Annotated in this window: 105 protein-coding genes and 1 pseudogene (2 of these 106 running past the window's edge); 53 read left to right on the plus strand and 53 right to left on the minus strand. The window is 62.8% G+C overall.

From position 1 onward, the window contains the following. A protein-coding gene (locus HY30_RS00825; RefSeq protein WP_034735954.1) for a TetR/AcrR family transcriptional regulator crosses the window boundary here: on the plus strand, positions 1 to 257 show its final stretch. It extends 358 nt beyond the left edge of the window; the window shows 257 of its 615 coding nt (coding positions 359-615); its start codon lies beyond the left edge, outside the window; the stop codon is at positions 255 to 257. Between the two features lie 3 nt (positions 258 to 260). On the opposite strand, the gene uvrC is transcribed toward HY30_RS00825, so the two are convergent. Together uvrC and HY30_RS00835 are read right to left on the minus strand one after the other, a co-directional pair. Then, positions 261 to 2,135 (minus strand): excinuclease ABC subunit UvrC, encoded by a 1,875-nt coding sequence (gene uvrC, locus HY30_RS00830; RefSeq protein ID WP_034735957.1) that lies wholly within the window; start codon positions 2,133 to 2,135, stop codon positions 261 to 263. A gap of 39 nt (positions 2,136 to 2,174) precedes the next feature. Then, on the minus strand, positions 2,175 to 2,501 hold the full coding sequence (locus HY30_RS00835) for a hypothetical protein (RefSeq protein ID WP_034735959.1): 327 nt from the start codon (positions 2,499 to 2,501) through the stop codon (positions 2,175 to 2,177). A 265-nt stretch (positions 2,502 to 2,766) separates the two neighbouring features. Between HY30_RS00835 and HY30_RS00840 the strand changes: the two genes are divergently transcribed. From HY30_RS00840 to HY30_RS00850, 3 genes are all read left to right on the plus strand, one after another. Then, positions 2,767 to 3,978, plus strand: coding sequence for a pyridoxal phosphate-dependent aminotransferase (locus HY30_RS00840; protein WP_034735961.1), 1,212 nt, complete (start codon positions 2,767 to 2,769; stop codon positions 3,976 to 3,978). Positions 3,979 to 4,076: 98 nt separating this feature from the next. Continuing rightward, positions 4,077 to 4,541 (plus strand): Dps family protein, encoded by a 465-nt coding sequence (locus tag HY30_RS00845; RefSeq protein ID WP_034735964.1) that lies wholly within the window; start codon positions 4,077 to 4,079, stop codon positions 4,539 to 4,541. A gap of 132 nt (positions 4,542 to 4,673) precedes the next feature. Then, entirely contained in the window at positions 4,674 to 5,366 is a 693-nt protein-coding gene (locus tag HY30_RS00850) for a hypothetical protein (RefSeq protein ID WP_034735967.1), read from the plus strand. Between the two features lie 317 nt (positions 5,367 to 5,683). Here HY30_RS00850 and HY30_RS00855 read toward each other — a convergent pair whose 3' ends face one another. Continuing rightward, complete coding sequence (locus HY30_RS00855; RefSeq protein WP_034735969.1) at positions 5,684 to 6,589, minus strand: LysR family transcriptional regulator; 906 nt, start codon at positions 6,587 to 6,589, stop codon at positions 5,684 to 5,686. A 117-nt stretch (positions 6,590 to 6,706) separates the two neighbouring features. Between HY30_RS00855 and HY30_RS00860 the strand changes: the two genes are divergently transcribed. Further along, complete coding sequence (locus tag HY30_RS00860; protein WP_034735971.1) at positions 6,707 to 7,174, plus strand: SAM-dependent methyltransferase; 468 nt, start codon at positions 6,707 to 6,709, stop codon at positions 7,172 to 7,174. A gap of 113 nt (positions 7,175 to 7,287) precedes the next feature. Here HY30_RS00860 and HY30_RS00865 read toward each other — a convergent pair whose 3' ends face one another. Both HY30_RS00865 and HY30_RS00870 read right to left on the minus strand, forming a co-directional pair. Continuing rightward, a complete protein-coding gene (locus HY30_RS00865) occupies positions 7,288 to 7,959 on the minus strand; it encodes a phytanoyl-CoA dioxygenase family protein (protein WP_034735974.1) in 672 nt (223 codons plus the stop codon). A gap of 6 nt (positions 7,960 to 7,965) precedes the next feature. Then, positions 7,966 to 8,583: a S24 family peptidase gene (locus tag HY30_RS00870; protein ID WP_034735976.1), complete on the minus strand. Its 618-nt coding sequence runs from the start codon at positions 8,581 to 8,583 to the stop codon at positions 7,966 to 7,968. A gap of 109 nt (positions 8,584 to 8,692) precedes the next feature. On the opposite strand from HY30_RS00870, the gene HY30_RS00875 reads away from it, so the two are divergent. Next, the gene (locus tag HY30_RS00875; RefSeq protein WP_034735978.1) at positions 8,693 to 10,492 is read left to right on the plus strand and encodes an AsmA family protein; all 1,800 of its coding nucleotides are present in this window, start codon (positions 8,693 to 8,695) and stop codon (positions 10,490 to 10,492) included. On the opposite strand, the gene HY30_RS00880 is transcribed toward HY30_RS00875, so the two are convergent. After that, a complete protein-coding gene (locus HY30_RS00880) occupies positions 10,493 to 11,194 on the minus strand; it encodes an RDD family protein (RefSeq protein ID WP_034735981.1) in 702 nt (233 codons plus the stop codon). 4 nt (positions 11,195 to 11,198) lie between these two features. Next, positions 11,199 to 11,918, minus strand: coding sequence for a ligase-associated DNA damage response endonuclease PdeM (gene pdeM / locus HY30_RS00885; RefSeq protein WP_155839202.1), 720 nt, complete (start codon positions 11,916 to 11,918; stop codon positions 11,199 to 11,201). A gap of 157 nt (positions 11,919 to 12,075) precedes the next feature. On the opposite strand from pdeM, the gene HY30_RS18925 reads away from it, so the two are divergent. Further along, complete coding sequence (locus HY30_RS18925; RefSeq protein WP_051614579.1) at positions 12,076 to 13,104, plus strand: sterol desaturase family protein; 1,029 nt, start codon at positions 12,076 to 12,078, stop codon at positions 13,102 to 13,104. Continuing rightward, on the plus strand, positions 13,101 to 14,261 hold the full coding sequence (locus tag HY30_RS00895) for an acyltransferase family protein (protein WP_034735985.1): 1,161 nt from the start codon (positions 13,101 to 13,103) through the stop codon (positions 14,259 to 14,261). The genes HY30_RS18925 and HY30_RS00895 overlap by 4 nt, the downstream gene beginning before the upstream one ends. Positions 14,262 to 14,356: 95 nt before the next feature. Here the strand turns inward: HY30_RS00895 and HY30_RS00900 are convergent, their stop codons facing one another. Beyond that, positions 14,357 to 17,002 carry a ligase-associated DNA damage response DEXH box helicase gene (locus HY30_RS00900; RefSeq protein WP_034735987.1) on the minus strand — a complete coding sequence of 882 codons (2,646 nt, stop codon included), beginning with the start codon at positions 17,000 to 17,002 and terminating at the stop codon, positions 14,357 to 14,359. Between the two features lie 107 nt (positions 17,003 to 17,109). On the opposite strand from HY30_RS00900, the gene HY30_RS00905 reads away from it, so the two are divergent. Then, positions 17,110 to 17,793: a hypothetical protein gene (locus tag HY30_RS00905; protein ID WP_034735990.1), complete on the plus strand. Its 684-nt coding sequence runs from the start codon at positions 17,110 to 17,112 to the stop codon at positions 17,791 to 17,793. A gap of 12 nt (positions 17,794 to 17,805) precedes the next feature. On the opposite strand, the gene HY30_RS00910 is transcribed toward HY30_RS00905, so the two are convergent. Beyond that, positions 17,806 to 19,335, minus strand: coding sequence for a serine hydrolase domain-containing protein (locus HY30_RS00910; protein ID WP_081811989.1), 1,530 nt, complete (start codon positions 19,333 to 19,335; stop codon positions 17,806 to 17,808). Positions 19,336 to 19,518: 183 nt separating this feature from the next. Here HY30_RS00910 and HY30_RS00915 point away from each other — a divergent pair, with 183 nt between their 5' ends. Beyond that, positions 19,519 to 20,325, plus strand: a complete 807-nt coding sequence (locus tag HY30_RS00915; RefSeq protein ID WP_051614581.1) for a hypothetical protein — start codon at positions 19,519 to 19,521, stop codon at positions 20,323 to 20,325. 9 nt (positions 20,326 to 20,334) lie between these two features. Here HY30_RS00915 and HY30_RS00920 read toward each other — a convergent pair whose 3' ends face one another. Next, a complete protein-coding gene (locus HY30_RS00920; protein WP_051614583.1) occupies positions 20,335 to 21,570 on the minus strand; it encodes an Hsp70 family protein in 1,236 nt (411 codons plus the stop codon). Between the two features lie 116 nt (positions 21,571 to 21,686). Between HY30_RS00920 and HY30_RS00925 the strand changes: the two genes are divergently transcribed. Both HY30_RS00925 and HY30_RS00930 read left to right on the plus strand, forming a co-directional pair. Beyond that, on the plus strand, positions 21,687 to 22,715 hold the full coding sequence (locus tag HY30_RS00925; RefSeq protein ID WP_034735994.1) for a ligase-associated DNA damage response exonuclease: 1,029 nt from the start codon (positions 21,687 to 21,689) through the stop codon (positions 22,713 to 22,715). A gap of 57 nt (positions 22,716 to 22,772) precedes the next feature. Then, positions 22,773 to 23,981: a S1 family peptidase gene (locus HY30_RS00930; protein WP_051614585.1), complete on the plus strand. Its 1,209-nt coding sequence runs from the start codon at positions 22,773 to 22,775 to the stop codon at positions 23,979 to 23,981. Positions 23,982 to 24,111: 130 nt separating this feature from the next. Here the strand turns inward: HY30_RS00930 and HY30_RS00935 are convergent, their stop codons facing one another. Then, complete coding sequence (locus tag HY30_RS00935; protein ID WP_034735997.1) at positions 24,112 to 24,726, minus strand: glutathione S-transferase family protein; 615 nt, start codon at positions 24,724 to 24,726, stop codon at positions 24,112 to 24,114. Positions 24,727 to 24,820: 94 nt separating this feature from the next. Between HY30_RS00935 and HY30_RS00940 the strand changes: the two genes are divergently transcribed. Next, entirely contained in the window at positions 24,821 to 26,452 is a 1,632-nt protein-coding gene (locus tag HY30_RS00940; RefSeq protein WP_034735999.1) for a cisplatin damage response ATP-dependent DNA ligase, read from the plus strand. A 124-nt stretch (positions 26,453 to 26,576) separates the two neighbouring features. Here HY30_RS00940 and HY30_RS20635 read toward each other — a convergent pair. Continuing rightward, positions 26,577 to 26,885: pseudogene (locus tag HY30_RS20635) on the minus strand (HU family DNA-binding protein); the annotation flags it as partial. A gap of 290 nt (positions 26,886 to 27,175) precedes the next feature. On the opposite strand from HY30_RS20635, the gene HY30_RS00950 reads away from it, so the two are divergent. Both HY30_RS00950 and HY30_RS00955 read left to right on the plus strand, forming a co-directional pair. Continuing rightward, complete coding sequence (locus tag HY30_RS00950; RefSeq protein ID WP_034736001.1) at positions 27,176 to 27,934, plus strand: hypothetical protein; 759 nt, start codon at positions 27,176 to 27,178, stop codon at positions 27,932 to 27,934. A gap of 15 nt (positions 27,935 to 27,949) precedes the next feature. After that, entirely contained in the window at positions 27,950 to 28,780 is an 831-nt protein-coding gene (locus HY30_RS00955) for a mechanosensitive ion channel family protein (protein ID WP_081811991.1), read from the plus strand. A 3-nt stretch (positions 28,781 to 28,783) separates the two neighbouring features. Here HY30_RS00955 and HY30_RS00960 read toward each other — a convergent pair whose 3' ends face one another. Further along, a complete protein-coding gene (locus HY30_RS00960) occupies positions 28,784 to 29,845 on the minus strand; it encodes a methyltransferase domain-containing protein (RefSeq protein WP_034736003.1) in 1,062 nt (353 codons plus the stop codon). A 104-nt stretch (positions 29,846 to 29,949) separates the two neighbouring features. Between HY30_RS00960 and HY30_RS00965 the strand changes: the two genes are divergently transcribed. Beyond that, positions 29,950 to 31,059 (plus strand): mechanosensitive ion channel family protein, encoded by a 1,110-nt coding sequence (locus HY30_RS00965; protein WP_162176874.1) that lies wholly within the window; start codon positions 29,950 to 29,952, stop codon positions 31,057 to 31,059. Continuing rightward, the gene (locus HY30_RS00970) at positions 31,052 to 31,417 is read left to right on the plus strand and encodes a hypothetical protein (protein ID WP_051614588.1); all 366 of its coding nucleotides are present in this window, start codon (positions 31,052 to 31,054) and stop codon (positions 31,415 to 31,417) included. The genes HY30_RS00965 and HY30_RS00970 overlap by 8 nt, the downstream gene beginning before the upstream one ends. Positions 31,418 to 31,421: 4 nt before the next feature. Here HY30_RS00970 and HY30_RS00975 read toward each other — a convergent pair whose 3' ends face one another. Beyond that, positions 31,422 to 31,838, minus strand: coding sequence for a DUF2147 domain-containing protein (locus tag HY30_RS00975; protein WP_034736006.1), 417 nt, complete (start codon positions 31,836 to 31,838; stop codon positions 31,422 to 31,424). A gap of 62 nt (positions 31,839 to 31,900) precedes the next feature. Between HY30_RS00975 and HY30_RS00980 the strand changes: the two genes are divergently transcribed. From HY30_RS00980 to HY30_RS00990, 3 genes are all read left to right on the plus strand, one after another. Further along, on the plus strand, positions 31,901 to 32,803 hold the full coding sequence (locus tag HY30_RS00980) for an SDR family oxidoreductase (protein ID WP_034736008.1): 903 nt from the start codon (positions 31,901 to 31,903) through the stop codon (positions 32,801 to 32,803). Between the two features lie 108 nt (positions 32,804 to 32,911). Next, complete coding sequence (locus HY30_RS00985) at positions 32,912 to 33,739, plus strand: YbaY family lipoprotein (RefSeq protein ID WP_034736010.1); 828 nt, start codon at positions 32,912 to 32,914, stop codon at positions 33,737 to 33,739. 79 nt (positions 33,740 to 33,818) lie between these two features. Continuing rightward, a complete protein-coding gene (locus tag HY30_RS00990; protein ID WP_034736013.1) occupies positions 33,819 to 34,196 on the plus strand; it encodes an MliC family protein in 378 nt (125 codons plus the stop codon). Between the two features lie 12 nt (positions 34,197 to 34,208). On the opposite strand, the gene HY30_RS00995 is transcribed toward HY30_RS00990, so the two are convergent. Then, positions 34,209 to 34,988, minus strand: coding sequence for a TlpA disulfide reductase family protein (locus HY30_RS00995; RefSeq protein ID WP_034736014.1), 780 nt, complete (start codon positions 34,986 to 34,988; stop codon positions 34,209 to 34,211). A gap of 110 nt (positions 34,989 to 35,098) precedes the next feature. Between HY30_RS00995 and HY30_RS01000 the strand changes: the two genes are divergently transcribed. Next, complete coding sequence (locus HY30_RS01000; RefSeq protein WP_034736743.1) at positions 35,099 to 35,995, plus strand: DMT family transporter; 897 nt, start codon at positions 35,099 to 35,101, stop codon at positions 35,993 to 35,995. Here HY30_RS01000 and HY30_RS01005 read toward each other — a convergent pair. From HY30_RS01005 to HY30_RS01030, 6 genes are all read right to left on the minus strand, one after another. Beyond that, entirely contained in the window at positions 35,992 to 36,969 is a 978-nt protein-coding gene (locus tag HY30_RS01005) for an NADPH:quinone oxidoreductase family protein (protein WP_034736016.1), read from the minus strand. The two genes, HY30_RS01000 and HY30_RS01005, sit on opposite strands and share 4 nt — an antisense overlap. Further along, positions 36,966 to 38,000, minus strand: coding sequence for an alpha/beta hydrolase (locus HY30_RS01010; protein WP_034736018.1), 1,035 nt, complete (start codon positions 37,998 to 38,000; stop codon positions 36,966 to 36,968). The genes HY30_RS01005 and HY30_RS01010 overlap by 4 nt, the downstream gene beginning before the upstream one ends. Before the next feature lie 69 nt (positions 38,001 to 38,069). Beyond that, positions 38,070 to 38,699, minus strand: a complete 630-nt coding sequence (locus HY30_RS01015; protein ID WP_034736020.1) for a TetR/AcrR family transcriptional regulator — start codon at positions 38,697 to 38,699, stop codon at positions 38,070 to 38,072. 75 nt (positions 38,700 to 38,774) lie between these two features. Beyond that, positions 38,775 to 39,491 (minus strand): DUF6498-containing protein, encoded by a 717-nt coding sequence (locus HY30_RS01020; RefSeq protein WP_034736023.1) that lies wholly within the window; start codon positions 39,489 to 39,491, stop codon positions 38,775 to 38,777. A 19-nt stretch (positions 39,492 to 39,510) separates the two neighbouring features. After that, a complete protein-coding gene (locus tag HY30_RS01025) occupies positions 39,511 to 40,197 on the minus strand; it encodes a M23 family metallopeptidase (RefSeq protein WP_051614590.1) in 687 nt (228 codons plus the stop codon). Positions 40,198 to 40,228: 31 nt separating this feature from the next. Beyond that, positions 40,229 to 41,560 (minus strand): flavin-containing monooxygenase, encoded by a 1,332-nt coding sequence (locus HY30_RS01030; protein ID WP_034736025.1) that lies wholly within the window; start codon positions 41,558 to 41,560, stop codon positions 40,229 to 40,231. A gap of 274 nt (positions 41,561 to 41,834) precedes the next feature. Between HY30_RS01030 and HY30_RS01035 the strand changes: the two genes are divergently transcribed. Genes HY30_RS01035 through HY30_RS19900 form a run of 3 tightly spaced genes read left to right on the plus strand, consistent with a single transcriptional unit; the run spans position 41,835 to position 42,925 of the window. Beyond that, a complete protein-coding gene (locus HY30_RS01035; RefSeq protein ID WP_206741389.1) occupies positions 41,835 to 42,317 on the plus strand; it encodes a PaaI family thioesterase in 483 nt (160 codons plus the stop codon). After that, positions 42,314 to 42,742, plus strand: coding sequence for a PaaI family thioesterase (locus tag HY30_RS01040; RefSeq protein WP_034736027.1), 429 nt, complete (start codon positions 42,314 to 42,316; stop codon positions 42,740 to 42,742). Before HY30_RS01035 ends, HY30_RS01040 begins: the two co-directional genes overlap by 4 nt. 42 nt (positions 42,743 to 42,784) lie before the next feature. Then, the gene (locus HY30_RS19900; protein ID WP_155839204.1) at positions 42,785 to 42,925 is read left to right on the plus strand and encodes a hypothetical protein; all 141 of its coding nucleotides are present in this window, start codon (positions 42,785 to 42,787) and stop codon (positions 42,923 to 42,925) included. A gap of 311 nt (positions 42,926 to 43,236) precedes the next feature. Here HY30_RS19900 and HY30_RS01045 read toward each other — a convergent pair whose 3' ends face one another. Further along, a complete protein-coding gene (locus HY30_RS01045; RefSeq protein WP_034736029.1) occupies positions 43,237 to 44,556 on the minus strand; it encodes a serine hydrolase domain-containing protein in 1,320 nt (439 codons plus the stop codon). A 45-nt stretch (positions 44,557 to 44,601) separates the two neighbouring features. On the opposite strand from HY30_RS01045, the gene HY30_RS01050 reads away from it, so the two are divergent. Next, the gene (locus tag HY30_RS01050) at positions 44,602 to 44,916 is read left to right on the plus strand and encodes a hypothetical protein (RefSeq protein ID WP_051614592.1); all 315 of its coding nucleotides are present in this window, start codon (positions 44,602 to 44,604) and stop codon (positions 44,914 to 44,916) included. Continuing rightward, positions 44,913 to 45,356 carry a DUF6265 family protein gene (locus tag HY30_RS18930; RefSeq protein ID WP_051614593.1) on the plus strand — a complete coding sequence of 148 codons (444 nt, stop codon included), beginning with the start codon at positions 44,913 to 44,915 and terminating at the stop codon, positions 45,354 to 45,356. The genes HY30_RS01050 and HY30_RS18930 overlap by 4 nt, the downstream gene beginning before the upstream one ends. Here HY30_RS18930 and HY30_RS01060 read toward each other — a convergent pair. Next, positions 45,343 to 46,194 (minus strand): DUF3298 and DUF4163 domain-containing protein, encoded by an 852-nt coding sequence (locus HY30_RS01060; RefSeq protein WP_034736031.1) that lies wholly within the window; start codon positions 46,192 to 46,194, stop codon positions 45,343 to 45,345. The genes HY30_RS18930 and HY30_RS01060 overlap by 14 nt on opposite strands. 15 nt (positions 46,195 to 46,209) lie before the next feature. After that, entirely contained in the window at positions 46,210 to 49,344 is a 3,135-nt protein-coding gene (gene putA, locus HY30_RS01065) for a bifunctional proline dehydrogenase/L-glutamate gamma-semialdehyde dehydrogenase PutA (protein ID WP_034736034.1), read from the minus strand. Between the two features lie 199 nt (positions 49,345 to 49,543). Here putA and HY30_RS01070 point away from each other — a divergent pair, with 199 nt between their 5' ends. Beyond that, positions 49,544 to 50,650: a glycosyltransferase family 4 protein gene (locus tag HY30_RS01070; protein ID WP_034736037.1), complete on the plus strand. Its 1,107-nt coding sequence runs from the start codon at positions 49,544 to 49,546 to the stop codon at positions 50,648 to 50,650. 64 nt (positions 50,651 to 50,714) lie between these two features. Continuing rightward, positions 50,715 to 50,903 carry a DUF3008 family protein gene (locus HY30_RS01075; protein ID WP_034736040.1) on the plus strand — a complete coding sequence of 63 codons (189 nt, stop codon included), beginning with the start codon at positions 50,715 to 50,717 and terminating at the stop codon, positions 50,901 to 50,903. Here the strand turns inward: HY30_RS01075 and HY30_RS01080 are convergent. Continuing rightward, positions 50,900 to 51,994 carry a substrate-binding domain-containing protein gene (locus HY30_RS01080; RefSeq protein WP_241765606.1) on the minus strand — a complete coding sequence of 365 codons (1,095 nt, stop codon included), beginning with the start codon at positions 51,992 to 51,994 and terminating at the stop codon, positions 50,900 to 50,902. The genes HY30_RS01075 and HY30_RS01080 overlap by 4 nt on opposite strands. 263 nt (positions 51,995 to 52,257) lie before the next feature. Between HY30_RS01080 and HY30_RS01085 the strand changes: the two genes are divergently transcribed. Then, positions 52,258 to 53,451: a type III PLP-dependent enzyme gene (locus HY30_RS01085; protein ID WP_034736043.1), complete on the plus strand. Its 1,194-nt coding sequence runs from the start codon at positions 52,258 to 52,260 to the stop codon at positions 53,449 to 53,451. Here HY30_RS01085 and murI read toward each other — a convergent pair. After that, entirely contained in the window at positions 53,397 to 54,266 is an 870-nt protein-coding gene (gene murI / locus HY30_RS01090) for a glutamate racemase (protein WP_034736045.1), read from the minus strand. The two genes, HY30_RS01085 and murI, sit on opposite strands and share 55 nt — an antisense overlap. Positions 54,267 to 54,391: 125 nt before the next feature. On the opposite strand from murI, the gene HY30_RS01095 reads away from it, so the two are divergent. Then, entirely contained in the window at positions 54,392 to 54,694 is a 303-nt protein-coding gene (locus tag HY30_RS01095; protein WP_034736047.1) for a hypothetical protein, read from the plus strand. Here HY30_RS01095 and aguB read toward each other — a convergent pair. The 3 genes from aguB to HY30_RS01110 form a co-directional block, all read right to left on the minus strand. Beyond that, a complete protein-coding gene (gene aguB / locus HY30_RS01100) occupies positions 54,691 to 55,533 on the minus strand; it encodes an N-carbamoylputrescine amidase (protein ID WP_034736049.1) in 843 nt (280 codons plus the stop codon). The two genes, HY30_RS01095 and aguB, sit on opposite strands and share 4 nt — an antisense overlap. 62 nt (positions 55,534 to 55,595) lie before the next feature. Then, positions 55,596 to 56,579: an agmatine deiminase family protein gene (locus tag HY30_RS01105; protein ID WP_034736051.1), complete on the minus strand. Its 984-nt coding sequence runs from the start codon at positions 56,577 to 56,579 to the stop codon at positions 55,596 to 55,598. 94 nt (positions 56,580 to 56,673) lie between these two features. Further along, complete coding sequence (locus HY30_RS01110) at positions 56,674 to 59,871, minus strand: TonB-dependent receptor (protein WP_155839205.1); 3,198 nt, start codon at positions 59,869 to 59,871, stop codon at positions 56,674 to 56,676. 264 nt (positions 59,872 to 60,135) lie between these two features. Between HY30_RS01110 and HY30_RS01115 the strand changes: the two genes are divergently transcribed. Continuing rightward, the gene (locus HY30_RS01115; RefSeq protein ID WP_034736055.1) at positions 60,136 to 61,716 is read left to right on the plus strand and encodes an ArnT family glycosyltransferase; all 1,581 of its coding nucleotides are present in this window, start codon (positions 60,136 to 60,138) and stop codon (positions 61,714 to 61,716) included. Here HY30_RS01115 and msrA read toward each other — a convergent pair. The 3 genes from msrA to HY30_RS01130 form a co-directional block, all read right to left on the minus strand. Continuing rightward, complete coding sequence (gene msrA / locus HY30_RS01120) at positions 61,710 to 62,354, minus strand: peptide-methionine (S)-S-oxide reductase MsrA (RefSeq protein ID WP_081811994.1); 645 nt, start codon at positions 62,352 to 62,354, stop codon at positions 61,710 to 61,712. The genes HY30_RS01115 and msrA overlap by 7 nt on opposite strands. A 159-nt stretch (positions 62,355 to 62,513) precedes the next feature. Further along, positions 62,514 to 64,571, minus strand: coding sequence for a penicillin-binding protein 1C (gene pbpC, locus HY30_RS01125; RefSeq protein WP_034736057.1), 2,058 nt, complete (start codon positions 64,569 to 64,571; stop codon positions 62,514 to 62,516). A gap of 4 nt (positions 64,572 to 64,575) precedes the next feature. Next, on the minus strand, positions 64,576 to 69,549 hold the full coding sequence (locus tag HY30_RS01130; RefSeq protein ID WP_034736059.1) for an alpha-2-macroglobulin family protein: 4,974 nt from the start codon (positions 69,547 to 69,549) through the stop codon (positions 64,576 to 64,578). 170 nt (positions 69,550 to 69,719) lie between these two features. Here HY30_RS01130 and HY30_RS01135 point away from each other — a divergent pair, with 170 nt between their 5' ends. From HY30_RS01135 to HY30_RS18935, 9 genes are all read left to right on the plus strand, one after another. After that, a complete protein-coding gene (locus HY30_RS01135; RefSeq protein ID WP_162176875.1) occupies positions 69,720 to 70,127 on the plus strand; it encodes a YbaN family protein in 408 nt (135 codons plus the stop codon). 3 nt (positions 70,128 to 70,130) lie between these two features. Further along, complete coding sequence (locus tag HY30_RS01140) at positions 70,131 to 70,904, plus strand: SDR family NAD(P)-dependent oxidoreductase (protein ID WP_034736061.1); 774 nt, start codon at positions 70,131 to 70,133, stop codon at positions 70,902 to 70,904. Positions 70,905 to 71,068: 164 nt separating this feature from the next. Further along, on the plus strand, positions 71,069 to 71,644 hold the full coding sequence (locus tag HY30_RS01145) for a type 1 glutamine amidotransferase domain-containing protein (protein ID WP_034736064.1): 576 nt from the start codon (positions 71,069 to 71,071) through the stop codon (positions 71,642 to 71,644). Between the two features lie 104 nt (positions 71,645 to 71,748). Continuing rightward, positions 71,749 to 72,957 (plus strand): BaiN/RdsA family NAD(P)/FAD-dependent oxidoreductase, encoded by a 1,209-nt coding sequence (locus tag HY30_RS01150; protein ID WP_034736066.1) that lies wholly within the window; start codon positions 71,749 to 71,751, stop codon positions 72,955 to 72,957. Positions 72,958 to 73,013: 56 nt separating this feature from the next. Beyond that, positions 73,014 to 73,757: a TVP38/TMEM64 family protein gene (locus HY30_RS01155; RefSeq protein ID WP_081811995.1), complete on the plus strand. Its 744-nt coding sequence runs from the start codon at positions 73,014 to 73,016 to the stop codon at positions 73,755 to 73,757. 143 nt (positions 73,758 to 73,900) lie between these two features. Next, the gene (locus HY30_RS01160; protein ID WP_034736068.1) at positions 73,901 to 75,433 is read left to right on the plus strand and encodes a 2-isopropylmalate synthase; all 1,533 of its coding nucleotides are present in this window, start codon (positions 73,901 to 73,903) and stop codon (positions 75,431 to 75,433) included. 65 nt (positions 75,434 to 75,498) lie between these two features. Beyond that, the gene (locus tag HY30_RS01165) at positions 75,499 to 76,092 is read left to right on the plus strand and encodes an exopolysaccharide biosynthesis protein (RefSeq protein WP_034736070.1); all 594 of its coding nucleotides are present in this window, start codon (positions 75,499 to 75,501) and stop codon (positions 76,090 to 76,092) included. Positions 76,093 to 76,185: 93 nt separating this feature from the next. Further along, positions 76,186 to 77,325, plus strand: coding sequence for an OmpA family protein (locus HY30_RS01170; protein WP_034736073.1), 1,140 nt, complete (start codon positions 76,186 to 76,188; stop codon positions 77,323 to 77,325). Positions 77,326 to 77,370: 45 nt separating this feature from the next. After that, positions 77,371 to 78,993 carry a hypothetical protein gene (locus tag HY30_RS18935; RefSeq protein WP_051614600.1) on the plus strand — a complete coding sequence of 541 codons (1,623 nt, stop codon included), beginning with the start codon at positions 77,371 to 77,373 and terminating at the stop codon, positions 78,991 to 78,993. Here HY30_RS18935 and HY30_RS01180 read toward each other — a convergent pair. Beyond that, entirely contained in the window at positions 78,988 to 79,908 is a 921-nt protein-coding gene (locus HY30_RS01180) for a mechanosensitive ion channel family protein (RefSeq protein WP_241765607.1), read from the minus strand. The two genes, HY30_RS18935 and HY30_RS01180, sit on opposite strands and share 6 nt — an antisense overlap. A 256-nt stretch (positions 79,909 to 80,164) precedes the next feature. On the opposite strand from HY30_RS01180, the gene murB reads away from it, so the two are divergent. Beyond that, positions 80,165 to 81,109 carry a UDP-N-acetylmuramate dehydrogenase gene (gene murB, locus HY30_RS01185; RefSeq protein ID WP_034736075.1) on the plus strand — a complete coding sequence of 315 codons (945 nt, stop codon included), beginning with the start codon at positions 80,165 to 80,167 and terminating at the stop codon, positions 81,107 to 81,109. Here the strand turns inward: murB and HY30_RS01190 are convergent. Then, entirely contained in the window at positions 81,106 to 83,163 is a 2,058-nt protein-coding gene (locus HY30_RS01190) for a TonB-dependent receptor plug domain-containing protein (RefSeq protein ID WP_081811997.1), read from the minus strand. The two genes, murB and HY30_RS01190, sit on opposite strands and share 4 nt — an antisense overlap. Before the next feature lie 242 nt (positions 83,164 to 83,405). Between HY30_RS01190 and HY30_RS01195 the strand changes: the two genes are divergently transcribed. From HY30_RS01195 to HY30_RS01220, 6 genes are all read left to right on the plus strand, one after another. After that, positions 83,406 to 84,314: a D-alanine--D-alanine ligase gene (locus HY30_RS01195; RefSeq protein WP_034736080.1), complete on the plus strand. Its 909-nt coding sequence runs from the start codon at positions 83,406 to 83,408 to the stop codon at positions 84,312 to 84,314. Beyond that, a complete protein-coding gene (locus HY30_RS18940) occupies positions 84,302 to 85,171 on the plus strand; it encodes a cell division protein FtsQ/DivIB (RefSeq protein WP_051614604.1) in 870 nt (289 codons plus the stop codon). The genes HY30_RS01195 and HY30_RS18940 overlap by 13 nt, the downstream gene beginning before the upstream one ends. After that, the gene (gene ftsA / locus HY30_RS01205) at positions 85,171 to 86,463 is read left to right on the plus strand and encodes a cell division protein FtsA (RefSeq protein ID WP_034736082.1); all 1,293 of its coding nucleotides are present in this window, start codon (positions 85,171 to 85,173) and stop codon (positions 86,461 to 86,463) included. The genes HY30_RS18940 and ftsA overlap by 1 nt, the downstream gene beginning before the upstream one ends. Positions 86,464 to 86,551: 88 nt before the next feature. Continuing rightward, positions 86,552 to 87,982: a cell division protein FtsZ gene (ftsZ, locus tag HY30_RS01210; protein WP_034736084.1), complete on the plus strand. Its 1,431-nt coding sequence runs from the start codon at positions 86,552 to 86,554 to the stop codon at positions 87,980 to 87,982. Positions 87,983 to 88,168: 186 nt separating this feature from the next. Continuing rightward, entirely contained in the window at positions 88,169 to 89,074 is a 906-nt protein-coding gene (lpxC, locus tag HY30_RS01215) for a UDP-3-O-acyl-N-acetylglucosamine deacetylase (protein WP_034736768.1), read from the plus strand. Positions 89,075 to 89,213: 139 nt separating this feature from the next. Further along, complete coding sequence (locus HY30_RS01220) at positions 89,214 to 90,047, plus strand: outer membrane protein assembly factor BamD (RefSeq protein WP_034736087.1); 834 nt, start codon at positions 89,214 to 89,216, stop codon at positions 90,045 to 90,047. Positions 90,048 to 90,050: 3 nt separating this feature from the next. On the opposite strand, the gene ligA is transcribed toward HY30_RS01220, so the two are convergent. The 4 genes from ligA to HY30_RS01240 all read right to left on the minus strand — a co-directional run bounded on the left by ligA (position 90,051) and on the right by HY30_RS01240 (position 96,642). Beyond that, positions 90,051 to 92,156 (minus strand): NAD-dependent DNA ligase LigA, encoded by a 2,106-nt coding sequence (gene ligA / locus HY30_RS01225; RefSeq protein WP_034736090.1) that lies wholly within the window; start codon positions 92,154 to 92,156, stop codon positions 90,051 to 90,053. Then, positions 92,153 to 93,853, minus strand: a complete 1,701-nt coding sequence (recN, locus tag HY30_RS01230; RefSeq protein WP_034736092.1) for a DNA repair protein RecN — start codon at positions 93,851 to 93,853, stop codon at positions 92,153 to 92,155. The genes ligA and recN overlap by 4 nt, the downstream gene beginning before the upstream one ends. A gap of 57 nt (positions 93,854 to 93,910) precedes the next feature. Continuing rightward, the gene (locus HY30_RS01235) at positions 93,911 to 95,722 is read right to left on the minus strand and encodes an aminopeptidase P family protein (RefSeq protein ID WP_034736096.1); all 1,812 of its coding nucleotides are present in this window, start codon (positions 95,720 to 95,722) and stop codon (positions 93,911 to 93,913) included. 62 nt (positions 95,723 to 95,784) lie between these two features. Continuing rightward, positions 95,785 to 96,642, minus strand: a complete 858-nt coding sequence (locus HY30_RS01240; RefSeq protein WP_034736099.1) for a 50S ribosomal protein L11 methyltransferase — start codon at positions 96,640 to 96,642, stop codon at positions 95,785 to 95,787. 65 nt (positions 96,643 to 96,707) lie between these two features. On the opposite strand from HY30_RS01240, the gene HY30_RS01245 reads away from it, so the two are divergent. The 3 genes from HY30_RS01245 (at position 96,708) to HY30_RS01255 (ending at position 99,473) form a co-directional block, all read left to right on the plus strand. Then, complete coding sequence (locus tag HY30_RS01245; protein ID WP_162176876.1) at positions 96,708 to 97,628, plus strand: peptidylprolyl isomerase; 921 nt, start codon at positions 96,708 to 96,710, stop codon at positions 97,626 to 97,628. Next, on the plus strand, positions 97,625 to 98,395 hold the full coding sequence (pgeF, locus tag HY30_RS01250) for a peptidoglycan editing factor PgeF (protein ID WP_034736102.1): 771 nt from the start codon (positions 97,625 to 97,627) through the stop codon (positions 98,393 to 98,395). The genes HY30_RS01245 and pgeF overlap by 4 nt, the downstream gene beginning before the upstream one ends. 142 nt (positions 98,396 to 98,537) lie before the next feature. Next, positions 98,538 to 99,473, plus strand: a complete 936-nt coding sequence (locus HY30_RS01255) for a ribose-phosphate pyrophosphokinase (RefSeq protein WP_034736104.1) — start codon at positions 98,538 to 98,540, stop codon at positions 99,471 to 99,473. 131 nt (positions 99,474 to 99,604) lie between these two features. On the opposite strand, the gene HY30_RS01260 is transcribed toward HY30_RS01255, so the two are convergent. From HY30_RS01260 to petA, 11 genes are all read right to left on the minus strand, one after another. Next, the gene (locus tag HY30_RS01260; RefSeq protein ID WP_034736107.1) at positions 99,605 to 99,883 is read right to left on the minus strand and encodes a hypothetical protein; all 279 of its coding nucleotides are present in this window, start codon (positions 99,881 to 99,883) and stop codon (positions 99,605 to 99,607) included. A 93-nt stretch (positions 99,884 to 99,976) separates the two neighbouring features. Beyond that, on the minus strand, positions 99,977 to 100,678 hold the full coding sequence (locus tag HY30_RS01265; RefSeq protein WP_034736109.1) for a molecular chaperone DjiA: 702 nt from the start codon (positions 100,676 to 100,678) through the stop codon (positions 99,977 to 99,979). An 88-nt stretch (positions 100,679 to 100,766) separates the two neighbouring features. Continuing rightward, entirely contained in the window at positions 100,767 to 101,648 is an 882-nt protein-coding gene (locus HY30_RS01270; RefSeq protein ID WP_034736112.1) for an ion transporter, read from the minus strand. Between the two features lie 68 nt (positions 101,649 to 101,716). Continuing rightward, a complete protein-coding gene (locus tag HY30_RS01275) occupies positions 101,717 to 102,190 on the minus strand; it encodes a YybH family protein (protein WP_034736114.1) in 474 nt (157 codons plus the stop codon). Positions 102,191 to 102,342: 152 nt separating this feature from the next. Further along, complete coding sequence (locus HY30_RS01280) at positions 102,343 to 102,744, minus strand: hypothetical protein (RefSeq protein ID WP_034736116.1); 402 nt, start codon at positions 102,742 to 102,744, stop codon at positions 102,343 to 102,345. Positions 102,745 to 102,851: 107 nt separating this feature from the next. Further along, a complete protein-coding gene (locus tag HY30_RS01285) occupies positions 102,852 to 103,643 on the minus strand; it encodes a hypothetical protein (RefSeq protein ID WP_034736118.1) in 792 nt (263 codons plus the stop codon). Positions 103,644 to 103,709: 66 nt separating this feature from the next. Continuing rightward, positions 103,710 to 104,588, minus strand: a complete 879-nt coding sequence (locus tag HY30_RS01290; RefSeq protein WP_034736120.1) for an S-methyl-5'-thioadenosine phosphorylase — start codon at positions 104,586 to 104,588, stop codon at positions 103,710 to 103,712. Further along, positions 104,585 to 105,034 (minus strand): GNAT family N-acetyltransferase, encoded by a 450-nt coding sequence (locus tag HY30_RS01295; protein ID WP_051614610.1) that lies wholly within the window; start codon positions 105,032 to 105,034, stop codon positions 104,585 to 104,587. Before HY30_RS01295 ends, HY30_RS01290 begins: the two co-directional genes overlap by 4 nt. A 65-nt stretch (positions 105,035 to 105,099) precedes the next feature. After that, the gene (locus HY30_RS01300; RefSeq protein WP_034736127.1) at positions 105,100 to 106,143 is read right to left on the minus strand and encodes a cytochrome c1; all 1,044 of its coding nucleotides are present in this window, start codon (positions 106,141 to 106,143) and stop codon (positions 105,100 to 105,102) included. A gap of 19 nt (positions 106,144 to 106,162) precedes the next feature. Beyond that, a complete protein-coding gene (locus HY30_RS01305) occupies positions 106,163 to 107,623 on the minus strand; it encodes a cytochrome b (RefSeq protein ID WP_034736129.1) in 1,461 nt (486 codons plus the stop codon). A gap of 15 nt (positions 107,624 to 107,638) precedes the next feature. Next, the gene (petA, locus tag HY30_RS01310; RefSeq protein ID WP_034736772.1) at positions 107,639 to 108,211 is read right to left on the minus strand and encodes a ubiquinol-cytochrome c reductase iron-sulfur subunit; all 573 of its coding nucleotides are present in this window, start codon (positions 108,209 to 108,211) and stop codon (positions 107,639 to 107,641) included. Positions 108,212 to 108,395: 184 nt separating this feature from the next. On the opposite strand from petA, the gene hemF reads away from it, so the two are divergent. Further along, positions 108,396 to 109,280, plus strand: a complete 885-nt coding sequence (hemF, locus tag HY30_RS01315; protein WP_034736773.1) for an oxygen-dependent coproporphyrinogen oxidase — start codon at positions 108,396 to 108,398, stop codon at positions 109,278 to 109,280. A gap of 146 nt (positions 109,281 to 109,426) precedes the next feature. Continuing rightward, entirely contained in the window at positions 109,427 to 109,876 is a 450-nt protein-coding gene (locus tag HY30_RS18945; protein WP_162176877.1) for a TspO/MBR family protein, read from the plus strand. Here the strand turns inward: HY30_RS18945 and HY30_RS01325 are convergent. The 4 genes from HY30_RS01325 to HY30_RS01340 are packed head-to-tail and all read right to left on the minus strand — an operon-like array spanning position 109,860 to position 112,765. Then, positions 109,860 to 111,083 carry a CCA tRNA nucleotidyltransferase gene (locus HY30_RS01325; RefSeq protein ID WP_034736131.1) on the minus strand — a complete coding sequence of 408 codons (1,224 nt, stop codon included), beginning with the start codon at positions 111,081 to 111,083 and terminating at the stop codon, positions 109,860 to 109,862. The genes HY30_RS18945 and HY30_RS01325 overlap by 17 nt on opposite strands. Next, positions 111,070 to 111,486 (minus strand): DUF6111 family protein, encoded by a 417-nt coding sequence (locus HY30_RS01330; protein WP_034736133.1) that lies wholly within the window; start codon positions 111,484 to 111,486, stop codon positions 111,070 to 111,072. The genes HY30_RS01325 and HY30_RS01330 overlap by 14 nt, the downstream gene beginning before the upstream one ends. A 59-nt stretch (positions 111,487 to 111,545) precedes the next feature. Next, entirely contained in the window at positions 111,546 to 112,172 is a 627-nt protein-coding gene (locus HY30_RS01335; protein WP_034736135.1) for a CoA pyrophosphatase, read from the minus strand. Positions 112,173 to 112,177: 5 nt separating this feature from the next. Then, a complete protein-coding gene (locus HY30_RS01340; RefSeq protein ID WP_034736137.1) occupies positions 112,178 to 112,765 on the minus strand; it encodes a DUF1285 domain-containing protein in 588 nt (195 codons plus the stop codon). Positions 112,766 to 112,839: 74 nt separating this feature from the next. On the opposite strand from HY30_RS01340, the gene HY30_RS01345 reads away from it, so the two are divergent. Continuing rightward, positions 112,840 to 113,369, plus strand: the 5' portion of a protein-coding gene (locus HY30_RS01345; RefSeq protein ID WP_034736139.1) for an AAA family ATPase. It continues 469 nt past the right edge of the window; the window shows 530 of its 999 coding nt (coding positions 1-530); it begins with the start codon at positions 112,840 to 112,842; its stop codon lies beyond the right edge, outside the window.

Genomic DNA, 113,369 nt, shown 5'->3' on the forward strand with positions numbered 1-113,369 from the left:
TCCACGGCGAAGGGGCCATCATCAATCATAGCAAGGCGTTCAGCGATATCCTGCAGACGCACCCCGAACTGAGCTTTATCAACCGCCCCGAGTCAGCCTTCATCCTCACACATGCCGTGATCTGCCTGCTGCGCGCGGCGATTGCCGAGTCCAGCCTCGGTCTCCAGTCAGACGCCCTGGAAGACGAGCTCGTGCTGTTGATGGAAAGCTACGTCATAGCGCTTGCAACCCGCGCGCAAGTTCAGCTGACCAACTAGGCCTCAGCCGCTGTGGAAGTGTCCGTAGATCCGCTCGGCCAGCGCCTCGTTGACGCCCTCGACCGCCATCAGGTCAGCCACTTTCGCCCGTGACACGCCGCGCGCCGAGCCGAAATACTGCAGCAATGCCTTCTTGCGCGCCGGGCCGATCCCCTCGATCTCGTCGAGCGGCGAACGCGCAATATCGGCCGAGCGCTTCGCCCGGTGCGCGCCGATCGCCCAGCGGTGCGCCTCGTCACGCAGCCGCTGCAGGTAATAGAGCACCGGCGCCGTCTCCGGCAGCTTGAACGGCGCCCGGCCCGGCCGGAAGAACTGCTCACGCCCGGCATTGCGGTCAACGCCCTTGGCAATCGAGACGAGGTTCACGTCGTCCGGCCCGAGCCCCAGCCCGGCCAGCGCTTCCAGCACGGCGTTCAGCTGCCCCAGCCCGCCATCGATCAGCACGAGGTCCGGCCAGTTGCGGTCATTGCCCACCGCCTTCTCCTTCAGGCCGCGCGCAAAGCGCCGCCGCATGACTTCGCGCATCATGCCATAGTCGTCGCCCGGCTCGATCTCGGTGTCCTTGATATTGAACTTGCGATAGGCGGTCTTCATGAACCCGTCCGGCCCGGCCACAACCATGCCACCCACGGCATTCGTGCCCTGGATGTGCGAGTTGTCATAAATCTCGATCCGCTGCGGCACCGTCTGCAGCTCGAACAGTTTCTGCACCTCGTCCAGCAGCCGCGCCTGGCTCGCCGTCTCGGCCAGCTTGCGCGTCACCGCCTCCGTCGCATTGCGCTCGGCCTGCGCCACGAGGTCCCGCTTCGAACCGCGCTCCGGCCGGCGGATCTCGATTTTCCGGTCGACCTTCAGTTCCAGCGCCTCGCCGATCAGGCTCGCCTGTTCCGGCATCTCGTTGACCAGGATCAGCTTCGGCGGCGGGCGCTTGTCATAGAATTGCACCAGGAAGGCGGCCAGCACTTCCTCCACGCTCTCGCCGCCATCATGGCGCGGATAGTGTGCCGTCGCGCCCCAGTTCTGCCCGGCCCGGATGAAGAAGACCTGCACGCACGAGACGCCGCCCTCCATCGCGATGGCAAAGATGTCGGCCTCTTCCAGCCCGTCCGGGTTCACGTCCTGCGTCGCGCGCACATGCGCCAGCGCCCGGATGCGGTCACGCAACCGCGCCGCCGTCTCGAACTCCATCGCCTCGGCGGCCGCGTCCATCTCTCCGGCCAGCCGCTTCTGCAGGTCGGCCCCCTTCCCCCTCAGGAAGTCTGCCGCCTCGTCGGCCAGCTCGGTATAGTCCTCTTTCGAGATCAGCCCCACGCAGGGCGCCGAACAGCGCTTGATCTGGTGCAGCATGCAGGGCCGCGTGCGCGCATTGAACACGCTGTCCTCGCAGGTGCGCAGCAGGAAGGCCTTCTGCAGCGTGTCCAGCGTCTGCATCACCGCCCCGGCGCTCGCGAAGGGCCCGAAATAGTCGCCCTCATTATGCTTGGTGCCGCGATACTTCTTGATCTGCGGCGCCTCATGGTTCCGCCGGATCAGGATATAGGGAAACGACTTGTCGTCGCGCAGCAGCACGTTGAAGCGCGGCTTCAGGCTCTTGATCAGGCTCGCTTCCAGCAGCAGCGCCTCGGTCTCGCTCTCGGTGACGACGAATTCCATCCGCCGCGTCAGCAGGATCATCCGCGCGATCCGCTGCGTATGCCCGCCGAGGCGCGCATAGTTCGACACGCGCGCCTTCAGGTCGCGCGCCTTGCCCACATACAGGACCTCACCGCCATCGCCGAACATGCGATAGACACCGGGCCTCCCGGGCAGCCGTTTCAGATTGTCCTTGATGACGTCGACGCCGCGAAGCGTGGTTGCGTCATTCTCCTGCGATTCCATGGCTCCCTAGATAGCGCCTGCAGGCGCCGCTTGCGAGGCCTAGAACAGCCTGTCGATCAGTTGGCCGAAATCCACGCCGCCATCAAAGCCCCAGCCAATGCCGAAAGCGAAGATCATCACGATCACGAGGGCAAAGAAAAACTCGCTGCCCTGCTTCGTCTCCCTCTTTTTCTTGCGCTTGGCCAATTGCTGCGGGCGGAAGGCCAGGATCAGCAGGATCAGCGCGAACACGCAGAGGCCGATCACGCGCTGCGTATCGCTCAGACGCTCCAGCCAGATGCCAAGATCATTCGCTGCGTGCCGCGCCTCGTGCACGATCAGGTCCCATATCTCGCCGATGGGAATGATATTGTTCGATGAGACCATGGTCTCGATAGTCCTCTGCCGGTCCGGCAAATTCACCGGATTCTGATTGGGCATCATCGCAGGCTTGGTTGAAAAACCGATAAAGAAATACGATAAAATTCAGCCAATTGGCATAATCAGGCCTTAGAATAGCCTGTTGCGGCACAGGCCTGCGTCCCGCAGCCGCATGGCCGCAGATTCGGGAAAAGCTTGCCGCAATCGCCCATGCGTCCTAAGGCACAGGCCATTCGCCCAGCCTCCAATCCGCACCTCGGGATCTCATATAATGTCCGCTGACATCCGCCTCGCCGACGCCCTCGAACGCGTCAAGCCGTCCGCCACGATCGCCGTCACCACCAAGGCCGCCGAACTGAAAAGCGCCGGCCATGACGTCATTGGCCTCGGCGCAGGCGAGCCCGATTTCGACACGCCGGACAATATCAAGGAAGCCGCCATCAAGGCGATCCGCGAGGGCAAGACCAAGTACACGCCTGCCGACGGCCTGCCCGAGCTGAAACAGGCCATCTGCGGCAAGTTCCTCCGCGAGAACGGCCTCACCTACAAGCCCTCGCAGGTGCATGTCGCGCCGGGCGGCAAGCCGGTCATCTACAACGCCCTCGTTGCCACGCTGAACCCCGGCGACGAAGTCATCGTGCCCGCGCCCTACTGGGTCTCCTATCCCGAAATGGTGCTCATGGCCGGCGGCGAGCCCGTCATCGCCCCCTGCGGCCCGAACACCCAGTACAAGCTGACGCCGGATGCGCTCGAAGCCGCGATCACGCCGCGCACGCGCTGGATCATCCTGAACTCCCCGTCCAACCCCACCGGCGCCGCCTATACCAAGGCCGAGCTGCGCGGCCTCGCCGACGTGCTCCTGCGCCACCCGCAGGTCTGGGTCCTCACCGACGACATGTACGAGCACCTCGTCTATGACGGCTTCGAATACTGGACCATCGCCCAGGTCGAGCCCACCCTTTACGATCGCACGCTGACCATGAACGGCGTCTCCAAGGCCTATGCCATGACCGGCTGGCGCATCGGCTATGCCGCAGGCCCTGAAAAACTGATCAAGGCCATGGGCAAGGTCATCAGCCAGACCACGTCCAACCCGTCCTCGATCAGCCAGTATGCCGCCATCGAAGCCCTCAACGGCCCGCAGGATTTCCTCGAACCGCGCCGCAAGGTCTATCAGCAACGCCGCGACATGGTCGTTGCGGGCCTCAACAAATGCGCCGGCCTGCACTGCCCGACGCCTGAAGGCGCCTTCTATGTCTATCCGTCCTGCGCGGGCGTCATCGGCAAGACGGCCCCGTCCGGCAAGGTCATCGAGACGGACGAGGATTTCGCCACCGAGCTTCTGGAAACCGAAAAGGTCGCTGTCGTCTTCGGCGCAGCCTTTGGCATGTCCCCGGCCTTCCGGGTCTCCTACGCCACGTCGACCGAAGCCCTGACCGAAGCCCTCATCCGCATCGAACGCTTCTGCGCCGCCCTGAAATAGATTGCGTCTATAGGTCGGCCAGCTGCTATTGATTGGTAATGTGGGTAACGAATGCCCATCTCATCTGTATAATCTTCAATAGATACAGGAGTCACACCATGCCCATCGATATCGGAATGAACGACAAGGCCCGTCAGTCTTCCGCGCAGGCGCTCCGGGTCCTGCTCGGCGAGACCTATGCGCTGTATGTGAAGACACACGGCTACCACTGGAATGTCACCGGTCCGCGCTTCAACTCGCTGCACACCATGTTCATGACCCAGTATACCGAGCTCTGGACCGCGCTCGACGAGATTGCCGAACGCATCCGCGCCCTTGGCCACTTCGCCCCCGGTTCGTCCTCGGAAATGCTGGAAGAGGCCACGATCAAGCCCGACAATGGCGTGCCGGATGCCGAAGCCATGATCTCGAACCTGGTCAAAGGCCACGAAGCGATCAGCCGCGCCGCCAAGATCGGCCTCAAGGTTGCCGAGGAAAACAATGACATCGTGACGGTCGACCTGATGACCCGCCGCGCCGACATTTCCGAGAAAACCGCCTGGATGCTGCGCGCCAATCTCTAGGCGCACCGGCAGGTTTCAGGACGTCTGACGTCAGAGGGGCTCCCGTGCGGGGCCCCTTTTTTCGTGGCGCGGCAAGTGTAGGAAAACCGGCGACTTATCCGCCCCCCGCAAAACCATGCCTACAATTGCCTCATGTTTCCGCTCGATGAACAGGACATGGAGATCGTGGCGCCCGAAGGCTGGGCGCGGCTTGACCGCGTGGTGCTCATGGCCGCGGACCTGCTCGGCCCCGTAGCCGATGCCATCCTGCCCAAGGGCGTCGCCGCGAAAATCCTCGCCATCCTGAAACCGGCCGAAGCCCTCGCAAGGCGCCTCCTCTATCTCCTCGCCCCCACCATCACCCTCACGCCCGCATCCACGGCCCCTGGACCCGCGTCCCCGGCGAAAGCCGGGGCCTCATCCCGTCCGGTCCCGCTCCCATCCGCAACGGACCCCGGTCTTCCCCAGCGTGGTCGGAAAATACTGTTCCGCCTCACCGAAGCCCCCGCACGCGGTCCCAAACCCACCGGCCCCCGCATCCGCTACCTCGACGGCCCGCCAGCCCCTCCAAAACCGCCAGCGAGGCCCGCCACGCCACAAACGGCCGCCCGGCTGAGAGACCGCCTCATCGCGCTCACCCTGGTCCTTGGCGACCCGAACCATCACGCCAAACGCCTCGCGCGCTTTCTCGCCCGCCGCGCCGCCAAAGACAGCCCGCGCCCCGTCCCCTTCAATTTCGCCTATGTCCCCCGCCTCGCCCGTCTCGGGCTCGAGGAAGACCTGCGCGACGCCCTCGAATTCACCAATGCTGCTGCGCATTACAAGGCGCATGCCCCGCCGGGTTAGCGGCCTTCAGCGCCCTTTGCCCTCTTCGCGCTTTGGTAGAGTGAAAACAAACGAATGCATTTTTACCGTTTGGACAGCCTGCCGCGCCGCGATGGGCGCCCCTTGGCGTGCGCGGAATAAAAAAAAGCCCGGCAGCGAATGAACGCGCCGGGCTGATGAGTATTGGGCCCCGAAGGGGGGAGGAAACGCCCAATCGGAGGAGATTGGGAAATGCCCGGGGCCCAAGGCATGACCCATAGATAAAGCTTCGCAGCTGCAGCACAACCTGCATGACAGCAGGTCACCCATGCACAAATGCAATTCATCAAACGTTCAAACTAGCCTTGATGCATGGACGGGCGCCGCAAGGCCTCCGTCTCCGCCGTCACGAAGTCGCGGAAGGCTGCCACGCGCTTCGACCGGCGCAGGTCGCTCGGATAGACGAAATAGAGGTCGAAAATCGGCCCGACATGGTCAGGTAACACCTTGATAAGGCGCGGCATTGTGCTCGCCATATAGTCCGGCACATCGGCAATCCCGAGCCCGGCATCCACCGCCCGCAGCATGGCGAACACATTGTTCAGCTTCAGCGAGGCCGGGCGCGGCGGGCTGTCATCACGGCCCACCCGGCAGGCAAAGCTCATCACGTTCAGCAGCGAGCTTTCGTCGCCATAGGCAATGATGCGGTGATTATCGAGGTCCTGCGGCGTGCGCGGCATGCCGTTCTGCTTCAGGTATTCCGGCGAGGCATAGAGGTTCGTCGCCACCGTGCCGAGCTTGCGCTGGATCAGGTCCGCCTTGTCCGCCGCCCATAGCCGGATGGCGCATTCCGCCTCCAGTTTCAGCAGGTCATAGTCATTATCGTCGAGCCGCAGGTCGAGATGCAGGTCCGGATGCTTGCGCGTGAACCCGCCAAGCCGGGGCACCAGCCAGGTCGACCCGAAGGCCACCGGCGCCGACACGATCAGCTCGCCCTGCGGCGTATCCTGCTGGTCCTTCAGCGCGGCATTGGCCGAAGTGGCTGCCGCCGCCATCTCCATCGTCGAGCGATAGAGCGTATGGCCTGAATCCGTCATCACCAGCCCGCGCGCATGCCGCTGGAACAGTGAGACGCCCAGCGCCTCTTCCAGCGCCGCAATCTGGCGCGAGACAGCCGACTGCGATATCCCGAGCCGTTCGCCCGCAGATGTCAGGCTGCCTGCTTCGGCTGCCGCGTGAAAAGATCTGAGCTTGCCCCAATCCATGGGGTGGGTTTGTGGCGCCAGTTTGACTTTAGGGCAAGCAGAGAATGTGGTGCATGTGCGAAATCGCCATTTCCCCCTGAATGTGCAATTCAGGGTCTCAACAGAGGAGATCCGGTGATGTCAGACCCCTTTATCCTGCGGCCCATCGGTCATGTCCGCTGCGACCGCGCCGAAGCGATCGATGATGACTGGGACAGCGTGCCTGCCCGGATCGAGCTCGACACATCGGTCTTCGACGCCGAAGCCCTGATGGGCCTCGACACCTTCTCCCATGCCGAAGTGATTTTCCTGTTCGACCAGGTGCCGGACGCCAAGATCGTCACCGGTGCGCGCCACCCGCGCGGCAATACGGACTGGCCGAAAATCGGCATCTTCGCCCAGCGCGGCAAGAACCGGCCCAACCGGCTCGGCGCCACGATCTGCGAAATCCTCTCCGTCGACGGCACAGTGCTCCACCTCAAGGGCCTCGACGCCATCGACGGCACGCCGGTCCTCGACATCAAACCCGTCATGTCCGGCTTCCAGCCAAGGGGCACCCTGCGCGAACCCGGCTGGTCAAAAGAGATCATGGAGACCTACTGGTAACCCTCCCCTCTCCCTCGGGAGAGGGGCCGGGGGTGAGGGGTCACAGGATCACCCTCAAACACAAGCGCCCGCAGCGACGCACGCCACCCCTCATCCTCCTTAGGAGGCTGACCTCAATGGCTCACCCATTCCAGCCGCGAAGGCAATTGCTCACTAGAATAGTCGATTCTCAGTGCACGCCGGTGCTCGCCTGAAGTGGTTGATGATGACGAGCGGTGTAGCATCAAGGCCTTCACAAACAACAAGTCACCCCTGCGCGCATGGCACATCTCGACCGGTGCGCTTGTCGCGATCTCCCCTGCCCGGTCCGACGCGATGCGCCCCAACGTGTGCATCCCCTGCGCAAGCTCAAGGCAGCCATTGCTATTATCTGCCGCATCAAGATGAACCCGGACGAAGAACATCGACTGCAAGATGTTTATCGGCGGCTCGCAATGCCAGAATCCGTCCTTTTTTACCCACGCGCCATAGCCTTCCAGATCCTGCCGCTCGCGCACGGCAATGACCCGGTCCTGATGCCACGGCACGCCCCAGTTCGCGTCCGCTGACTTGTCGAAGGCAACAAGGCGTACCGGCTTTGCGCCCGCCTGCAGGGTTTCACAAAGTCGCCCGATCGAACTGTCTGGTCCCAGCACCACCCGCAGGGCGTCAGACCATTTCAGCCGGACACCGGGCCTTGCCTCGACTCGGCAAGCTTCATCCAGCAGTGCAAGTTCCGCTTCCGACAAGGCATCCCGAACCCAGAACCGTCCCGTCTCTTCAAATGCCTCCACGCCGTCGGTCATCCGCCCCTACTGGCTCGCCCACAGGATCCGCGCGATCCACGCAATCTCGTTCGGCTTGAAGCTGCGCACCGGATAGTCCGGGTTCAGAGAGGCGAGGTCCACGACACGCGCATTGCGCCGCTCCAGCACCTTCGCCATCACTTCGCCGCCGGTCGTCTTCGCCACCACACGGTCACCCGGCTTCACCTCGGCGCCCGGCGCAACGATGATCCGGTCGCCTGCGCGATAGGCCGGCTCCATGGAATCCCCGCTGATCTGCAGCGCATAGACCGCCTCGTCGCCAAGCCCCGGAAACCGCACCTCTTCCCAGCCGCCGCCGACCGGGAAACCCGCATCGTCAAAGAAGCCGTCCCGCCCCGCCTGCGCAAAGCCGATCAGCGGCGCGAGCCCGCCGCGTCGCCCTTCCACCATGGCGGCAAAGTCATCAAACCCGCTGCCCACCGCTTCCAGCACGCGCGCCAGGCTCTCGGTGGAGGGCCAGCGCGGGCGGCCATCGGCGCCTTCGCGTTTCGAGGGGTTGAACGCTGTCGGGTCCAGCCCCGCGCGCCTCGCAAGGCCCGAGGCCGAGAGGCCGTGATGCGCCGCCAGCTGGTCGATTCCCCGCCAGATATCCCGGTGCTGCATGGCAAATGGCCCTGTTCTGTCCTGCGCATTGTATAATGGGTATATAATCCTATCGTCAAGCCTGCGCCATGCGCAATGAACCAAAGCCGTTCCGGCACGTTAGGGGAAAATGAAATCCCTTTCCGGCCTCAGTTCGCTTGAGCGGACCGCATTCTATATCTGCGCCGCGCTGCTCGCGCTCGCCGTGCTCGTCCTCGCCTTCCTTCTGGCCATGACGCAGCCGCGTTTCGCCACGCCCCTGGTCAACCGCGCCCTCAATGCCTGGGGGCCGGACGGCGCCAAAGTCGCCTCCGCACACCTGCGCTTTCCCGCCCTCGGCACGCTCGCCGTTTCCGGTGCCGATGTGCCAGGCCTGGCCGAAGTCGAAACCGGCGCCCTCTCCGCCAATCTGTTCGGCTTCCTCCCCGGTGTCCCGTGGCTCTCGGACGTCAGCGCCCGCAATGGCCGCATCAACCTCGCCGGATCAGGCACCAAGAACAACACGGCCCGGCCCGATGTGCGCAAATGGGTCGACCATATCGACGTCGCCAATATCGACCTCGCCTTCAATGCGGACAAGCCGGAGCGCACGCTGAAACTCGTCTCCGCCAAGGGCTCGGTGCAAAGCGGTAACGTAACCCTCCACGCCACCGGCGCCGATTCCGAAGTCCGCTTCGAAGGCACCGCCAAGGCCTCGAAAAGCGACACGCTCGGCGGCCGCGTCCGCATCAAGGGCGACAACATGGCCGACCTTGCCCGCCTCGTCGGCCTCGCGGCGCCGGATACGCCGCCCTACAATCTCACCGCCCAGCTCTCCATCGAGCCCGGCGCCTATGACCTCGACGACATTGCCGGCACGGTCGGCGACAGTGATCTTGCCGGATCCATCCTCGTCGACCTTGATCAGGACACGCCCTATATCACCGCCGACATCAAGTCCCACCAGCTCGACTTCGACGATCTCGGCGTCATCTTCGCCCTGCCCTTCGGCACCGGCAATGGCGAGACCGTCGGCAAGGCCCAGCGCCGCGCCAAGCAGGCCTACCAGCGCGGCAACCGCCTCATTCCCAATATCGAGATCGACTTTGCCCGTCTCGATGCCGTTGACGGCAAGGTCCACTATGTCGCCGATACGGTGATCAATTCCACGCTCGATCTCACCGGCGTCGAACTCGACTTCGACATCACCGGCCGCGTCGTGAAGGCCAAGCTCGCCCGCTTCGCCTTCGATGAGGGCACGATCACCGCCTATGCCACACTCGACGGCACGCAGCAGCCCGCCCAGACCAATGTGGTCGGCTCGCTCGACCATGTCGCCCTTGCCAGCCTGTCGCTCGACAAGATCGCGCGCGGCAATGTCGACGGCCAGTTCAAGGCCGACATGTCCGGCAATCGGCTGCGCGACGCATTCGGCCGGGCCAATGGCAGCCTGTCGCTCTGGTCGACCGATACGCAGGTCCTCGCCCTCGGCAGCGAGGCGCTGGGGCTCGACATCGGCGAGGCGCTCGTCCTCCTTGCCTCTGAAGACAAGGCCGATCCGGTCTTCACGCCCGCCCGCTGCCTCGCCGTCGTCATGGACATCAACAAGGGCATCGGCACACTCAACCCCGCCGTGCTCGATACGGAAGACAGCCTCATCGTCATGAAAGGCGATGTGGATTTCGAGACCGAAGCGCTCGACATCAAGATCCGCTCCGACGCCAAGGATGCCTCATGGGGCACGCTTGTCGGCAATGTCTCCCTCGGCGGCACGCTGCGCAATCCCAGCGTCAATCCGCTGAACGGCAAGGCGGTGCTGCAGGTTGGCCTCGCGGTTGTCCTCGCCAACGTCGCCGGCCCGCTCGCCGCCCTCCCCTTCATCGAAACAGGCAGCGGCCAGGACGCCCCCTGCGGCGCCCTCCTCTCCCGCGCAAAGAATGCGCAGGGCTGATCAGACCTCTGTGTACGTTGTTCTCATCGCAATCGTATGGGTCTTGCGCTCCCACCAATAGACGCCCTCTTCTTGTCTGAACAAGTAACCCCAGGCAAAAATGCAGCACATCAGGAAATAGGCTAAAATGACGCGGTGAAAATATTGCGGCTTCGCGCCGAAATCATCCAGCGGCACGATACGGTAACCCATTACATATTGCCCCAAAGTCGACCGCCCGGATCGGGGTAAAAACACGACATACAGGCACATGGCAACAAGCATAAAGGCGGGTGGCCAAAGCGAGGGGTTCGCGATCGCGTCAGGCGACGGGACCAAATGGAACTGGCCAGTCTGTCCCCAATCGATCAATAGGTCCGGCAGGAGCAGCAAGGGCAGACTGATCACAAAGATCGCATGAAGATCGATGGCTAAGGCGAAAAAACGCTCCCACATTTTGACGGGCAGCGTCCCCCGGACAACATGCTGGGGTCGCTGCCGCACCAGTCCCACAAGGACAAGCGACAGGCTTGCCAGCCCCACCACTGTCAGGCCCACTATAGCATTTCGCAGCGATCCTGCATGCGGAGAGGCCTTTGCCGCTTCACCCAAAGCGTAGACAGCAACATAGGCGAACAAAAAAGTGTTGAAGACAAATGTCCTGCCGAACCGGAGATCCTTGGTCCAGCGTGGCAAAATTGATGTAACGCCCCCGCCCGCCATGGTTTCAAAACCGCCAGCGGCTCGCGGCCACGTCCGGCACGAGGCTCTTGGCTGACACCGCAAACACGCGCTCGCCGCCCAGCGCGAAGGCCATCAGGCCTTCCGGGAAGAGCGGCGCGAAAGCCGCGTCCAGCACATTCAGCCCGCCGGTGAACGTGCCCATGGCCGGCATCACCAGCCTCGCCCCGTCGCTGGCAAAACAGCGCCGCCGCACCATGCGTCCGCGCCCCTTCACCTTCGCCGCCGGATGCAGGTGCCCGGCAATCTCGCCCGCCTCGCCCGTCGGCTCATGCCGGAAGACCAGCGACCCGATGCGCAGCACTTTCGCCGCGCGCCCGCCAAGGTGCGCTGGCGGATCGGGGTCATGGTTGCCCTCCACCCAGACCCAGTCATGCGCGCCGGTCAGCGCCTGTATCCGCGCCGCGTAAGGAGCGGGCAGGCGCAGCTCGGCCGCCCGGTCATGGAAACTGTCGCCCAGCGAAATCACGGTCCGTGGCCGCAGCGCTGCACAGAGCCGCTCCACCAGGTTCAACGTTGCGCCGGTATCATAGGGCGGCAGCATCTGCCCCCGCGCTGCATAGGCACTGCCCTTCTCAAGGTGCAGGTCGGACACGACCAGCACGCGCTCCGCCGCCCACCAGAGCGCCCCTTCCGGCAGCGGCAACAGCAGCTCGCCGGCAAGATGCAGCATCGTATCCGAGGGGCGCGCAGCAACAGCAGTCATGATCCCGAAAGTGGCCCGCATCGCGAACCGGGTCAAACGCTTGTTCCACAAGGCCTCCGCCCCCCGCAAAATCACCTGTCTTTACACGGCTTTAAACATGTTTCCCTAGAACCGGCTGAGGCAAAAGACAAAAAATGGCGTGCCGAGGTCGTAGGTGATGGTCGAATCCGCAGTCTCCCTGAGTGATGCCCCGGGCATCGCGCAGCGCGTGGGACACTGGCTGTTCGGCCTCCTGCCCTTCGGCACCGGCGACCGCACGCACTGGACCGGCCTTGCCGCCTTCCTGCTGATCGGCAGCCTGATCTGGCTCGTCAACCGCAAGGCCATCCGCGAAGAAGGCTTCACCGGCCTCGTCAATTTCCTCGTCCCCTCGCACATCTATCTGTCGCGCTCGTCCCTCGTCGACGCAAAAGTCTTCCTCGCCAATCACCTGTTCGATCCGCTGCGCATCCTGCTCACGCGCGGGCTGCAGCTCCTGATCGTCGCCTTCGTCGCCCGCCAGATCGGCACGGGCCTGCATGGCGAGGCAACCGACGGCACGCTCTCCTTTCCCATGCTCATGCTCGCGGCCTTCCTCGCCGCTTTGGCCGCCGACTTTGCCTATTACGTGAACCACCGCCTGCATCACGAGAACCCGGTCCTCTGGCCATTCCACAAGCTGCATCACAGCGCCGAACACCTCACGCTGCTGACCGCCAAGCGCAACCATCCGCTGTTCGATCTCCTGCTCGCCCTGATGAGCGCGATCTGCATCGGCCCGGTGATCGGCGTCATCTACGGCCTCTTCGGCATGTATGACGTGGCCACCCTCTTCGGCATCAGCGTCGTCTTCGCCGCCTTCAACTTTGCGGGCGGGGCCCTGCGCCATTCCCACATCTGGCTCGATTTCGGACGCGTGCTCGACCACATCTTCATCAGCCCCGCGCAGCACCAGATCCACCATTCCATGGCCCCGCGCCATCATGACAAGAACTATGGCCTCGTCTTCGCCATCTGGGACTGGGCCTTTGGCACGCTCTACATTCCGCAGGGCCGCGAGGCGCTTCAGTTCGGCGTCGCCGATGCCAATGGCGTGCCCGAGCCACAGGTGTACACATCGCTCGTCACCGCCTATGCCGTGCCTTTCACCGAAGCGGCAAAGGCCCTCCGTTCCCGGCGCGCCGCCCAGCAGGTGGCCGCTGAATGACCCGCGGTTTTTCCATCTATCTCGATGCCCTGCGCTTCCTCGCTGCCCTTGTCGTGTTCGCCTCGCACATGGGCTATGACCGCTTCACCAATGGCAGCATGGCCTGGATCCGCACGCTCAACCTCGGCAGCGACGCCGTGGTCGTCTTCTTCGTCCTCTCCGGGTTCGTCATTGCCTTCACCACGTTCGCGCGCGATCGCGGCCCGGCCGCCTATGCGGAGGCCCGTATCGCCCGGCTCTATTCCGTCATCATTCCGGCACTGATCTTCACCTTCGCCCTCGACACGCTCGGCACGCTCACCGTTCCCGGCGCCTATCAGGGCTGGTGGTACAATGGCGAAGACCGTATCGCCCAGCTCCTTCAGGGCCTCACCTTCACGACGCAGATGTGGACCGACAACACCCGCGTCGGCTCGAATGGCCCGTTCTGGTCGGTCGCCTATGAGGCCTGGTATTATGCCGGCTTCGGTGTCGCCGTCTTCTGCAAAGGCCGCACGCGCATCCTGCTCCTCGCGCTGATGGCGCTGGTCGTCGGCCCCCGCGTGCTGCTGCTTGGGCCGTGCTGGCTGCTGGGCGTCGGCCTGCAACAGCTGGTCGCGCGCGGCCACGCCGCTTCTCTGTCACGCACAACCGGCTGGCTACTCGCCATCGCGCCCTGGGCCATCTATGCCTTCGCCCTCGCCCTGCACATGCCCCAGCGCCTGACCTGGTACACCTACAAGCTGCTCGGCGAGCAGATCACGCCCAACGCCCTCTTCGGCTTTTCCGACGAGTTCGTCTGGAACTTCGGCATCGCCGTCCTGATGGCCCTGCACTTCCTCGGCGTCTACCGCCTCGCCCGCGAGGCCGACTGGCTGGGCGCCCGCGCCGAGACGGCCATCCGCTGGTGCGCCGGAGCAACCTTCTCGCTTTACCTCTTCCACTATCCGATCCTGACCTTCCTGCACGGCCTGCCCGCCTATGACAGCGCCAAACCGCTGCACGCCGCGCTGATGGCCGCCGTCACGCTGGTCGCCTGCTTCCTGCTGGCCGAAGTATCCGAGCGCCGCCTCGGCTTCTGGAAGCGTCTGGTGCATGGCGTGTTTGAGCGGCTAAAGCCCTCACCTCCCACTGCCTCCGGCAGCGGGTCCCTCCTCTCCCAAAGGGAGAGGGGTTAAGAGGTGTAGAGCGGTAAACCCCTCTTCCGCTTGCGGGAGAGGAGGGACCCGCGCCCAAAGGGCGTGGGAGGTGAGGGCCTTTACCTGCCCGCCCTCTAATCCCGCATCGCGTCCCGCACCAGATCCGCCTCCGCCTCGCCCAGCACGGCGTCCTGCACCGAGGCGCCGAACACGGGCTCGCGCCCGATCTCCAGCATCACCGGCACGGCGAACGGGCTGATATGGTCCAGCACATTGTGGTCGATCTTGCCGCGTATCCGCACCAGCATGTCCGACAGGCGCCGCACATCGAGCAGGCCCGTCGCCGCGTCCTGCCGCGCCGCCTGCAGCAGGATATGGTCCGGCTCATGGCTGCGCAGCACGTCATAGATCAGGTCCGACGAAAAGCTCACCTGCCGCGAATTCTTCTCCTTGCCCGGAAGGTTGCGCGCGATCAGGCCGGAGATCTGCGCGCAATGCGCAAAGGTCCGCTTCATCAGCGCGCTCTCGTCCAGCCATTCCTCAAGATCGTCGCCCATCATGTCCGGATGGAACAGGTCGCCCATGTCGAGCCCTGACATGTCCTCCATCGCCCAGACCGACATGGCATATTCGCTCGCCACGAAGCCCAGCGGTTTGGCCCCCATACGCTCCAGCCGCCGCGTCAGCAGCATGCCCAGCGTCTGGTGCGCGAGGCGCCCCTCGAACGGATAACAGACCATGTAATGCCGCTCGCCTCGCGGGAAGGTCTCGACAAGCAAATGATCCGGCGGCGGAATGCTGGAGCGACGCACCTGCACCTCGAACCATTCGCGCACGGGCCCTGGCAGTGCGTCCCATTGCGCCGGATCATGAATCATCTGGCGCACGCGCTCGGCGAGGAATGTGGTCAGTGGAAATTTCCCGCCATTATAACTCGGTATGGCCGGCTTCTCGCCCACCGCCCGAACCACCAGCGCGTCCAGTCCCTCGACGCCGATCAGGCGCAGCACTTCCCCGCCGAAGAGGAACGTGTCGCCCGGCACCAGTGACGAGATGAAATATTCCTCCACCTCGCCCAGCTTGTGACCCGCCCGCATGGTTCGCTTGGAATCGCCCGCCTGCCCCTTCCCCACATAGGTCGCGAGCCGCACCGACAATTGCACCGCCTCGACAATCGCGCCGACATTCATCCGGTGCTGCTGCGCGTCCTGCCGCGTGCGCGCCACCCAGCGCCCGTCCGGCCGCCGCACGATCCGGTGGAACCGGTCATAGGTCTTCAGGGCATAGCCGCCGCTCGCCACGAAATCGACAATCCGCTCGAACGTCTCCCAGTCGAGCCACGCATAGGGCGCCGCGCGGATGATCTCGTCGTACAGCGGCGCAAGGTCAAACCCGTCGCCGCAGGCCCGACCCATCACATGCTGCGCCAGCACGTCGAGCGAGCCCTGGCGCAATCCCTCACCGTCAATCTCGCCCGCCTCAACCGCCGCCTCCGCCGCGCGGCATTCCAGCACCTCGAACCGGTTCGTCGGCACCAGCACGGCCCGGCTCGCCTCGTCCATCCTGTGGTTCGCGCGGCCGATGCGCTGGATCAGGCGCGCCGCGCCTTTCGGCGCGCCCATCTGGATCACGAGGTCCACCTCGCCCCAGTCGATGCCGAGATCGAGCGTCGAGGTACAGACCACGGCCTTCAGCTGCCCCGCCGCCATCGCCGCCTCGACACGCACGCGCTGTTCCTTCGCCAGAGAGCCATGGTGCAGCGCAATCGGCAGCCCGTCCTCATTCGCCCGCCACAGCTCCTGGAACATGAACTCGGCCTGGCTGCGCGTATTCACGAACACCAGCGCCATCTTCGCCTTCTTGATCGCCTCATACACTTCCGGCACGGCGAACCGCCCCGAATGCCCCGACCACGGAATCCGCTCCCGCGACACAAGGATATCGACCTCAGCTGAAACCCCGCCCTCCGCCCGTATGATGCTCACACCACCTGCCGCACGTGCCGTCGGCTCCTCCCCCTGAAAGGGGGAGGCTGGGTGGGGGTCCGCTCCCGGTCCATCCGCCAGCGCGTCATTGTCAGATGAGGGAACAGACCCCCCTCTAACTCCCCCCTTGCAGGGGGGAGAATCTTCCGCTCCCGCCCTCACATCCAGCCACCGCGCCAGTTCCTCCGGCTCCTTCACCGTCGCGGAGAGCCCAATGAACCGGCAGGCCGGCGCCCATTCCGCCAGCGTCGCGAGGCCAAGCGACAGCAAGTCCCCCCGCTTCGACGCGGCCATCGCGTGCACCTCGTCAATGATCACGCATTTCAGGTCTGCGAAGAAGTCCTTCGCATGGTCCGACGCAATGAAAAGCGCCAGCTGCTCCGGCGTCGTCAGCAGCACGTCCGGCGGATTGCGCCGCTGCCGCTGGCGCACATGGCTCGGCGTGTCGCCCGTGCGCGTCTCGATACGGATATCGAGCCCCATGTCCCCCACCGGCGCCATCAGGTTCCTCTGCACATCCACCGCCAGCGCCTTCAGCGGCGAGATATAGAGCGTGTGCAGCGCCGGGATGCCGGTATTGGATCGCCGCCCCTTGTCCGACAATTCAATCAGACTCGCGAGGAACCCTGCCAGCGTCTTGCCCCCGCCCGTCGGCGCAATCAGCAGCGCGCTCTCGCCCGCCAGCGCCGCCTCGGTCAGCGCCAGCTGGTGCGCGCGCGCCTGCCAGCCACGCGCGGCGAACCAGCCCGCAAAGGGCTCCGGCAGGGTGAATGTCAGGGCGGCGCTATCGGGCATGTCAGGATTAAACTAACGCAAGACGGGTCCGTTGCCTCTTTATTTTCAGGCCCGGTTCAGGTGAAGCCTGTACTGACACACCCTCACGCCGAACCGAAGGACAGATCATGCGCCACGCTTACCTCCCGCTCGCCCTCGCGGCGCTGCTGCCGCTCTCTGCCCACGCAGGCACCCCGCTGGAGGATGCCCTCGCCGCCCCGGCAGACGGCCCGCTCTACATGTTCGACGTCGTGGTCCAGAACAGCGACACCGAGGCCATGATCCGCGTTGACCCGTCGAAGCCGGAAGGCGAGCGCCTCAACGTCATCACGCCGCCACAGAAGGACTGGACCGATGATTTCCGCAAACTGGTCAAGCAGATGGACGCCGACACCGACGGCGACATCTGGTGCCAGCATTTCGGCGAGAACATCCCCGCCGATGCGGCCCTCGTCGCCGAATCGCCCACGACCGCGACCTATACGTTCAAGCCGCAGAAAGGCGCCAAGCCCGACGATCTCGACGACATCTACAAATACCTGACCGGCAAGGTCGTCGTCGCCAAGGACAATCCCGCCATCCTGTCGGTCGAGATGGTCTCGGAAAAGCCGTTCCGCCCCCTGCCCATTGCCAAGATCAAATCCTTCAAGCTGAATTTCGACTGCGCCCGCGCGCCCGACGGCCGCACGCACATCTCCCGCGTCGATGTCGCCATCAATGGCTCGGCCATGATGAAGGAGTTCAGCGAGGCCGAACACCAGACGATCAGCAATCTCAAGCCCCTGCCCGAATCAAGCATGGGCACGAAATAGGCCCCTTCGGCCCTAGTTCGGCTGGGCCTGCATGGCTTGCTGGTCGGCGAGGAATTTCGCGCGCTCCTTCGCCGTCATGTTCTCCATCTGGGCCTCAATCTCGGCCTGCGACCGCTGGGCCGCACGCTCATTGTCGGCCGCCTGCAGCGCCAGCAGCACGTCGCGCGTGAAGTCATTGATCTCAAACTTGGCCCCGCCATTGGCGTCATAGCCGCGCCGCACGATCACCGCATTCATGCTCGGCGCGATGACGACATACTGCCCCCGGTTGCCGGCCATGTAATACACGTCCGACGGCACGCCCGGCGCATCCGTCATCAGCCAGAACTGCGCGCCATAGCCGGGGCCGGTCGCAGGCTGGGCCGGGGCCGGCGTGCGCACGAATTTCACCCAGCCTTCCGGCAGCAGGCGCTCATTGCCCCACATGCCGTCCTGCAGGTAGAGCTGGCCGACACGGGCCAGATCCCGCGCCGTCGACCAGACCTGGCTCGACGCAATGAAATCGCCGTTCCAGTCGATCTCCATTGTCGTATGCGCCGCGCCGATCTTGTTCAGCACTTTCTCATACGGGAAACGGTGGAAGGCATCGTCATCCTTCATCGCCTCGCGCAGGGCGCGCATCGCGATCAGCGTGTCGTCATTGGCATATTTGAACCGCGTGCCCGGCGCCGCTTCCAGCACCTTGGTCGCCGCCTGGTCCACCACACGCCCGCCGCCGAAATAGATCCGGTCGGTGCGCGAGCCGCTCTCGCCGCTGTCGAGGCCGCTGCCCATGTTCATCAGGTTGCGGATCGTGATGTTGCGGCGCGGGTCGGCGCCATTGTTCCAGGCGTCGATCACGGCCGGGTAGTCGATATCGATGATGCCGTTGCGCCGCGCTGCGCCCAGCACGGTGGCCGCGATGGACTTGCCGACAGACCAGGTCCGTTGCGGCGTCTCATGGTCCACACCAAGCGCATAGCGCTCGGCCACGACCTGACCGTCCCGCACGACCAGCACCGCGCTCGTGCGCGTGCCATTGCCATAGGTGCGCTCGTCAAAGGCCGACGAGACCGGCAGTTCCAGCCGTTCGGCCTCTTCGGTGCGCAGCTGGATCTTCACGTTCGAGCCGATGGCACTGCCCCGGTCAGCCGCAGGCGTAGCGGGCCAGCTGGCGAAATGCGGCAGGAAGGCAATCTGGCCCGCATCGGCCCCGATCGGCAGCTGCGTACAGCCAAAGCCCGGGCGCCAGGCCGCAATGCGCGGCGGCATGTTGGCGGAATAAGTCACCGAGACCGTCTTCTGCAGCGTGTTCACCTGCGCGCCGGGCAGCTTGTCATAGGCGCGCTGGTAATCGGGATAGATGCCCGAGAGATCGTTCTGCTCGATCTCCGCCATGGACTGGCCGGCATTGAACAGGTCAGAGCAGGTGAAACTGGCTTTCCAGCCGGCGGCGAGCGCGGCATCCATCTCGTCTGTATTGCCGCCCTCCTGCGTCAGGGCGGGAAGGGCAGATACTGCAAGGGCAGCAAGGGACACGATCACGGCTCTGGCGGGACGCATGGGCAAATCTCTCCTGTTGGATACGCAACTCTATGCACATCCTTTCATGTCGCAAGTATGGCGGGGCAGTTAAGGCCTTCGTAACGCCTCAGCATTTTCTGGCGTCGGTCTCCAGCGAATTTGCTTCCGGGGTCAATCGAAAAGTGGCATATAGGGCGCATGCTCTAATGGACCTTGTCGACGATGACCGAAGCGGTTTGGAACGGCAGTACAAAAGCGGCCACGCGCCCGCAATTCTATGTCTGGATGGCGGGCGCTTGCCTTGCCATCGCGGTACTCGGGTTTGCACCGACCTATGCCCTGCCCCTTGCGACCGGCAAGTTCTTCGGCCCGCCCCTGATTCACGTTCACGCGGCCATCCTCTACACGTGGATGATCTATTTCTTCGTGCAGAGCTCCCTCGTGGCGCGCGGCCAGGTACTGGCCCACCGTACCTGGGGCATGCTCGGCATCTCCATCGTGACCGCCATGGTGTTCATGACACTCACCGTCTCGGCCATCCAGATCGCGCAGGCCTCCCTTCCCGGCCAGCCCGAAGGCCTCGCCCACAACATGCGTGCCTTCAAATGGATCTCCGTCGGCGGCATGCTGTTCATCGCCACCGTATTCACGCTCGCCATCGTAAGCTTGCGCAAGCCGGAGGTGCACAAGCGCCTGATCGTGCTGATGACAATCAGCATGCTGGGCGCGCCCATCGCGCGCTGGTTCATCTTCTTCCTCGCCCCGGCGTCAGACGCTGCGGCGCATGTCAATGATCCCCTGCCCTATATGGAAGTGCCGCCGGTCTTCGTCGCGCTGCCGCCCTCCCTGATCGGTGACCTGCTGCTGGTCGTCGCCATGGTCTATGACTGGCGCACACGCGGCAGGCCGCACCAGGTCTACCTGATCGGCGGGGCTGCGCTCCTGCTCCTGCAGCTGACTTCGGTGCCCGTGTCACAATCGGCGCCATGGCAGGCCGCCGCCGCATGGCTCGGCAGTATTGCGGGCTAAGGCAGGGGCCTACACCCTCGCCATCGCCGCGCCATGCACCGCGAGGCCCTTGGCCACCGCGCCGAAGCGATCGTTCGCTGACAGGGTCGCATTGCCGAACCGCGCTGCCAGCCGCTCCTGCACCAGTGGAATGAAGGTCGAACCGCCGACCATGACGATATCGGTGATCTGCTCGGGCTTGGCCCCTGCCCGCGCGAGGCATTCGGCCGCCACCGCGTCCATCTTGGAAATCGCCTCGTCAATCAGGCCTTCGAACGCCGCCCGCGTGACAATCTTTTCGAGGTGCGCGTCCGGCGTGTCATAGGCGAAGACCTGCTGGTCGGCGCCGCTGAGGCCGATCTTGATCTGCTCGGTACGCTTGGCATAGGCGTGGGCCTCATGGTGGCGCACCAGATAGTCGAAGGCGAGAATGCCTTCGCTCTGCGGGCTGTTCATCTTCATCCAGGTGATCTGCTTCTGCACATCGCGCGTGTAGAGCTTGTTGAGGCTCTTCCAGTCCGAGAGGATCGAATAAGGCGCCGACGGCACCGGCAACCCGTTGAGCGACAGCGTCTCCATATGGCCGAACAGTTTCGACAGGTCATGGAAGCTCAGCATGTGGTCGAAATCATTACCCCCCACATAAAGCCCGGCGCTGCCCAGCACATCAAAGCCCGCATTGTCCGCTGAAATCCGCACGACCGAAAAGTCCGACGTACCGCCCCCGATATCGACCACGAAGACCAGCTTTTCCCGGCCCGCCTGAAAGCTGACCGAGCGCGCCGCTGCCACCGGCTCGTCAAGGAACTCCACCTGATCCACGCCCGCCACATTGAGGCAGGCCTCAAGGATCGTCTGCGCGCGTGCATCGAGTTCAGGGTGCCGGTCATTGAACGAGACCGGCCGCCCCTGGATCACCGAGTCGACGCGCTCGCCCGTCTCCGCCTCGGCCCGGGCAATCACCCGCGTCAGGAAATGCGCGATCACATCGCGAAACGGCAGGCGGCGCCGGCCCACTTCCGTCGTCTCGTCAATCAGCGACGAGCCGAGCACCGACTTGATCGACCGCATCAGCCGGCCTTCCTCGCCGGACTCATAGGCACTCACGGCCTCCGCGCCGATGGCATATTCGCCGGACGTCGAGCCATAGAAGACCGCCGTCGGAATCGACGTCGCGTCCGGCTCCAGCGCGATCAGCTGTGTGCCTTGCGCGCTGCGAAAGGCGATGGACGTGTTGGACGTGCCGAAATCGATGCCGACTTGCATGGGAGAAGCCCTCGGTGCGGGGAATGCGGCTAAGTCGCCTAGCCCACTTGGGCCAAAAGCGGAAGGCGCCGCAGCCAGCCCCTTCCCCGCTTTGTGCAATCGCCTACATTCAGGGCATGCTTCGCCCCGACCTCCTGCTGCAGCCGACACCGAAGGGCCTCTATTGCCCGCCGGGGGATTTCTATCTCGATCCGGTGCGCGGCGCGGTCGACCGGGCCGTCATCAGCCATGGCCATTCCGACCATGCGCGCGGCGGCCATGGCAAGGTTCTCGCCCATCCGGACACGCTCGCCATCATGGCCTGCCGCTATGGCGCCAATTTCGCCAAGTCCACGCAGGCGCTCGAATATGGCGAAACCGTCGAGATCAATGGCGTCACCGTCTGGCTCGCGCCCGCCGGCCATATCCTCGGCTCGGCTCAGGTCGTCGTCGAGCACAAGGGCCTGCGCATGACCTTCACCGGCGACTACAAGCGCCGCTTCGACCCGACCTGCGCGACGTTCGAGCCGGTCGAGAACACACATGTCTTTATCTCCGAGGCGACCTTCGCCCTGCCTGTCTTCCGCCACCCCGATACGGGCCACGAGATCGACCGCCTCCTGCAGAGCGTGACCGACTTTCCCGAACGCGCCCATTGCATCGGTGCCTATTCCCTCGGCAAGGCCCAGCGCGTCATCCGCCACCTGCGCCTTGCGGGCTATGACGACCCCATCTTCATCCATGGCAGCCTTGAAAAGCTCTGCGCGCATTACCAGTCCGTCGGCATCGACCTTGGCACCCTCATCCTCGCCACCAGCGACGACACGTCCAAGGCCGCCCGCGAGGCCTTTCGCGGCAAGATCATCATTGCCCCGCCCGGCGCCTTTGAAGGCAAATGGGCCCAGCGCTTCCCCGACCCGATCCTCGGCTTTGCCTCCGGCTGGATGAGCATCAAACAGCGGGCGAAACAGCGCGGCGTCGAGCTGCCACTGGTGATCTCCGACCATGCCGACTGGGACGAACTGACTGACACCGTGCGCGAAGTGAACCCGGAAGAACTCTGGGTCACCTATGGCCGCGAGGACGCTCTTGTCCGCTGGGCCGAGCTTGAAGGCCGCCGCGCCCGCCCCCTGCGCATGGTCGCCTATGACGACGAGGCAGGTTGACCCCGCCGCGCCTTGGCCCCTTTAGTAAGGGTCATCGGTGCTTTCAAAGGGGACGACATGAAACACCCAGCCCTCATCGCGGCCACAGCCGCCCTGTTCGCGCTCGCCGCCTGCGACGCCATCCGCCTGCCCGGAGATCCGGCCGAGACGGCCGCCGAGAAGCCTGACGACGCGTCCGGCACGCTCGACCAGCTGCCGAGCGACCTCTTCGACGACACGGTCACGAGTTCCGTCGAAGTGGTGCCCGAAACGCCTGCGAGTGCCACCACAACGGACCCGGAAGTCCCCGCGAACGGCCCCGGAACGGACACGGAAGTCCCCGAAAGCGGTCCGGCAACACCCGGGGAAGCCGCCCTGCAGCCCGAATCCGTGGGCGGCATCGCGCTCGCCGTACAGGTGCCCGAAATCACGCTCGCATCGCTCAATGCCGCCAGCTGCGGCCGCCCGGCGGGCAGCCCGCCAACCCCAACGGTTGCTGCAGTTTCCGGCGCGACCGAACAGGCAGAAGGCCTCGCCGCACCTGAAGCCGTCAACGGCCTCGCCGCCAGCCTCGCCAGCTTCCCCGGCATCGTGAAGCTCGAACCCCGCGCGCCCCAGCCCGACGGCACAATCACCAGTGGCCACTGCAGCGCCACGCGCATCGCCCCCAACTGGTTCGTCACCGCCGCCCACTGTGTTGACGACGAATACCAGGAACTCCGCCTCATCGGCGACGCCGCCAACCTGCGCAGCCCGCTGGCCAAGGTGACCAGCGCCACCGTCGCCGTCTGCCATGCCGGCTATCTCGGCACGTCCAATGGCTATGCCAATGACCTCGCCCTGATCCGTCTCGACGACGCCCAGGTCGCGCCCATCGCGGACGTACCCGTCGCCCGTTACGGCGCCACGCAGAAGCCCCTGGCGCCCGCCAATTACCCCATGGCCGATATGGCCGGCTGGGGCCTCACCCATTATGGCGGCAACCTGTCGAACAATCTGATGTCGACGCAGCTGAAGATCACCGCCGACGGCCCGTCGCTGATCAATGTCGCCAGTGCAGGCGGTGCAGGCCCCTGCATCGGCGACAGCGGCGGCCCGCTCTATGTCACAGAGGCCGATGGCTCAAAGACCGTTGTCGGCGTGCTGTCGGTCGTCGAACAGAACCGCGCGACCGGCCAGTTCTGCGCCGGCGACTATAATGGCCGCTACACAAACCTGCAGGGCTACACGAGCTGGATCAGCTCGGTCATGGCGCTCTGCGATGCCAATCCGGACGTGTGCAAATAGGCCCGCCCCGCCGCGCCCCTGCCTCCGCAGGGGACACGGCCTCAGGGGGCATGGGGTATTCGAAACTCAGGTCCGTAACATGGTTTCCGTGTCCCCTGCGCAGGCAGGGGCGGCGAATCCCGGCCTCAGCCTAGATGCCTACTTCCAGCATCTTCTGATAGGCAGGACGCGCCTTCATCTTCTCGAACCATGCCTTTGTGGCGGGCCGGTTTTCGAGGCCGCCCTGCGCATCGGACATCAGGATCTGGAAGCCCATCAGGCAGTCAGCTGCCGTGAAGCGCTCACCTGCGAAATAGGGATATTTGGCGAGATGCGCCTCGATCGTGCTGGCCGCCTTCTCGCGCTCTGCCGCCATCATTTCCTTGGCCGGATTGCCCGTCATGTCGACGCGGGCAAAATAGACCTGCAACAGGCCCGGCAGGAAAATGGCGCCCTCGGCAGCGTGCAGCCATTCCAGATAGCGCGGGAATTCCGGCGAGCTCGGGCGCGGGTGGAGGTGGAAGTCGGTGTCATACTTGCCCATCAGGTATTCCGCGATGGCGCCCGTCTCGGCGATCACGACATCGCCGTCTTCCAGCAGCGGGGACTTGCCCATCGGGTGGATCTTGAGCAACTCCGGCGGCGCGAGGTTCGTCACGGGATTGCGCTTGTAATGGACAATCTCGTGCGGCACGCCGAGTTCGGCCAGCAGCCAGACAATGCGCTGCGAACGTGAGGCGTTGAGATGGTGGAGCGTGAGCGTCATGAACGAATTTCCCTTTGAGACGTATGGGCCAGTATCGGCTGCGCGCCTGTTTCCGACGCTGTCATGAACCCTGTTTGGCCCTATGTAGGACTGCATGCAAGCCTTTGCCGATCTGCTCGACCGACTAGTCCTGACGCCTTCCCGCAACGGCAAGCTGCGCCTGATGGCGGCCTATTTCGCCGCAGCGCCAGACCCGGACCGCGGCTATGCCCTCGGCGCGATCACCGGCGATCTCGACATTCCGAATGCCAAGCCCGCCATGATCCGGGGGCTCATGGACGGGCGGATGGACGCCGAACTCTTCGCGCTCTCCTACGACTATGTCGGCGACCTTGCCGAGACGGTCAGCCTGGTCTGGCCCGACACGCGCGGCGCCAACCGCACGCCGCCACTGTCGGACATTGTCGAGACACTGAACGAGGCAACGCGCGCCGAGACACCACGCCTTGTCGCCGGATGGCTCGACGGGCTTGATGCAACGGGCCGCTGGGCCTTCCTCAAATTGCTGACCGGCGGATTACGAATCGGCGTCTCCGCGCGGCTCGCGAAACTGGCACTGGGCGAGTTCGGCGGGAAGGACGTGACCGAGATCGAGGAGATCTGGCACGGCCTCGCCCCGCCCTACGAGTCGCTGTTCGCCTGGCTCGAAGACCGCGCCGAACGCCCAAGCCCCGATATCGCCGCGCCCTTCCGGCCCGTCATGCTGGCCCACCCGCTGGTGCCCAAGGCCGACCGTGACAATCCTGATGCCGTCGACCCGGCGCTCATCACGGCCGAGGCCTTCGCCGCCGAATGGAAATATGACGGCATCCGCGTACAAGCCTCCGCCGAGCACGGCACACGGCGCATCTATACGCGCACCGGCGACGACATTTCCCACGCTTTCCCGGATGTGGTGGCTGCGATGGATTACGAAGGCACGCTCGATGGCGAACTGCTGGTGCGCAATCCCGATGGCACGGTCGCGCCCTTCAACGCGCTGCAGCAACGCCTCAACCGCAAGACCGTCTCGAAGAAACAGATGGAGACGCACCCCGCCTTCATCCGCGCCTATGACCTCCTGGTCGATGGCAAGCGCGACGTGCGGGGCCTGACCTTCCGTGAACGCCGGGAACGGCTCGAACATTTCATCCTGACAGTGGAGAGCGACCGGTTCGATCTTTCGCCGCTCGTGCCGATCACGACACTGGCGAAACTGGACGATGCGCGGCTTGATCCCCCTGCTCCGGAGATTGAAGGCGTGATGCTGAAGCGCTGGGACAGCGCCTATCTTGCCGGGCGCCCCAAGGGCCTCTGGTACAAGTGGAAGCGCGATCCGTATCTCGTGGACGCGGTGCTGATGTATGCCCAGCGCGGGCATGGCAAACGCTCCAGCTTCTATTCCGATTTCACCTTCGGCGTCTGGCGCGAGAAGGATGGTGCCGACGAATTGACCCCGGTGGGCAAGGCCTATTTCGGTTTTACCGACGAGGAATTGAAACAGCTCGATGCCTTCGTGCGCGCCAACACGATTGACCGGTTCGGGCCCGTGCGGTCGGTAACGGCAAACAAGGAAACGGGTGTCGTTCTGGAAGTGGCCTTCGAGGGCCTGCAGCGTTCGCCGCGCCACAAGTCCGGCCTCGCCATGCGCTTCCCGCGCATCAATCGCATCCGGTGGGACAAGCCGACGGCCGAAGCTGACCGGATCGAAACGCTTGAGGCGCTGCTGGCTGAGCAGGGTCAATAAATCAAGGCCAACACAAGCAAAGCGCAGAGGCCGCCGCGCCAGCGGCGAACAGCCTCGAGCAAATAAAAAAGGGCCAGCCCCATACAGGCTGGCCCTTCAATTCAGTTCAAAAAGAAATCCGTTATCAGACGGTCTCTTTCAGTTCCTTCGCAACGCGGAAGGCGACTTTTTTCGAAGCCTTGATCTTGATGGCTTCGCCCGTCGCCGGGTTGCGGCCCATGCGTGCCGGGCGCTTGCGCACTTCCAGCGTGCCGAGACCGTTGATGCGGATCCGCTCGCCTTTTTTCAGGCGTTTCGTGATCTGCGCCGCCATGTCGTCGAAGATTTCCTGCGACTGTTTCTTGGTGAGACCGTGGGTCTCAGCCATGTCGACGGACATCTGACGCAGCGTGACGGTTGTTGCCGTTTTCGTTGCAGCCTTGGCCGGTGCAGCAGCTGGTTTGGCAGCCGCTTTTGCGGCCGGTTTTGCAGCAGCAGCTGGCTTGGCTTTCGCAGCTGGCTTTGCAGCCGCTTTCGTCGCCGCAGGTTTTTTCGCGGCAGCCGTCTTGGTGGCTGCAGGTTTCGCAGCGGCCTTCTTGGCCGCAGGTTTGATTGCCATGAGCAAATTCCTTTGTTGAATCTCCGCAGAGGCGTCGGCGTATAACGCCAATTCGTCTTCCTGCATCAAACTTTTTTCAGTAGAGCCGGTTTGCCCTGACGTTTTTGGGATACATATCAGCCCTGATGCAGAAACAACGGCCCTTCATTTTGATTCTCCTTGCGCTGCTGCAGCCGCTTTCGGGCGCCCTCGCGCCGCTGGCGGGAATCGGTACGCCGATCGGAAATGCGACGCGTGACATTGGTGCGCCGGAGCAACCGCTGCCGGTCTTCTTTTCGATCTGGAGCGTGATCTTCGCGGCCTATCTGGCCTTCGCGCTGTTCCTGCTGCTGCGCCGCGAACCCTGGATGGAGCGCATCGCCATGCCGCTCGCCATTGCCGGCCTGATGAACGTGGTCTGGATGCTGAGTGCGCAACTGATCGTGTCCCAACCGCTGGACTTCGTGCTGCTGTTTCCGATTGGCGTCGCCGCCTGGTTTTCCGCCTGGCAGTTCGACCGCATGCGCGGCATGGGCGGCAGCATCGCCAAGCTGACGGCTGACGCGGCCACCGGCCTTCTCTCCGGCTGGATCACCGTGGCCGCCGCCATCTCCATCCCGCTCACCATCCGTCACTTCTCGGACCTCGGCCCGACCGACCAGCCATGGCTAATGCTGTGGGCCACGCTTGTGCCGGCGGCCCTTGCCACATGGGCCTTTACCCGTTTCGTCAGCCGCAGCCTCTGGTTCTTCGTCGGCCTCGGCTGGGGCCTCCTCGGCATCCTTCTCAACAACTGGACGATCACGGACATGAACTGGCTTGCCATCATGACGGGCGTGGTCGCTGTCATCGTCCTTTCCCTGCGGCTGACGCGCGGCGCCCATGGCGCTGTGCAGGCCGCCTGACACTGGAGTTATTTCATGGACTTTCTGAATAATATCGACTGGCAGGCCCAGTTCGAGGAACACTGGCCGGCCCTCGCAGGCTATGGCCTGAAAGCGCTCGGCGCCTTCCTCGTCCTGATCATCGGCTTGCGCATTTCCGGCGCCATGGCGAGCTTCGTGCGCAAGCAGGCCATCAAGCGTCCGAACATAGACGAGACGCTGGGCAGTTTCTTCGCCTCACTGGTGCGCTGGTTCATGACGGCTGCCACGCTGATCGCGGCGCTGCAGCTCTTCGGCGTGCAGGCCACCAGTTTCGTTGCCATCCTCGGCGCCATGACCCTGGCCATCGGCCTGTCCTTGCAGGGCGCGCTTGGCAATATCGCGTCTGGCATCATGATCATGCTGTTCCGCCCCTATGGCGTCGGCCAGTATATCGAAGTGGCGAGCGTCGGTGGCACGGTGAAGGAGATCAATCTCTTCCAGACCATCCTTGCCACGCCCGACAATGTGCAGGTCATCGTGCCCAACAGCCAGGCCATAGATGGCATCATCAAGAACTATGCCGGCTATCCGACGCGCCGCATCGATCTCGTCTTCGGCATCGACTATGGCGACGGCATGGAGAACGCGATGAACGTGATCGAAAGCGTCATCAAGGCTGACACGCGCGTGCTGGCAGACCCTGCCCCGGTGGTGCGCGTGAGCGAGCTGAATTCCAGCTCGGTCGACATCATTGCGCGGCCATGGGTCAAGACGCCGGACTATTGGGAAGTCCGCTGGGCCCTGATCCAGAACGTCAAGAATGCCCTTGATGAGGCCGGCATCTCGATCCCGTATCCTCACCAGGTCAACGTCAACAAGGAATAGGGCTCAGCAGCACCCGCCCACGGGCGCGGCGGATGAGGACGCGGTATCGACGGCTGCGAACACGTCCGGCGCGGCGCAGCCGGGGAACAGGCCGAAATGCCTGTCGCCTGTGCCCACCACGTCGAAGTGTGCCGCGAAGCGCGTCTCCATCAGCATGGCCAGCGTGTTGCCGCAGACCGGGAACACACGGCCCTGCTCGATGGCGTGTTCGGCATCGAGGATGAACACGTCCTCCATGCCTTCGACGCCGCCGCGATAGATGACGGCCTGTCCGTAATCCTCACAGGCGGGCTCAAGGCCTTCCAGCTTGAACAGGCGCGCGGTGACAGAGGCAAAGCGGATCTGGCCGACCTTGGCCTTCAGTTCCGGATCGAGGATTGCCAGCGGGCGATGGTCCACCACGCGCGGGTCGCCAAAGCCTGCGGCCATGGCCACGGCCTGATAGTCGCCCCAGTAGAGCGCGCCTGACAGGCACTCGCCATAGAGGACCGGGTCTTTCACCAGCTCTGCCGGAATGCGCCGGTCGGCATAGACATCCGAGAAGTAAAGCTCGCCGCCCGGTTTCAACAGGCGGTGCGCAGCGCGGAACACGGCCGGCTTGTCGGAGCAGAGATTGATCACGCAATTGGAAATGATGAGATCGAAGCTGCCCGCTTCGAGGTCCAGTTCGTCCAGCTTTTCAAGCTCGCCCTCGATGAAGGTCGTATTTGGTTTGTTGTAGCCAAAGGCCTCGGCATGCCAGGCCTCATGCTCGCGGGCGACGGCAAGCTGTTCCGGTGTCATGTCCACGCCCGTGACATGGCCGCTCGGGCCCACAAGGCTCGCCAGCGCATAGACGTCCCGCCCTGCCCCGCAGCCAAGGTCCAGCACGCGCAGGCCTTCAAGCTGCGCCGGTATGGCCAGTCCGCAGCCATAATAGCGCGTCGAGACCGCGTCATGCACGCGGCCCAGCGCCTTGCGCACATGCAGGGGCGGCGCCGCATCGGTCGTGCAGGCATCGGTGCGCAGGTCCGATGAGGATTGCAGGATGTCTCCGTAATATTCCTGGACGACCTGTTTGTTCATGCGATGTCTCCTGCGCTCTGTTGCCTCCCACCTGCCGCAAGCGGGGCGGTTTCACCAGTCACCAATGCGTGAAAGTTCAGTTGAAGACCGTCCCGGCGCGTGACATGAGTGCGACCATGATGCCCGAGATCGACATGACCGGCTGGCCCGCGTGGGCGCAGGCCGCCGAACCGCAGGTCCTGAAATGGGCGCTTGTGCTGGCCGCCGTGGTGGCCATCTGGATTGTTGCGATTGGCGTGAAATGGCTGGTCTCGCTGGTCGGCAAGATACTAACCCCGAAGGATCATGATTTCGAAGGGTCCAGTTGGGACCTTGGCGCCTCCGTTGCGCGCATGTTCGCCCTGATCCTGATGTCGCCGTTGCCGCTTGGCCTGGCGGGGTATGACTGGCGCAGCATGATCGAGGATCGTGGCGCCGGCGCCGTTGCGGCTGTGGCCATCCTTGTGGTCGCCATCCTCTTTGCCAACTGGATCGCGCGGTCGCTGCGCAATTTCGGCGGCAAGGCCCATCGCCGGACGGGCGCAGACGACACGCTGTTCGCCTTTGCCGGCTCAATGGTGAAATACCTGATTTTCGCCATCGCGATCGTCACGGCCCTGACGCAGCTCGGCTTCCCCACCACATCCCTCGCGGCCGTGCTCGGCGCCATGGGTCTCGCCATCGGTCTCGGCCTGCAGGACACGATGAAGTCCGTTGCCGCAGGCGTCATGCTGGCCATCCTGCGGCCCTTCCGGATCGGCGACTATGTCAGCCTTGCCAATCTCGAAGGCGAGGTGACCGATATTTCACCCTTTACGACGTCGCTGAAACAGATCGACAACAAGGTCGTCATCGTCACCAATGACAAGGTGTGGGGTGATCCGCTGATCAACCACACCCGCCAGACGCGGCGCCGTTTCGACCTCTATTTCGACATCTCCTATGACGACAACATGGACCACGCGCTGAAAGTGCTGCTGGACCTCGCCAACGACCATCCGCGCATCCTGTCCAAGGCCGATACATGGGTGGGCGTGCATGCGCTGGCCGACTGGAGCGTCAAGCTGCGCCTGCGGGCCTGGGTGGCGACGCCCGAATTCGTGCAGGTGCGCGCGGACCTGACCAAGGCCGTGAAAGAGGCCTTCGACCGCGAAGGCATCACCATCCCCTACCCGCACCAGGTCAATGTCGCCTACAGGGGCAATACCGTGCTAAACACGGCAGAAGATGAATGAGAGCGAACCGCCTGTCGTAGAGCCGCTAGTGCCGCCACCCGAACCGGCGGCACCGCCCAAACCCGTCAAGGAACCGCCGCGCCCCATCCTGAAACGTCTGTTCGGTATCGGCGTGTGGGGCTGGATCAAGCTGATCGCGCTCTGCATCCTTGTCGGCTTTGTCGTGCTCGCCTCGAATTTCGATCCGTCTTCGCCGGACGTCGACATTCCCGCCGCCATTGGCGCCATCGTGCGCCAGACGCTCGCCGCCGCGGGCTGGGCCCTGCAGAATTTCTGGAAGCCCGCCCTTGCCGGTGCCGGCATCGTGCTGCCTGTCTGGATCCTCTGGCGGCTGGTCAGCCTGCCCTTCCGGAAGTAGCGCCTCAGACCACCGGTTTCCAGTTCTGCGTCTTGCAGAGGAAGCCTATGCAGCCCTTCACTTCCAGAATGCCGCTATCCAGCAGCTTCATCTTGGAGCTGTAGGTCTTGCCTTCCTTCGGGTTGTAGATCGTCCCGTCGGTCCACCCTTTTGCCGTCTTCTTGAAGCCTTCCAGCATGGTCAGGCCGAGGATTTTCTTGCCGTCTGCATCTGTGGCCGTTTCAGGCGTCTTGCCGTCCGAGACGCTCGCCGGGTCGATCCAGACAATCGTGCCGCACGGCGTGCCGTCGCCGCAATCGGCAATCTGGATATGCGAGTTCTCTTCCTCGGTCGCGAAGGTGCCGTACACATCGAGAGGATCGGCGGCGGCATATCCTGCCGCGAGGGCAAGGGAGACAAATGCAAAAATGACGGGTTTCATGGGCGTTCCTCCAGCTCCATTCGAGCTATTATGATAACAGAATTCAACCAGGGAGAACACTGATGGATACGTCACAATTGATGTTCCGCGACGGGCTGATGAAGGGTGAACGCATCCTCGTCACGGGCGGCGGCACAGGCCTCGGCAAGGAGATGGCCGAAGGCTTTCTCAAGCTCGGTGCCGAGGTCCACATCTGCGGCCGGCGCGGCGGCGTCTGCGAAGACACCGCCAGCGAACTGATGGAAAAGCACGGCGGCAAGGTCGTGCCGCATGCGTGCGATATCCGCGTCGCTGAAGCCATTACCGACATGAACGATGCGATCTGGTCACAGCACGGGCCGCTGACCGGCCTCGTCAACAACGCCGCCGGTAACTTCATCAGTCGCACCGAAGACCTGTCGATCCGCGGCTTCGATGCCATCTCCAACATTGTCTTCCGCGGCACGTTCTACATGACGCAGGATATCGGCAAGCGGTGGATCAAGGGCGGCAACCGGGGCAATGTCATCTCCATCCTGACGACATGGGTGTGGAATGGCGGACCGTTCGTTGTCCCTTCCGCAATGTCCAAGGCCGCCGTCAACACGATGACGCAAAGCCTCGCCGTCGAGTGGGGCCGCTATGGCCTGCGCTTCAACGCGATCGCGCCAGGCCCCTTCCCCACCGAAGGCATGTCGAAACGCCTTTCGCCCGATGCCGAAGGCGCCAAGCGCATGGATTCAGGCGCAGCCAACCCGATGGGCCGCGTCGGCGAGATGCACGAACTGGTCAACCTCGCCGTGCTGCTGATGGGCCCCGGCGCCGAATACATCAACGGCCAGACCATCGCCATTGACGGCGCCATGTACAATGCGTCCGGCGGCAACTTCTCCCAGCTCACCGCCTGGGGCGACACGGAATGGCAGGCCGCCAAGGATGCCATCACCGCCACGAACGACGCCGACAAGGCGAAGCGCACCGTCTAGACGCCGGAACCTTCCGTTCGCAGGGCCGTTGGCATCTGCGAACGGGACTCGCGCGCTGGCATAGCAAGAACGCGGCCTCCCGACAGTCCATCAAAGGGAAACGCCGCCATGAAACTCACCACCCTCCTCGCCTCCGTTGCGCTCGGCACAATGGCCGTCGCCTGCGCCGCTACGCCAACCCAATACCCCGCACAGGCCCAGATTACCGAACATGTCGTCACCGGCCAGCTGACCTATCGCGAGCGTATCGCCCTGCCCGCGGGCAGCACGGCCACCGTCACGATCAGCGACACGTCGCGTATGGATGTGCCTGCCACAATCGTCGCTGAGGCCATGATGAACCTTGGCACGTCGCAGGTGCCAGTTGCGTTCAACGTGACCGTTGACGACCGCGACCTAGACCCGAACGGCATCTACACGCTGCGCGCCACGATCCGCAGCCCCGCCGGCGAACTGTTCTGGACAACCGACACGGTCTACCCGGTCGATCTCTATGGCCCCTACACCGACATGGGTACGCTCTACCTCGTGAGCGGCAACCCGGGAACGGCCTATCCGGCGCCCTATCCCGATGCCAGCCCCTACCCGGCCAATCCGGGCTATGGCGCCATGCTGAGCGGCCCTGAATGGATCGTCGAAGACATTTCGCGCCACGGCGTGATCGACTTCTCGCGCGCTTCCATCAACTTTGACAGCAATGGCCGTGTCACCGGCAACGCATCCTGCAACACGTTCAGTGCAGGCTATTCCGCCACCGGCCAGGATCTTCGCTTCACGGAGATGGTCATGACCCGCAAGGCCTGCCCACCGGCCCTGATGAACCAGGAACGCGCCTTTACCGACATCATCGGCAGTGCGCGCCAGTATACGATCACGCAGGATGGCGCCCTCGTCATCTATGCCCCGAACGGCGACACGATCACGGCCCGCCGCTAGGCGAGCCTGCGCAGGCGGCGGAACCATTCTGCCGCCTGCCCGCTGTTCCCCCGGACCAATAGAAAACCGGAGATATGCCATGAAACGCGCCTGCACATTCGCCGCCCTCACGCTCGCCGCCACAGCTGCCGCCTGCGCCGTCACGCCGCCTTCCGCCTCACAACAAGGCGACATGCGAATGGCAAATGACCCTGCCTATGCAGCGCCGTATAGCTCTGACGTCATCTCCCCCTATTACGAATGCGGCGCGCTGCAGCTTGAAGCGAGCGTCACCGGCACGACCGCCACCGTCATGTTCAATGGCGAAGTGCACCAGCTGCAACAGGTCGAGGCCGACAAGGGCATGCGCTACCAGTCGGGCATCGGCCCGTCGCGCGTCGTCTTCTGGGACCAAGGCCGCTATGCCGTGCTGCAACAGGGCACGACAACGTTCCCGCAATGCACGCGGGTTCGCTAAGGCTGTATCTGCCTAGCCTTCACTCTCTGCCAGCGCCTTGAAGAAAGCGATCATCTCATCGGTCGCCCAGATGCCGGCCTCATCGTCGATGCGCAGACCTTCAAAGACGGCGTAAGGTTGCCCGCCGGGGGCGAAGATCATGTTGGCGGGATAGGACAGCTCCGTACGCGACGTGCCCATTGCGGCAAGCACAGCGTCGATATCTTCTGCTTTTGCCGTCAGCGGCTGCAAGCGTGTGACGCCGCGACGCTCAAACAACGCCGTGTTCCCCTCCAGCGTGTCTTTCTCGCCGGGGTCGGCATTCAGCGCCAAAAGCGTCACGCCTTGCGCAGCATAAAGCGGAACTGCCGCATCCATGTCCGGCAACTCCTTTACGCACGGGGCGCACCAGGTGGCCCAGAGATTGAGGACGGTCCAGCCTCCCTCCCGGGCGGCAGCCAGCGTGCCATCAGGGTCGCCCAGCGGGGTGATCTCGGGCCAATGCGCGCCATCTGGCGGCATGTACAGGACTCCCCCGGGAAATTCGGGCACGCCTTCCGGGAGCACCCGCTTTGGTCGCGCATCCGCAGCGGCCATTTTTTCCTTCACCATTTCAAAGGTCGCGATTTCGCTTTTCAGGTAAGTCGGCGAAGTGTGCCAGCCAATTAGTTCCTCCGGCAGCTCTGACAGGTCGACCCAGCCCGGTCCGGGCACAGCTGCTGGCTGCGGGAAAAGGTGAGGCGCCGCCATGATCCCGCCTGCAAAACCAACACATAGCGCCGCCGCACCCACGATGCCGTATACAACTTTCATAAGCCCACGCATCACCCTTAAATAGAAATCCCACTATGCCATCCGCCGAAAGCGGGTCAACCTCGCTGCCTTGCTTTGACAAATCCATTTGGCTGCTGTCCAAGCGCCGAATGGAAATCTGGATCCCCATAACCATTGCGGCGGCGTTCCTGCAGAACCTGCGGTCGGCGCTGCAGAAAAAGCTGCGGTCCTCGCTCTCCACATGGGGCGCGACGGCGGCGCGGTTTGTCTATGCTGCGCCCCTGGCGCTGGCGCTGCTTGGCGGCCTTCTGCTGACAACCGGCGCCAAGGCACCGCCGCTGAACCTCACCTTCCTCCTCAGCGGCATGGCTGGCGGCCTCGCGCAGATTCTTGCGACGGGCATGCTGATCCATCTCTTCTCCCACAAGAATTTCACGGTCGCGACGGCTTTCACCAAGACCGAGCCGATCCAGACCGCGTTGTTCGGCATTGTCCTCTTGGGCGATCATGTCTCGCTGGCGGTGGCCCTCGCCATCCTCATCAGCCTTGTCGGCGTGATCCTGATCTCCATCCCGGCAGATGCGGAAGGCCGACGCAATTTCCTTGATCGCAATGCGCTGATCGGCATTGCGGCAGGCGGCCTGTTTGGCCTCTCGGCGGTGGCCTATCGCGGCGCATCGCTCTCACTGGCAGATGGCAGCGTTTTCCTGCGCGCCACAATAACACTCGCCTTCGTGACCAGTTTCCAGGCCGTCGCCATCCTCGCCTTCCTGCGCCTGCGTGAACCGGGCGAGACCCTTCGCCTGCTCGCCAGCTGGCGCAGCGCGGCGTGGGTCGGCCTTGTCGGCATGCTGGGGTCGCTCGCGTGGTTCACGGCCTTCACATTGCAGAACGCCGCGCTCGTGCGGGCGCTCGGCCAGGTCGAAGTCTTCTTCATGATCGGCGCGTCACTCTTCGTGTTCAGGGAACGCGTCAAAGCCCGCGAGATAGTCGGTGTGCTGCTGGTGGCCGCCGGCATTGTCGGCCTTGTGCTCTGGTCCGCCTAGGGCGTCACCACGACCTTGCCGACCACCTTGCGGTTCCACAGCATGGCAAAGGCATCCATCGCCTCTTCCAGCGGCACTTCGGCATGCACGCGCGGGTTCACCTTGCCTTCGCGCGCCCATTGCCAGATCGTCTCGACATTCTCGCGGCCCTTTTCAGGGAACTGGCGGCCATATTCGCCTGCCCGGACGCCGACCACGGAGAAGCCCTTGATGAGGGGCATGTTCGTCGACACCGTCGCGATACGGCCTGACGTGAAGCCGATCACCAGGAGGCGGCCGTCGAACGCGATGCAGCGCACGCTTTCATCGAACACGTCGCCGCCGACCGGATCATAGATGACATCCGCGCCGCGGCCCTTGGTCAGTGTCTTCACCTTGTCGCGGAAGCCCTGATCGACATTGATCGCATAGTCCGCGCCATGCGCGACGACCTTCTCAAGCTTTTCGTCAGACCCGCCCGTCGCGATCACCGTCGCGCCCAGCAGCTTGCCGACATCCACCGCCGCAAGGCCAACGCCGCCGCTCGCGCCATGCACCAGCAGCGTCTCGCCCGGCTGCAGGTTTGCCCGGCGCACCAGGGCGACATAGGCCGTCAGGTAAGCCGCCGAATAGGAGGCGGCAGCCGCAAAGCTCATCGCGGGCGGCTTCTTCTGCAGCCCTTCCACCGGCACGCAGATGAATTCCGCAAAGGCCCCTGCCCGCACGCCGCCAGCCACATCCGTGCCTTCGCGCAAGGGGCCGGTCACACCGGGCCCGAGCTTGTCGATAATGCCGGAGAAATCCATGCCGGGCGTGAAGGGCGGCTCCAGTTTCAGCTGGTACTTGCCCTGCGTCAGCAACAGGTCCGGGAAGTTGACGCTGGCCGCCTTGACCCGCACGCGCACTTCGCCGGGGCCCGGCTCAGGCATCGGCACATCGCGCACCTCGGTCCCGGAAAAATCATCCGTGATCCTATGACAGACAAGCGCTCTCACAGGCGGCCATACATGTCGCGCACCATCTCGGCGATCTCGACACAGGCCTTGCGCGACCCCGGCGAGAAATCCGTAAAGGCGGTAAAGGCATGGGCGAGATTGTCATAGCGCTTGTGCTTCACGTAGACGCCCGCGCGGCCGAGGCGGAGGGCATAATCGTCGCCCTCATCCACCAGCGGGTCGTGCCCGGCGGTGATGACGATGGCGGGCGGCAGGTCGCTCAGGTCGCCGGTCTGGCCGGGCGAGAGCAGACGGTCGCTCATGTCGAAGCCTTCCGGCAGGTATTGCTCCATGAACCAGTTCATCGTGTCGGTGGACAGTGAGAACGTGCCTGCGAAATCCTTGCGCGACGGGAATTCCTCGACCAGGTCAATGGCGGGATAGATCAGCAGCTGCAAAGCCGGGATCGGCTTGTCCTGCCGCTTCATTTCCTGCGCGACGATTGCGGAGAAATTGCCGCCCATACTGTCGCCGCCCACGGCGGCAACGCCTTCCGGCGCGCCATACTTGCCGGCATTGCGCAGCGCCCATTCATAGGCTTCCAGCGCATCGTCGATGCCGGCCGGAAACTTGTGCGGCGGTGCAAGGCGATAGTCGACCGACAGGACCGGGCATTTCGCCACCGAGGCAATGATCGAGCAGAAGGCGTTGCACGTATCGAGATCGCCGATCACGCCGCCGCCCATATGGTAATAGACCATCAGCGGATGCGCCGGTTCCTGGTCGTCCGGCCGGTAGAGCCGCACCGGGATCAGGTTCTTGTCGGGGCCCGGAATGGTGAAGTCCTCGATGGCGACGCCCGGCTCAGGCTTGGCGGCGAGCATATTGAGCTGCTCGCGCGTGGCCGCCTGTACGACTTCAGCCGGCAGCGACGAGAGCGGCGGCGCGTTGCGCCCGTTCCAGGCCACCATCTGCAGCTGCGGCTCAAGCGTTCGGCCATTGATCACGACGGGCTTGCCGCCGGCCATGCGCACCAGCATGCCGTTTGGCAGTTTGAAGATCAGTTTCGCAATTGTCTGCTGAAGGCTCATTGGCCGGGCTCCCACCTGCTGTTTTCACACCAGCTTACCGCCCTTACCCAAGGTCCGCCAAGCGGTTCCTCAAAGCGGCTTGCCGGAGACCTCACGCACGCCGCCGAGCAGCAGGGCTGTGGCGAACTTCGTTGCCGCCACGGCGTCCACCGGGCGGCGCTGCAACATGTGATCGCCCATTTCCCGCGCAATGCCGATGGCTGCGGCGGTCAAATAGTCGATATCGGTCACGGGCGCGCCCGACGCCGAGAGGACATGGTCGAGATCGGAGCGGATCTCATCGGCAATGGCCAACATTTCAGGTGTGTCCACGCGCACGCCGATCAGCGCCATATGCGGCGCGCCCATGCGGATCGCCTCTTCATTCTCGGCGGCGACGAAGCTGAAATAGGCGTGGTAGGCCTGCTGGATATAATCCTCGAACGTGGTCGCCCGCGCGCGCACATCGCTGAGGCGGGTGCGGAAGCGATAGGTCGAATCCTCGGCAATGGCCTCGAACACTTCTTCCTTGGACTTGAAGTAATTGTAGAATGTGCCCGCCGCGAGGTCCGTCTCGCGGATAATGTCGCGCACCGTGGTCGCGTCGAATCCGATGCGCGCAAACACCCGGCGCCCGGCGCTCAGGATGGCCCGGCGATTGGCAGCCTTGGAACGGGCCCGCTTGCCGGATGCGGCGAGTGATTCAGCTGAATTGGACATGTACTTCCCTTTTGCCGCCATGGGGACGGCTGAACCGGGCGATCATGCGCCTATCCGTCACCATGCGTCAACTTTCTACACGGGCTGCGCGAATTTTCCAGCCAGTTTACCCAGTCCGCCATCGATCTTCATGCGCCTGAGCAGCGACAGCACGATCCCGAACACGACGCGGATCACGATCAGGATCAGGACACCCAGCAGCGGCTGGTTGGTGGCGATTGCGATGAAGGCGCCGAGGATGATCGCCACATGCAGCGTCACGATCCGGCCATAGGGGGCGAACATCTCCGCTGGCGGGTCGGTGCGGCGGAACTCGCCCCGGCCGATATAGTCGACAAGGAAGAACACCGCATTGGTGATGATGATCAGGCCGACAAACCAGACCATGCCCTCGCCGCTGCCCAGCGCCCAGTTCACGAGATCCATCGGCGCCGCGCCGCCCCCGTTCCCCTCCCCGCCCGCAAAGCTGCGGATGAACAGGCCATGCCCGTAACAGAACATGCCATAGTGGAACGTGAAAAACGGGATCATGAAGAGCGCCGTCGCCAGATTGATGAAACTGACCACCGCCGCCCCGCCCAGCCGCAGAATCGTATAGGCTCCGATGATCAGGTTCTCCAGCCAGTAGAGTGCCACCAGCGGTGTCGGCCCCCAGCTGAACACAAGGATCGCCGCAATCGGCACCAGATCCGTCGCAAGGCTCAACCAGGCCAGCGGGTCGCGATAGGTGCGTGCGAACAGGGACGGATCGAGGAATCGCCCCGCAAACCGGGCGCTGCCAGTCTCGCTCATACTGTCCCCCTATTTCCCTCTAAGACCCCGCGAAGAGATAGTCATAGGCAGGAAAACTGAACGGGTCACGCACTTGCAGGCCCTTTGACCCCTTGGGGTTGTGATAATTGCCCGTCAGGATTTCGTAATGGAGGTGGATCGCCTGCGCATTGCCGGTCTGGCCCATCATGCCGACCGGGCGCCCGTAATCGATCTGCCGTCCGGTAGCGACACCGGGGTCGAGATAGGCGAGGTGCGCGTAGCGCGTGTAGACACCATTGCCATGGTCGATCAGCACCTGCAGCCCGTAGCCGTTTGACATGCGCGCCTCGATGATCCGCCCCGGCGCCGCCGCATAGACGGGCCCTGCAGGCCGGTGCGACAGGTCAATGCCTTCATGGAACGTGCCGCCGCGAATGCCGAAACCTGACGACAGGCAGGCATCATTGGTCGGCACGGTCACGAGCACGACACCATTCACCACAATAATCGGCTTGAAGTCAGACACCCAGCCGCCCGGATAGGCGACGGGCGAATTGCTGACCGTCATGCCCCCGCACACCTGCAAATAGGCATTCGGCTGCAGCGTGCCCGGCACAGGCATGGGCGGGGATGGCGGCGGTTCCTCGAAGCGCGGATTATAGGCGCCCATCCGCGTCGGGGCTGGCGACGAGGCGCAGGCAGCAGCCATCAACAGCATAAGGAGGGCGGGGATCAGGCGCATCATTCCCCCGACTATGCCTGCCGCTAGGTTAATATCAGGCAACCGCGTGCGCGCGCTTCTCCCCCCGTTTGATTTCCTTCAGCAAATCCGCGACGTACACCCCGAAATCCACCTGCATCCGGTGGCGCGGGCTGTCATAGAAGTGGCCGAGGTGCAGCTGCTCGTCGGCCTCGGTCACCCGGTCCATCTCGGCGGCATCCGGAAACGCATACTCCCCCGTCAGCGCAGCAGCGACCAGTTTCGACTGCTGCTCGGCAAAGTTCACCAACGTCGGCAGTGGCTGGGCCAGCCCGAGGAAGAACAGGGTCTCAAAGCCCGGCTTCACCATGCGCTTGTACAGCGGGAACGTGTTTTCCTGCGGCATCAGCTCTTTCTGCTTCAGGAAGGGGAAGGTCACGTTGTAGCCCGTCGCCCAGACGATCGCGTCGACCTGCTCGCGCGTGCCATCGGTGAACACGACACTGTCGCCATCGAGGCGCTCGATGCCCGGCTTCGGCTTGATGTCGCCGCAGCCGACCCTCGTCAGGAACTCGCCGGACACGGACGGGTGCCCGTCCAGCGGCTCATGGTCGGGTTTCGGCAGGCCATAATCCTCCATCATGCCGATGGTCTTCTTGATCTTCGCGCGCGCCAGTTTCCGGCCGAGCTTTGACGGCAGCCATGGCGGCAGTGCCGCCTTGTCGGCGGGCGAGCCGTCCATGTATTTCGGCAGCACCCACACACCGCGCCGCATCGAGATGAACAGGTTCTTCGCGATCGGCCGCTGCGACAGTTCCGAGGAAATATCCATCGCCGAGTTCCCGGCACCGACGATCATCACGTTCTTGCCGCGGAAGTCATAGGGCTCGAACGGATCGCGATAATGGTGGGAGTGGACCTGGTAGCCCTCGAAATGCCCGGGATAGGTCGGCATGCGGGCGTCCCAGTGATGCCCATTGGCCACGGCCACCGCATCATATTCGCGCGCTTCGCCTGTCGACAGCGTCACCTTCCAGCGCCCACCCGGCAGCGTCTCCACATTCGTCACCGCCGTGTTGAACGTGATCGTCTCACGCAGGCCGAAATGGTCCACATAATCGTGGAAATATTGCAGCAGCTGGGCATGGTGCGGGAAATCCGGCCAGTCCTCCGGCACGGGATAGTCCTCGAAGGCGAGGCGCCATTTCGACGTGTCGATATGCAGGCTCTGGTAACAGGACGAGGTGCCGTTCGGGTTCTTGTAGTACCAGTTGCCGCCAATATTGTCCGACATCTCGAAGCAATCGTAGGGCAGGCCCTTGTCCTTCAGGCGTTTGGCCATGGTGAAGCCTGAACACCCGGCGCCGATGATGCATGTTTTCGGTTTGCTGCTGCCGTCAAATGCCATAGGCCGTCTCCTCCCGGTGCGTGAACTGTTTCCACGTCATGCCCCAAATGTTATCCGGGGCGACTGGAACGTCAAATGAAGAGGCCTGCACATGAGCGATGACGCGACGTCAGTTCCCCAAAGGAGCCCATTGCCGCTCCGTCTGATGCCGGGAAACGGCGACATTATCTCCGGTCTCGTATGCGGGGCGTGGCTGACAGCCTGACTCGCCAATCTCTGCGGCCCGATCAGCTATCGACCGGCGCCGCGTCAAATCCGAAAGCATCATTCACCAATGTCTGCCGACCCCTCAGATCTCGAACAACGCCTGACGCTGATGCGTGAAAACATGAAAATGATGACCAAGGCCGTGCCATGGGCGCGCGACCTCGGCTTCGAAGTCACGCGCATCGAGAAGGGCCGTGTGTGGGGCAGCCAGCCCTGGGATGAATCGCTGGTTGGCGACCCGGACACGGGCGTCATCCATGGCGGTGTCATCACCACACTGCTCGACAATCTGTGCGGCATGTCCTGCAGCGCCATCCTGCCGGATTTCCGCTTCGTCGCGACGCTCGACCTGCGCATCGATTACATGCGCCCGGCCGACAAGGGCCGCGCCATTATCGGCGAGGCCGAATGCTACCATGTCACCCGCACGGTCTGCTTCACGCGCGCCTGGGCCTATCACGAGACCCGCGACAAGGTGATCGCCACCGCCGCCGGCGCCTTTGCCATCAACCAGCCGCGCCCGGCAGACAAGCTGGAGTCCTTCGCATGACGCCCTTTGAAGCCAATCCCCGCGCCGCCGAGGTCGAAGCCTTCCTCGCCCGCACGCCTTTCGCCCAGAAACTCGGCATGCGCTGCGACATACGCGGCGACGAGATGACGGCCGTCCTTCCCTTCTCCAAGAAGCTGATCGGCAATTTCACCATCAAGGCGCTGCATGGCGGGGCGATTTCGTCTTTCCTTGAACTGACAGCCATGGCGCAGGTCTTCCTCGTAACAGACCTCGCCCGTCCGCCGCGCCCGATCAACCTGACCATAGACTACCTGCGCCAGGGCCACGCCAAGGATCTCTATGCCCGCGCTTACATAACCAAGATGGGCCGCCGCATGGCGTCGGTTCGCGCCGAAGCCTGGCAGGAAGAAAAGTCCAAACCCGTCACGGCCCTGATGGCCCACTTCATGGTGGGCGGGGACTAGACTTATCCAACCCCAATCCACCCCGGCGTATAATGCACGCCGATGCCCGAGTTCAGCCTCTTCCGCCCCATGCAGGGCCTGCCTTGGTACCTCGTACCGATCTGGCCGCTGATCTTCCTGCGCATCCAGCGCCTGCGGGCCTGGTTCAAGGCCAATGGCGGCCCCGGCTCGCAAATGCTCTGAGGCCTCAGCAAGACAGGCCGGGTTATCCTCATTCGTGCATCCGATGATCTATCCGTGCATCGTTCGTGCAGTTTTCGTGCACCTGTATCGGAGAGGCTGGGCCGGGCGCTCGCCCTGGCCGACGAAACAATCAGCCCGTGTCCCCTGCGCAGGCAGGGGCGGCGAATCCCGGCGCGTCGCACGCCCGCGCCCCTGCCTGCGCAGGGGACACGGGGCTACCGGCTGCCTCTGCCGGACACCTGACCCGGAATCCCATCCCGAAAAACCAGAAACCACCCCCCAAGCGCCCTCACAGGTGCCGCACGCGCAGCCTACTCTGCCGCCACCGCCGGAAAGGCCCCCGCAATCGTCTGGTTCCAGCGGAACAGGTCCGGCCAGTTTTCACCCGCATTGTCCATCAGGCCGAGACGCACGATCACGAGATCGCGCGACGGCACGATGAAAATGGTCTGACCCTCATGACCCTCGGCCGCAAAACTGTCCCAGGGCGGCGCATCCCGGCGCTGGTAGGATGGCACAGGCGCGGCGCCCCCCGTCGTCAGCCAGAAGCCAGCCCCATAGACATTTTCCTTTGGGCCCTGCGGATGCGACCGCGAGAAATCCACCCAGCCTTCCGGCAACAGGCGCTCACCGTCCCACACGCCATCCCTCAGATAGAGATAGCCGAACTTCGCAAAATCCCGCGCCGACGCCCAGACGAGAGAGCCGCCGAGATACGTACCGGCGGCATCGAATTCGATGACGGCGTCCATGCCGATGGGCACAAACAAATCGACCTGCGCATCAAGAGCAGTGAAGCATTTCTTATATAGGTTAGAATCAGACGCATCGGCGCCCACGACTGCTAGCCGACTTTCAAGATCGACACCGCAACGCGTCGCAAGATTTTCGTTCACGGCCTCAAGCTTGGCGCTTTTAAGGAAAGTCATTGAGTAGCCTTTTGGTTCTCCGGGCCGCGGTAGCCGTTGAACCTCATCCTCCAAATTTCTAAGCGCATGACCGATCAGGTGAAACGCTGCCGTCGAATAATTCCACACCGTCCCCGGCTCGTGCAGCGGCGGCAGTTTAGCCTTGATATATTGCAGAACATCAAACCGCCCCGGCCCGTACATCATCTGGATGACATCATTGTCCGCCATCCCAATCGCGCCGATCTCGGTATAGTCGAGCCCGTCCGTCATGGTCAGCCACTGCCGCCAGGTGATCTCCGCCCGCTTATCGCCCGCATCGAATGGCGTCGGCATGGGCGCATCGATATCGTCAATCAGCCCAAGCTCGACCGCCCGCCCGGCCAGCGCCGAGGTCACCGATTTCGCCATGCTCCACGAGACCTGTTTCGTCTCAGGCCCGAATCCGTCGCGATAGGCCTCGGCCACCAGCTTGCCGTGATGGATGATGACAACGGCCCGCGTCTCGCCCATCGGCCCGGGCTTCTCGCCGGCAATGGCCGTGTCGATCATCGGCTGGACAATCGCGGCAACGTCCGGCGCCATCTCGCCTGTCTCCCAGCCCTGCGTCGGCCAGGCCAGCCCTTCCGGCTGCGGCGGCAGCGGCAACAGCTCCTGCGCAGAAGCGGTAAAACCCGCCAGACACATCAGGCCCAGAAGACCCTTCACGAAACGGTTGCCCATGGCGGCATTTCTCCCCTAACCTTTGCACCAGCTTAGGGGCATCCCATGAAACTCGTCAAAGTCCTTCTGATCACGCTCGCGGTCCTGCTGGTGATTGCCGGCCTCGGCTGGCAGTTCTGGCTGAAGGATCAGGTCGCCTATGCGAAGATCGCGACCGCCTATGGCGCCAAGCAGGTCTGCTCCTGCCTGCATGTTGGCGAACGTCCGATGGAAAGCTGCATGGATGATTTTACGGTCGATATAAGTGCCGTGACCTTCACCAATGATGGCGCTGTCACAACAGCCAGCGTCCTCGGCGGCCTCGTGAAGTCAGAGGCCAGCTTCACGCCCGGTCTCGGCTGCACACTGGTGAAGCCATGAAGCGGCTTGCTGCCCTGCTGCTCATCGCCGGTTGCACATCGGCCCCGTCATCAGCGCGCGAGGCATCGCTCGACTGGCTCACCGGCTGCTGGGAGAATGCGGATGACAGCTATCGCGAAGTCTGGTCGCCCTCCGAGCAGGGCTATTATTTCGGCTATGCCGTGAGCCTGAAAGATGGCGCGGTCAGCTTCTTCGAGCAGACCCGTATCGATCCCGGCCCGCCGGCTGTTTTCAATGCCTATCCCGCCGGAAAGGGCCTGTCGCCCTTCCCCGAGATCAGCAGAACGGACACATCAATCAGCTTCGCCGAGCCGGCGCACGACTATCCACAGCTCATCGTCTACCGGAAGACAGAGGCCGGACTATCCGCGCGGATTTCGCTCGAAGATGGCTCAAGCGCGCAGGATTTCGACTTTGCGCCCTGCCCTATTCCTCGATAACCGGTTCGCCGGCAAAGAGGCCTTCATATTGCGGCTTCAGGAATGTGTGGAACACGGTCTGCGGCACGACGACCTTGTAGGCGCCTTCCGCATAGGACGCGATCTCATAGGGCGCGAAATGGACAACAAAGCCGCCAAACGCGGCTGGCTCCGTCGAGGCCACGAGGCCGATCTCGCCTCCGATCAGACTGTCAGCGGAAACGGCATCCGCCGCCTCCCCCCGGAATGTTTCTTCCGAGCCGCTACCACCAGACTTTTCAGAGCGCAGGCGCGCGATCTCGCTCAGCACGACGGGCAGTGCATCCTGCATGGCGGCATCAGGGTCTGACAGGAGGTCACGCAGGAAAACCTCCTTGCCAGTCGCCAGATCATAGATCCGCGCATCGGTGCCGTAATTGCCATGTGCCCCGCCCGTATAGGCAGACGTAAAGCCCTCGATACTGATCAGGTCGCCCGCCTTGGCCGCCAGGGTCCATTCGATCGACAGGCTGTAGGCGTTAAAATATTCAGGGTCGGCTTCCTTGTAGGTCTCGGCATCGGACTGCATCGCTTCCATCCGGCCCTTGCCATCCTTCATCAGCTCGGCCGCCAGAGCAGGCGCAACCTCGAAGAGGCTGTCGCCCACGGTGACCGACCCGACAAAGGCCTCGTTCGAGACCTCCGCCTTGTGCGGCACGTCCGCGAGAGAGCCAGGCTCGGCCACGGGCTCGCTGGCCGGCTGGGCCTCGCCTGAAATGCCTGTTGCAGGTGTCGGCTCCACATCCGGCGTTTCGGCCTTCTTACTGCATCCGGTCAGGATCAGCACGCCCATGGCGGCAGAGACAGCAAGTTTCAGCATCGGTCCGGTATCCTCTTAAAGGCTCAGCAGCTCCGCATCGCCGCCCTGCGCCGTGATATTCACTGTTACCACGCGTTCATTGGCGAAACGATGGAGATAATGTGGCCCGCCCGCCTTGGGGCCCGTGCCGGAAAGGCCTTCGCCACCAAAGGGCTGCACACCCACGACGGCACCGGTCATCGAGCGGTTCACATAGGTATTGCCCACCGGGCAGGCCGCTTTCACTTCATTATGGAAGCTTTCAAGACGCGAATGGATGCCAAGCGTCAGGCCATAGCCCTTGGCTTTCAGCTTCGCGCCAACCTCGTCGATATCATCCGGGTCGTAGCGGATGACATGCAGGATGGGGCCGAACTTTTCTTCGGTAATCTGGTCAAGCGACTTGAGCTCGACCAGGGCCGGGCCGAAGCCAAAGCCGCGCTCGCCGATCTTGCCGGCATCGACCTGGTGGAGGACTTTCGCCTCCTTGCCCATGACCTCAAGGTGCTTTTCGAGGATCTCACGGGCTTCAGCATCGATTACGGGGCCGACATCGGTATCGGCTTCGGCCGGGTCGCCGAGCTTCAGTTCGTTCATGGCACCAATAATGCCGTCGATCAGGCTTTGCGCCGTTGACTTCGGCAGGAAGGCCACCCGTAGCGCCGAACAGCGCTGGCCAGCCGACCCGAAGGCCGAGACGACGATGTCATCGATCACCTGTTCGCGCAGGGCGGTCGTATCGACGAACAGGCCATTGAGTCCGCCTGTCTCTGCGATCAGCGGAATGATCGGGCCGTCGCGATCAGCAATGGCGCGGTTGATCATGCGGGCCGTCGACGTGCCACCGGTGAAACAGACACCCGACACGCGCAGGTCACTCGTCAGGGCCGCGCCGACAGTCTCGCCCTTGCCCGGCAGGAGGTGAAGCGCGTCGACCGGCAGGCCCGCCTTCTGGAAGAGGCGGACCGTTTCGAATGCGACGAGCGGCGTTTGCTCGGCTGGCTTGGCGACAACGGTGTTGCCAGCTGCCAGCGCGGCGACGATCTGGCCGGTGAAGATGGCGAGCGGGAAGTTCCACGGGCTGATGCAGCAGAACACGCCGCGCCCGTGCAGAGAGATATGGTTGGTCTCGCCCGTTGGCCCCGGCAGGCGCACGGCGCCTTCAAATTCATGCTCGGCTTGTGCAGCATAATAGCGGCAGAAGTCGACGGCCTCACGCACTTCGGCCACACCATCGGCGAGCGTTTTGCCGCCTTCGCGTGACATCAGGGCGATCAAGCGGGACGCATTCTCTTCCAGAATGTCCGACATGGCGCGCAGGTGCTCGGCCCGCTTGGCGCCGCCGAGCTTGTCCCATGAAGGCTGGAATTTCACTGCGGCCTTGAGGGCCTTGTCGATGGCTTCCGGGCTCGCTTCCTTGCAGGCGCCGAGAACGTGCTCGGTATCGAACGGCACACGGACCATGTCGCCGCCGCCCGTATCCGTCTTGCCGGAAACGATCGCCCCCGCCGAAATGGCCGGGCTGTCGCGGAAGGATTTGAGCGCGCTGTCCATCGAGTCGCGCACGGCCTTCTGGCTGAGGTCGAGACCGGTGGAGTTGCGGCGCTCCGGCCCGTAAAGGCGCGGCGGCGTCGGGATGCCGGGGTGGCGACGCGGGCCGATCTCGATGCGCGTGATCGGGTCATCGACCACATCTTCCACTGGCACATCCGGGTCGAGGAAAGAGTGCACGAAGCTTGCATTCGCGCCGTTCTCGAGCAGGCGGCGAACGAGATAAGGCAACAGGTCCTTATGTGCCCCGACCGGCGCATAGACGCGTACACGCTTGCCGGCATCGGCGGCATCGTAAAGCGCCTCGCCCATGCCATGCAGGCGCTGGAACTCGTAATGCGTCACGCCAGCCGCTTCAGCCAGCAGGTCGATGGCGGCGAGCGAGTGGGCATTGTGGGTCGCAAACTGCGGATAAATATTGGGGGCCGCCTCAAGCATGGCCTTGGCGCAGGCGAGGTAATGCACATCCGTACCCGGCTTCGTCGTGAAGACCGGGAAGTTCGGATAGCCCTCGATCTGGGAATGCTTGATCTCGCTGTCCCAATAGGCGCCTTTCACGAGGCGCACCATGAAGCGCTGGCCGGTCTCTCCGGCGAGCCGCGTCAGCTTGTCGATCACGAGAAGTGCGCGCTTCTGATAGGCTTGGACGGCAAGGCCGAGTCCTGTCCATTCCTTCAGCGATGGCTCACGCGCCAGCCGCTCAAACAGTTTAAGGCTGAGCACCAGCCTATCAGCTTCCTCAGCATCGAGACAAAGGTGGATATTGGCGGCGGCTGCCTTTTCGCAGAGTGCGAGCAGCGATGGATACATTTCCTCCATCACGCGGGCTTCATTCACGGCCTCAAAGCGCGGGTGAAGGGCCGAAAGCTTGACGGACACGCCGCTGGCCTTTTCCGGCAGAACCGACTTGTCCTTCTCGGCTGCAACGGCATCGACGGCCAGCTGATAGGCCTTGAGATAGCGCGCGGCATCCTCGGCCGTGCGAGCACCCTCGCCCAGCATGTCGAAGCTGAAATGCGCCGCTTCGCCAGCTTTCACCATGCGCTTGCCGCGCTTGAGGGCTTCCTTGACGCTCCGGCCAAGGACGAACTGTTCGCCCATGATGCGCATGGCCTGCATCATCGCGGCGCGGATGACGGGTTCGCCGCTCTCACGGATCAGGCCCTGCACGAACGCGCCGGGCCCTTTCTGCAAGGCCTTGGGAACGCCGATCACGGAGCCGGTCATCATCAGGCCCCAGGTCGACGCATTCACCAGCCAGCTTTCCGACTGTCCAAGGTGAGACGCCCAGTCGCCGGAACGGATCTTCTCGGCAATCAGGTCGTCGCGTGTTTCTGCATCCGGCACACGCAGAAGCGCCTCGGCAAGGCACATCAGCGCCAGACCTTCGGAGTTCGACAGGCCGAACTCCTCCAGGAAGCTTTCCATCATGCCCTTCTTGCGGCCACGGCTGCGGGCTATCTCGACCAGTTCCCGTCCGCGGCGCACCGCAGCAAGGCGCGCGCCATCATCCAGCGGAGCGGGTTTTACCAGTCCCTCAAGAAGTCCCTCCTCATCGTCAAACTTGTGTTCATCAAGGATGTCCCAATCGAGGGAGGCGAGGGGTAGAGAATCAGGCATATAGGTTTCCACATATCAGGGGGTTCAAGAGAGGGCTGTGCGGCGCGGCAAAAGCCTGCGCAGAATTCGGGTTTACGGGCACAGCTATATCGTCACATAGAAGGGAACGCGAGCCATAGCGCTGTAGTTCCACCTCTTTACGTATGAAACCAACCCCGCCACATTGCCGCCGACCGTCAAACGGCCTCAAGGAGCCCAGATGCGCATCATGTTGATCACCGACGCCTGGGACCCCCAGGTCAATGGCGTCGTGCGCACAATGAAGCGTGTCATCGCTGAATCCGAGGCGATGGGCCATATCTGGGAAATCGTGCACCCGGGCGACGGGTTTCACACGGTTCCCCTGCCCACCTACCCGGAGATCAAGCTGGCCTTGTTCGCGCGCCGCAAGATCGAGGAACGCTTCCACGAGTTCGAGCCGGACGCGATTCATATCGCTACCGAGGGCACACTCGGCATGGCCGGGCGCACCATGTGCCTGACCGTGAAACACCCCTTCTCGACCGCCTACCACACGCGGTTCCCGGAATATGTCTCGGCGCGCCTGCCGATTCCGGTCTCCTGGGGCTATTCGTTCGTCCATTGGTTCCACAAGTATTCCGGCAAGGTCATGGTGCCGACGCCCTCTATGGTCGAGGAGCTGAAGGCCCGCAAATTCATCAATCTGGTCGCCTGGACGCGCGGCGTCGATACCGAATTGTTCAATCCGGCCCGCCGTGTCCCGGAAGGCGCAGACAATGACCCGTTCAAGGGACTGCCGCGCCCGATCTTCCTGAATGTGGGGCGTGTGGCCGTTGAAAAGAACATCGAATCCTTTGCCGAGCTGGACCTGCCGGGCTCGAAAGTGATCGTTGGCGCCGGGCCGCAGCTCGAGGAACTCAAGCGCAATTATCCGAACGTCACGTTCCTCGGCGGCCGGTTCGGTGAAGACCTCGCGACCGTATATGCCAGTGCGGATGTGTTCGTTTTCCCGAGCCTGACCGATACGTTCGGCCTTGTCGTACTGGAAGCCATGGCGTCCGGCATACCTGTCGCGGCGTTCGATGCGACGGGTCCGCGCGATGTGATCCCGGGCTCTGGCGCCGGCACGATCACGCCGGTCGGCGGAGACTTGCGCCAGGGTGTACTCGACTGCCTGGAACTGGACCGGAAAGTGTGCCGCAGCTTTGCGGAGACCTATAGCTGGAAAGCCTGCGCCGAAGCCTTCATCGAGAACCTGCAGCCCCTGCCCGCCCCGGCCCGGCGACGCTTCTGGCAGAAGATCCGCCTGCGGCGCCGCAAGAAGCCGCCGATCGAAGGCCTGTAGGCGCGGAAACCTTCCTCCTCACACGGCGTTGATCGCGTGACAGACCAAAGGAGGACGTGTCGCCATGCATGCCAAGTCAAAAGCCCAGCAGAAAGCCGCAGGCGCGGCCCTCGCCGCCAAGCGCGGGGAGCAGAAGAAGTCCGATCTCGTCGGCGCCTCAAAGGACATGTACGAGTCGATGACGGAAGACGAGCTGGAGGAACTTGCGTCCACGAAACGCAAATCCCTCCCGGATAAAGCCAGCAAGTCCTAGTTCAGTTTGGCTTTCAGGTCTTCGACGATCACGCGCTGTGCCGCGCGGTCTTCATCGCTGAGCGGGATCAGGCCTTTCTCGACCAGATAACCGTCAGGGCCAAACGCGCTGTCTGACGTGAAGGCTTCGATATAATCGATCAGGCCAGGGACCAGCGTCAGGTTCTGGTCCTTCACATAGAAGAACATCACGCGCGACAGGCCATATTCGCCGGAATTGATCATCTCGAATGTTGCAGGCACGCCGGAGAGCTGTGCGCCCTTCACCCTGTCCGCATTCTGCTCGAGATAGGAGAAGCCAAGCACACCCATGGCCGTCGGTGTCTTGACCAGCGACTGGATGATCGCCGTGTCATTCTCGCCGAAGTCGATCCAGGCGCCATCGGTACGGATCGTGTGGGCGCGGTCAGCAAAGGCTTTCGGGTCGCTGGCTTTCAGCGCAGCCATGGCCGGAACGGTTTCGGCGCCATGCTCCATCCCCAGTTCAACAAACGCGTCGCGCGTGCCGGATGTGGGCGGCGGGCCGAACACCATGATTGGCTCGTCCGGCAGGCTGGCATCGACATCATGCCAGGATTTGTACGGGTTCGGCACGAACTCCCCTGCTTCGTTCGGCACGTCCTGCGCGAGCGCCATATAGAGCTGCGTCTTGGTGACGTCGAAATCCGGGCCTTCCTTGGAATTGGCGATGACGATGCCGTCATAGCCGATCTCGACGGGCGTGATCTCCGTAACGCCATTGCTGGCGCAGAGTTCGGCTTCGCTGTCCTTGATCGGGCGCGAGGCATCCGAGATCGACGGCTGGTCCGGGCCCACGCCCTGACAGAAGGCCTTGAAGCCGCCGCCTGTACCCGTTGTCTCGACAATCGGGGTCGGGAAGCCGGATGTCGCGCCGAAGCGCTCGGCTACTGTGGTAGCGAAAGGCGAGACGGTGGAAGACCCCACGACCTTGATCTTCTCGCTGGAGCCCGACAGTTCCGGACGGTCCGGTGCCGCCTCGGACGCATCCAGCGTCGAGAGGTCGGTCTTGCCACAAGCGACAAGCGCCAGCGCCATGAGGCTGATGGCGCCAAAAGTCATGCCAGATTTCATTGCAGGTCTCCTGAAGAATCGTATCCCGGATCGGGCTTTCGGAGGCCGGAATACGCCGCAGACATGACAATCACGTCGAAGTTTCATGACGTTTTTGCGACATCGCTGCAAACATGCAAAAGTTTTTACTTGCGCTCTCGGTTATCATCGCATATCTCACAGCCCGAATACGGATGTGGCGGACATCTGGGCCAACCCTTAAACTGGGGGCCCCCTGCACTAACGCCCGAAGCTGGTTAAAAGCCCTTTGGAGGTTAGGTGTCATGCACTCCTATGCTACCCCCTATAATATTGTGCGCTCGCAAGAGCCCGATGTTCCTGTTTACTGCTTTCGCCCTGAGCGGGTGACAGCGGCTGCGAAATGGTTCCGGGAAAGCTTCCCGGCCCAGCCATTCTATGCCGTCAAGGCCAATCCCGGCCTGCACGTGCTCGACGCCCTTTGGGCGGCCGGTATCAACAGCTTTGATGTTGCGTCCGAGAACGAGATCGAAACGATCTACAACCGCTTCCCCGGCGCACGCATGGCCTTCCTTCACCCTGTGAAGAACCGCCGTGCCGTTTCGCGCGCCTACCACCAGTATGGCGTTCGCATCTTCGTGACCGACACGCAGGCAGAACTGCAGAAGATCCTCGAAGAAACGAACTATGCGAAGGATCTGACGATCATCGTGCGCATCGGTGTGTCGAATGACGGCGCAACGCTGCCGCTGACCGGCAAGTTCGGGGCAACCGAGGATGATGCCGCCGCGATCCTGCGCGAAGCCCGCCGCTATGCGGACGAGCTCGGCGTCTCCTTCCATGTCGGCAGCCAGGCGATGAAACCCTCTGCCTGGGCAACCGCGATGGCAGACGTTTCCCGCATCATCATCTCGGCTGGCGTCACCGTCGACATCGTTGATGTCGGTGGCGGCTTCCCGTCGATCTATGCCGATACGCCGCCGCCTTCGCTGGAAGCCTATGCCTCCATGGTCGAAGCCTCGTTCGAGAACATGTTCGTTCTGGAAAACGCCGAACTGTGGTGCGAACCCGGCCGCGCGCTCGTCGCCGAAGCCGAAAGCCTGCTCGTGCGTGTCGAACTGGCCAAGCCTGGCTCGCTCTACATCAATGACGGCTCCTATGGCTCGCTCTACGATGCTGTGCACGAGCGCTGGCAGTTCCCTGTCCGCGCCATCACGGGCAATGGCCGCAAGCTGCGCGGCATGGCTGAGTACACGATCTATGGCCCGACCTGCGATTCGACCGACAAGTTCCCTGAAAAGGTCTGGCTGCCAGCCGGCCTGACCGAGGGCGACTATCTGGAGTTCGGGAACATCGGTGCCTATGGCCGCGCCATGGCCAGCCGCTTCAACGGTTTCGGCGAAACCGACGTGGCCATCGTTCACGATGCCCCCTGGCCGAGCCTTTATAATGCGGTCGGCGCAGAAGTCATCGCCATCGGGTCCAAAGCCACGAAGTGAGCGTCCGGGAAGCCGTAACGCCGGAGCACGAGCGCCAGGTCCGGCGACTCTTCCGGCGGGCTCGTCAGGTAAGCTGAACCGCCAATGCCGCGTGCTTCTGTTTCATGCGGGAGCACGCGGATGGTCTGGCGGGCAATCGCCGCCCCCGAATCCACATAGCTGATACCGCGCGGTGCGCTGGCAATGAGTTGCCCGCGCACCAGCGGGAAATGCGTGCAGGCCAGCACGATCGTATCGATCTGGTCACCGCCGGGCGCATCGAAGAGTGGGGCCTGGGCCGCGGCGATAGCTTCAATCGGCACGTCTTCACCCCGTGCATGGGCTTCGGCAAGGCGGACCAGCTCGATACTGCCATGCATTATGACTCGATGTCCGCCGGCAAATTCATTGATCAGCCGCGCCGTATAGGCCCGCCTGATCGTCCCCGGAGTTGCAAGCAGACCGATCGTGCCCGTCTGGCTGAATGCCGCCGCCGGCTTGATGGCCGGCACGGTGCCCACAACGGGAATATCGAGTGCGGCGCGCACCTCCTGCAGGGCCAGTGTGCTCGCCGTATTGCAGGCGATAACGAACACATCCGGCTTCACATGATCGCACAGCATCCTTGCAACACGCGGGATGCGCTCGATCAGGTCCTCGTCACTCTTGTCGCCATAGGGGAAAAAGCCGCTATCGGCCGCATAATGGACGCCCAGCGCTGGCGCCAGCGCGCGTATCTCCTCCGCCACGGTCAGCCCGCCGACCCCGGAATCGAAGACGAGGACCCGCCCGCGAGCGGGCGACGGCTTGAAATGGCTGGAGAGAAAGTCGGGCATGATTCGACATTATGTGCATTCGCTCGCGGCGAAAACGGGGCAGCGAACGGAGTTTTGGCACGAGATTTGTTGTGCAGTGCACCATAACGTGTCTACTATCCTGTTTGGAAACAAGGAAATTCCCGATGATGGACCTATGGCTCGCGCCGTGGCGCGCTTCCCTCTCCCTCACAGCCTCAACACTCGAGATGATGCTGACGGCCCAGAAAAGCTTCGCAAGTGCCCAGGGCATGCCGGATTTCCAGCCCATGGATGAGAAAAAGATGCGCGAGGCCTTCCACACGGCCGCCGACGCAAACCTGCGCCGCTGGGGCGATACGGCCGACGCGCTCAACAGCTTGCCGGAATGGTACAGGGACCTCTCCCGCGTGCCGGGCGGCGTGATGACAGACTGGTTCGATAAAGCCCGCCGGGTGATGCAGGACTAGACCAGCTTGCCGTAGAGGTCTGGCCGCCGGTCGCGGAAAAATCCCCAGGCGGCCCGTTCGCGGTCAACTTCATCCAGATCGAATGTTGCGAGGATCACACCCTCCTCGGTCCGGCCAAGGTCGGTGACGACCTCGCCGGTCTGGTCCGCGATGAAGCTGGTGCCGTAGAAGACCTGCCCGCCTTCGTCGCCCATGCGATTGGCTGCGCAGACCGGAATGACATTCGACACCGCATGCCCAAGCATCGCCCGGCGCCAGCGCCCGGCCGTGTCGAGCGTTGAATCCTGTGGCTCCGCGCCAATCGCCGTTGGGTAGAGCAGCACGTCTGCCCCCATCAGGGCCATGGCGCGCGCAGCTTCCGGGAACCACTGGTCCCAGCAGATACCGACGCCGATACGGCCTTTCTGCGTGTCCCAGACCCGGAAGCCCGTATCGCCGGGACGGAAGTAGAATTTCTCCTGATAGCCGGGGCCATCGGGAATGTGGCTCTTGCGGTAGACGCCCATGGCGCTGCCGTCTGCATCGAGCATGACGAGCGAATTGTAATAGGCCGGGCCATCCTTCTCATAGATAGAGACAGGCACGACGACGCCGCATTTCTTGGCAATTTCGGCAAGCTGCACGACAGCGGGATGCGTTTCCCATGGCAGGGCCCGGGCGAAATGTTCCTCTTCCTGTGTCTTGCAGAAATAGGACCCGCAGAAGAGTTCCGGCGGCAGCACGACATCGGCGCCGCGACCGGCCGCCTCTTCAATGAAACCAGCGACGCGGTCGATATTGTCTTGCACGTCATCGGACGGTGAGAACTGGATGGCGGCGAGCGTGATTGAGCGGGTCATGGGCGGTTACCGGTGAATTCGGAGGAGCACTTAAGGGGGTGGACCGGGTATTTCGAGTCCGTTCAGGCAGGTATTTCGCGGGTCATGCAGTGGAAACTGCCGCCACCGCGCAGAATGTTCAATGCCGGAAGGCCGATCACCTTGCGCCCCGGAAACAGGGGGCGCAACTCGGCGAGCGCAACCAGGCCGAAACGCTCGTCATAGGTCGGCACGAAAACGGCGCCATTGGTGATGGTGAAATTCATGTGGCTGGCAGGCACGGGCTGTCCGTCGCCGAAATCGACCGGGCCAGGTGAAGATATGGTCGAGACCATCAGGCCGGCAGTGCGCAGGCGGTCCTCGATGGCGAGCAGCACATCTGCGTTCGGATCTTTTAACCCCGTCGGGTGCTGGCAGAGGACATGGCCCGGCGCGATGAAGCGGGCGATATTGTCGACATGGCCATCGGTATGGTCGTTGAGCAGGCCGTCGCCAAGCCAGATGACTTCATTGACCCCGAAGGCGCGCGCGAGAGCCGCTTCAGCATCAGCCTCGGTCCAAGCTCCGTTGCGGTTCGGATTGAGCAGGCACTGGCGGGTGGTGAGCAGGCGCCCTTCCCCATCGACATCAATGGCGCCGCCTTCGAGCACGGTCTCATGGGCGCGCACATCAATGCCTTCAACGCCCGCGATGGCTGGCGCCGTTTCCGTGTCGCCCGGCATGAGATATTTGCCGCCCCAGCCGTTGAAACGGAAGGTTTCGGCCTGAAATCCATTGGCACCGCGCGTGATGATGGGGCCGGTATCGCGCAGCCAGATGTCACCGGTCGGCACCTGAACGACCTGCGCGACGTCGCCCACCGCCTCCGAGGCAGAGCGCGCAGCCTCCTCGGAACCGGCCGCGACCTTGACGGTCACGAAGCCAGCGGCGGCACGGATGAGCGCGGCGATTTCAGCGCGTGCGCCATCATAATTGCCGCCCCATTCTTCGGCGAGGCGGGGCCAGCCGCACCAGAGGGCGGATTGCGGGGCCCATTCGGGCGGGAGGGAGACAACTGCTTCGGTCATGGTCGCTGGCCTTGCCACACCTTTGAAACAAGGAAAAGGGCGGCCCGCACAGCAGGCCGCCCTCCCCAATCTGCATTCCGGATCGCGAAGCGACCTAGAACTCGTATTTCACACCAATCTGGATCTGCCAGAAGGACTGGTTCAGCGTCTCGGAGTTGGTCGAGGTGCTGAATGTCGATTCGTCGCGGTCGCCTGTGCCCCAGATACCATCGCGGCCTGGATCGCCGTAGACATACTGACCGTTGACGATCGAAGCGGCAGCAACCTGGCGCTTGTACTCGTAACGGGTCCGCTCGACGCGACCAGCGTTGCTGTCGATCAGGTTGCCGAGGTTCTCGATGTCGAGGAACAGCTTGGTGCGGTGATTTTTCATCGCGCCTGGAAGTTCCTGCTGGAGACGAAGATCAACCAGCGTCGACCAGCGAGAATTGTCGCCGTTGCGAGGAGCGATCTTGCCCTTGTACTCATTGAGTTCTGACGTTGCGATATAGGTGAAGAAGTCCTGCTGGAGGCCCAGGTCACCACCGAACGAGTCAGGCGAGAAGAGCGGATCGTCGAAACCGGTTGGCACGTAGAGTGTCGCACCAGCATCATCCGCGCTGCTTTCGTTGATACCGAACACATCGCTACGACCGTTCGTGTTGAACGTGTAGGTGTAAGGCTGGCCCGAACGACGTGTTGCAAACAGCGAAGCCTGCGTGGCGTAACCGCGGAAGAATTCCTTCTCCCAGTTCAGGCGCAGCTTGAACTGGTGTTCGACTTCGAAGTTCGACGTACCGGTGCGCGGGTTCTGGTAGCTCCAGCGTGCCGTGTCCGAATAGTTGGACGTTGCCGTGGACGACGTGCCCATGCCGATGTCGTTGACGTCAGCGTGCGTGTAGCTGCCGAACACATCAAAGTCACCAATCGGTGTTTCCCAGTCATTGCTGGCCGAAACAGCCCAGAGGAGCGAGTTGCCCTTGTCGACGCTGCCGACGATGATTGCTTGCGGCGCGCCGCTGCAATCATAGACCGGACGACCGTCTGGCGAAGCTGAAACCGCATCACCGCAGGTCGCGTCATACCAGTAAGGTGCGTTCTCGAGCTTATTGTAGAGAACGTCGGCAGTAACGAGCCAGTTGCCGGGCACGTTCACAGCCACGCCGAGGTTGGCTTTCCAGGTCGACGGGATCTCGAACGTGTTGTCGAGCGCATTCACGGAGCCATCAGGCTGTGTGTTGGCCAGCTGGTCCAGGAGGTTCTGCGGAATGTAGTTTCCGGACTCCGGGTCTGGCGTATTCGGAACGTTGATCGTGCCGGAGTCGAACACTTCGCCGTTGATCACGCCGTCGTTGGAATAGCTGTTAGAGATCCAGACACCTGGCGAACCACCTGAGAAGCGGCCGAGACCACCGCGAACCGTGATGTCGTCGCTTGCATCCCATTTGAAGGCAAATCGCGGCAGCACGACATCAAGGCCGTCAATGTCATTGGTATTGGAGTAGCCGTAGCGATCAAAGAAGTTCTGGTTCGGACGGATCTTGCCTTCCGACTGGTAGTAGTCGTAACGGATACCAAACATCAGGTTCAGGTCGTTGCGGATATCCCAGCTGTCCTGAACATAAACGGAGTTATAATTGTAACCCCAGATGGCGCGCAGGTCGTTTTCATCGTTCGTGATTGCGTTCGCATAGGACACGTCCGTGGCGATCTGGTTACGCAGGTCGTCGATCGACGCGAAGGCATAGGTGCCTTCCGAGTTCTGGGCGAACAGGTTGTCGACGTCGACTTCCTCACGCTCGATACCGCCTTTGAACGTATGGTCCCCCATGCGGTACTCGGCCTTCAGCTTGTACTGAAGGAATTCCTGATCGAGTTCGTTACCATGACGGAAGCGATCAGGACCGAAAGCGATAACAGTACCGGTCGATGTTTCGACGGAACCGAGGAAGAACTCGGCGCCGTTCAGGCTGTCTGCACCCGTCGCCTGGGTCGTCTTGGCGATCTTGATTTCGGTCGAGAAGTTTGGCGTCCAGTCGGAATAAAGGTGGCCGATGAAGGATTCCACTTTCTCCGAGTTATTGTACCAGGACGACGGGAAGGCGAGATCGGCACCCTGCAGGAAGTTGTTGCCGTTCTGCTCGATGATGCTCGCACCCTCGGTCTTGATATAGGTGAACTTGGCGCGTTGATTGTTGGAGATGTTCCAGTCGATGCTGCCGAGGATTTTCTCGTCTTCGACCGGGGGTACGCCAGAACCGAAGTCACCCACATCAAAGCCGTAGACGCTCTGCATGATGTCCTGGATTTCGGCGATATCCGACGGGGTCACGTCTTCGATATTGACGGCGCCCGAACCGGTTGGGCCACGCTGAAGGGCAGCAGCTTCTTCATACTTGTCGTACGAGAGGAAGAAGAACAGCTTGTCCTTGATGATGGGGCCGCCGAATGTGCCGCCATAGGTCTTTTCGTCGAAAGTGCGATCGACCTTGGTGTCGCCGGTCTTGCTGCCGGCCATCGAGTCGTCAGTCTTGAAGTAGAATGCCGACCCGTGGAATTCGTTGGTGCCCGACTTGGTGACAGCGTTGATCGTGCCGCCGGTGAAGCCGTTATATTCTGTGTCGAAAGGTGCCGATTCAACTGACAGCGACTGGATCGCGTCGAAAGAGATTGGCGAACGCTGCGTTGGGTAGCCGTTGGCGTTCAGGCCGAAACGGTCGTTGAGGGCGACACCGTCAATCGTCAGTGTGTTGAAGCGGTTGTTGGCGCCGGCAATCGTGAGTTCCTTTGCGCCGCCCGTCTGGACGTTGACGCTGGCGAAAGGATCAAGCTCGGCCGCATCGGTGATATCGCGGTCGATCGAGACGACTTCGTTGAGCGCCTCGAGACCAAGGGAAGTTGTCAGGCCTTCGCTGGAGAAACCGGTCTGCAGCTGGTTGGCGGTGACGACAACGGTTTCAAGCTTGCGCTCGCCCGACACCTGGAGGTTCAGAGGGTAGGTCTGGTCAAGTTCGATATAGATATCGGTGACGGTGACCGGCGTGAAATCACCGCCCGTGACTTCGACTGTGTAGGGGCCGCCGACGCGAAGGCCGCGGGCCGAGAAATCACCGTTGGCGCTGGTAACAGCGGCGGACATCGTACCCGAAGGTGTGTGCGTGATGACGACAGTGGCGTTTGGCACTGCGGCGCCTTCCGCATTGGTCACCTGACCGCGCATGCTGGAGGTAGTAACCTGTGCCGAGGCGATGCCGGCGACGCTGAGCGCGATGGCGGAAACCGCCATGCCGCGACCGAAAGTGTTCCAATTCATGACCATTTTCCCCTGATCCGTATGAGTTCCCGCCTGATCTCTCACATTCAGGCCGGTTATCGGTCGCTTACGCGTCCTGCATGACGGATTAGTGACAAGTTTTTGAAGGTTCAACGTACCTCGCAGCGAATCCGGTCATTGGTTTTTGTGCGATGCAAAAAAGCCACGCTTTGGGCACGTGAAGGGCATCTCTTGCCTGATTTTTGGGGTGTATTAGACGAGCCTCCCACTGCATAAGCAGAGAATGTATCAAGGTGAGACCACATGGCAGGGCTGAGTCGCGAATCGGAATCCACCTATCAGCGCACTGTGGTCTTCGTCCTGGGATTGCTCCTTGTGCTGCGTGTCGGCTTCCTGCTCGTCTCGCCACTGAACCTTTACGCCGATGAAGCGCAATACTGGCGCTGGGGCGAGACGCTGGACTGGGGCTATTATTCCAAGCCGCCGATGATTGCCTGGGTGATCCACGGCGTGACGGCGCTGATGGGCAATGCCGAATGGGCCGTACGGCTGGCGGCGCCCTTCCTGCACACGGCAGGCGCAGCTTTCCTCTTCCTGCTGGGCCGCGCCGTTTATGATGCACGCACAGGCATGTATGCCGCCTTCCTCTATGCGCTGATGCCTGCGGTGATCCTCTCCTCCGCCGTGATCTCGACGGATGGTGTGCTGATGCCATTCTGGTGCGCGGCGCTCTATGCGCTGTGGCGGCTGCGCAGCGGCGAGGGTCGCTGGGTGAGCGCCGTGGGCCTCGGCGTGGCCGTGGGCGCAGGCTTCCTGTCAAAATATGCGATGCTCTACTTTATCATCGGGATCATGCTGACGCTGGCGCTGGACCGGGACACCCGCCGGGCGCTGCTGTCGTGGCGTGGCCTCGTGGCCCTCTTGGTTGCAGCTGCGATCTTCGCGCCGCATATGGCCTGGAACGCCGCGAACGATTTCAAGACGGTCAGCCACACTGTCGACAATGCAAATCTAGGCGGTGAACTGTTCCACCCCGAGCACGCGCTCACCTTTCTCGCCGACCAGATGGGCGTGTTCGGCCCGATCAGCCTGATCGCCTTTGTCATCGGCCTGTGGGCCATGCGCAAGGCGGGCGACGGGGTGAAGCAGCGCGACCGCTGGCTACTTTGCTTCGTTCTGCCGGTGCTGGTCATTATTCTTGTGCAGGCCGTGCTGTCACGGGCGAACGCCAATTGGGCCGCAACGGCCTGGCCAGCGGCCAGCGTGCTGGTCGCGGCCTGGCTGATCCGGATGGCGCCTGCGGGCGTGCGCTGGCTGTGGGCGAGCCTTGCGCTGCATGTCGCCCTCAGCGTGATGTTCGTGACGGTTCCCCTGCTGCCGGCCTCGGCAGCATCACAGGCCGGTTTCGACAATGAGCTGAAGCGCACGCGGGGATGGGATACGGCCGCCCGGGCCGTGTTTGCAAAGGCGGCGGAGATCGGCGCGACATCCGTATTGGTGGATGAGCGCGAGGTCTGGCACGGGCTCGACTACTATGCCCGCAGCCGCACGCTGCCACTGATCTCTTGGCGCCGCTACGGCGTGCCGAAAAGCTTTTCCGAAGCTGTCGCCATGGCGCCGCCCCTCGATGAGAAAGTGCTGGTTGTGTCGCTGCATGCCAATATGCGGCCAATGATACGCAGCGATTTCAAGACGTTCGAGGATGCTGGCGAGATCATAATTCCGCTCGGCAACCGCAGGAATGGTTGTCCGCTGGAGCGGCGGTTCCACCTCTATATTGCGTCAGGCTTTGCGCCGGAACGTCACGATGATGCGTGGGAAGCCCGGCATGAGGGGCTGACGGAGTTCAAGACCCCGCCCTGCCCGGCACCAAAGGATCAGTGACCGGTGGCCTCGTCGCCCCAGAGTTCCTTCACCCGCGCATCCCGGCCACAGGCGGCACGGTAATAGCGGTACTTGAGCGGGTTCTTCTGGTAATAATCCTGATGATAATCTTCAGCTGGCCAGAACGTATCGGCATTGATCACCTTGGTCACGACCGGGGACGGCAGCGCGCCTGACACTTCGGCAATATCGGCTTCGGCTGTTGCGCGCTCATCTGGCGTCGAGACGAAGATGGCGCTGCGATAGCTCTCGCCCTTGTCGCAGAATTGCCCCGTCGCGTCAGTCGGATCAATATGGTGCAGGAAATAGGTCACGAGCTGGTTATAGCTGACCACGTCTGGGTCATAGGTGACCTTCACCGACTCATAATGGCCCGTGTCTTCGTGGCTGACCTGCTTGTAGGTCGGGTTGGCAACATGGCCGCCGGTATAGCCCGAAACGGTCTCGATCACGCCGTCGACCTTGTCGAAATCGGATTCGACGCACCAGAAGCATCCACCTGCAAAAACGGCCGAGGACATATGCTTGGGCGCCTCACTGGCGGGCTTGTCTTCGGCACCTGCGCTCGAGAAGAACGCCAGGCTGGTCGCGGCAAGGCCGGCAACGATGGCAACAACAGGGGCTGAACGGGTACGCATGGGCAAACTCTTGGATTCTACGGACGGCGGACAAATGCTCCGTCTGCAGCGACATATGGGATGCCCCCTGCCGTCGGAAAGACAGTAATCGCAGACTTAACGGATTTGTGTTGCCGCCGTGTTGTCGTGGCGTGTCAAAAATGGGGCAATGCCGTGTTTTTAGGCAGGCCCGGTTAACACCCTCACGCGCACACGGCTAGCGCGTCCTGCAGCGTCCACTGCAGTAACCGTGTAAAAGCCCTCCCGCGTGGGTGACCAGACCGGCGCACCGGCGTCGTCAATGTCGCAGGGGGCGCCATCGACATACCAGGAGAGCTGTCCCTCACCCCGACCGGCCAGCACAAACCCGCGTGCCTGCTTGCCATCCACTGTGCCGGCCCACAGTTCCGCTTCGCTCGGCGGGAACAGGATCTGCGGCGGAGCAGCGGCGGCAAAATCGCGGATAGCGCCCTTGGATTTCAGCTGCTTCTCGCTGGTCAGGCGCCCGCGTGCCTGCCCTGTGTCGCGCAGGTGATGCGCCGCGCGGTCAGCGATTTCGAACAGGATCGGCAGTGCCGCATCGCCGCCTGTCACGCCGGGCCGGGGGGCACCATCCGCGCGGCCCATCCAGACGACAATCGCCAGATCGCCTGCCACGCCGGCCGCCCATGCATCGCGGTAGCCATAGGATGTGCCCGTCTTGAAAGCGATCTGCGGCGCATTTTCGGTCAGACGGCCCGGCACGCGGCCCGCAGGTGTCGGTCCGTTTTGCAGGATGCGGATGATCTCGTCTGCGCTCGCCTCGCCGATCAGGCGCTGGCCCGGCTGGTCGTGAACGGCGGTTTCCTCATCGGCCCGCCAGACCAGCGGCTTGGCAATACCCTTGTCGCCGAGCGCAGAATAGAGAACAGCCAGCTCGCGCGCCGTCAGCCCCGCCCCGCCAAGCGCAATCGCAAGTCCGGCCTGATGGCTGGCGGACCCGGCAATGCGCGGGCTCGCACCGGCCAGCGAAAGCTGGGAGACAAAGCGGTCGGGTCCGACCTTGTCGAGCATCATGACGGCGGGCACGTTCAGCGAGTGCTGCAGGGCATCCGAGACGCGCACGTCGCCGCGAAACATGCGGTCGAAGTTTTCCGGCTGGTAGGCCGCAAAGCGGCGCGGCAGGTCCGAGATAAGGGTGTCGGGCGCAGCGGACCCGTCGTCAAAGGCCATGCCATAGATGAACGGCTTCAGCGTGGAGCCCGGCGAGCGCGCCTGCGCGGTGAGGTCGAGCCAGCCTCCCGGGCGCTCGCGTGACGCCGAGCCGGCAATCGCGCGCACGGCGCGTGTGGGAATGTGTATGACGAGCGCCGCAACCTGAACATCGGCGCCTGCGGCCTCAGCCTGCGTCAGCGCGATGCGCTCGACTTCCGCCTGCAGGCCCGCATCGAGTGTTGAGCGCACATCGCCGCGCGGCCCACTGGCGAGCGCCTTGGCCGTGCCATGCCAGGCACGGTCCGGGAAGTCACGCCGACGCCCCGGCACACCGGAGGCGGCCACATCCGCCACATCATCAGCCGAGAAGACACCATACATGGCGAGCTTCTTCGCCACCCAGTCGCGCGCTTTCGCAGCCTGTTCGGGGCGGCGATCGGGCCGGCGCGCTTCCGGCGACTGCGGCAAGGCAATCAGAAGTGCAATCTCGTCATCTGTCAGCCGGTCGGCCTCATGCCCGAAATAGCTCCAGCTGGCCGCGCGTACACCCTCTAGGTTGCCGCCATATGGGGTCAGCGTCAGGTAAAGCGCGAGGATTTCGTCCTTCGACAGGCGCCGTTCGATCTGGTGCGCGCGGACAATCTCGATCAGCTTCGAACCGATATTCCGCCTGCGCGGTTCAAGCATCCGCGCCGTCTGCATCGTAATCGTCGAGCCGCCGGACACGACCCTGCCCGACAGGGCAGAGTCCACCGCCGCCCGGACCATGCCGGTCCAGTCCGTGCCATGGTGCTGGCGGAAGCGCTTGTCCTCGACGCGGATCAGCGCCTCGATGAATTCCGGGTCGATCTTGTCGAGATCGCCATGGAAGCGCCAGCGACCGTCATTCGTCGGGAAGGCACGCAGGGGTTTCCCGGCCCGGTCTGTAACCAGGGCCGAGATCTCCCCTGCCCGCTCCAGAGGTGGCGGCAGCAGGGCATCCAGCGCGAAGGCCGCGCCGACCAGCAGGGCAAAACCGGCAAGAAGGCGCCTGCCTGGCCCCATCAGCCTACTTGCCTCCCGCCGTCGTTCCGGTGCCGCCGGTGATGGTCACGCGGCCGGGGGCCGAGCGGGCATAGACCGTGGGCCGGTACATGTCCTCGACGACAACACCCGGCATCGCAAAATCGCCCGGCGTCACCGCCCGCACGACATAGGCGACCGTCAGCGGCTCGCCATAGACGTCCAGCGCCGCGACATAACGGTCATCCTGCGCCTGTTGCGTCTGGGCATAGGCAATATCGCCGAGGAAGGCGAACGCCCCGGATGTTTCGCCTTCACGGCGGCCATCGGCCGGACGCAGCACGGTCTCGATCTCGAAGCCGGCTGGCAGCAAGTCTGCCACGATTACCGGGTTGAGCCTGTTTTCCTGAGGCGTGACCGAGACGCGCACGACCAGCTGGTCGCCCTGCTGGATGCGGGAGAGGTCAACCTTGCCACCGGTCATGGTGTAGAAGGTCTTGTCCGTCTTCAGCTTGGACGAGGCTGCAGGCGGGGCCTTTTCAGGGGCACCGGTGACCAGCACGGTGCGGAACATGGGCGCCTTGCCTTCCAGCTTGAACTTGACACCGGACGCGACCTGCTGCTCCGAGACAAGATATTGCCGTCCGTCATCCTTGCCGCGGCCGAGGCCCTCGACCATCAGGCGGAACGCATTCTCGCCCTTGTTGAAGTCGTTGACGGCCAGCAGCGTGAACGCCTTTTCCTGTGTGGTCATGGCATCGGCTTCCGGCACATCCTTGCCGAGACGTTCGGCGAGGCGGGCCACCAGCTCTGTCATGTCGGCTTCGCTGGCGAGCGCCATCACGCCGGCCAGGTCGCGCAGCGGCGTCTGGTAATAGTCGCCGGTGTTCTGGTAGCCGAGCGCTTTCTCGGCCGATTCAAAAGCCGAGGTTGCGCGGGACCGGTCGCCCATGAAGGCGAGACCGGCACCGATTTGAGCGCGGGCAAGCGGGCTGTCGATGTTCGACAATTCGCGGTCATGCAGGTAGCGCAGGCGGGAAATATCCGCCTCGCCAGCCTTGGCCAGGACATAGAGCGAATAGGCCGCCGAGCGGAACATCATCTGCTCGTTCGTGTCGTTGGAATAACGGCTCTCATAGACGTCCGTGTCATAGCCATAGACGCGCCATTGGTCGCCCGTCGAGATGGCGCGCAGGGCGCCATAGGCCCGGTCGAGCGACTCGTCCGGCACATTATATCCGGCGGCTTTTGCCCGATAGATAAAGTCCGTCGCATAGGCCCCAAGCCATGGTGACGCATAGCCATCGCCTTCGTGCCACAGGCCGAACGCACCTTCAGCACCCTGACGGTTCAGGATCGTGTTGACGGCGGTCTGCACGCGGTCACGCGCATTATCTCGCGCCCCCTTGGCCCCCATCGCGACCAGCTGTTCGGAATAGAGCAGCGGCATCGCACGGCTGACCGTCTGTTCGGTGCAGCCATAGGGATAGCGGTCGAGCGAGGCATAGAGCGTCGCCGGATCAACCGGAATGCTGGAGAAGCCAACCGTGACATCCGCCGAGCCCGGCACATAGCCAGCCAGCAGTTTCGGATCGAGCGAGTATTGTTGGCCCGGCTGCATGAGGGCGCTCGTCGAGCGCGTCTCCGGCAGGTAGGGCGAGCGGGTCTGGATGTCATAGGTGTGCTGGACGGAATACTTGTCCGGGCCGGTTACGGCGATGCGTACCTGCGAAATGCCTTCACTCTTGGCTTCCACACGGACAGGGGCGTCGGAACGCTTGCCCGTCTGCAAGGTGCGGGTGAGGCGGCTTTCGGCCACTTCAATCGGACCCGCACTGGAGATGTCAGCGGTAAACTCGCCCGCCGGCAGTTCGACATTGTCGATGCTGGCGGTGAGATAGGCTTCGTCACCGGGCGCCATGAAGCGCGGCAGGATAAGATCCGATGGCGCCGCGTCGCGGACAGTCATCTTCGTATCGCCCTGCCCCAAGCCGGTCTTCGACCAGGCCACGGCCATGATGCGCAGCTCGCCATTGAAGTCCGGTATGTCGAAGCGAACCTTGGCTTTGCCTGAGCGGCCAACCTCGACGAGTCCCGAGAAGAGCGCGACCGACTTGGTCGGCACAACGGTCAGGCCTTCGCCGCCAAGCTGGTCACCACCGGTGCGCACTTCGGCAGGCAAGCCCATGTTCGGATCGAGCAGGCGACCGTAATCGTCATACTGTTCCACGCCGAGCGCCTTCTGGCCGTAATAATAGGCAACCGGATCGGGGCTCTTGAACTTGGTGAGCTGGAGGATGCCTTCGTCAACGGCCGCAAGCGTCAGGTAGACAGGCTCACGCGGGCCACCGCCGAAATCGACCTCGATGACCTGCTCGCCGCGCGGACGGGCCACTTTCGGGGCATTCACGGTCAGCTTGAAGGTGCGCGCATCCATGTTCACGGGTACATGCGCCACGCCGACCGCGCGGCGGGGCTTGGCCTGCAGCACAGGGTCACGCTCGGTATAGACGTTGACCATGACATAGGCGCCTTCGCCCCATTCCTCGGTCACGGGCAGGGACACGCGTGTGCCGCCAGCCGTCACGTTGAGGTTCTGGACCGAGAGGACGCGGTCTGTCGCAACCACGATCTGCGCCTGTCCGTCATAGGGCGGGATGATGGTGATCTCGGCTGTCTGACCAGGCGTCGGCGAGCGTTCCGGTCCCATGACACGGACGCGGTCCGGCGCTTCGACGCCATCGTCGGAGACCCGGCCACCCCAGCCGACATAGAAGTCATCGCTGGCAGCTGCGCCGACATTGACGCCTTCGGCTTCGACCACGAGTTCATGGCTTCCCCATTCGAGGCCGCTGACCTTGATCTCAGCAGTGCCGCCAGTGGGTGTCGAGACAACACCTTCATTCACCTTGGTGACGGTGCGCGACCGGCGCCAGCGCCACTCGTCGCCATCGCGATACCAGTCATAATGATAGTCGATCGCCAGCATTTTCCAGGCAAGGCGCTGGGCCACCGCCGCGCCATCGGAATTGACAGCGACGACCTGATAGACCGTGTCACCGCCCTCTTCGACGGAGTCATCGAAACCGGGTTTGAGACCAATATAAAGGCTTTCCGGGCGGTACGGGATGCGGACGCTGTCGGTCACGGCGCGGCCACCGGGCTCCAGAACGCTGACAACCGTGTTGATCCGCAGCGGACGGCCCGCATTGCTGCCGGCATTGCCGGGCGCAACCCGCACGATAGCGGCACCTGCCCCGTCCGTAGTCTGGTCGGGCAGTTCGAGGATACGCTCTTCAAAGGTCGCATCGTAACGACCGAAGGCAAAGCCATCAAAGGCGGGGAATGGATTAGGCTGTGGCTCAAGCCGTGCTTCGGCCTTCACCGTCAGGCCTGCACCGGGTGCGCCATAGAGGAAGCGGGAAGCGACGCTGATTTCGCGTGTGCCGCCGAGCTTCATTGCCGTCCTGTCATCGGCCTTCAGGTCAACCGCGATCCGCTGGGGAACGAAGTCTTCCACCGCGAAGGTTGCCGCGCCGGAGGTTTCGGCCAGGCCATCAATCTCGATGGCTGCGCGCCACTGGCCGCGCGAGGCGCCCTTGGGCAGTTCGAAACTGTCGAGAACAGCGCCGGAATCAGGCGCATCGAAGCGAACCTTTTCGGCGACCAGCCCGTTCGGGCGATAGATCACGAGATGACCGGCCCGCTTCTCGACCTGCCGTCCGGCGCGGTCGCGCAGCAGGGCCGAAATCTGAACCGTCTCTCCGGGGCGGTAGATGCCACGCTCGGTATAGACATAGGCGTCAACGATACCAGGCGTGCGGCGTCCCCCGGCCACATGCTCGGACAGGTCGACCGGCGCACGCGTCAGGTCCAGCGCTGCCAGTTCGCCCTTGGCGCTGTAGGCAAGGATCATCTTCGGAGCGAGATTGCCGGCGCCATTGATCAGCGGCCCGTCAAAGGCGACACGGCCCTGCTCGTTGGAGCGCGTCTCGGCGAGGATCTCATTGTTCATCGCCACAAGCTGGACGGTCGTGTCCGGCACGGGCTTGCCGTCCTGCAGCGAGCGCAGCGTGACATCGAGGCCGTTCTCGCCCTGATAGGCGGTGATCGCCAGGTCGGTCAGCATGATCCAGCGACTGGACGAGGCTGGCGGGCCTTCCTGCGGGTCGAGCTTGGCGGCATCCTCAATGCGCACATAGTAAGCGCCGGGCTCCATCGTGCCGATCACGTCCTGCAACGGGAAGACCGAGATCACCGGCGCATTCTGTTCGGCCGTAATCTCCATTGTCCCGGACCAAAGCTCGGTTTCGACTTCGCTCGGGCTGTCTTCGCCCCAGGAATAGGAATAACGGCCCTGCGCCGTGGTTTCGCCTTGCGTGATGCTCTTGAAGGCGAGCGCACGGTCATTGATGCGTGAAACCTTGATGGTCACCTTGTTCACATTGACGGTCTCGATCGGCAGGCCGTCAGCATCCTCGCGCGGCAGGATCACGCCCGCGCCCTTGAAACCGACATAAGGCGGCCGGTCGGCAAAATCGATCGGCACGGTCTCTTCCCGCTTTAGCGTGCGCCCGTCAGCGGCAGGCAGGCCGGACAGGATGGTTGCCGTGCGGCTTGTGCCGAAGGTCAGGCCGCCAATGCAAAGCTCGCGTCCTTCGACGCTGAGCGCAGGCCGGAAGGCCGGGCGGAATTCGACATAGGGCGAATAGTCGGCCTTGGGGTCGAGCGCGGCCGAGAAGACCAGACAGGCGAGCGGCTGCTCACCCGAGGTGTCGATACGGTAGCGGAAATAGGAAAATTCCTGCTCCTGCGCAGCGAGGGCCTTCTGGCGGCGCTGTTCCCGCTGGCGCGCGGCAACCTGGTCCTTGGGCGAGCGCTGGACGACTTCTCCGGCCATGCTGGCATCATCTGCCGGCTTGTCCTTGCCGCCGCCTCCGCACGCCGCAACCAGACCGAAGAGCAAAGCCGCGATGACGGCCCTGTACTTGCCTTGAGTGCCCGTTCCGAACTGCGCCATGAACCTCTCCTGCATTTTCTGTTGGTATCCATACACCGCTTGGGCACGGCGCCAACAGGGCGCGATTGGGTCAATTCAAAGGAATATTGCGATATTGTCAGACAGCTGCCCCGACAGCGCAATCTTTATCCGCCTTGCCAGCCGCCCCATTGCGCCCGATGTATGCCAGCATGTGGGCCTGGCGCATCCTTGGAATATTCGCTTTCGCGCTGGGGGCGATCGGCGTGGTGCTGCCCGTCATGCCCACGACCATTTTCTGGATCGTCGCGGCCTTCGCCTTTGTCAGGTCCGACCCGCGCTGGGCCGCGTGGATCTATGCCCGTCCCGGCATCGGTCCTCATATCCAGACCTTCGTTGAGACCGGCCGGATCGGCATGCGTAGCAAGGCTGCGGCACTGGCCGGCATGGCGCTTGCCGCCGCCGGCACGGTCTTTCTCTTCTGGAACCATCCGTGGCCCATGGCGGGCAGCCTCGGCTTTCTCGCCATCGGCGCCGCCTTCGTTATCAGCCGCAAGGCCCCGCTGGCCGCCGCGCCACAACCGCTTCAAGAAACAGAAATAGAAAAACAGGGAGAATAAGTCATGGATCTCGGTCTGAAGGACAAGGTCATCTTCGTCGCCGGCGCCAGCCGGGGCATCGGTCTCGGCATTGTCGAGGCCTGCCTGGCTGAAGGCGCGAAAGTCGCCATTGCCGCGCGCGGCGCCGAAGCGCTGGAAGAACAGCGTGCCCGGCTCGCGGCGCAATATGGCGAAGACAAGCTCTGGGCCCGCGCCGGTGACCTGCGCGATTCAAAGACCATCGATTCCATGATCGACGCCATCGAGACTGAGTTCGGCCCGCTCTGGGGCGCCGTCGCCAATGTCGGGCTTCACCCCTGCCCTCCCGGATTTGAAGTCGATGACGAGACCTGGGATGGCGGCATCAGCCAGAACCTCGACTCCGCCTTCAAGCTCGCGCGCTCGGCCCTGCGCCGCATGACCCCGCGCGAGGAAGGCTCGGTCCTCATGATCACGTCCATCGCCGGCCTCGGCGCGCTGGGCACACCCGTAACCTACGGCACGTCGAAAGCCGCCATGAACCATCTCGCCAAGGAACTCGCCCGTGTGGCCGGGCCATCGGGCGTGCGCGTCAACGCGATTGCGCCGGGCAATATCATCTTTCCGGGCGGTGACTGGGAGACCCGCTCAGAAGGCGAACGCGGGGATTCCTGGAAGAAATGGATTCGCCGCGAAGTGCCGCTGCGCCGTTTCGGCAAGCCGGACGAAATCGGATCGGCCGCAGCCTACCTGCTCAGCCCGCTGGCGAGTTTCGTCACGGGGGCTGTCCTGCCGGTCGATGGCGGGCAAACGAAATAAAGTCCGCCTGCGTTCATTCTGGACATTACCCAGGCGTAACAGTTTCACCTGCAACCATTACAGGTTCCAGGCATTGATTAGGCACAGGGATATTCCTGAAGCGGCGCAGGCCTCTCGCGTGGCCTGCTGACGCACCAGAACACTAGAAGCAAGGAGACATACTTATGACTCAACGCGCTCAAGGACGAAAACTCGCTATCCTCGCTGCAGACGGATTTGAACAGATCGAGCTGACCTCACCCAAGGAAGCCATCGAAAATGCCGGCGGCGAGACAACAATCGTTTCGCTCAAGCACGGCACGATCCAGGCGAACAAGCACCGTGAACACGGCGATACATTCAAGGTCGACATGACGCTGGACGATGCAAAGGCCGAAGACTTCGACGCCCTGCTCATTCCAGGCGGACTGTTCAGCCCGGATACGCTGCGCACCAACCAGAAAGCCAAGGATTTCACCTCGGCCTTCTTCAGGCAGATGAAGCCCGTCTTCGCGATCTGCCATGGTCCGCAACTGCTTATCTCGGCCAACCTCGTGAACGGTCGTGAGATGACTGGCTTCCCGGCCATCCAGCAGGACCTGAAAAATGCAGGCGCCCGCGTGCTCGACCAGTCTGTGGTCGTCGACTCCGGCCTCGTGACCTCACGTTCGCCAGAGGACCTCGGAGATTTCAACGCCAAGATCGTTGAAGAAATCTGCGAAGGCAAACATGCCGAACAGCGCCAGTCCGTCACCGCATAAGACAGACGGCGTCGCTCCAGAGGGAGTGAAATGTGCAGAACCGCCAAGCGCGCTCCTTCGGGAGCGCGCTTTTCTTTTGCGACCCGCTGCTGCATAGGCCAGCAATGCCGGTCGTACCCCCCTCCCCTTATGATGCCATCATACTCGGCGCAGGCGCGGCCGGCCTCTTCTGCGCCGGACGCATGGGACAGGCAGGTCTGAAAGTCATCGTGCTCGACCATGCCGCGAAGCCTGCCGAAAAGGTTCGTATCTCCGGCGGGGGTCGCTGCAATTTCACCAATATCCATACGGCAGCAGACCGGTTCATTTCGCAGAACCCGCATTTCGCCAAGTCGGCCCTCGCGCGCTACACGCCCACCGACTTTATCTACCTTCTCGCACGCCACGGCATCACCTGGCATGAGAAGACGCTCGGGCAACTCTTTTGCGACCAGAAATCCGGCGCCATCATCAAGATGCTGCTGGACGAGATGGAAGCGGCCAGCGGCGAGTTGCGCCTCAGCACGGAGATAAGGTGCGTTACCCATGCCGATGGCCTGTTCACGGTGGACACATCGGGCGGCGTGCTGACAGCGCCGAAGCTCGTTGTCGCCACAGGCGGCCTCTCCATCCCGAAAATGGGCGCGACGGGCCTCGCCTATGATATCGCACGCCAGTTCGGACATGACATCATTCCGACGCGTCCCGCGCTTGTGCCCTTCATCTTTACCGGCGCGGACCAGGAAGACTTCGCCTCAATTTCGGGTGTTGCCTGCGATGTCCGCGCGCAAGCAGGCGGTGCCAGCTTTGACGAGGCCATGCTGTTCACCCATCGCGGTCTGTCGGGGCCGGCGATCCTTCAAGTCTCTTCCTATTGGGCGCCCGGCGAGCCGGTGACGCTGTCCCTCCTCCCCGGCACCGACATCGCGGAAGTGCTTAAGGCTGCCAAGCGCGACCGGCCGATGCAGACGCTAGCCTCCGCGCTGGAGACGCTTTTTTCCAAGCGGCTGGCAGGAATGGTCCAAGAACGGTCCGGGAATACCCACGCTTTGCGCCTGGCTGACACATCCCACGCCACTTTGGAGGCCCTTGCGGGGGCGCTGAAGGACTGGAAAGTGCGCCCCGCGGGCACAGAAGGCTGGCGCACGGCCGAGGTAACGGCCGGTGGGATAGATACGTCCGGCCTCTCCTCCCGAAGCATGGAAAGCCGGCATCTTGTCGGACTCTATTTCATCGGCGAATGCGTCGACGTGACAGGCTGGCTCGGCGGCTACAATTTCCAATGGGCCTGGGCGAGCGCTGCAGCGGCTGCAGAGGACGCAGCTGCCGGTTGAGCGCAGTGCAACGCGCCGCTTGACGCACGCCGGGACTGGTTCCATTCGATGCCCCCATGAGTGAGATGGACAAGACCGCCAGCCAGCCAGCCCGCAGGACATTGCTCCTCGGTGGCGCCCTGCTGGTCGGTGTGATCATCCTCTTCGCCCTCGGCAAGCTTGGCATCATGCCAAGCGAGAAGGCCCTCAACACCTGGATGGAAACCGTCGCCGGCAGCCCGTGGGGCCTGCCTACAATCATTCTGGTTTTCTGTGTGGCGGCCTTTCTGGGCGTACCCCAATTCGCATTGATTGCTGCAGCTGTTGCCGTATTCGGCCCTTGGCTCGGCTTTGCCTATGCGTGGATTGCCAACATGTTTTCCGGCTCTCTGGCCTTCTGGCTTGGCCGTCTGGCGGGCGAGCAGATGTTCCGTCGCTATGCGGGCGCGACGGCCAATCGGCTGTCGACTTTTGTCGGCCGGAATGCCTTTGCCACCAGCGCGCTGATCCGCAATGTCCCGACGGGGCCAGCTGTCATGGTGAACATGGCGTTCGGCGTCAGCTCGGCGAAATACAGTAACTTTGCGCTGGGCATGGCGCTGGGTATCCTACCTAAAATCGCGCTGATCGCCTTTGCCGGACAGAGCCTCTTCGCCGCCATGAAGGGCAATCCGGGCCTTGCCATCCTCGCGGCCTTCATCGCCGCCGCGATCTATGCCGCCATCGCCCTCTATGCCCGCACGCGCATGGGTCCGAAGGGGCAATCTGTCCCTTTGATCCGAGACAACCCGGTTGACACGGGGCCGAAACAAGATGATTAAACCAGTCATGTGCAAGATTTTGCCCCTTTGCCTCCTGCTTACCGGCCCCTGGCCGGAGCCGACCGCCTAAGTAACAGGCAGTTGCGCGGCCAGGGGAATGCTTCCAGCCCCCCTTTTTCTCATTAAGCAGAGCCGCAAACATCATGACTGCCAATCCACATATCCGTATTTTCGACACCACTTTGCGTGACGGCGAGCAATCGCCCGGCGCCTCAATGACCCATACAGAAAAGCTCGAACTGGCGAGCCTGATGGAAGACATGGGCGTCGATGTCATCGAAGCCGGTTTCCCCGCCGCGTCCGACGGTGATTTCGCCGCTGTCAGCGCCATCGCTGCCCAGTCCAAGAGCGCGATCATCTGCGGCCTCGCCCGCTCCACGCCCAGCGACATCGAACGCTGCGCCGAAGCGGTAAAGAAGGCCGCGCGCCCACGCATCCACACATTCATCTCCACCAGCCCCGTGCACATGAAGCACAAGCTGAAAATGGGACCGAATGCCGTGCTCGAAGCCGTCGGCCGTTCCGTCGCCCAGGCGCGCAACCATACCGATGATGTCGAATGGAGCGCTGAAGACGCGACCCGCACCGATTTCGACTTCCTGTGCAAATGTATCGACGTTGCCATCGCATCAGGCGCCACGACGATCAACGTGCCCGATACGGTCGGCTATTCGCACCCCGATGAGTACGGCGCCCTCTTCCGCCGCCTGATCGAGAACGTGCCGAATTCCGACAAGGCCATCTGGTCGGCCCACTGCCACAATGACCTCGGCCTCGCCGTCGCGAACTCCATCTCGGCTGTCGCCAATGGTGCCCGCCAGATCGAATGCGCCATAAACGGCCTCGGCGAACGCGCCGGCAATGCCGCGCTGGAAGAAGTCGTCATGGCGATGAAGGTCCGTGAGGATACGCTGCCCTTCTCGACCGGCATCAATCCTATCTACCTGTCGCGCGCCTCCGCGATGGTCAGCCGCATCACCGGCTTCCCTGTGCAGTACAACAAGGCCATCGTCGGCAAGAACGCCTTCGCGCATGAAAGCGGCATCCACCAGGACGGCATGCTGAAAAATGCCGAGACCTACGAGATCATGAAGCCGGAAGATGTCGGCGTCGCGAAAACGTCGCTGGTCATGGGCAAGCACTCCGGCCGCCACGCCTTCCGCGACAAGCTGGAAAGCATGGGCTATTTCCTCGAAGGCGACGCCCTGAACGACGCGTTCAAGCGCTTCAAGACGCTGGCCGACAAGAAGAAGCATGTGTTCGATGATGACATCGCCGTACTCGTTGACGACCAGCTGGCCGCCGAGGGCGAGCGCATCGTGTTCAAGCGCCTGCGCGTCGTCTGTGGCACCGATGGCCCGCAAACGGCCGAGATCGACCTGACAGTTGAAGGCGAAGAAAAATATGCCATCGCGCGAGGCAACGGCCCCGTGGATGCCGTGTTCAATGCCATCCGGCAGATCGTGCCGCATGACAGCGTGCTGGATCTCTACCAGGTCCACGCCGTTACCGGCGGCACCGATGCGCAGGCGACCGTTTCGGTGCGCCTGAACGGCGAAGGCATCATGGCAACCGGGCGCTCATCCGACCCGGACACGCTCGTCGCGAGCGCCAAGGCCTATCTCCACGCGGTGAACAAGCTCGAAGCCCGCAAGGCCAAGCGCAAGGCCGCCTAGGGAACCATCCCACCCCTGACGCGATTCCTATGTGCAGACACATCGGATCGCGTTAGGAAGCGGGCATGGCCAAGGTCAACAACCTGGAATCGCTCCTTGCGAGCCTCACCGAGCAAACGGCTGGCGACGACGTCAGCGTGCGCGACATGCTGAACGCAGTCGGCAGGCGGTCCTATGGGCCGATCCTGCTGCTGCTGGGCTTCATTGCGATCTCACCTTTGACGATCATTCCAGGTACAAGCTGGTTGGTCGCGCTGGTCATCCTGCTGATTGCCGGCCAGATAGTGCTGGGACGCGCGTTCCCGTGGGTGCCGAAGCGCATTCTCGACTTCTCGTTTCCCCGCTCTGCGCTTGTGACGGGCGTGGATAATGCGCGCCAATATGCCCGGCCCGTGGACAAGGTGCTGAAACCACGTCTCGCCTTCCTGTCGCGACCGCCCTTCATCAGCCTTTCGGCGCTCGTCTGCATTGCGGCCGCGCTGGTGATGTTCCCGCTCGGCCTGGTGCCATTCGGGCCCGTTTTGCCGAGCCTCACAGTGCTCCTCTTCGGATTGGGCCTGACCGCTCGGGACGGCTTTTTGCTGATCGCGGCCGCAGCAGGCCAGGCCGGGGCGATCTATCTCCTGATGCGCGTGTGGTCCGCCCTGCCGTTCGGCTGAGCAGCACGAATTCCCGTATCAGGACACTCGGCTTGCACCGCTTTGCCGCACACTGTTACATGGCACAGCGCAGAATGCGCCGGGATCGGGATAATGGCCACTTTCAGCCTTTTGGAAAAGCGAACCGCGTCGCGACGCGTCCGCTACCGGTCTGCCCGGCGCCTGCCTTTCATGCCTTATGGTTTCGTCCCCGCCTTCGGTCTGCTTGTGCTCCTGTGGATCGGCATGGGTCCCTTCGCGAAATACGTCATTGAACAATCGGTCGTCCGCTCGACCGAGCAGGTGCTCGCCGCGAATGACGCAGGATGGGCAACGGCTGTGGTGTCGGGACAGCAGGTCTGGCTGGAAGGCCAACCTGCAACGCCTATGGAAGGCGAACAACTCGTTTCACTGGTGCGTGCGGCACGCATGCCCGCCCTGTTTGGCGACGAGCGGCCCGTGACCCGCGTGCGCGCACGCTATGGCGCGCCCATTCCCTCGACAAACCCGACCCGCAAGCCCGAATGGACCTTCAGGGTGTCGGAAGGCATCCTGAAACTCGAAGGCACCGTGCCAGATGAAGTAACCCGCAGCTCACTCGCTGCCGCCGCCGAAGGCCTTGTCGATGGACAGCACATCACACGCGTTGATGATTTGCTGACGGTCACGCACGTTGCCGATAATCCGGCCTATACCGAAGTCGCCCTCAAAGTCATTGCTGCGGTTGGCCAGTGCGACCGGGGCGTGGCGACCTTCCTCAATGAAGAATTTTCCCTCCGCTGCGAGTTGCCGAATGACGGCGTGGCCCGCATTCAACAGCTCGTCGCCCAGCCCCTGCCCGTCGGGCGTCTGGGCAATGTCGACATCCTGCCGAATGAAGCCGTCGCAACGTGCGACAGCTCGCTGGCGGACCTGCTGGCCACAACTCATATCGAATTTGCGCTTGCCAGCGCCACGATTGACCCGTCGAGCAATGACCTGCTGCAGTCTGTGGCCAATGCGGCAGCCAACTGCCCCGGAACCCTGCGCATCGAAGGCCACACCGACAGCATGGGGAGCGCGAATGCAAATGAGCTGCTCGGCGACGCCCGCGCCGAGGCTGTTCGCGAAGCCCTGATCGAGCGGGGCATCCCTGCTGACCGCCTTATCGCAGAGGGCTTTGGTGCGCGCCGCCCCATTGACGACAACAGCACGGCCGAAGGCCGCGCCCATAACCGCCGGATCGAAATTCGCGTCGTCCGTGCATCTGATTGACCCAAGCGGCCCGATCGGGCCTTCTGGAATCCCGAGTTCAAAATCATGTTCTTTCTTCTTGCCCAGATATTCCCTCTCCTGCTCCTGGCCGCCGTGCTGGGGGCTGTGCTTGCCTATTGGTGGCTGAAGAACCGGCAGATGGACATCACGGAGTCCTATGAGCTGATTACCGAGCGCCTGGCCGCGATCGAGGCACGCCCCGAGCCTGCCGCCCGCGAGGACTATGAAGCCGGTATGGCGCTGATCTCCTCTGCCGTGCGCTCACTCCGGATGCCGGACATGGAGCCGGTCAATCAGCGGCTCGCCGCGCTCGAAGCTTCCGTCTCGGGCTTCACCGTACCGGAAACCGATCTCGCGCCACTTCATGGCAAGTTTGATGGGGTGGATGCGACCCTCTCGGGCATTGCCTCGCGCCTTGCGGACATCGAAGGCCGCATGACCGCACAAGACCAGCGCCTTGCCGCTCTGGACGAGCGACTGTCCGGATTGGGAACACGCATTGCAGACGTTGATCCGCGTTTCGCGAAACTGGATGAACGCCTGACCGCGCTAGACACGGCTGTTGCCTCCATTGCAAATGCCGTCGGCGAGCTGCGCAATACCGACCTTCAGCCGGTCGAAGCCCGCTTCGGCAAGATCGAGGAAACGCTGTCAGCATTCAAGATTCCCGAAGTCGATCTCGGCCCGCTTCACAGCGGACTGGCGCGCCTCGACCTGACAATTGCCGGCCTTGATCGCCCTGCGACCGACCTTGGGCCGGTCCAGACTCGCCTCTCGGAGTTTGAAAGCCGCCTGACGCAGCTCGGCGAACGGCTCGAAGCGGCCCAGAAGCGCGACATGGACAAATTGTCTGCAGACATCACGGCCGTGGCGTCCGGCGTATCAGGCATCGAGATGCCGGACATGGGCGCCGTCTACCAGCGCCTCGTCAGCGTCGAACATGCCATTGCGACATTTACCATCCCCGAGCCAAATCTTGCGCCGATGTATGAGCGCCTCGCCGCACTTGAGGAAACAGTATCGGCCATCCGTACCGCAATGCCGCGTACACCTGACTTCGCCCCGGTTGAGCGCCGGATCGCCAGCCTGCAGGAAGCCTTCCTCACCCAGACACCAACCGACTTCACGCCTGTGCTGGATGCTGTTCAGGCCATCGAGGGCAATCTCGACCTTGAAGCCATGGAGAACCGGCTTAACGCCATTGAGTATGGGCTTGCAGCCATCCACCACACACTCCGGTCGCGACCTGAACCGGCCGCCCCCAAAACAGAGCGCGCTTCAAGAACGCGGACAGCGCCCGCTGCCATCGCGCCTTCACCCGCCGTTTCCGCAACACCGGTTGCGCCCCCTCCCCCACCGCCCCGCGACCTCGACCCGATCAACGACGCACGCCGCGAGGATGATGAGGCCAACCTGCTCGTCGAGGCCGCCTTCGGGGATGCCGACGATCTCGAGCGCATCAATGGCGTCGGCCCCATGCTGTGCGAACTGCTGCATGAAGTCGGCGTGTTCTATTTCTGGCAGGTGGCCGAATGGAGCCCGCAGGACGTCGAGTGGGTCGACGGAAAGCTGCAGCACTTCAAGGGACGCATTACACGCGACAGATGGGTCGATCAGGCCCGCGACCTGGCCATGCTGCCGGATTCAGCCCGCCGCCCTGGCTCATAGGTCGTTGCGCGGATCCTTGCCGGTCATCAGTCCTGCGTCCGAAAACTGTGCCTCGGCCCGCACGCGCGGCAGCGCCTCTGGATATTCCTTCTGCAGCCAGTCGATCATTTCCTCACGGATATAGCAGCGCAGGTCCCAGGCTTGCGGTGAATTGCGCGCACTGGCGAGCGCACGGATGGTGAGCGTGGCATTGTCCTTGGTCTCGGACACTTGCAGGTTCACGACATCGCCATCCCAGAGCGTCGTGGACTTGCAGATCTCGGTCAGCTTCTCGCGCATTTCCTTCACGGGCGCGCGATAGTCGACATACCAGAACACGCTGCCGATGATGGAGGCCGACTGGCGCGTCCAGTTCTGGAAGGGCTTCTCGATGAAATAGGATACGGGCACGACGAGCCGGCGCCAGTCCCATATCTTGATGACGACATAGAACAGGCCGATCTCCTCAATCCAGCCCCACTCGCCTTCGACCACGACCGCATCCTTGATGCGGATCGGCTGCGTAAACGCGATTTGCAAACCGGCAATGAGGTTGCTGAGCACGGGCCGTGCTGCCAGACCGATCGCCAGGCCGGCAATGCCCGCTGATGCAAACAGGCTGACACCGAATTGCCTGACGCCTGGGATAACGGTCAGCGCTGCCGCCACTGAAACGATTGCGCCAATGACCACCCAGACGCGCCGCGTGACGTCCAGCCGGGTCGCCAGCTTGCGCGCCGTCAGGTCATCCGGCTGGTCCATTTTCAGCATGGACAGGCGGCGTTTTATCAGTGCATCGACCGTGGTCGTAACCGCCCAGCCAATGGCGCCGACGATGAAAACGCTGGAGAGCACGGACAGCGCACTGACGACGACAGGCGGCAGGGCAATGTCTGACGGCAGGAAATGTGGGCCTGCGCCGCACGCGATCGCCAACAGCGCAAACACCACCGGCGGCCGGAAGCGTTTAATCCATCGGGTCCTATGCTTGAATGTCTCTCGTGGTGCGATCTGGCTAGCCTTCTCTGTCTTCGACCTACGGTTACGGTCCCAATCCGGTTCCAATAGGTCAAGAGGCTCAGGCCAATTGCGCTGCCATGACAGGGTTTCGGCGCAATCGCGCCCAAGCCTTGGGCAAAACACCGCCACCATCCGCTTGACAGGCGGCCGAGTTCCGGCGACGCCAGCGGCCGTGAAGAGCGCCGTTTCCCTCCCCCCCGTTCGTGGCAAGCTGATCGCGCAGGCGAGCCTTGCCCCTTACACTTGGTTCCGCGTCGGTGGCCCCGCAGACTGGCTGTTCCTGCCGGCGGACGCCGATGACCTCGCTGATTTCCTGACGCAGTTGGACCCCGTCATACCCGTCACCGTTCTGGGGGTTGGCTCGAATGTGATCGTGCGCGATGGCGGCATTGAAGGCGTGGTCGTGCGCCTGATGGGCAAGGCCTGGGGCAAGGTCGAGGCCGAGGACGGTATCTCGCTTTCAGCAGGCGCTGGCGCCCTTGACCTGTCCGTCGCGAAGACAGCCGCCGAAAACGGCATCAAGGGCCTGGAATTCCTGTCCGGCATTCCGGGGTCGCTGGGCGGCGCCACGCGCACCAATGCGGGCTGCTATGGCAAGGAGCTGCGCGATGTGCTGGTCAGCCTGCAAGGCATCAGGCGCGATGGCACTCGTGTGATCTATCGCGGCCCGGCCCGACCGGGCGCGCTGCCCGAGGCCCATTTCTCCTATCGCCATACCGACCTGCCGGACGACCTGATTGTCACCCGTCTGCTTCTTGAGGGCAATGATACCGGCGCCCCGGCGGATATTCTGGCCGACATTGAAGCCCTGCAGAAACGCCGGTCGGAAACCCAGCCGATCCGGGAAAAGACCTCCGGCTCGACCTTCGCCAATCCTGATCCGCCAGGCACGCCGAACCAGCGTTCGGCCTGGAAACTGATCGACGCTGCAGGCTGCCGCGGCCTTCGCGTCGGCGGCGCGCAGGTCTCCGAGCTGCACTGCAACTTCCTGATCAATACAGGAGACGCGACGGCTGCCGATCTCGAAACGCTCGGCGAGACCGTTCGCGCCCGCGTGCTGGATCACAGTGGTGTCCAGCTGCGCTGGGAAGTGCGCCGCATCGGGCGGCCTGCCTAGAAGGTGCCTTTAAGCTTGAAGGACACGATTGGCCCGAAGTCCCGCGAGCGCGCTTCGCGGGTTACGAGTGTGCCAAGCCGGTTGGGCGCATAGGTTTCGCGCCAACGCCAGTCATGCTGGTTCAGGATATTGCCGAGCGTCAGCGTGCCCGTCATGCCAAGCAGGTCCTTGTTTTCGACATAGACATAGGAAAAGGCGGGCTGGTTGCCCTGGTGGGTCACTTCATCAAGACGATAGACCTCATTCTCATTATAGGATTCGAGAAACAGTCCCACAGCCCAGTCCGTCTGCGGAATATCACGCCGCAGTTCAGTATTGAGATAGTAGACATTGTCGCCGTTGATCGGCCGGTCCATGCCGGTCAGTGGGTCAGCAACACGGGAGTCGCGCCATTCGCCGTGAAAGGTCAGCTGCGTCCCCGTCAGGCCCAGCTTCGCAAATTTCACGGTCGCATCCAGATCGGCACCCACCCGCCAGGCTGAATCGAGGTTGCCCGGCCCATCGCCGGTGCCAATCGGCACACGGTCAACAATGTCTTCGATATCAGCTCCGAACACTGTCAGTGTCGCAGCACCCCAATCCCTGAAATCCTTTTCGGCAGACAGGCTGGCCTTCCATGACTGCTCGGGAACAATCTCCGAATTGCCTTGGTTGCCGTTGCCCTGATTGAGGTTCACCGACGAAATAAAGTCGAAGAAATCGAGTTGGCCCACTTCCCGGTCAAGCCGCGTGACGAGCTTCAGGGAGGGATCGACCTGCCAGGAGAGGCTGGCAAAGCCCTTGGGACGTGTGAATGTGCGGACGTTCTCTGCATCGCCTGTCTGGGAGAGTTCCGACATTTCAGCACCGAGCGAGACCTGGAGGCTGACACTTTTCGACAGGGCGCGCCCATGCGTAACCGTCAGCTCACCGCGCTGCTCTTCCACACGAGAGTTTGCATTGGAGAGGAATATCTCAGTCAGCGGCCCGCCGCCCTCCGACTCGAATAATTGCGATTGGGCCTCCAGGAAATTGAATGCGCCTTCGAGTGATATCTGCCAGTCACGGCCTGGCGCCGGCACCCAAGCGTATTCCCCACGCAGTATATATTCGCCTTCATAGACTGTCTGATTGAAGAGGGAGTCGAACGCGTCGCTCCCATCCAGATTTCCGCCGCGCACCCGGTCTGTCATCGGGCTTTCCTCGCGGCGTGCCAGCGTTATCGCCTTCAGCCGCCCCGGCCCCAGATCGAAGGCATAGTCTGCGCCAAGTTCCACCGTCTTCTCGTCTTCAGAGCCCTGGTAGAGGCGCCGCCCTTCAAGGCCATCGACGGGAAACAGCTTCGAGATCTCCTTGTCGTCCGGTTCGTAGATGCCGACCTTTGCGCTCAGGTTCGCGATGCTGCCCCCAACCGGCTTCCAGGCCAGCGATCCGGCGAGGGAGGCATACTCGGCCGCGTGGGTATAATCTTCCTTGCGGGTCTCTATCAGCATGCCTGCCCCGTCAGTTATGCGTTCAGGCCCGGCATCCGCACCGCGCTCCGGTGAGCTTTCTGCTTCCATCGTCCAGCTGAGCGGCCCCTTCCCGCCTGACAGGCTGAGCGCCATGTCATTATAGGTGGGCGGCAGGTTTTCCCGCACCCGGCCCTTCCAGTGCCACGTCCCGGACACACCGCCCGTATCCCGCGTGATCACATTGACGACCTGGCCCGACAGGCCGGGAATCCCCAGCGCCGTTCCGTCGAGCAATTCGACGCGCGCGACATTGGCAATCGCGATCCGCCCGAGCGTGGACTCCGCTCCGTTCGACTTGCCGGAAACGCGCTGTCCGTTGATGAGGATATTCCCCGTCGCCTGGCCAAAGCCACGCGATCCGTCATCATCATCGTTGATCGAGAAGCCTGGAATCCGCTCGACCATCTCCAGCGCCGTTCGCGGAGCAAATTGGGCGAAACTGTCGGGCGTATAGACTGTAGGTGTCTCGCCCGTGTTCGCCTCCACCTCCTCGGCGGCAATTGCATGGGGCGCCACCACAGCGAGAAACATGGTTACGCAGAACGGGACATGGTGTTTCATTGGTGTGTGTCCCTCGGATTTTTTGGCGACTGAAAGATCACTGTGCCGGGCATCGCCGCGTATCGTGATTCGATAATGAATGACTACATATGTAGTCTATTCTTGGCAATCCCCTCCCGGTGACTTTTTCGTAACTTGCACCAGAGCATGATCCGATTTCGCCTGACTCGTGCCGCTTTCGTGCGGCATAGGCGGTGGCAAGCGGCAGAAAACCCGCACTTAATTTGCAAGAAGGACAGGCCATGAAGCGCGTTGCAGTCATTTACGGGGGCTGGTCCTCCGAACGTGAAGTCTCTCTCTCCTCTGGCGGACAGATGGCCAAGGCAGCACGTGCGGCGGGATATGATGTCGTCGAGATTGATGCCGGGCGCGATCTGGCTGCACAGCTCAGCGAAGCAGAACCCGATGTCGTGCTGAACGGCCTCCATGGCCCCTGGGGCGAGGATGGCTGCGTGCAGGGCCTGCTTGAAGTCATGGGCCTGCCCTATTCCCATTCCGGGGTACTGGCCTCGGCCCTGGCCATGGACAAGCTGAAATCCAAGGCGGTCTACCGCGAAGCGGGCCTGCCAATCGCCGCCGACAAGCGTGTCACCCGCGTAGAGGCCGCCGCAAGCCACCCGCTAAAGCCCCCTTATGTGGTCAAACCGGTCGCGGAAGGGTCCAGCTTTGGCGTGCTGATCGTGCGCGAAGGGGCCAATTCGCCGCCGCAGGAATTGCTGGGCTCCAGCTGGCATTATGGCGACAATCTCATGGCCGAGGAATTCATTCCCGGCCGCGAACTGACGGTGGGTGTGCTGGGCGACCGGGCCCTCGCTGTCACCGAGATCACGACCTTAAGGGACTATTACGATTTTGATGCGAAATATCAGGCTGGAGGATCGCAGCATGTGATCCCGGCAAACCTGCCTGCTCACGTGACCGAAGCCGCGATGGACGCAGCTCTCAGGGCACATCAGGCGCTTGGTTGCCGGGGAGCCACGCGGTCCGATTTTCGCTATGATGACAAGAGAGACCGCCTCGTGATCCTGGAAACAAATACGCAGCCCGGCATGACGCCCACCTCGCTTGTCCCCGAACAGGCCGCTTTCGTTGGCATGTCCTTCGAAGCGCTTGTCGCATGGATGATCGAGGATGCTTCATGCCAAAGGTAAGCCGTAACCAGTCTGTCCCCTCCCGTTCGCGCCGCCGCCCTGCCACCATCGTCGATGAGACGACGGGCGAGGAAATCCGTGTCTCGTCGATCCTGTTCGGCCTGGTCATGTTGATCGCCATCATTGTGGCCACGGCGGCATGGATGGGCGGATCGCTGTCACAGATCGAAACGCGTTTTGGTGGCTTCATGGATGATACGGCCCGAATGGCTGGCGTGTCGGTCAATGACGTCTCCGTGCTGGGCCTTGAGCAGAACCCTGCACTGGCCGACGATGTGCGCGCCGCTGCCATGATCGAGCCCGGCGAGAACATGTTCCGCGCCGACCCGAAACTGATCCGCCACCGCGTCGAAGCTACCCGCAAGGTGCTGAACGTGCGTGTCCATCGCCTGTGGCCCGGCCAGATCGTCATTATTGCGGACGCTGCAGAGCCCGTTGCCCTCTGGCACGATGGCAAGGAGTGGACCGTCGTTGACGGCCTTGGCCGCATCCTGCCGGACGCTAATGCCGATGACCACAAGACGCTCGTGCGCCTGGCTGGCCGTGGTGCGCCGCTGGCCGCCCCCGCCCTCGTCAAAGCGCTCAAGGATGCGCCGGACGTTGCCGCACGCCTCGCCATTGCTACGCGCGTTGCCGATCGTCGCTGGGATGTGCGCCTTGTGAATGGCGCCACGGTTCGCCTGCCGGAAGACACCGGCCTGGAAAGCGCCCTCGCCCGCCTGACCAAACTGCAAACGCGCACTGCCCTGTTGCAGCGCCCGGTCACCATGATCGACCTGCGCAACAAGGGCCGCGTTTACCTGTCCCCCGCGCTTGAAGGCGGCGCAATCAAAGTTGCAGAGGCAGCCCGTTCCTGATGGCAAATGTACAATCCAGACGCATCGCCATGAATGGCTCCCGCAGCGGCACAGTGGCTGCGCTGGACATTGGCTGCTCCAAGATCACCTGCCTGATCGGCCGCAATGATGGCAGTGGCCCGCGCCGTTTCCAGATTCTTGGCGGCGGCCGCCAGCAGTCGCGCGGCTTCAACGGCGGCGCCATTACAGACATGGAAGGCCTCGAGCGCTCCATCCGCCTCGCTGTCGAAGATGCAGAGCGCGAAGCCGGCGAGCAGATCAGTGAAGTCATCCTTGGCATCACGGGCCCGAAACTCGCCTGCACGCTGGTGACAGCCGCCATCGAGATTGGCGGACGCTCCATCACGCACAAGGAAATCAAGCGCCTGCAAGCGCTCGCCCTTTCCAAAGCGCCCTCCAAGGGCGTCGATGTTCTGGCCGCATGGCCTGTCGCCTATCGCGTCGACCAGCAGGAAGGCGTGCGCCAGCCCGCCGGCATGTATGCCGAACAGCTGGGTATCCTGCTCTCTGTCGTTACGGCCCCTCGCCCGATTATCAAGAACCTCGTCGAATGTGTCGGCCGCGCCCATCTTGGCGTCTCTGCGCTCGTCCCCTCTTCCATCGCGAGCGGCGCAGGCACGCTCATCGATGACGAGATCGAGAATGGCGCCATCTGTATCGATATGGGTGCCGGCGTTACGGCAGTCTCGGTCTATCTCAACGGCTCACCCGCCTGGCTCGGGCTGGTGCCCACGGGCGGCACACATGTCACCAGCGATATCGCGCAAGGCATCGGCACGACATTCGCGGCCGCCGAGCGGCTCAAGTCTGTCTACGGTACGGCCAATCTTGAAGGCCCGGGCCTCGCAGAACGCATCGAAGCGCCGCGCCTTGGCGATGATGGCCGCTTGCAGGGCATGCGCATGGAAAAAGGTGCGATTGCCGAAATCATCGCTCCACGCATCGAAGAGACTTTCGAGCTGGTGCAGAAAACGCTCAATGCCAGCGGTGTGCGCTCCGTGCTCCCCCGCCGTATTGTTCTGACCGGTGGCGCAAGCCAGCTATCGGGCGTGCGCGACGTGGCCTCTCGCATCCTCAATGCACCTGTCCGGCTCGGCCGCCCGACAATCGCCGAATTTCTGGGCGAAACACTGGGAACGCCTGCTTTTTCCACAGCCTCGGGTCTGCTACTGTATTCGGAGTTGGGATTCGTGGACGCAGCTGGGGCAGGCGTCGCAGTGAAGGAATATGGAGCCGAAACGGGCAGCGGAGCAGTGAACAAGGCATTCCATTGGCTGAAAGAAAATTTCTGACGCCTTTTGTCTTCACTTAACTGTCTTTTAGCCGTGAGGGGCCAAGGTGGCTTCAACCCGGTTCCGGAATGTTGATTGAGGTACGCGAATGACACATGAACTCACGCCCAGGATTCTCGTCTTCGGTGTTGGCGGCGCAGGCGGTAACGCTGTCGACAACATGATCGAGGCCAACCTGCAGGGCGTCGAATTCATCGTCGCCAACACGGACGCTCAGGCGCTCAACCGCTCCAAGACAGAGCAGCGCATCCAGCTCGGTCCTGAAACCACCTCCGGCCTTGGCGCAGGCGCGCGGCCTGAAATCGGCGCGAAAGCTGCCGAAGAGTCGATTGCCGAGATCAAGGAATACCTGACCGACGCACACATGGTTTTCATCGCAGCCGGCATGGGCGGCGGCACCGGAACGGGCGCCGCACCAGTCATCGCACGTACCGCGCAGGAAATGGGCATCCTCACAGTTGCCGTTGTCACCAAGCCCTTCGGTTTTGAAGGCGCACGCCGCATGGCCCTCGCCGACCAGGGCCTGATCGACATTCGCAAGCATGTCGACACGATGATCGTCGTGCCGAACCAGAACCTCTTCCGCATCGCCAATGACCGCACGACTTTTGCTGAAGCCTTCCGCATGGCCGATGACGTGCTGTACTCCGGCGTTCGCGGCATCACCGACCTCATGGTCATGCCCGGCCTCATCAACCTCGACTTTGCCGATGTCGGCTCGATCATGCGCGGCATGGGTACTGCCATGATGGGCATGGGCGAGGCTGAAGGCGAAGGTCGCGCCCTCGAGGCCGCCCGTTCGGCCATCGATAACCCGCTCCTCGATGAAGTCAGCCTCAAAGGCGCCAAGGGTGTCCTGATCAACATCACCGGCGGCTATGACATGACGCTGTTCGAGCTGGACGAAGCCGCCAATGAGATCCGTCGCGAGATCGATCCGAACGCCAACATCATTCTTGGCTCGGCCTTTGATTCAGAGCTTGAAGGCAAGATCCGCGTGTCGGTTGTCGCGGCAGGCATCGAGGCCGGCGAGGAAATCAAGGCCGACCCCCAACCCGTTCGCGAAACGGTTCGCCAGCCCATCGCTGCGCCAATCGCTGAGGAAGTCGAAACCAAGTCCGAAGCCGCCGAGGGCGACGAGCGTCCCCTGGTCATCACCGGGCACACATCGCCGATGCGTTCCGAAGAGAGCGACCCGCGTTCCGATTTCAAGGGCCAGCCCCTGCCGGCGGACCATTATGAAGGCGCCGAGGGCGCGGATGAAGTGACCGCAGACGCCGTCTTCGGATCGCGCAAGGAAGCCCCTGCCCCGGACAAGGCCCGTCCTGAGCAAGGCGCGTCCGGCTTCTCCCACTTGTTCGGCTGGCGCCGCAATCCGCAGGGCGAGAATGACGACGCTCCGGACGCACGTGTTCCAGCCCAGATCATCTCTTCGCCGGACGACCACCCAGAAGCCGCTCCGTTCGATGATGCAGACCTCGAAATCCCCGCCTTCCTGCGCCGCTCGGCCAATCACTGATCGCGCCATAAAATGCAGGCCTGACAGGCTGGATTGTTTCAAAATAAGTACAATAAATACAGGGCCATGATGTAGATCATGGCCCTTTTTGTAACACGCCGAAACAAGGCGTGTTTTGTACTTGCGGCCAAGCCCCTCCAGATTGCAGCCTGAAGTGATGAATCGATAAGGTTAAGTGGCATGCAGATGCAGCAGACAATTGAACGTCCGGCAGTGTGTGCCGGTATCGGCGTTCACAGCGGCGAAAAAGCCCGGCTTGTCCTGAAACCTGCGCCTGTCGGCACCGGCGTCGTATTCCGGCGGACAGACCTCGATGCCAGCGACATCACCATCCACGCACATGCTGATGCTGTGTCTGACACACGCCTCGGCACGACACTGACAAATGAAGCAGGGGTTTCGGTTGCCGTAGTCGAACACCTCATGGCCGCGCTTGCGGGCATGGGGATCGACAACCTGATCATCGACATTGACGGCCCTGAAGTGCCGATCATGGACGGTTCATCTGCCGTTTTCTGCGAATTGTTGCTGCAGGCCGGTCTGAAGAAACAATCTGCACCGCGTCGCCGCATCCGCATTCTTGAGCCTGTCGAGATCGTCGATGGACCGAAACGCGCCACGCTGTCGCCATCGGATGATTCCGTGCTGACGCTTCGCGCACGTATAGAATACGACGATTCCATCATTGGCATTCAGCAAATGGCCCTGCGCCTGGCGCCGGGCATGTTCGCCCGCGACCTTGCCTTTGCCCGCACCTATGGCTTTGCCCGCGACGTGGAAATGCTGCGCGCCAATGGCCTCGCTCGCGGCGGCTCCCTCGATAATGCCGTCGTCCTTGAAGACGGCGCCGTGATGAACCCTGAAGGGCTGCGCGCCGAAGACGAATTCGTGCGCCACAAGATGCTGGACGCCGTCGGCGACCTCATGCTGGCGGGCGCGCCGATTGCCGGCAGTTATGACGCTGTCCAGCCGGGCCACGCGCTCAACAATGCCCTTGTGCGCAAGCTTTTGGCCACGCCGGCAGCCTGGTGCTGGGAAACGGACGCTGACATCGAGGCTCAAATGCCGGTTCGCGCACGCGTTTCGGTCTAAGGCGATCTCCGCCAGCGCGCTCCACGCCGAGGCTTCATTACGCCCACTTAACATGCCGCATGACAATGATCCTTGGAAATCCAGTCCAGTTCAGGCTAATCAAGCTGAAGACATTCACAGCTGAAAGTTCCCGACAGGCATGTCCCTTCTGAAACTCCGCCCGAGCCTTCTGATCCTAGCCACTGTAGTCGCTATTTCAGGCTGCCAGTCTGGCAGCAAGCGCAAGCAGGAACTCGCCTATGTTGAGCGTCCGGTCGAGCAGCTTTACAACGCCGCCGCCGTCCAGCTGGACAAGCGCAACTATCCCCGCGCAATTCTCCTGTTCAACGAAGTCGAACGCCAGCACCCCTATTCCGAGTGGGCGCGCAAATCCATGGTCATGACGGCCTATGCCAATTATCAGGCGCGCGACTATGACGAGGCCATCTCTTCAGCCCAATCCTATCTCAGCCTGCACCCCGGCGGCTCTGAAGCCGATTATGCCTATTACCTCATTGCCTGTTCCTATTTCGACCAGATTGTCGATATCGGCCGCGACCAGCGCACAACCGAGCTGGCGCTCGCCGCCCTGCAGGACGTCACACGCCGGTATCCGGACAGTTCCTACGCGCGCGATGCCAGCCTGAAGATCGACATGGTCAACGACCAGCTCGCTGGCAAGGAAATGGAGATTGGCCGCTGGTACCTGCGCTCAAACCAGACCCTGGCGGCCGTAAACCGCTTCAAGACCGTGGTGACGACCTATGACACCACGTCCCATACGCCCGAAGCCCTGCACCGCCTTGTCGAATCCTACCTGACGCTTGGCCTGCGCGACCAGGCGCTCGCAGCGGGTGCGACGCTCGGTTACAACTATCCTACCAGCGTCTGGTACAAGATGAGCTACCGCCTGCTCACCAAGGAAGGGCTCGATCCCGAGGCCGTGGCGCCGAAGCGCACCCTGATCCAGAAAATCCTTCCCGGCGGCAAGTAGGGCTTACGCGCCTTCGATCAGCGCCAGCCATTCGTCTTCCGTGAGCGTTTTGACGCCCAGGGCTTCCGCCTTGGCAAGCTTTGAGCCTGCGCCCGGCCCCGCGACGAGAATATCCGTCTTCGCCGAGACCGATCCGGAGACTTTTGCGCCGAGCGAGCTTGCCCGCGCCTTGGCTTCATCGCGCGTCATCCGCTCCAGCGTGCCGGTGAAGACGACGGTTTTGCCCGCCACCGGGCTGTCGCTGGCAGCGGCGGTCTCATCCTCGACCGTGACTTCGGACAAGAGGGCAGCGAGCATCTCGGCATTGTGCGGCTCGTTGACGAAGGCACGGAGGGAGCCAACCGCTACGCCGCCAATGCCATCTATGCCCATCAGTTCTGCCGTTGCCTCGCCGTCAGGTCCCTGCGCCGCTGCCGCCTCGACAAGGCTCCAGAACGTGGTCCACGAGAGGAAATGCCGCGCGAACTGGTTGGCCGTTGTCTGCCCCACATGGCGTATTCCAAGTCCGTTCAGGAACCGCGCAAAGGGCACCTTGCGGCGGGCATCGATTGCCGTGAGGAGCTTTTTGGCGGATTGGGCACCGAACCCGTCCCATTCCGACAGCGGCGGCAGGCCAAGTTCAGCGATGCGTTGCTCGATGCGGAAAATATCCTGCGGGGCACGCACGACGCCTTTCTCGTAGAAGAGCTGCACCTGTTTCGCACCGAGTCCGTCAATATCGAGCGACTTGCGCGATACGAAATGCTTCAGCCGTTCGACGGCCTGCGCCGGACAAACAAGGCCGCCTGTGCACCTGCGGCGGACATCCGACTCGCCCTTCTCGTCCACATCCCTGACCGCTGCGGACCCGCAGACGGGGCATTCATGGGGCATTTTGAAGGGCTTCCCGGACCCTTCCCGGACCACTCGCAGGACTTGCGGGATGACATCCCCGGCGCGCTGGATCTCGACCGTGTCACCGACCTTGACGCCAAGGCGAGCGATCTCGTCCTCATTGTGGAGCGTGGCATTGGACACGACAACGCCGCCTACTGTCACCGGCGTCAGGCGTGCGACGGGGGTCAGCGAACCTGTACGCCCGACCTGGATATCGATACCTTCGAGCAGCGTCGTCGCCTTCTCGGCAGGGAACTTGTGCGCGATGGCCCAGCGCGGCGCGCGGCTGACAAAGCCGAGCCGCTGTTGCCAGTCGAGCCGGTCGACCTTGTAGACGACGCCATCAATATCATAGCCGAGGCTTGCGCGCTGGCTTTCGAAATCCCGGTAGGCCGCGATCAGGCCTTCGACGCTCTCCGCACGCGTCATCAGCGTGTTCACGTCGAAACCCCATTTCGCAAAAAGTGCGATGGCATTGGTCTGGGTTTCGGCGAAAGGTTCGCTGGCTGCAGCCCAGGCATAGGCGAAGAATTTCAGCGGGCGGGATTTGGTGATTTCGATATCGAGCTGGCGGAGGCTACCGGCAGCCGCATTGCGCGGATTGGCGAAGACCTTGCGGCCCGCTTCGGACTCGCGGGCATTGAGCGCGGCAAAATCGGCGTGGCTCATGTAGACTTCGCCGCGGATCTCGATGCTGCCGGGCCAGCCCTTCCCGGCCAGCGCTTCAGGCACATCGTCCAGCGTGCGGGCATTGGCGGTGACATCCTCGCCGACCTGCCCGTCTCCGCGCGTGGCAGCGCGGACAAGCTTGCCTTTCTCATAGGTCAGGCTGAGGGAAAGACCATCGATCTTGGGCTCGGCCGTAATGGCGACCGGTTCGTCTTCCGATAACCCCAGGAAGCGCCGGATACGGCCCACGAATTCAGCCACGTCCTCGTCGGAAAATGCATTGTCGAGCGAGAGCATGGGCGCCGCATGAGCGGCTTTTGAAAACCCGTCGCTGGCACCGGCACCGACCTTGTCTGTCGGGCTGTCCGCGCGCTTCAGGTCAGGAAAACGCGCTTCAATGGCGAGGTTACGCTGGCGCAGCGCATCGTATTCCGCATCCGTCAGGCTTGGCGCATCATTGCGGTAATAGGCTTCGTCGGCTTCGCGGATCGCCTCGGCCAGACGTGCCAGTTCTTCTTCAGCTTCCTGAGGCGTCAGCGCTTCGACGGGGACGGGTTGGCTCATACATCCTCCAGCAACCTCCCTGCGGCAGCGCGGGCCTCTTCGGTGACCTCGGCGCCAGAGAGCATTCGGGCAATTTCTTCCTGCCTAGCGCTGTCATCTAGCCCGCGAACGCGTGTGCCACCAGAGCCCGAAGCATTCTCATGGTCTTTTTCCACGAGCCATTGCGCCGCTGCCGATGCCGCGACTTGCGGGCTGTGCGTCACGGCAAAGACCTGCCGCGCGCCCGCCAGACGCACGAGGCGCTCGCCGATGGCCGCAGCGACAGATCCGCCGACGCCCTGGTCGACTTCATCGAAGATCAGGGTCTGGGCCGAGCCGGCCTCGGCGAGTGCGCATTTCAGCGCCAGCGAGAAACGGGCCAGTTCGCCGCCCGAGGCAATCTTGCGCAGGGGGCCAAAGCCGGCACCGGGATTGGTCTCGGCTTCGAATTCCACGCGGTCTGCGCCATAGGCGCCGCCCTCCCCTTCGGGCAGCGCCTCGACACAGATGCCGATGGTCGCCCGGCCGAGCTTCAGGGGCGCGAGTTCTTTCGCGATGGCCTTTTCAAGTTGGCCAGCAGCCGCCTTACGGGCCACGGTCAGCTTCTCGGCCACCTGATGATAGCGCGCCTGCGTCGCCGTCTCTGCCTTGCGCGCTGCAATCAGGGCATCTTCGCCCGCTTCAGCCAGGTCGAGCTGACCGCGAAATTTTGCGAGCAGGTCCGGCAGGGCCTCAGGCTCCGTCATGTGTTTGCGGGCAAGCGCACGCAGCGCAAAGAGGCGAGCCTCGGCGCTTTCAAGCGCATCCGTATCGTGAGAGATCAGGCGCTCGAGACCGAACACGGCCGCGCTGGCTTCACGCGTTTCAATGATCGCCCGCTCAATCGCCTCTGCCGCAGCACGGGCCGCCACAGGCAGCGTCTCGTCAGAGCCTTCGAAACCCGGCAAGCGGCAGATGCGTTCGACGGCCCGCGCGGCCCGTGAGAGCGCCGTCTCCATGTCTGCCCCATCCATGGCGGTCTCAGCCTCGCTGACCGCCTCGGTGACCCGCTCGGACTGCATCAGGCGCATCCGCCTTGTGGTGAGTTCTTCGGCCTCGCCCGAAACAGGCGCGAGGCGCTCAAGTTCCTCGACCGCCTGTTCAAGCCATTCACGCGCAGAAATGGCCTCGGCCTGCTCGGCTTCCAGCCGTGCCCGCGTCTCGCGCGCCACCTGCAGACTGTCAAATGCATCGCTGCAGGAACCGAGGAGGGCCTCATTGCCCGCAAACTGGTCCAGCAGACGGCGGTGCATGGAGGGCCGCATCAGGGCTGAGGCTGCATGCTGGCCATGGATCTCGACCAGCATTTCGCCAATCTCGGCAAGCAGCGCGGCGCTGACGGCCTGATCGTTCACGAAGGCCCGCGCCGGGCCGCTTGTGCGGATAACGCGCTTCAGCGTCAGGGCTTCGTCCATCGAGGCCTCAATGCCCTGCTCCTGCAGCAGGGCCCAGACAGGGTGGCGCGACGGCGGGCCGAACTCGACCGCAACGCTCGCCTGCTGTGTGCCATTCCGGATAAAGGACCGGTCAGCAGGCGCGCCCATGGCGAGCGACAGGGCATCAAGAATGATCGACTTGCCGGCCCCTGTTTCGCCCGTAAGCGCGGTGAAGCCAGCGCCCGGCTCAATGTCCAAGCGGTCAATCAGAACGAAATCGCGGATCGAAATGGACAGGATCATGCCTGTTCCAATACCATTGGAACAAAGCAAGAACAATACGCTTTTTCGTTAACGCGATCAGATCACTGCGCACGCCTGTTCAAGCCATGCCTTCACGTCGCCCTCAAGCTGGCCTGACAGGATGTCCTGAACACGCGCATGATAGGCGTTGACCCAGTCCCGCTCGGCCTGTGACAGCAGGTCGACCACGATCAGGTCCCGCGCGAGCGGCGCCCAAGTCAGGCATTCGAAGCCCATCATGTCGATCTCCCCGCCCGGAATGGCGGCAGGTGGCGTGACATATTGCAGGTTCTCGATGCGGATGCCGTATTGGCCTTCGCGGTAATAGCCGGGCTCGTTCGACACGATCATGCCGGGCGCAAGCGGCACGGCATTCCATGGCTTCGCGATACGGTGCGGTCCTTCGTGGACGCCGAGATAGACGCCGACGCCGTGGCCGGTGCCATGCTGGTAATCGAGCCCGGCCTGCCAGAGCGCGTGGCGCGCCAGCACATCAAGGTGCGTGCCGGTCGTCCCTTTCGGGAAGCGCACGGCGGCGAGCGCAATATGGCCCTTGAGGACGAGCGTGTAATGCTTGCGCATGTCGTCGCTCGCCTTGCCGATGGGCACGGTGCGCGTGACGTCGGTGGTGCCGTCGAGATACTGGCCGCCGGAATCCACGAGGAAGAGGGAATCCCGCTCCAGAACAAGGTTCGAGGCGGTCGAGACCCGGTAGTGCGGCAGCGCGCCGTGCGGCCCGGCGCCGGAAATGGTCGGGAAGGAGAGATCGTTGAGACCGGAATATTCCTCACGGAAAGCCTCAAGCTTCATGGCCGCTTCAATCTCGGTGACCTTGCCGCTCTGCGCTTCGGTATCGAGCCAGTGGAGGAACTTGGTCAGCGCCACGCCGTCGCGATTGTGCGCAGCCGTGGTGCCGGCGATTTCTGCTGCGTTCTTGCAGGCCTTTGGCAGGGCGACAGGATCGCGTTGCTTCAGCACTTTGGCACCCGCCGCTTCCAGTGTGTCGAAGAACCAGGCCGAGGCAACATCCGGATCGACGCTGACGGTCTTGCCCTTCAGGTCCTGCAGGCCCGCTTCGAGTTCAGACAGCGGGCGCAGCGTGACGCCATTTCCGAGATGCGTGCGGAGGGCATCGCTGACCTTCACTTCATCAAGGAACAGCTCAGCCGAACCGTCTGCCCGCACAATGGCGCGGCCAAGCGGCAGCGGCGTGCAGCTGACATCGCCGCCGCGAATATTGAAGGCCCATGCCACAGATGCAGGGGACGTGATGACTGTTGCGTCGGCCTTGTCGGCCTTCAATGCCTTGCCGAGGCTGGCACGCTTTTCGGCATGCTCAACGCCAGCATAGGCGACATCATGGGGCACGACGGGCGCGGTTGGCTGCTCCGGGCGGCCTTGCCAGGCGCGGTCGATCGGGTTCTCGGCGACGGCGACCAGATTGGCGCCTGCGGAAGCGGCGGCCGCCTTGAGCTGGGCAACTTCATTGGGGCTGATCAGTTTCGGATCATAGCCGATCGTCTTGCCGGACATGTCCTGCTGGGCGAGCCAGCCAAAGGCGCCGGGCTCCGGAATGCCCTGAACCTCGAACAGGTTCGGATCGGTCTGGTCGGCGGCCTGCAATGTGTAGCGGCCATCGGCAAACAGCACGGCACGATCCGTGAAGACGAATGCGTTCCCGAACGAGCCGGTGAAGCCGCTGACCCATGCAAGGCGCTCATTGGCGTCCGGCAGGTATTCGTTCTGGTATTCATCATCATGCGGCACATAGAGGCCGTCGAGATTCATTGCGGAAAGCTCCTTGCGAAGGAGCGGCAAGTGGGTGCGACCGTCTTGCGGCCCGCCCTTGATATCAAATGTCTGTCTCATGGCTGCTGTCTTACCGCTGCGCAGGCGCCTTGGAAAGGCGCTGGCCGCTGACAGGCCGCTTGTCAGCCCGGCTTACGGAAGACCAGCGTGGACCAGCCATCCTTCTTGATACGGTGCTGGAAGCTGAGGCCGCGCGCGGCAAAAGCACTGCGCACAGGGCCAGCCTGATGGTGGAGCAGGCCGGACAGGATGATCGTGCCCCCGGGGGCAGTGAGCGGCGCAATGGTGGGCGCAAGGCCGATCAGCGGTTTCATCAGGATGTTGGCAAACACCGTGTCATACGGCCCGCCCTGCCGGATACGCGGCGTGTTGGCGCCGGTAATGTGCAGGGCCGTGAAGCCGGACACATGGTTCTTCTCGGCGTTTTCGTTAGCAACGCGCACGCTGTCGAAATCGATATCCGTACCGATGGCCGAATGCGCGCCGGCCTTCATCGCAGCGATGGCGAGCACGCCGGAACCGGTACCGAGATCCAGCACCTTGCCGATGGCACGGCGGCGGCGCACTTCGTCCAGCGCCAGAAGGCAGCCGAGCGTCGTGCCATGATGGCCGGTGCCAAAGGCGGGGCCGGCCTCGATCAGGACGGCGATCTTGCCGGGCGATGTGCGCGCAAGGGCATGGCTGCCTGCAACAATGAAAGGACCGGCTTCGACGGGCGGCAGGCCTTCCAGCGACAGCGTTACCCAGTCACGGTCCTGCAGCTCTTCAATCCGTGCGATCAGCTCGGGCGAGGCCTCGGTAATGATCTCGACGCATTCCTCGGCCTCTTCCAGCGTTTCGCAGAAGGCATCAAGGCGCCAAGCCAGCCGGCCGTCTTCCTTGGCATCCACGGCGCCGGCAGGCGAGGGATCGGCCCAGGCGAGCGCGTCCCATGCAGTTTCGATTGGCGCGCGGGCGCCTTTAGCGGTTATCTGGTACATGGCGCAGGCGCTTAGCAGCCAAGCGGCAACTGCGCCAGAGGTCTGATTGAAAGGGGATGCAGAGGATGCGGTGGATTGGTGCAGTCGGAGCGGCGTGGGCCCTGATGGGGTGCGCCATGGCGCAAACAGGGGATATGGGCGCGCCGACATCTGAATGGCGCCGCGTTGATGCCGAAAACCTTGTCCTCCTTGAAACCACGACAGGTACGGTCGCCATTGAACTGGCGGCCGATGCCGCGCCTGCACACGTTGCCGAGTTCAGGCAGGCGGTGCGCGCCGGAACCTATGACGGCGAATATTTCTATCGGGTCATCGAAGGCCATGTCGCACAGGCGGGCCTCGAATTCGAACAACGGCTGGGTGACTGGCCGCTCCTGCCGCTGGAGGCAGAGCGCACCGTTCCGGCGGAGGGCTTCACGACGCTCGGCAATGCTGACCTGTTTGCCGAAACAGCTGGCCATCGGGACGGCTTTGCAGCCGGACGCGAGGGCGAGCAGGAATGGCTGCTGAACTGTCCCGGCGCGCTTGGCATGGCCCGTAACACAGGCCCGGATACGGCCTCCATTGAAATCTTCATACCGCTGGCGCCGCGCCGCTATCTTGACCGGAACTATACCGTTTTCGGGCGCGTCATTGATGGCATCGACAATATCAACCGCCTGAAACGGGTCGATCCCGTGGATGAGGCCGACATTCCGGAATTCTTCGACAAGGGCGAAGACGCCGCAAAAATGGCCTTTGCGGCGCGTGCCGAGCGCCTTGCAGGCAATGAAATCCTCAAGGCCTCGCTGGCAGCAGACCTGCCTGAAGCCGCACGGCCAGTATATGAAGTGATGAAAACGCCGAGCCCTGAATGGGAGGCGCTCAAGCTGTCCAAGCGGGACTATTCCGGCATTCCGGCCGTGGTGCATGTGCCCCCGATGGTGCTTGATGTCTGCAGCCTGCCCGTACCTGCCCGCCGCGTTAACGCCGAGCCAGCCCGATGAGCGCCGGCATTCCGTTCACCACAAGCCATGCATTGTCAGGACTTCCCGGGGTCACGCATGGATTTTTCGGGCGTCAGGGCGGCGTCTCAACGGGCCTTTATGACAGCCTCAATGTCGGTGAAGGCTCCGGCGACAAGCCGGACAATGTGGCCCGCAACCGCATGCTGGTGGCAGCAACGCTCGGCGCGAAGGAACTGCTCTCCTGCTATCAGGTGCATTCGGCCAGCGTCGTGCCCGTTGAAGAACCCTGGTCAGAGCGCCCGCAGGCCGATGCGATGGTAACCGACAGGCCGGGGATCGGCCTCTGCATCCTGACAGCGGATTGTACGCCGGTCCTCTTTGCAGATGCCGAAGCCGGGATTATCGGCGCAGCGCATGCCGGCTGGAAAGGCGCCCTTGGCGGCGTGCTTGAGGCAACCGTCACAGCCATGACGCGGATGGGCGCTGAGCGCGCGCGCATTCATGCCGCCATCGGCCCCACGATCGGACAGGCAAGCTATGAAGTTGGTCCGGAGTTCCGCGATACGTTCATCACCGGATCACCCGGCAGCGAAGTTCTGTTCCGTCCGGGCGTCGGTGACCGGCTCCAGTTCGACTTGCCCGGCTTCGTTCGCCAACGGCTTGACGCGGTCGGCATTGGCGGTGTGACGGACATTGGCCATGACACCTGCGCGCTGGAAGACATGTATTTCTCCAACCGGAGGAGAAACCATCGCGGCGAGGCGGATTATGGCCGCAACGGCTCCGTCATCATGCTGAAAAGCTGACGCGCAACCTGCAAGGGTTTCGAATTCACCCCGCGCATGTTTCTGGCGTCTATCGCAAAATCAACCGCGTTTGCCGGTTGCGACTCGCGGGGCTTTGTTACAAAAGCGACACGGGTGGCGGGTAATCAAGGCTGATCGATCCATGAAACTACTGTCGTGCAATGCAAACCGCCCTTTGGCCGAGGCCATCGCCGACTATCTGGACATGCGCCTGACGCGTTCTGAAGTTAAATCCTTCGCCGACCAGGAGATTTTCGTCCGCATCGACGAGAATGTCCGCGGCGAAGACGTCTTCGTGATCCAGTCGACTTCCTACCCCGCCAATGACAACCTCATGCAGCTCCTGATCTGCATGGACGCCCTGAAGCGCGCTTCGGCCCGCCGCATTACGGCCGTCATCCCCTATTTCGGCTATGCCCGTCAGGACCGTAAAACCGACGGTCGCACGCCCATCTCGGCAAAGCTCGTTGCCAATCTCATCTGTTCAGCCGGCGCCGACCGGGTGCTGACGGTGGACCTGCACGCAGGCCAGATCCAGGGCTTCTTCGATATCCCGACGGACAACCTGTTCGGCGGACCGGTCATGGTCGATGACATCAAGGAACGCTTCCACAAGGACAAGATCATTGTCGTCTCGCCCGACGTCGGCGGCGTGGTGCGCGCACGCTCGCTCGCCAAGCGGATCGATGCCGACCTTGCCATCGTCGACAAGCGCCGCCCCGAAGCCGGCAAGTCCGAAGTGATGAACATTATCGGCGAAGTCAAAGGCGCCCGTTGCATCATGCTCGATGACATGTGTGACTCAGGCGGAACCCTCGCAAATGCTGCAGCGGCGCTGAAGGAACACGGCGCCGTTTCCGTTTCTGCCTATGTTACGCACGGCGTGCTGTCGGGCGACGCGGTCAAGCGGATCGAAGGCTCGGTGCTCGACGAACTGGTCATGACCGATACGATCCAGCCGTCGCCATCGGCCCTAAAGTCCAAATCGATCCGGGTTCTCCCGATCGCCCCCCTCCTCGGCGAAGCCATCCGGCGTATCGCCAATGAGGAAAGCGTCTCGAAACTCTTCGACCGATAGGGATGCACAAGCGGGCGTTTTCGGCTCCGAAAACCCGTCAAACTTCACGTATCAAAACCATATAGATGCCATGCCTGAACCGTACCGGCAGGCAAAAACCCTGTTCAGCGACAAGACGTTTGGGAAAGTGCCTACTCGACGGTCCAGCCGCGGGGCGTGCGGCGCGCTTCGAGCGTCACTGGCTCGGTGCCCGAGCGGGGACGCATCACAGGCGTGCTGCGGGCGCCGGCAAAGCGCATGACCAAGGCGGCCCCAGCGAGGATGAGGCCGGCAAAGGCGGTCATCACGGCAAACATGCCAGCAGCGGCCAGAAGGACCATGCCGATCATCACCTGGATGAATAGAGCGATCCCGCCGCGCGCGGCGCCAGCGAGGGTGAAGGGAAACAGGCCTGATGCATTTTGTGTCATGACAGATCCTTTTATCACCTACCCAAGATGGCGGCATCATGGCGGCACGTCAATCGCGCTTACTGCGACCATGATGCCAATTTCGTGAGATGCCTAGTCGGGCCGCACAAGGAGGCCCCGTTCCGTGCGGATCTGGGCATAGGCGGCCGTGATCGAAGCGGCTTTCGCGTGGGCGGCATCTTCGAACTCACGCGGGGCGCCGATATGGACAACACGGTCCGGGTGGTTATCGGCCATTAACTGACGATAGGCCGCGCGGATGGACTTGAACTCCGCATCATGGGGGACGCCGAGGATGTGGTAGGGATCATCGCGGTCAGGCCCGAGATGGCTCGCCCGGATGCGGCGGAACGTGGCATCGCTGAAGCCGAACGCCTCGGCCACGGTGGCGAGGAACTGCATCTCGGCATCGGTAACCACGCCATCGGCGCCGGCGATCTGGAACAGGCCATCCAGCACGCCTTCCAGCAGGCAGGGCCGGTTCTTGTATTTCCGGCCAATGCGGCGCGCATAGCTTTCATAGCCACGCACGGTCTGGCGGGCGATATTGAACACGCGCCGCACATTGTCGGCATCCTCGGGCGCTGCACGGAAGACGCGCGAGAAGACCATGATTTCCTGATCCGTCACGGCGCCATCGGCCATGGCCAGTTTGGCGCCGAGCCCCACCACGGCGGCCGTGAAGCCGACATCATTGGGATCGGGCGCGCAGTCATTGCCTTCGGGTTCGGGATCGGACGAATCCGGTTCAAACGGGCGGTGTCCGCCCTCCAGCAGTCGAGACCATAGATTCATCCTGCCCTCTTATAGCAGGAATTTCGCAGAATGTGAGTGAGCAGGGCTGACATATGCGTGGAGCAAATGCGCGCAGCTTGACGCAGGGTTAACGTTCGCGCGATTCGACGGCCTGTTTCAGTTCCGCAATCTCGGCGCGCAGGGCGGTCAGAAGCTTAACGATATCGCCGCGCTGGTCTTCGGCCTCATCGAATTCCTCTTCGATCTCCTCCTCGATATCGTGAATGCCTTCTTCCAGCAGGGCTTTCTGCTCCGATGCGAGGGCGTCTACGACCAGGGCGATGAACAGGTTGAGGATGGCAAAGCTGGCGATAAAAATGAAAATGAGGAAGAAAATCCACGCATAGGGATTGCCGTCATCAATCACCTTCTGGGCCACTTCGAAGCGCCAGCCATCCATCGTCATGACCTGGAAAAGGGAATAGGCGGATTTCGGCAAGTCACCGAAGAGTTGTGCAACTTCCGGATCATCGGTCTCGCCGAACATGTTGGTGGCCATGACCGCACCGACATAGGTGACCAGCGCCAGGACAGCGAAAATGGCCCCCATGCCGGGCAGCGCTTTCATCAGCGCCTCGGTAATGCGCTTCATTACAGGTACGATGTGCAGCAGGCGCAGGATACGCAGCACCCGCATCGCCCGGAGCACGCTGAAGGCGGCGCCACCGGGCGCCATGGAGACGCCGACGACGATGAAGTCGAACCAGTTCCAGCCAGACTTGAAGAATTGCATCCGGTAGACGACCAGTTTCAAGCCGATCTCCACCACGAAGATCCACGTCACGGCATGGTCAAAGACCTCCATGGCGAGCACGGCGCCGGACGGCAACTCGGCATGATAGGTCAGCACGCCGAGAACGATCGCATTGATGACGATCAGCACGGTGATGAGATGCCGGAACCATGGCCGCTCTATCTCGCGTTCGAGCTGGAAGTTGCTGGTCTCGTGATCAAGTGTTGCGCGCGTCATGCGTGACTCTCCGTCCCCTGCAGGCGTTTTTGCCTGCATTGACGCGCCATGCAAATGCGGAATCTGATTCAGTCGGCAGAAGTTGTCGTATCGGAAACGATCAGCCACTCACCGTCTATCTTTCGCATGACCAGTGTATACAGGCCCGATGGCCGGTCGCCGTCGCGTTCCAGCATCCAGGCACCATGGGCAATCGCCGCATCGGGCGAAAGCATGACAATCTCATAATCGGTTGTGGTCAGCCTGCCCATGAGCTCGGGCGTCCCATAGACGCGGTGATAACGGGCATTTGTCTCGTCCCAGCCACGCGTAACATTGCCGCCGGAGGCAAACCGCAGCTCTGGCGAGCGCCAGTAGCCGTCCATGAAGGCATCGATATCACCCCGGTTCCAGGCCGTATCCTGCGCGTTGAGCACAGAAACGATGGCCGCGGTCTCGGCCGCAGCGTCCACGGGCTGCACAACGTGTGCCGACGCGGACGGCGCAGTGGCACAGGCCGCCAGTGGTAGTGACAGGGCCAATGCGGCCAGCAGGTGTTTCATGGCAATCAGCCCTCATGCAGCAGGATTTGCTCACCCCACCTTAGTCATGTTCCCCAAACGTAAAAGGCCCGGCATGTCGCGAAATGGACATGCCGGGCTGCTCACGGCGAACCGGCGGGGTGGGACACGGATCGCCAGGAAGAGGTGGGGACCTATTGGTCCTCGATCTTCAGGTCGAGCTGGGAACCGATATCAATGTCGGGTTCCGGTTCGAATTCATTGGTGATCCGCGTGTCGACATCCGTCTCAGCACCGAGGTCGGCATCGCCCTGCGCTTCAGCTTCAGTATCCGCGCCAGCTGCCGCTTCTGCATTTGCCTCGACTTCGGAAATGGGCATGCCTGCCTCTTCGCGTGTTTCAATATCCATCACGTCATCAGGATAGGGCTCGCCGTCAGCCATGATGTCAGCACCGGTTTCCATTGCCGGCGGCTCGATATCAATCGAGGCATCGGTTGAAGGTGTGGTGGTCGTGTCGATGCCGGAAACCTGCGCATAGGCAGGCATGGCAAGAAGGGCCACGATGGCGGCAGTTGCGGTGAGTGTGCGTTTCATGACGAGGCTCCGTTTGCTGGTCCTGAGCAACTGACGCCCAAGTGACCACAACGGTTCCTGCCGCCCGGAAAATGCCCCGAAACGGCCGCGTTTCGCCCTTCAGGCGATCAATGCAGCTCGGCTTCCTTGGCAACCGGCCCGCCATTCGTGGCGGCGACGGTTTCATCATCTTCCGCTTCGATGACGTCTTCTTCCACGTCCTTCTCCACCTTGCGGCGCCCGAGCGGCCCCCGAATATCGGCATGCCGGTCGTACTGCATATTGTAATATTCATGCGCTGTGTGGGTCAGCGGTTGCGGGGTCAGGTGCAGGCCATAAGTGCGCAGGCGCTCAACAACTTCGTCGCGCAGGTACATGCCCGGCAGGGCATCCTGGGTGAAGCCATGGCTCTTCATCCAGTCTCGGACATGCCAGCTGCGCACGGTTCCGGCATCAGAAGGGCGGGCGCCATCGTGCACTTCCCACATGTAGAGCGTGGCAATGCCGTTGATCACTGCGTCCATCGCATCATCCAGCGCCGCAGCAGGGTCGCGCCCCTGGGCGAGGACTGCGCGCAGGCTCATCTTGCGCGCTTCGAGTTCCTGATAGGTCGCGCCGACCACTGCAATCGCGTTGCGATTGGCACGGATCATGGTGGAATTGACGCCGTCGAGCTGGGGATGGCGGATCGGCAGCAGCGCGTCCGGCCCGGCCTCGTGATTGGCGGCGAGCTGGGCCACTTCCGTCACCATGCGCTGCAGGTTAATGCGCAATTCGTGGCTGACGCCCTCGAGCGCAGACTTCGCGCCGTCGCGTTCGTCATCACGCACACGCCAGAGCTGCCAGGCGATCAGCAGCGCGGCCGCAATAAGCAGACCGAGGCCGCCGGTGAAGAAGGTGTAGAAATCCGACTCGCTCATTCTGAGGTCCCCTTCAATCGTCCCGCCGCCTCCCAAGGCCAGCCTTTGGTCAATTGAAAGAAAACCTTAACCTTGCAGGGCGCGGCCTGCAATCACCTGAAGTTTCGCGAGCAATTCAGGGTCACGCGCCGATGGCGCCGTGATCAGCGCATAATCGAGGCATGTATCGATACCGTCCGGAGAGGGTGTACGCTCCGTTCCGCTCAATGTTTCCGCGAGTTTGACGACGGCCTGGCGGGCTAGCGCGCTGTTCTGGCCCATGATTTCCAGCACATTGGTCACGCTGACGGCCTCTTCCTCTTCGCGCCAGCAATCATAGTCGGTGACCATGGCGAGCGTGGCATAGGGCAGCTCAGCTTCGCGCGCGAGCTTGGCTTCGGGCATGGCTGTCATGCCGATGACGTCGCATCCCCACTGGCGATAGAGCCTGGATTCGGCCAGCGACGAGAATTGCGGGCCTTCCATGGCGAGATAGGTGCCGCCCCGGTGCATTTCCGCGCCAACGGCTGCAGCGGCATCGGCCGCGAGCGCGGACAGTCGGGAGCATACAGGGCGCGCCATGGAGACATGCGCGACCATTCCCGGACCAAAGAAGGTGGATTCCCGGGCCACTGTGCGGTCGATGAACTGGTCCACGGCGACGAAATGGCCCGGAACGTATTGTTCCTTCAGGCTGCCGCAGGCCGAAATGGAGAGGACATCGGTCACGCCGGCGGCCTTCAGCGCCGCTATATTGGCGCGGTAGGGCACGCCTGTCGGTGTGAGCCGGTGGCCCTTGCCATGACGCGGCAGAAAGACAAGTTCGACATCGCCGATACGGCCCCGCACCAGCGTATCAGACGGCGCGCCCCAGGGCGTCTCAACCGTCTCTTCGCGGCGGTCCTGAAGGCCATCGATCTCATAGAGGCCAGAGCCGCCGATTATGCCGAGTGTCCATTGGGTCATGTATCAGTCCTGAAAATCTTGCGCATGCCGAAAGGCGGCGGGGAAAGCGGGTTGGGTGTCGTCAGCACAACATCATCTGCGGGCCTGTAATCAAGCGCCTGATAGAACACGATCAGGCGAGGCTGATCCGCCCTGATGGCCAGCTGCGCACCTTCAGCCTTTCGCGCACGGCCCATGCGTTCCAGTTCATCAAGGATGACGGCGCCAAACCCGCGCTTCTGAAAGCCCGGTAGCACACCGATCCGCTTGATCTCGATCCAGCTTCCCTGCCCGCCGGGCCCCGGAACGGGCACAAACCGGCCCGAGCCGATCGGTTCACCGTCGACTTCAAGAATAACCCCGCCGCCCTTGGCAAGCTGGGCAGAAACGCTTTCCGGCGTTTCGCGAAAGACGGTGGATTCGGCGCTGACACGGCCGGTCCAGATGCGGCGCGTCAGGGCCTCCATCAAAAAGCCGTCCGCCACGGTCGCGTGGCGGACGGCTAAATTGTGGGCCTTTGCAGGCAAGGCGCCTAGTGCTCGACCTTGCGCCAGATGCGCTTGTACGAGAACCAAAGGAGGACCGACAGAATGCCCAGATAGATCATGACCGGCAGGCCAAGCGACTTGCGGGTGATCTGCTTCGGCTCGCTGGCCCATGCCAGGAACTGGGCTACGTCATGGGCCATCTGTTCCGTTGTCGCCTCGGTGCCATCCGCGAAGGTGACGCGTCCGGGGGTCAGCTGAGGCCCCATGGCGAGGAAACCGCCGGGAGGTGACCGGCGCGGATCGCCGATATATTGCGGGGTCGTGTCGCCCGCCATGTAGGGATTGTAGTACTGGCCAGCAGGCTGGATCAGCAGGCCGGCATCGCCGTGCTCGCCTTCAGCCGCTTCATGACCTGCAATATCGACCTTCGACATGTCGATGATCGTCTGCATTTCGGCAGGCGTCGACACTTCAGCGACGTCGTCGCTTGGATCATCCGGCGTGCCATTGTCCGACGCAGGGGTCGTCACGGCGGCCGGTGTCACTTCACGCGTGCTGATCGCATCTTCATGCGGGTAGCCGGAGAGAAGGCTGTAAACATAGCTGGCGCCGCCATGACGGGCCTTCACGATAACCGACAGATCCGGAGGCGCCGCACCATTGTTCGCGGCGCGGGCAGCGTTCACGTTGGCGTAAGGCGAGCGGAACTGGTCGGCCGGCATTGCAGGGCGGAAATCATAGTCACCGACTTCATTCGGAGTCGGGCTCTGGATTTCAACATCGGCAGCAAGCGCTTTGACGAACGGGTTGTCGTTCGGATTCGGATAGTCCGGATCGTAGAACGGGCCGCCGGGCTCACCCAGGTTGCGATAGCTCATCAGCTTCATCGAGTGGCAGGACGAGCAGACTTCCCGGTAGACCTGATAGCCACGTTGAAGGGACGGCATGTCGAACTGGCCGGTAATGCCATCGAATGGCCAGCCACCCTCAGGTTCATGCGGGTGGGCTGCGGCGCCGCCTTCGGCATGCGCCATGGCTGCGAGGCTAAGACCGGCAAGACCGGCAGCGAGGATGCGGAACGCTTTCATGGAATTCCCTCGAGGCTCCCTATTCGGCCGGAACGGCGGTGGCTGTCGACGCCTTGTGGCGCTTGAGCACGGATTTATGGATGGATTCCGGCAGTTCCTTCGGCTTCTCGGACAGACCGATAAAGAAGAGCATGAAGAAAAAGCCGAAGTAGCAGATCGTCAGAATCAGTGAGAGCTGGGCGAACTGGAAAGTCGGCGCGGCAACGGCGGCCAAGGAAGGGTTGGCATCTTCCGGCAGGCTTTCCATGAAGCGCTTGGCATCAAGATAGGCTTCGCCGCCACCCTTGTATTCGCTGGTCGCTTCCTGACCGTTCTCCGTATAGCTCACAACGAGGACTTTCTCGCCCTGAAGCGCCGGGATCACAGCTGCGTCAGGCGCTTTCGCACCGCACCAGCCGAGCAGAAGGCAGACCACGACAAAACCGAAGAAGAACTGGCGCGCGACCGGGCGGTAACGCATCGACTTCACTTTCGACGTGTCGAGCCATGGCAGCACGAACAGGATGGCGATGGCCGCGAACATGAAGATCACGCCGAGCAGCTTGGCCGGGATCGGGCCGAGATCGAACGTGATGGCGCGCAGGATGGCGTAGAATGGCAACATGTACCATTCGGGCACGATGTGCGCCGGCGTGACCAGCGGGTTGGCCTCAATGGCCTGGTCGGCATGGCCGAGCGCGTTCGGGGCGTAGAAGACGAAGGCCGCGAAAAGGATCAGGTAGAGCACAATCGCGAAGCCGTCCTTGATCGTGTAATAGGGGTGGAACGGCACGGTGTCCTTTTCCACGTCCTGCACTTCAACGCCGGTCGGGTTGTTGTTGCCTGGCACGTGAAGCGCCCAGATGTGCAGGATCACGACAGCGGCGATCATGAATGGCAGCAGGTAGTGCAGCGAGAAGAAGCGCTGGAGCGTCTGGTTGCCGATCGACGGCCCGCCGAGGATCCATGTCTGAAGGCTTTCACCGATCAGCGGGATGGCGCCGAACAGCGACGTGATCACGTTGGCGCCGTGATAGGACATCTGGCCCCATGGCAGCATGTAGCCGAGGAAGGCCGTAGCGATCATGAGCAGGAAGATGACACAGCCGAGAATCCAGAGGATTTCGCGTGGCGCCTTGTACGACCCGTAATAGAGGCCGCGGAACATGTGGATATAGACGGCGAAGAAGAACATCGAAGCGCCGTTGGAATGGATATAGCGGAGCAGCCAGCCAAACGGCACGTCGCGCATGATGCGCTCGACCGAGGCGAAGGCGCCGTTGACGTTCGGCTCGTAGTGCATCGCCAGGATGACACCTGTCAGGATCTGGACGACGAGGCAGATCGCGAGGATGCCGCCGAACGTGTACCAGTAGTTCAGGTTTTTCGGCGTCGGGAACGTGATCGCCGTATCATTCGCAAAGCGGATGATGGGCAGGCGCTTGTCGAGCCATTTTTCGAAGCCGGTATTGGGCGTGTAGGATGATTCATGTCCGCTCATCAGAGATATCCTTCCTTAGAGGGAAATGTTGACTACGGTTGCCGACACATACGTGTAGTTCGGAACCGGGAGATTCGACGGGGCCGGGCCTTTGCGGATGCGGCCGGATGTATCGTATTGCGAGCCGTGGCACGGGCAGTACCAGCCGCCATATTCGCCGGTGTTGCCCTGTGCAGGGCCGACAGGCACGCAGCCGAGGTGGGTACAGGCACCAGACGTGATCAGGATCGCGCGGTTAAGCTTGCCGTCCTGCATCGGGCGCAAGCGCTCGTCATCGGTTTGAGGGTCGCGCAGCGTGGCAATGTTGACGTTCTCGGCGGCAGTGATCTCTGCCGGCGTACGGTGACGGATGAAGAAAGGCTTGCCGCCGATCAGGACGCGGATTTCGCTGCCCAGCGGCACTTTGGAGATATCGACATCCAGGGCCGACGCGGCGCGCGTATCGGCAGCGGGGTTCCACTGGTCGACAGCTGCGATCGCGAAGCAGGCGGCGCCACCAAATGCCACGGCGCCGGTGGCGATATGGATAAAGTTGCGGCGATCTTCATCGACGGCTTCGTCATGGGAATGTGCAGTTTGATCAGTCACGCTGTACCCGTCCTTCAAGGCAGAATCTTGGCCCCGTATTACACAAGCCTCCCTCCCCTGCCCATTGCGGCAAGGCGACACGGGAAGCCCGGTAAAACACTTATCCGACGCGCGTTATCCTGACTTGTGGCCTGTGACAACAGCGCGCTTGTCGCAGGAGCGCCAACAGCGCATCAAAAGCAGCATGACCGATCCTGATCTGAATGCCCGCAAGACCCGTGCAAGCGCATGGTTCAAATCCCTCCAGGAGGACATCTGCGCCCGGTTTGAAGCGCTTGAAGATGCGGCTGCCCCGCCCCTCTATAAAGGCCCTGCAGGCCGGTTCGACCTGACCGAATGGTCGCGAGGCGACGGCAGCGAAGACCTCGGCGGCGGCCGCATGGGCCTGATGCGCGGCCGGGTGTTCGAGAAGGTCGGCGTCCATTTTTCCCTTGTACACGGGACTTTTTCGGAAGCTTTCGCCGCCCAGATCCCCGGCGCAGACCAATCGGACGGCCAGTTCTGGGCCAGCGGCATCAGCCTGATCGCCCACCCGCGCAACCCGCATGTGCCCGCCGCACACATGAACACGCGCATGCTGGTCACCAGTGACAGCTGGTTCGGCGGCGGCGGCGACCTTAATCCCCTGCTCGATTACCAGCGCAATCAGGCCTTTGAAGATTCTGTGGATTTCCATGCCGCGATGAAGGCCGCGTGCGATTCGTATGACGGCGCAGATTTTGTCGCCATGCGCGATCATTGTGATTCCTACTTCCATCTCGCCCATCGCAACGAACCGCGCGGCACGGGCGGAATTTTCTACGACCGGTTCAATTCGGGCGACTGGGAAGGCGATTTCGCATTCACGCAGGAGGTCGGTCGCCAGTTCGCCGATATCTATCCGAAACTGGTCGCCCGCCGCATGAACCGGCCCTGGAGCGAAGCCGAGCGCGAGGAGCAGCTGATCCAGCGCGGGCGCTATGTCGAGTTCAACCTGCTCTATGACCGGGGCACGACATTCGGCCTGAAAACGGGCGGCAATGTCACCAGCATTCTCTCCAGCATGCCGCCCGTGGTGAAATGGCCCTAGGCCATTCCTGCCCTGCGCAGTGCAGTATGGCGAAATAATCCCTGTTTTCAACGATCTGTCATGACGGAGGGCCATTAGGCGCGTACAATCACCCTATGGTGGTGGTACGCGAATATCCCTTTCCGTGGGCAAGCGGGGTTCTGGTCGTGGCCAGCGCCCTGGTCGCGTGCGGCCTTGGCCTGATGGTGGTCGGCGGCGGATCGCTGGATTGGTATGCGAGCCTCGCAAAGCCGCCTTTGGTGCCGTCTGGCCCTGCCGTGATGACCGCCTGGCCTGTCGCACTGATTACAGTTGTGGCGGGCGCACTCATGGTTTCGAAGGCGGCTGGCAGCTTTCGGGCGGCGAGCAGCGCGCTCGGCCTTTATTTCATGCTTCTCGGCCTGGGAATGGTCTGGAATCTCGCCTTTTTCGGGCTTGAAGATACAGGCCTTGCCTTCTGCATCATGGCCAGCCTGCTTCTGATGGCCTTTGCCATGGTGCGCGAGTTTGACCGGCATTCGCGGACAGCGGCCCTGATCCAGCTGCCTTATCTGGGTTGGCTGCTGTTCGCGTCCTACATGACCGCGTCGCTCTGGGGCGTTAATCCGGGCGCTTGAGCAGGGCGAGCAATTTTGTGCGGCCCATCGTGAAATCACTATCGATCCAGGCCGCTTCTGCCACGCGGAGGGCCTGACCAATCTCTGGGCCGCTAAGCCCGGCCGCCAAGGCGTCATCGCCCCCGACAGGAAAGACAGGCCGGTTCCAGCCGTCAATCATTGCGAGACGCGCAAATAGCCCCTCTGTTCGTTCCGTCTGGGCTGCCTCAAGGACGGCGCGATCCGCCACGGCTTCAGCGCCATAGGCATAGATCGCCGCATGCAGGTCCTGCGGGGCGAGGCCCTCGACATGATCCATGCCGGCGCTGGCCCAGGCCGACAGGCGCCTGTGTTCCTCATTCGAAAGCTTCAGGCGCGCAGCCATTGCATCCACTTCCCGTCCGCGCCGGGGCAAGAGCGCCATGACACGCCGCATCGGGTCGGTGCTGAGGCCGGCCCGCTTCTCTGCCTCGCGCAGTGCTACGAGGCCGCCCGCCTCGGTGCCCGGCAGCACCTGGTCCAGCACGCCCGATTCCTCCATGGCCAGCACGGCCGCTGATGGATCCGGCGCGCTGAGCAGCTTTTTCAGCTCTTTCCAGATACGCTCGGCCGCAATCTTCTCGAGGCCCTGCATCTGGCGCGCGCAGGCCGCGAGCCCTTCCGGGTCAATCGTTTCGCCATACCAGGCGTTGAAGCGGAAGAAGCGCAGGATCCGCAGATAATCCTCGCGCAGGCGCTCATCGGCATTGCCAATGAAAATGACACGGCCCGAGACGGCATCGGCCACGCCTTCGGCAATCGGTTCAAAAACCCGGCCACTCAGATCGGCATAAAGGGCATTCAGGCGAAAATCACGGCGCGCGGCGTCTTCTGCCCAATCCTCGGTGAAGGCAACGACCGCCCGGCGCCCGTCCGTCTCGACATCGCGGCGCAGCGTGGTGATCTCGAAGGGGCGGCCCTTGTAGATGGCCGTGATCGTGCCATGATCGATGCCCGTGGGCAGGGCGCGGAGGCCCGCCGCTTCCAGCGCCGCCATCGTGGCCTTCGGCTCAAGCTGCGTGGCAATATCGATATCGTCGTCGTCCTGCGTGGTGCCGCGAAACACGTTGCGTACGCAGCCCCCAACAAAGCGCGAGCCGCCGGGACGCGCGGCTTCGAGCGCCGCCATAACGGCCTGCGTCCCCTCCCCGCTCAGCCAGGATGGCGAAATCGGGTCAATCGGGGTCATCAGGGCTGTCGGATTCAACGGTTTCCGGATAGCGCGCCTGGATTTCCGAAGGATCATGCGCATCGGACGGGCCATCAGCGCCCTGAGGCACGATGCCAGGATCACGCTTCAGCGGGACGCCTACATCTCGCACATTCTGTTCGCACGGATAATCGCGCGCGGGAATGATCTCACCATTCTCGAACCGGGCGGGTTCGTGGCAGACATCGCGCTCCTTCTTCTCCAGCAGGATCAGGATGAACCAGACAGCCGTCGCCAGGACCAGGCCGATCAGGAACAGGATCTGGATCGGCCATTTGCGCCGCCCTTCGACCTCCGCATTGGTCGTGACCAGCACATAGAGCCCGAACACGAGGAACGGGATCGAAAAGATAAAGAGCTCAAAAACGAGTCTGCCGGCCAAAAGTCCCCTCCAATTCAGGTCTCTGTCTAGATAAGCCCCCAAGGGCCCAATCCAAACCCCTAATCGCCCCCTTCATATAGCGTCTGGTAAAGGCGGCGGATAATCCCGGCCGTCACTCCCCAGATACGATAGCCATTATGCGGCATCTCGTAATACTCGCGGTTCTTTCCCTTGTACGTGGCATGGCCCATCTTGTGGTTGGCGGTATTCATCAGGAAATCGAGCGGCGTTTCGAATACATCGGCCACTTCAGTCGGGTCCGGGACGGCGATAAAATCCGCCGGAAGCACACCCAGAACAGGCGTGATCCGGAAGCGCGTTCCGGTCACATAAGGCGCCGCCTTTCCGATGACATCGACATCCCCGGGCACGACGCCAACCTCTTCTTCAGCCTCGCGCAGGGCGGCAGCGACCTCGTCCACGTCAATCGGATCGACCTTGCCGCCCGGAAAGGCGACCTGCCCCGGATGGGAGGCCATGGTGGTCGGGCGCACAGTGAGGAGAGCCGTGGCGCCGCTTTTGCGCGGGATAATGCCGATCAATACGGCCGCAGGCCGGATGATGGCCACTTCTTCCGGCGTCAGGAAATCCATGTCGCCGGTATCCTGCAGCGTCATTTCATCCATGGGCGGCGTCAGCCGGGCAGCGGCGCGCGTCAGGAAATCATCAAGATTGGTATAGGGCATGCGGCTCAGGCTGCTGCGCCAAGGGGGAAGAATACGCCCTGGCTCCAGACACCGAGCACAGTTTCGTCTTTCGGATCGGTCTCTGCCATGTCGACCAGTTCATAGAAGGCAGGCCGGGCGAGCTTGGCCTCCAGCCGTCCGCGCACCAGGACATAGGGCGCAGGTTCGCCGGTCTCGGCATCGGTTTCGACGCGGATCGGATTGTCCGGCCCGGCCACGGCCACATCGCCGACATTGGTGAGGAAGGCGAGCGCCTGCTGCGGCCCTGCCTCCCCGGCGCGGTCGACGCGCACGGCAATGAAGGGCGCATCCTCGACATCCACGACGACTTTTTCATAGGGCGTGACGAGATAGGTCTTCCCGTCTTCATCCTTGCGCAGGATGCGCGAGAACATTTTCACCATGCGCTCGCGATTCATGCGACCACCTTCATGCCACCAGCTGCCATCGGCGCGGATGGCCATATCAATATCGCCACAATTTTGCGGATTCCACGAATCCACAGGCGGCAGCTTCCCGGACAGCTTGCCATCCGGCAGGATAGCCTTAAGCGTCTCCTCTAGGCTCAATGTGTTGTCGGGACTGGATTTCACGTCTCACTCCGCCATGATGAGGCCTTAGACATAGGTTTGTTTACCAGATACGTGAAGCCGGAGGCGCTCTTTATATGGCCGATACTGCAGTCGATACGAATGACATAGTTGCCGAAGCCGAAGCCGCCACCGAGACATTGGCTCAGGTGAAGACTGAAATCGGCAAGGCCGTCTTCGGGCAGGAGCGTGTCATCGAGCTGGCCTTGGCCGCTGTTCTCGCAGGGGGTCACGCGCTGTTGATCGGCGCGCCGGGCCTTGCCAAGACGCGCCTGGTCGAGGCCATGGGCACCGCGCTTGGCCTGTCGAACCAGCGCATCCAGTTCACGCCGGACCTGATGCCGTCGGATATCCTTGGCTCCGAAGTGATGGACGAGACCGCCGAAGGCCAGCGCAGCTTCCGCTTCCTGCGCGGGCCTATTTTTACCCAGCTGCTGATGGCCGACGAGATCAACCGTGCCAGCCCCCGCACGCAGTCTGCCCTCCTTCAGGCCATGCAGGAGCGTCATGTGACCGTCGCCGGCATGCGCCACGACCTGCCCGCGCCCTTCCATGTGCTGGCGACGCAGAACCCGATCGAGCAGGAAGGCACCTATCCCCTGCCCGA

It is taken from the genome of Hyphomonas chukchiensis (assembly GCF_000682695.1).
Lineage (GTDB): Bacteria > Pseudomonadota > Alphaproteobacteria > Caulobacterales > Hyphomonadaceae > Hyphomonas > Hyphomonas chukchiensis.

Bases quoted from the DNA above. Each gene is read 5' to 3' on its own strand.
- uvrC (WP_034735957.1), bottom strand. From the start codon at position 2,135: ATGGAATCGCAGGAGAATGACGCAACCACGCTTCGCGGCGTCGACGTC.
- HY30_RS00835 (WP_034735959.1), bottom strand. From the start codon at position 2,501: ATGGTCTCATCGAACAATATCATTCCCATCGGCGAGATATGGGACCTG.
- HY30_RS00840 (WP_034735961.1), top strand. From the start codon at position 2,767: ATGTCCGCTGACATCCGCCTCGCCGACGCCCTCGAACGCGTCAAGCCG.
- HY30_RS00845 (WP_034735964.1), top strand. From the start codon at position 4,077: ATGCCCATCGATATCGGAATGAACGACAAGGCCCGTCAGTCTTCCGCG.
- HY30_RS00850 (WP_034735967.1), top strand. From the start codon at position 4,674: ATGTTTCCGCTCGATGAACAGGACATGGAGATCGTGGCGCCCGAAGGC.
- HY30_RS00855 (WP_034735969.1), bottom strand. From the start codon at position 6,589: ATGGATTGGGGCAAGCTCAGATCTTTTCACGCGGCAGCCGAAGCAGGC.
- HY30_RS00860 (WP_034735971.1), top strand. From the start codon at position 6,707: ATGTCAGACCCCTTTATCCTGCGGCCCATCGGTCATGTCCGCTGCGAC.
- HY30_RS00865 (WP_034735974.1), bottom strand. From the start codon at position 7,959: ATGACCGACGGCGTGGAGGCATTTGAAGAGACGGGACGGTTCTGGGTT.
- HY30_RS00870 (WP_034735976.1), bottom strand. From the start codon at position 8,583: ATGCAGCACCGGGATATCTGGCGGGGAATCGACCAGCTGGCGGCGCAT.
- HY30_RS00875 (WP_034735978.1), top strand. From the start codon at position 8,693: ATGAAATCCCTTTCCGGCCTCAGTTCGCTTGAGCGGACCGCATTCTAT.
- HY30_RS00880 (WP_034735981.1), bottom strand. From the start codon at position 11,194: ATGGCGGGCGGGGGCGTTACATCAATTTTGCCACGCTGGACCAAGGAT.
- pdeM (WP_155839202.1), bottom strand. From the start codon at position 11,918: ATGACTGCTGTTGCTGCGCGCCCCTCGGATACGATGCTGCATCTTGCC.
- HY30_RS18925 (WP_051614579.1), top strand. From the start codon at position 12,076: ATGGTCGAATCCGCAGTCTCCCTGAGTGATGCCCCGGGCATCGCGCAG.
- HY30_RS00895 (WP_034735985.1), top strand. From the start codon at position 13,101: ATGACCCGCGGTTTTTCCATCTATCTCGATGCCCTGCGCTTCCTCGCT.
- HY30_RS00900 (WP_034735987.1), bottom strand. From the start codon at position 17,002: ATGCCCGATAGCGCCGCCCTGACATTCACCCTGCCGGAGCCCTTTGCG.
- HY30_RS00905 (WP_034735990.1), top strand. From the start codon at position 17,110: ATGCGCCACGCTTACCTCCCGCTCGCCCTCGCGGCGCTGCTGCCGCTC.
- HY30_RS00910 (WP_081811989.1), bottom strand. From the start codon at position 19,335: ATGCGTCCCGCCAGAGCCGTGATCGTGTCCCTTGCTGCCCTTGCAGTA.
- HY30_RS00915 (WP_051614581.1), top strand. From the start codon at position 19,519: ATGACCGAAGCGGTTTGGAACGGCAGTACAAAAGCGGCCACGCGCCCG.
- HY30_RS00920 (WP_051614583.1), bottom strand. From the start codon at position 21,570: ATGCAAGTCGGCATCGATTTCGGCACGTCCAACACGTCCATCGCCTTT.
- HY30_RS00925 (WP_034735994.1), top strand. From the start codon at position 21,687: ATGCTTCGCCCCGACCTCCTGCTGCAGCCGACACCGAAGGGCCTCTAT.
- HY30_RS00930 (WP_051614585.1), top strand. From the start codon at position 22,773: ATGAAACACCCAGCCCTCATCGCGGCCACAGCCGCCCTGTTCGCGCTC.
- HY30_RS00935 (WP_034735997.1), bottom strand. From the start codon at position 24,726: ATGACGCTCACGCTCCACCATCTCAACGCCTCACGTTCGCAGCGCATT.
- HY30_RS00940 (WP_034735999.1), top strand. From the start codon at position 24,821: ATGCAAGCCTTTGCCGATCTGCTCGACCGACTAGTCCTGACGCCTTCC.
- HY30_RS00950 (WP_034736001.1), top strand. From the start codon at position 27,176: ATGCAGAAACAACGGCCCTTCATTTTGATTCTCCTTGCGCTGCTGCAG.
- HY30_RS00955 (WP_081811991.1), top strand. From the start codon at position 27,950: ATGGACTTTCTGAATAATATCGACTGGCAGGCCCAGTTCGAGGAACAC.
- HY30_RS00960 (WP_034736003.1), bottom strand. From the start codon at position 29,845: ATGAACAAACAGGTCGTCCAGGAATATTACGGAGACATCCTGCAATCC.
- HY30_RS00965 (WP_162176874.1), top strand. From the start codon at position 29,950: ATGAGTGCGACCATGATGCCCGAGATCGACATGACCGGCTGGCCCGCG.
- HY30_RS00970 (WP_051614588.1), top strand. From the start codon at position 31,052: ATGAATGAGAGCGAACCGCCTGTCGTAGAGCCGCTAGTGCCGCCACCC.
- HY30_RS00975 (WP_034736006.1), bottom strand. From the start codon at position 31,838: ATGAAACCCGTCATTTTTGCATTTGTCTCCCTTGCCCTCGCGGCAGGA.
- HY30_RS00980 (WP_034736008.1), top strand. From the start codon at position 31,901: ATGGATACGTCACAATTGATGTTCCGCGACGGGCTGATGAAGGGTGAA.
- HY30_RS00985 (WP_034736010.1), top strand. From the start codon at position 32,912: ATGAAACTCACCACCCTCCTCGCCTCCGTTGCGCTCGGCACAATGGCC.
- HY30_RS00990 (WP_034736013.1), top strand. From the start codon at position 33,819: ATGAAACGCGCCTGCACATTCGCCGCCCTCACGCTCGCCGCCACAGCT.
- HY30_RS00995 (WP_034736014.1), bottom strand. From the start codon at position 34,988: ATGAAAGTTGTATACGGCATCGTGGGTGCGGCGGCGCTATGTGTTGGT.
- HY30_RS01000 (WP_034736743.1), top strand. From the start codon at position 35,099: ATGGAAATCTGGATCCCCATAACCATTGCGGCGGCGTTCCTGCAGAAC.
- HY30_RS01010 (WP_034736018.1), bottom strand. From the start codon at position 38,000: ATGAGCCTTCAGCAGACAATTGCGAAACTGATCTTCAAACTGCCAAAC.
- HY30_RS01015 (WP_034736020.1), bottom strand. From the start codon at position 38,699: ATGTCCAATTCAGCTGAATCACTCGCCGCATCCGGCAAGCGGGCCCGT.
- HY30_RS01020 (WP_034736023.1), bottom strand. From the start codon at position 39,491: ATGAGCGAGACTGGCAGCGCCCGGTTTGCGGGGCGATTCCTCGATCCG.
- HY30_RS01025 (WP_051614590.1), bottom strand. From the start codon at position 40,197: ATGATGCGCCTGATCCCCGCCCTCCTTATGCTGTTGATGGCTGCTGCC.
- HY30_RS01030 (WP_034736025.1), bottom strand. From the start codon at position 41,560: ATGGCATTTGACGGCAGCAGCAAACCGAAAACATGCATCATCGGCGCC.
- HY30_RS01035 (WP_206741389.1), top strand. From the start codon at position 41,835: ATGTCTGCCGACCCCTCAGATCTCGAACAACGCCTGACGCTGATGCGT.
- HY30_RS01040 (WP_034736027.1), top strand. From the start codon at position 42,314: ATGACGCCCTTTGAAGCCAATCCCCGCGCCGCCGAGGTCGAAGCCTTC.
- HY30_RS19900 (WP_155839204.1), top strand. From the start codon at position 42,785: ATGCCCGAGTTCAGCCTCTTCCGCCCCATGCAGGGCCTGCCTTGGTAC.
- HY30_RS01045 (WP_034736029.1), bottom strand. From the start codon at position 44,556: ATGGGCAACCGTTTCGTGAAGGGTCTTCTGGGCCTGATGTGTCTGGCG.
- HY30_RS01050 (WP_051614592.1), top strand. From the start codon at position 44,602: ATGAAACTCGTCAAAGTCCTTCTGATCACGCTCGCGGTCCTGCTGGTG.
- HY30_RS18930 (WP_051614593.1), top strand. From the start codon at position 44,913: ATGAAGCGGCTTGCTGCCCTGCTGCTCATCGCCGGTTGCACATCGGCC.
- HY30_RS01060 (WP_034736031.1), bottom strand. From the start codon at position 46,194: ATGCTGAAACTTGCTGTCTCTGCCGCCATGGGCGTGCTGATCCTGACC.
- putA (WP_034736034.1), bottom strand. From the start codon at position 49,344: ATGCCTGATTCTCTACCCCTCGCCTCCCTCGATTGGGACATCCTTGAT.
- HY30_RS01070 (WP_034736037.1), top strand. From the start codon at position 49,544: ATGCGCATCATGTTGATCACCGACGCCTGGGACCCCCAGGTCAATGGC.
- HY30_RS01075 (WP_034736040.1), top strand. From the start codon at position 50,715: ATGCATGCCAAGTCAAAAGCCCAGCAGAAAGCCGCAGGCGCGGCCCTC.
- HY30_RS01080 (WP_241765606.1), bottom strand. From the start codon at position 51,994: ATGAAATCTGGCATGACTTTTGGCGCCATCAGCCTCATGGCGCTGGCG.
- HY30_RS01085 (WP_034736043.1), top strand. From the start codon at position 52,258: ATGCACTCCTATGCTACCCCCTATAATATTGTGCGCTCGCAAGAGCCC.
- murI (WP_034736045.1), bottom strand. From the start codon at position 54,266: ATGCCCGACTTTCTCTCCAGCCATTTCAAGCCGTCGCCCGCTCGCGGG.
- HY30_RS01095 (WP_034736047.1), top strand. From the start codon at position 54,392: ATGATGGACCTATGGCTCGCGCCGTGGCGCGCTTCCCTCTCCCTCACA.
- aguB (WP_034736049.1), bottom strand. From the start codon at position 55,533: ATGACCCGCTCAATCACGCTCGCCGCCATCCAGTTCTCACCGTCCGAT.
- HY30_RS01105 (WP_034736051.1), bottom strand. From the start codon at position 56,579: ATGACCGAAGCAGTTGTCTCCCTCCCGCCCGAATGGGCCCCGCAATCC.
- HY30_RS01110 (WP_155839205.1), bottom strand. From the start codon at position 59,871: ATGAATTGGAACACTTTCGGTCGCGGCATGGCGGTTTCCGCCATCGCG.
- HY30_RS01115 (WP_034736055.1), top strand. From the start codon at position 60,136: ATGGCAGGGCTGAGTCGCGAATCGGAATCCACCTATCAGCGCACTGTG.
- msrA (WP_081811994.1), bottom strand. From the start codon at position 62,354: ATGCGTACCCGTTCAGCCCCTGTTGTTGCCATCGTTGCCGGCCTTGCC.
- pbpC (WP_034736057.1), bottom strand. From the start codon at position 64,571: ATGGGGCCAGGCAGGCGCCTTCTTGCCGGTTTTGCCCTGCTGGTCGGC.
- HY30_RS01130 (WP_034736059.1), bottom strand. From the start codon at position 69,549: ATGGCGCAGTTCGGAACGGGCACTCAAGGCAAGTACAGGGCCGTCATC.
- HY30_RS01135 (WP_162176875.1), top strand. From the start codon at position 69,720: ATGTGGGCCTGGCGCATCCTTGGAATATTCGCTTTCGCGCTGGGGGCG.
- HY30_RS01140 (WP_034736061.1), top strand. From the start codon at position 70,131: ATGGATCTCGGTCTGAAGGACAAGGTCATCTTCGTCGCCGGCGCCAGC.
- HY30_RS01145 (WP_034736064.1), top strand. From the start codon at position 71,069: ATGACTCAACGCGCTCAAGGACGAAAACTCGCTATCCTCGCTGCAGAC.
- HY30_RS01150 (WP_034736066.1), top strand. From the start codon at position 71,749: ATGCCGGTCGTACCCCCCTCCCCTTATGATGCCATCATACTCGGCGCA.
- HY30_RS01155 (WP_081811995.1), top strand. From the start codon at position 73,014: ATGAGTGAGATGGACAAGACCGCCAGCCAGCCAGCCCGCAGGACATTG.
- HY30_RS01160 (WP_034736068.1), top strand. From the start codon at position 73,901: ATGACTGCCAATCCACATATCCGTATTTTCGACACCACTTTGCGTGAC.
- HY30_RS01165 (WP_034736070.1), top strand. From the start codon at position 75,499: ATGGCCAAGGTCAACAACCTGGAATCGCTCCTTGCGAGCCTCACCGAG.
- HY30_RS01170 (WP_034736073.1), top strand. From the start codon at position 76,186: ATGGCCACTTTCAGCCTTTTGGAAAAGCGAACCGCGTCGCGACGCGTC.
- HY30_RS18935 (WP_051614600.1), top strand. From the start codon at position 77,371: ATGTTCTTTCTTCTTGCCCAGATATTCCCTCTCCTGCTCCTGGCCGCC.
- HY30_RS01190 (WP_081811997.1), bottom strand. From the start codon at position 83,163: ATGAAACACCATGTCCCGTTCTGCGTAACCATGTTTCTCGCTGTGGTG.
- HY30_RS01195 (WP_034736080.1), top strand. From the start codon at position 83,406: ATGAAGCGCGTTGCAGTCATTTACGGGGGCTGGTCCTCCGAACGTGAA.
- HY30_RS18940 (WP_051614604.1), top strand. From the start codon at position 84,302: ATGCCAAAGGTAAGCCGTAACCAGTCTGTCCCCTCCCGTTCGCGCCGC.
- ftsA (WP_034736082.1), top strand. From the start codon at position 85,171: ATGGCAAATGTACAATCCAGACGCATCGCCATGAATGGCTCCCGCAGC.
- ftsZ (WP_034736084.1), top strand. From the start codon at position 86,552: ATGACACATGAACTCACGCCCAGGATTCTCGTCTTCGGTGTTGGCGGC.
- lpxC (WP_034736768.1), top strand. From the start codon at position 88,169: ATGCAGCAGACAATTGAACGTCCGGCAGTGTGTGCCGGTATCGGCGTT.
- HY30_RS01220 (WP_034736087.1), top strand. From the start codon at position 89,214: ATGTCCCTTCTGAAACTCCGCCCGAGCCTTCTGATCCTAGCCACTGTA.
- ligA (WP_034736090.1), bottom strand. From the start codon at position 92,156: ATGAGCCAACCCGTCCCCGTCGAAGCGCTGACGCCTCAGGAAGCTGAA.
- recN (WP_034736092.1), bottom strand. From the start codon at position 93,853: ATGATCCTGTCCATTTCGATCCGCGATTTCGTTCTGATTGACCGCTTG.
- HY30_RS01235 (WP_034736096.1), bottom strand. From the start codon at position 95,722: ATGAGACAGACATTTGATATCAAGGGCGGGCCGCAAGACGGTCGCACC.
- HY30_RS01240 (WP_034736099.1), bottom strand. From the start codon at position 96,642: ATGTACCAGATAACCGCTAAAGGCGCCCGCGCGCCAATCGAAACTGCA.
- HY30_RS01245 (WP_162176876.1), top strand. From the start codon at position 96,708: ATGCGGTGGATTGGTGCAGTCGGAGCGGCGTGGGCCCTGATGGGGTGC.
- pgeF (WP_034736102.1), top strand. From the start codon at position 97,625: ATGAGCGCCGGCATTCCGTTCACCACAAGCCATGCATTGTCAGGACTT.
- HY30_RS01255 (WP_034736104.1), top strand. From the start codon at position 98,538: ATGAAACTACTGTCGTGCAATGCAAACCGCCCTTTGGCCGAGGCCATC.
- HY30_RS01260 (WP_034736107.1), bottom strand. From the start codon at position 99,883: ATGACACAAAATGCATCAGGCCTGTTTCCCTTCACCCTCGCTGGCGCC.
- HY30_RS01265 (WP_034736109.1), bottom strand. From the start codon at position 100,678: ATGAATCTATGGTCTCGACTGCTGGAGGGCGGACACCGCCCGTTTGAA.
- HY30_RS01270 (WP_034736112.1), bottom strand. From the start codon at position 101,648: ATGACGCGCGCAACACTTGATCACGAGACCAGCAACTTCCAGCTCGAA.
- HY30_RS01275 (WP_034736114.1), bottom strand. From the start codon at position 102,190: ATGAAACACCTGCTGGCCGCATTGGCCCTGTCACTACCACTGGCGGCC.
- HY30_RS01280 (WP_034736116.1), bottom strand. From the start codon at position 102,744: ATGAAACGCACACTCACCGCAACTGCCGCCATCGTGGCCCTTCTTGCC.
- HY30_RS01285 (WP_034736118.1), bottom strand. From the start codon at position 103,643: ATGAGCGAGTCGGATTTCTACACCTTCTTCACCGGCGGCCTCGGTCTG.
- HY30_RS01290 (WP_034736120.1), bottom strand. From the start codon at position 104,588: ATGACCCAATGGACACTCGGCATAATCGGCGGCTCTGGCCTCTATGAG.
- HY30_RS01295 (WP_051614610.1), bottom strand. From the start codon at position 105,034: ATGGAGGCCCTGACGCGCCGCATCTGGACCGGCCGTGTCAGCGCCGAA.
- HY30_RS01300 (WP_034736127.1), bottom strand. From the start codon at position 106,143: ATGAAAGCGTTCCGCATCCTCGCTGCCGGTCTTGCCGGTCTTAGCCTC.
- HY30_RS01305 (WP_034736129.1), bottom strand. From the start codon at position 107,623: ATGAGCGGACATGAATCATCCTACACGCCCAATACCGGCTTCGAAAAA.
- hemF (WP_034736773.1), top strand. From the start codon at position 108,396: ATGACCGATCCTGATCTGAATGCCCGCAAGACCCGTGCAAGCGCATGG.
- HY30_RS01325 (WP_034736131.1), bottom strand. From the start codon at position 111,083: ATGACCCCGATTGACCCGATTTCGCCATCCTGGCTGAGCGGGGAGGGG.
- HY30_RS01335 (WP_034736135.1), bottom strand. From the start codon at position 112,172: ATGCCCTATACCAATCTTGATGATTTCCTGACGCGCGCCGCTGCCCGG.